This is a genomic window from Nocardia sp. CC213A (assembly GCF_030766805.1).
Classification (GTDB): Bacteria; Actinomycetota; Actinomycetes; order Mycobacteriales; family Mycobacteriaceae; genus Nocardia; species Nocardia otitidiscaviarum.
Genome location: NZ_JASFXA010000027.1, coordinates 1 through 96,821, shown reverse-complemented (window position 1 = coordinate 96,821; position 96,821 = coordinate 1). Strand labels below are relative to the sequence as shown.

Sequence of the window (96,821 nt, the reverse complement as noted above, 5' to 3'; positions counted from 1 at the left end):
CAGGTCGAACTAGTGTGATCATCAGGCGCTCCTCGTACAACCTCGTTTCCAAGGGGCTTCGCTGAACCTCTCGGCTCGGCGTCTCGGCCCCTGGTCGGTGTCCGTGTCGCTCTGACCTGGAATAAGTTACGTGTCTGCGAATGCAGTGTCAAATCGCCTGGTCAGAGGCCCAATTCTGCGTTCACGCGTTCGCCTTGTTGCATCCTGTCCCGTCGAACCGGTCGAACAAGTCGCGAATTAATGCGACCGGTCGCCTTAATTGCGGCATCCGGCTGACAGCGATCCACTCAGTAGCGCAGGATCGCCGCGAACTCCGGCGCCTTCTCCCCCACCGGTCCGGTTATCTCGGTGCCCTCCAGCAATCCCGCCAAGCGCTCCGACTCGACCAGATAGACGCTGCCGTCATCGGTGAGCGTGCGCACCGCGGCGGCCTCCGTCAGATCCGCGTCCGGATGGGCGGGGTCGGACATCATCAGCACCGCGTCGGAGGAGACGTCGTACCACCCCGGCACGGTCGCATCGGCCGCCAGCAGCAGGGTGTCGACTCGACCGCGATAGGCGCTGCGCACCACATCGCCGATGGCGGTCACCGCCCGCGGACTGCCCTGTCCGATCAGTTCGGCCGCCCGATGCAGCGCCTCGTCCCGGCCGCCCTCGAAAGTGGGTCGGACAACCTCGTACGCGCGCGCGTGCAGGTCGCCGTCGTCCAGGGCCTCCGGATTCGTCTCGATCGTGCCCGCGATCCGCCCGGACAGCTTCTGGTTCTTGCGGATATGACCCGCCAGCTCGGCGTCGCCGATGAGCACCAGCGGCAACCGGTCGTCGGCGATGTGCTGCGCGACGGCGGCGGCGACCGCTCCCGCGTACTGCTCCAGCCCCGCTTTGCGCCATTCGGGCGGGGCCTCGCCGTAGACCTGGGTCCGGGCCGCGATCGGGCGACCGGTCTGCGGTCGTGACGCCGGGCTGCCCTGGACCGGACCCTGGTAGTCGTTCTTCCCCGCCGTCTCCGCGACATCGGCGGGGAACTCCACATCGTGGTTCTGGTCCAGGGTGTGCCGAGTGGCCTCGAACAGCCGGGTCGTATGCGCGGTCACCGCGAGCACGCGGAAGCTGCCGTCCGCGGCGAACAGCGGCAGCAATGGTTTCACCGAGAACTCCGGACCGACGTGGGTTCGTGGTTCGAAGGACAGGGGCACCCGGTATATCCGCAACCCCCCGGCATCGAGGAACAGGGCCAGCCCGTCACTCTGGTGCTGCCAGAAGTCGTCATCGTCGCGCAGTGCGGCGGCCGGAGCCAGCAACGCGTCCGCATCGACGGCGCGCATACCCGCTTCCACGAGTTTCTCCCGCGCCTCATCGATCAGGTCGCGCAGCCTGATCGGGTCCTGCCTGGTCTCTCGGCCACCCCGATGCGTCGGCAGGTAGATCGAGACGCCACGGTCGGGTGTGGCCTCGATGAGCTGCGACAAGTCCGAACGCGTCAACATCGGCAACCCCTCTTTACGTCGATGGCGGAAGCAGGTGGGCGATGGCAGCGCATCACCCACCATCGAGCTACCCGGCCTCGCGAGGCGGAAACCGACCTGTTGCCGGACGGTGAGGGGCCGCGGCATACCGGATTCCGCCCGGGTCGCGTCGCCGCCCGAATCCGCCGCAGTGGCGTCATGCACCGGATTACGCCGTGGTTGCGTCATGTGGTGGCGCATCGTCTACTCGGCGGCGTCCACGTGGTGGCGTCGTCTACTCGGCGTCGTCTACTCGGCGGCGGCGTCACGGGTGTCGAGCGTGGCCCGCAGCGCTTCCCCGGTCGGCGTCGGTTCGATGCCGAACTCCTTGGTCGCGGCCGTGGAGTCCAGTACGAAGGGCCGATCGAACTGGTAGCGCAGCTCGCGCAGCTCGCGAGCATCGGCATTGACGAGACCGGCGGCCCACAGCAGCACCGACGGCATGCGGCGGACACGCGCGGGCGCGGTACCCGTGAGGGACGCGGCCAGCTCGGCGAGCGCACGCACCGACATCGGTTCCGCCGTGGGCACATGCCAGGCCCGCCCCCAGGCCGATTCGTCATCGGCCACCGCGACGGCCGTGCGGGCCACGTCCTCGACGGCCGTCCAGCTGTGCGGGGCGTCCGGGTCGCCGGGGAACAGTGCCGTCCGGCCCGCCACGACGGCGGGCAGGACGGTCTCGGTGAACGTCGACTTCGCCCCCGCGCCGAGGTAGTCGGAGCCACGCACCTCGGCGGCGCGAATGCGGCCTGCCCCATGCGCCGCCAGCGCGGCTTCCCACAGTTCGGCCCGCAGCCGTCCCTTCACCGAGTTCGGCCGCAGCGGGTGCGATTCGGTGACCGCGCCGTCGAATTCGCCGTAGCCGTACAGGTTTCCGACAGAGACGAGAACCGCGCCGGAGGATTCCGCGGCACCGATCGCGGCGTCGTTGAGTGGCGGGAAGCCGGTAGTCCAACGGGCGTACGGAAGTCCGGCGCACTGGAAGATCGCGGTCGCTCCCGCACACTGCTCCGCGAGCGCGGCGGGATCGGTGGCATCGACGCGCAGACGGTGGACGCGCGCATGCTCGGGCCCCGCCCCGCCGCGGGTCAGCAGGCGGACGTCGTCACCCCGCTCGGCCAGCAGCAGTGCGGTGGCCGATCCCACGGGCCCGGCTCCGATGACGACGTGCAGGGCCATGGCTACTCGCTCCTGTTCCACTGGCGAAACACTCACTTCACGACACTAGATCGAGTCAGCGTCCCGCGCACCCCGCACACCGTGTCGGCCGCTCTGGCTAGGGTCATGAATCGTGGGTTATGACACCAGCTTTCACGCTGTGGACATGCGTGTGATCGAGGATCGGATCGTCCCGTTTCTGGCGGGACTCGGTGCGGAGGGGGATATCGACGATTTGGTGACGCGTGCGGCCGAGCAGGCCCGCGTACGGTTCCGGGCCAAGGCGTGGGCGCTCGGTGCGCTGAAGGCAGGTGCCGAGTCCAGTGGCTTCGACAGCCGTCTGCACGTATGGGGGCGGCCCTTCCTCATCACCGAGGAGGACGCCGAGGCCGTCGCGGACTGGGTGCTGCGCTTCAGCGCGGCCACCCCGGACACCGTGGACGGGCTCGTGGTCGAGCAATTGCGCCGACTGGATCCGGCACTCGCAGAGCGGGTGCGGCCCGATATGTCGGGCACCCTGCCCGAAGGGGAGAACCTGCGGCGCATGGTGTCCTGGAAGGTCGAACTGCTGCGGCACGCCGCGCTGGCGCTGCGGGCCGGACGGACGCGGGTCGAGGATCCACACTCCGACGACGTGCACGACGCCGCCGGACTGCTCACCGGCAATGCGCAGTTCGTCCTGCTGGAATTCGTGGCCGCCCTACTACCCGGGTGGATGGATCGCGGCCACACCTGGCCGACCCGGCTGGGGCCGGAGACCGGCGCCGGTCTGCCCGCCGGATTCGGCGGCAACGGCGCGCTGCTGGGCCGACTGCCCGAACTCCTCCCCGACCTCGACTGGACGGACGACGAGTCGATCATGGGCAACTACTCGGTCGGCGGCATGGTCCCGCCCGACCGCGTGCCCGCGGCGCGCGCCTGGCTGACCGAACACCGGGATCGACTGGTCGGCGACGACGGCTACCTCGAGACCTCGCAGCGCAAGTGCCGGGAGGCCTTCGCGCTGGCCGACCGCATCGGCGGCGGCTTCGTCGAGGCCACGGAGATCTACAGCGGGTTCGAAGGAAAGATCAACTAGGAAAGGTCCACCGGCCAGCACAGCCCGAAGGCCGACCACCCGGTGGGTGATCGGCCTTCGGTCGTTCTAAACCTGTTGCCGGAAGGCAGGACTCAGAAGTCCATGCCGCCCATGCCACCGGTCGGGTCGCCGGCGGGAGCGGCGGCCTTCTCCGGCTTGTCGGCGACGACGGCCTCGGTGGTGAGGAACAGGGCCGCGATGGAGGCCGCGTTCTGCAGCGCCGAGCGGGTGACCTTGACCGGGTCGGCGACGCCGGCGGCCAGCAGGTCGACGTACTCGCCCGAGTCGGCGTTCAGGCCGTGGCCCGCCGGGAGGTTCGAGACCTTCTCGGCGACGACGCCGGGCTCCAGGCCCGCGTTGAAGGCGATCTGCTTCAGCGGGGCGGACAGCGCGACGCGGACGATGTTCGCGCCGGTGGCCTCGTCACCCGACAGGGACAGACCGTCCAGGGCCGGAGCCGACTGCAGCAGGGCCACGCCACCACCGGCGACGATGCCCTCCTCGACGGCGGCCTTCGCGTTGCGGACGGCGTCCTCGATGCGGTGCTTGCGCTCCTTGAGCTCGACCTCGGTGGCCGCGCCCGCCTTGATCACCGCGACACCGCCGGCCAGCTTGGCCAGGCGCTCCTGCAGCTTCTCACGGTCGTAGTCGGAGTCCGAGTTCTCGATCTCGGTGCGGATCTGCGCGACGCGGCCCTTGATGGCCTCCTCGTCACCCGCGCCCTCGACGATGGTGGTCTCGTCCTTGGTGATGACGACCTTGCGGGCCTGGCCCAGCAGCTCCAGACCGGCGGTCTCCAGGGAGAGGCCGACCTCTTCGCTGATGACCTCGCCACCGGTCAGGATGGCGATATCGGCCAGCATGGCCTTGCGGCGGTCACCGAAGCCCGGGGCCTTCACGGCGACGGACTTGAAGGTGCCGCGGATCTTGTTGACGACCAGGGTCGACAGGGCCTCGCCCTCGACGTCCTCGGCGATGATCAGCAGCGGCTTGCCGGCCTGGATGACCTTCTCCAGCAGCGGCAGCAGGTCCTTGACGGTCGAGATCTTCGAGCCGACCAGCAGGATGTACGGATCCTCGAGGACCGCTTCCTGACGTTCCGGGTCGGTGACGAAGTAGCCCGAGATGTAGCCCTTGTCGAAGCGCATACCCTCGGTCAGCTCCAGCTGGAGGCCGAAGGTGTTGCTCTCCTCGACGGTGATGACGCCTTCCTTGCCGACCTTGTCCATGGCCTCGGCGATGAGCTCACCGATGGACGAGTCGCCCGCCGAGATACCGGCGGTGGCGGCGATCTGCTCCTTGGTCTCGACCTCCTTGGCGACGTCGAGCAGCTTGGCGGTGACGGCCTCGACGGCCTTCTCGATGCCGCGCTTCAGGCCCAGCGGGTTCGCGCCGGCCGCGACATTGCGCAGGCCCTCGCGCACCAGCGCCTGGGCGAGGACGGTCGCGGTGGTGGTGCCGTCACCCGCGACGTCGTCGGTCTTCTTGGCGACTTCCTTGACGAGCTCGGCGCCGATCTTCTCGTACGGATCCTCGAGCTCGATCTCCTTCGCGATCGAGACACCGTCGTTGGTGATGGTGGGGGCGCCCCACTTCTTCTCGAGCACGACGTTGCGGCCCTTGGGGCCCAGCGTCACCTTGACAGCGTCCGCGAGGGCGTTCAGACCCCGCTCGAGACCCCGGCGAGCCTCTTCGTCGTACGCAATTGTCTTGGCCATTGCGTTGAGATCCTCCAGATCAGGGGATTGACACGATCTGGCCAGGCTCGGTGCCCGCGACGGACGACCAGGGGATGTGTGAGTCCCGGCCTCACCGTTCTGACCTGGCACTCACAGGTCGCGAGTGCCAAAGCCCTTTTTAGCACTCACCGGTGGCGAGTGCAAGGTCAGCCGAGATCGATGCTCGGGTAGAGCGGGAAGCCCGCGAGCAGGTCCGCGGCGCGCCGCGAGATCTCCTCGGCGACCTTCGGTTCCAGCACGTGCTGCGCCTTGGACGGCGCGCCCTTGGCGGTGGTGCCGGGTTCGGCGGCGGTGAGGACCCGGTCGATCAGGGCGGCGATCTCGTCCATCTCGGCCGCGCCCAGGCCGCGGGTGGTCAGGGCGGGGGTGCCGATGCGGATGCCCGAGGTGTACCAGGCGCCGTTCGGGTCGGACGGGATGGCGTTGCGGTTGGTGACGATGCCCGAATCGAGCAGGGCGGCCTCGGCCTGACGGCCGGTGAGACCGTAGGAGGACGCGACGTCGATGAGATTGAGGTGATTGTCGGTGCCGCCGGTGACCAGGGTCGCGCCGCGGCGCATGAGGCCCTCGGCCAGCGCGCGGGCATTGTCGACGATGCTCCGGGCGTAGTCGCGGAACTCGGGGCGGCGGGCCTCGGCCAGCGCGACCGCCTTGGCCGCCATCACGTGCGGGAGCGGACCGCCCAGCACCATCGGGCAGCCGCGGTCGACCTGATCGCGCAGCGAGTCGTCGCACAGCACCATGCCGCCGCGCGGACCGCGCAACGACTTGTGGGTGGTGGTCGTGACGATCTGAGCGTGCGGCACCGGATCGAAGTCGCCGGTCAGCACCTTGCCCGCGACCAGACCGGCGAAATGCGCCATATCGACCATGAGCGTGGCGTCGACCTCGTCGGCGATCTCGCGCATGACGCGGAAGTTCACCAGCCGCGGATACGCGGAGTAACCCGCCACGATGATCAGCGGCCGGAACTCGCGGGCGGTGGCGCGCAGCGCCTCGTAGTCGAGCAGGCCGGTGGCCGGATCGGTGCCGTAGGAGCGCTGCTCGAACATCTTGCCCGAGATGTTCGGGCGGAAACCGTGGGTGAGATGCCCGCCCGCGTCCAGGGACATGCCGAGCATGCGCTGATCGCCGAAGGCGGCGCGCAGTTCGGCCCAGTCGGACTCGGACAGGTCGTTGATCTGCCGCACACCCACCCGCTCCAGAGTGGGGGCCTCCACCCGCTGCGCCAGAATCGCCCAGAAGGCGACCAGATTGGCGTCGATACCGGAATGCGGCTGCACGTAGGCGTGCCGCGCGCCGAAGAGTTCCTTCGCGTGCTCGGCGGCCAGCGACTCGACGGTGTCCACATTGCGGCAGCCCGCGTAGAAGCGGCGGCCGACGGTGCCCTCGGCGTATTTGTCGCTGAACCAGTTGCCCATGGCCAGCAGGGTGGCCGGGGAGGCGTAGTTCTCCGACGCGATGAGCTTGAGCATCTCGCGCTGATCGTGCAGTTCCCGACCGATGGCCTCGGCGACGCGCGGCTCGACGGCGCGCACGACATCGAGGGCGGCGCGGTACGCGGTGGACTCCCGCGACAGAGATTCCGAGGAAAGGGGCTGCTGGGTCATACGGGCCTCCGGGGGTCGGGTGGGAACGGTCACCGTGGCCCAGGCGCACGGCACTTCGTTCACAGGCCGCTCCCCGATGGTCGTTCCCATCCCAGCGCGCCAGTCACGGCCCGTCGGCAAGCCTACCCGGCCCGCCGACGAACCTGGTCGGCACCTATTTCTTCGCCGCCATGACCGATTCGAGCAGGGCGGTGATGTCCGCTTCGATCGACTCCTTGTCCAGGCCGAGGCCGGACAGCGGACCCGACCCGTCCTCCAGCTCCAGCATCGCCAGCAGGATGTGTTCGGTGCCGATGTAGTTGTGGCCCATGCGCAGCGCCTGCCGGAAGGTGAGCTCGAGCGACTTCTTGGCCTGCGCGTCGAAGGGCACCAGCGCGGGCACCGCCGCGCTCGACGGTTCCGGCACCGCCCCCTCGGCCACCCGGCGCACGGCGTCCGCCGACACGCCCTTGGCGATGATCGCTTGCACCGCGAGCCCTTCCGGCTCGCTGAGCAGGCCCAGCAGCAGATGCGCGGTGGTGATCTCGGCATTGCCGCGGGTGCGGGCCTCCTCCTGTGCGGCGACCACCACGGCGCGGGCGCGGGGGGTGAACTTGGCGAAGCCCGCATTGGGGTCCATGGTCGCGGCGTCGGCCGGGTCGCCGGGGGCCTTGGGGACGAAGCGTTTCTGGGCGGCCTGTTTGGTGACGCCCATGCTGGCGCCGATATCGGTCCAGGACGCGCCGGAGCGGCGGGCCTGGTCCACGAAGTGTCCGATCAGATGGTCGGCGAGTTCGTCGAGATGCCCGCCGACGACGACCGCGTCGGAGAGCTGTTCCAGCACATTGTCGGGGCGGGCCTTCTTGATGCCGTCGATCAGGTCGTCGAGGCGGAGGGAGTGCGTCATGCGTCAACGATAGGTTGACACACCGAGCGAGGTCAACCGTTGGTTGACGATTTCATCGCGGGCGAACACACCCGCCGCGCCACTACCCCCGTGCTCCGAGCTTCGCCACCACCCGCTCAGGATCGTCCACCTCCACGATCGCCCGCGCGTACTTCCCGCTCGAGAAGTCGATGACCACGGCCCGCTCCGGATTCCGCACATCCCAGAAGATGCGCTCGCCCCGGTGCAGGAAGGTGCCCGCAGTGATCACCCGCGGCACATAGGTGCCCGGCAGCCGAATCCCCCTGGGCCTGCGCGCCATATCGGGATCGATCGCCACACCGCGCACCGCGCGCTTGGGCACCACCAGCCGCCGCCTGAGCGCCCACACCTTGTGCCACCCCCGCGGCTCGATCACCAGGTCGTCACCCTCGATGCGCACATCAGCCATGGCCACCTCCTTCGCCGCGACCTTACCGATCGTGAGCCACTGCCGCCCCCGGGAGACGGTGTCGCTGCCGTGCACCTCCGCCGTGAATCGCAGGCGGACAGCTGCCATCGGCGACGCCTTCGTGGTGTGGTCCGGAACCGCACGGCTGCTCACCGAGCGCGTGCCCGCCGCCGACTACAGGCCTGCGCTGGTGGTGGCGGATGCCGTGGCGGGCCGTCCTCGCGGTCGTCGCCGTCGCCCCCTGGACGCCGCGCTTCGTGCCCATCCGCCGCAAGCCCTGCACACCTGCTGCGTGGAGAGCAGTAGCCACGGCCCCGGGGCCAAGCCGATTCGCTGCTCTGTCGACGGGCGGCGCGGACGCGCGCCGTCAGGGGCGGGCGGCGGAAGCCGCGAAGCGGACGATGAACTCTTTCACGCGGGCGGCGGGGCGGCCGGTGAGGACGCGGCGGGTGGGGGTGTCGTCGGATTCGAGGAATTGGATGAGACCGTCGCGGCGGCCGAGGCTCAGGCATTGGAGCTGGTAGCGGAAGGTCAAGGGGGCGGGGGTGTTTCCGGCGATCGTGGCCGCGATCGAGGTGGCGGCGTGTTTGCCGGTGGGGAGGGCGGTGGCGCAGGCCATGCGGAGGTCGCGGTCGGCGGGGCCCGCGATGACGGCGGCGTCGCCCGCGGCGTAGACGGCCGGGTGGGAGCGGGAGCGCAGGGTGGCGTCGGTCAGGACGCGGCCGCGGGGGTCGACGGCCAGACCGGAGGCGGCGGCCAGGTCGGGGACCGCGAAACCGGTTGTCCACAGCACGGTTTCGGCATCGAGGTGCTCGCCGTCGGCCAATTCCAGGCCGGTGCCGGTGACCCCGACGACCTTGACGCCGGAACGGACCCGGACACCGAGCCGGTTCAGGGTCGCCGCCACATGGGTCCGGGCACGGTCGGAGAGCCAGGCGGCGGGCTCCTCGGCCGACACCAGGGTGAGATCGAGATCCGGATTCGCCTCGGCCAGTTCGGCGGCCACCTCGATACCGGTGGAACCGCCGCCCACCACGGTGACCCGGCCGGTGAGCGCCGGTATGCGGGCGGTGTCCTCGGGTGTCGCCACGGTGTGGGCGTACTCGGCGACACCGGGCACGGTGCGGGTATCGGCGATGCTGCCGAGGGCGTAGATCAGGGAGTCGTAGACGATCTCCGCGCCGGAATCCGTGCGCACCGTCCGAGCGGCGGTGTCGATGGCCGTGGCACGGGCCCGCAGGAATTCGATGCCCTTGCGTTCCAGCCGTTCCCGCAGCTCCCAGCGCGGCACCGCCTGGCCCGCCAGCAGTTGATGCAGGCGAACACGTTCGACGAATTCGGTGCGGGGGTCGATCACGGTGACCCGGGCGCCGCGGATTCGTGCCGCCCGCTTCGCCGCTGCCAGGCCCGCGTAACCCGCGCCGAGGATGACGATTCGATGTGCTCCGGTCATGAGCGTGACTCCTTTTCGACGTGCCGACACCCTCCAGACCGGATAGCGGCGCGATCCCTGACAGATCGCGACTGTGTGCCGCGTCACGGGCAGCGGGTCAGGATGCCACCGTGCCCGCGAAGTGCGCCAGCTTGTCGGGGTTCAGCACCAGGCGCAGGGCGTGGATCCGGTCGTCGGCCACGTCGATGCCGATAACCACCAGCACCGCCCCCGCGACCCGGACCACCACGGCCGGAGCACCGTTGACCTCGTCGACACCGATCTCCATACCCTCGATGCCCTGGGCCATCAGGCCGAGGAGATAGCGGGCCACCCGCTGTGCGCCCACGATCGGCCGGCGGGCGGCGGTGACCTTGCCGCCGCCGTCGGCAACCGACACGATATCGGCGGCGAACAGGCTCTCCAGGGCGGCCACATCACCGGAACGGGCCGCCGCGAGGAAACGAGACAACAACTCTCGCGCCTGCTCGGGGGCGGCGGCGAACCGCGGCCGCTGCTCCCGCACCCGCTGCGCGGCGCGCCGGTAGAGCTGCTGCGAGTTGGCTTCGGTGAGCTCCAGCATCGCGGCGATCTCGCGGTGCGGGTAGCCGAACGCCTCGCGCAGCACGAAGACCGCGCGTTCGGCGGGCGTCAGCCGCTCCAGCATGGTGAGGAAGGCCAGCGACACCAGCTCGCGCTGCTCCGCCGACTCCAGCGGACCCAGCTCCCCTGCCCCGGTGCGCACCGGCTCGGGAATCCACGGACCCACATAGGTCTCGCGACGGGCCCGCGCCGAATCCAGCCAGGTGCGGCACAGATTCACCACCACGGTGGTGAGCCAGGCTTCGGCGGCGCGGATGGCGACACGATCGGCGGCTTCCCAGCGCAGATACGTCTCCTGCACCGCGTCCTCGGCCTCGCTCGCCGACCCCAGCATGCGATACGCCAGCGCGAACAGCCGCCCGCGCTGCCGCTCGAACTCCGCCAGCCCATCGGCGTCCACTCGACCACCCACCCTCACGTCACCGGTCGCATCCGGACATTACGGGGCACACCGCAGGCGGACAACGCCGATGCCGCACGGCGATCGGGCGCTACGCGTGGGCGCTATTCGGCGGCGACGCGGATGGCTACGGCGACGGGGGTGTCGGTGTAGGAGCTGGCGAGGCAGGCGAGTTTGGCGGTGCCGAGGGCCACGTTGGGGCTGCCCTCCAGCTGGGAGCCGGGATGGGCGGCGAGGACCTGGTCGATGACCTGTTTCTGAGTGTCGTCGGTGAGGTCGCGGAACTGGCCGCAGGTGGTGTCGGCGCCGTCGGCGGTGCTCTGTTTGGCGCTGGCCGGGGCGGTGGGCGCGGTCGCGGGCGGTTCCACGTAGGTGAAGGAGGTGGTGGTGGGTGCGGTCGTCTCGACCGCGGTCGTGGTGGACGTCGCCGCCTGGCCGAGTCCGCTCACATCACTCGATTCATCCGACCCGCAGCCGGATAGTCCCAGCGCCAGCGCGCCGAACACGCAGGCGACAACCGACATTCGCTTCATACCGTGCTTTCCGAGCTCTCCGAGTGCAGTTCACCGACGCCGGACCTGCCCGGCGCTCGCAGCAGCGTACCGGGTGGACGCTCCGCCCGGGAGGCGACCGGCGAACAGGTCGGTCGCTACAGGTCACCGGCCATCGGGCGGCGAACAGGAGCGTGCCGCCGACCGCCGCCACTCCCGGGGTGTCATACCGTAGGCCGCGCGGAACCGGCGCGCGAAATGCGATGCGTCCCGGAAACCCCACGCACTCGCGACAAGGCCGATCGACCGATGCTCGCACTCGGGACGCGCGAGGTCCGCGCGCACCCGTTCCAACCGCTCCGCGATGATCCACTGCTCCAGGCTGAGATCCGCTCCGGCACACAGTTTGTACAGGTAACGCACCGAGATACTGTGTGCCCGGGCAATGGATTCCGCGCCCAGCAGCGGATCGGCGAGATGGGCTCGCACGTATTCGCGAATGCGGCCGAGCAGGAGCGCCGCCGGTACCGCACCCCCGTCACCGGCGGTGACACCGGCGGCCGAGGTCAGCAGTGCGCGGGCCAACTCCACTGTCGCGCTGGCGGTTTCCCGGGCAGCCACATCGGCGGCGAGTGCTTCGGCGGAGGCCGCCAGCATCATGGTGTGCCCGCAGACCAGCGGGTAGAGCGGACTGGCGGGAGCCCGGTGCATGGCGGTGCGGATCACCTCGAACGGCAGCGCCAGCGCATCCAGCGGCAGCAGCAAGGCCGTCAGTCCGCGTTCCCGCCAGGCGAGTTCGTAGGGGGCGTTCAGGTTGACCAGGCACAGTCCACCCTCGGGGATCACGTCTGTCGTCGCCCCGCAGCGACGTTCGACGGCGGCCTGCCCCACCACGAATCCCAGCGCCGGGCTGGGCTCACGGCGGACGTGCCGCTCGGTGCGCACCAGCCGCAGCGCCGAGCTGCGCGCCCGATACAGCCCGATCCCACCCAGCTCCCATGCCTCCAGATACGCCGACATCGGTCCGTCGACCTGCTCGGGCAGGACGTGCTGTGGACCCGCGATGGCCCGCACCGTCTCCCTCGCTCTCTCCACCCGCTGATCCGGCTCCACGCCGTCGGTGTCGAGCAGCACTACCACGGTGAACCTCCGCGAACGAGCGTGGCGGTCGTACCGCCACCGGCCGATCGTGCACTGTGGGCCCACTAGTGGGCACGCACGGTCGATTATCGTTCGCGCCATCGATCTACGTTTGTGAAACCGGCTCTTTGCTGCTGGTGAGGAAAGGACTCCCGCTCGCCGCTCGGATACGAATTCCGCGGGCACCCCCCGGGGACCGCCTGTCACACCCGCCGGACGCCGTCGTCGGGCAACCGTGACTCGCGGTCCCGCCCGCCGAGACCGCGAGCGGGAGACTCCTCAGCGCACGTGACCGCTCAGCTCAACCGGCTCCGCCAGTCCGCGGGCACTCGATCGCGGGGACCGGGCACCGGCTGCTCCGCCGGATGATGGGTCGGCGCGGCCAGCTCCGGCCCCTCGCCGTACATCTCCCCGGTGGCGTAGTTCCAGTACCAGTCCTCGCCAGGTTCGTAGCTCTGCACGAACGGGTGGCCGGTGGACCGGTAGTGCGCGGTGGCGTGCCGCGACGGCGAGCTGTCGCAGCAACCGACGTGGCCGCACTGGGCACAGCGGCGCAGATGCACCCACCAACCCTGTGCCGCATCGCATTCCACGCAGCCGGGGCCGCTGGGGGCCACCGCGGGATCGATGCCCTGAATTTGTTCCGACATCACTCACCTCCGGTTTCGGGTTGCGCCGCGGCGACCTCCGCGCCCGCGGGCGGCGTCAGCGGCAGTCGGACGATGAAACGGGTGTCGCCGGGTTCGGATACGACGCGGATATCGCCGCCGTGCTTGTTCACCACGATGCGGAAGGAGATGTCCAACCCCAGGCCGGTGCCCTCGCCGACCGGTTTGGTGGTGAAGAACGGCTCGAAGATCCGGTGCCTGATCTCATCGGGCACGCCCGGCCCGGTATCACCGATTTCCACTACGGCGCAATCGTTCTCGCGATAGGTGCGCACCGTGAGCGTGCCCCGCCCCCGCATGGCGGCGATGGCGTTGTCGATCAGGTTGGTCCATACCTGATTCAGTTCGGCGGCGTAGCAGGGCACCGACGGCAGGGTGTGGTCGTACTCCTTGACCACCTCGATATCGTCGCCGATCTTGCGCCCCAGCATGACCAGCGTGCTGTCGAGCAGTTCGTGGATGTCCACCACCTGGAACGGGGCGCGGTCCATCTGCGAATACTGTTTGGCGGCGTTCACCAGCGACGAGATGCGCGTGGTGGAATCGGCGATCTCGTTCATGAGCAGTTCGGTCTCGACCGTGTAGTTGAGCCAGCGGATCGCGCCCTCGAACACGCCGTCGGAGCATTCGGTCAGGGTGCCGTGCACCTTCTCCAGCCAGTCGATGTCGAATCCGGCCTGGACGAAGGTGGGGGCGATCTCCCAGCCGTTGCCGATGCCGCGGTTTTCCAGCCAGTCCCCGAGTTCGTCCTCGCGGTCGGCGGCCTCCAGCGGCGTCAGCATGGGAGCCTTGCCGACCTGCGCGGCCGCCTCCTCCTGCAACTGCACCAGGGATTCGAGCGTCTTGGAGTCGAATGTGCCGTGCGCCATCATCTTCAACTTGTGCCGCATCCCCGCCACCCGCTCCCGCAGCGAGGAGGTGGCGCGGACGGCCGCCGCGGCGGGATTGTTCAGCTCGTGAGTCAGCCCCGCCGACAGCGAGCCGAGGGCCAGCAGCCGCTCCCGCTGCCCCACCCGCTCGTTGGCGTTGCGGTTGCCGAAGAACACGCCCTCCAGCAGGTGCAGCGCCATGGGGAACCAGGTCTGGATCATGCGCGCGAAGGTGCCCGCGTCCAGCACGAAGAAGGTCGACGGCCGGGTGACGTAGAAGGAGCCGGTGTAGTTCTGGTCGACCTTGTCGCCCATGTACGCCGTCCACGCGCCCGCGTAGGAGCCGTGGTGGTCGGTGCGCACCAGCTCGATCTCCTCGCCGCCCGACATCTTGGTCAGCACGACCTCGCCCTCCATGAGGACGTAGAAGCAGGTGGCCGGGTCACCCTCGCGGAACACCAGTCCCGGTTCGAAGCGCTCCACCCGGCCGTCGCGGCACAACCACGCCAGCTGTTCGTCGTCGAGCTTCTCGAAGAGGAACAGTTCCTTCAATTCCGCGGGGTCGCAGATCAATCGGTCACCCATCGCGGCCTCCTACTGCTTCGCCAGGTAGCGGTGGACCAGCATGACGGCCATCGCGCCCTCGCCCACCGCCGAGGCCACCCGCTTCGCCGATTCCGACCGCACGTCACCGGCCACGAACACCCCGGGCACACTGGTCTCCAAATGCCCTGGGGGACGGGGTAGCTCCCATCCCGCGGGCCGTTCCCCGTCCACCATCAGGTCGGGTCCGGCCACCACGTAGCCGGCGGCGTCGCGGGTGACGGTGCCGTCGAGCCAGTCGGTTTCCGGTGCGGCGCCGATGAACAGGAACAGCCGTTCGGCGTCGACCTTCTCTTCCGCCCCGGTCGTGTTGTCGCGCAGCACGATCCGTTCCAGGTGATCGTCGCCGTCGGCGGACACCACCTCGGTGCGGGTGTGCACCTTGATATTCGGGATCTGCTCGATCTGCTGGATCAGGTAGTGCGACATGGATGCCTCCAGCGACGCCGCCCGCACCAGGATGTGCACCGTGCGGGCGTTGCGCGACAGGAACACCGCCGCCTGGCCCGCCGAGTTCGCGCCGCCCACGATGTAGACGTCCCGTTCGGCGCAGTCGGCCGCCTCGGTCATGGCCGACCCGTAGTAGACGCCGCGGCCGGTGAAGTCGTCCACACCGGGGGCCGGATGGTGCCGGTAGTTCACGCCCGTGGCGATGAGCACCGCGTGCCCGGCGATATGCCCGCCGTCGGCGAACTTCACCACGCGCGCCGAACCGCAGGCCTCCAGGGAGTGCACCTCGCGGGCGGTCACCAGTTCGGCGCCGAACTTGACGGCCTGCCGTCGCGCCCGATCGGCCAGCTGCGCGCCCGACAGACCGTCCGGGAAGCCCAGGTAGTTCTCGATGCGGGAGCTCTGCCCGGCCTGGCCGCCGGTGGCGGTGCGCTCCACCAGCACCGTGCGCAGGCCCTCGGACGCGCCGTACACGGCCGCGCCGAGACCGGCCGGGCCGCCGCCCACCACGATGAGGTCGTAGAACTCGCCGGACGGGTCGGTGTTCAAGCCCACGCTGGCCGCCAACTGCGCATCGCTCGGTTCCAGCAGCGCCTCACCGGCCGGATTGATGACGACCGGGCACTGGTCCTCGGTGGCCCCGGCCGCCGCCAGCAGGCGCGACCCCTCCGGTTCGTCGGCCAGATACCAGCGATAGGGCAGCTGATTGCGCGCCAGGAACTCGCGCACCTGGGAACAGCGTGCCGACCAGCGGTGGCCGACCACCTTGGTCTCGGTGACCGGGCGGTGGATATCGCCGCGCCACGCCTCCAGCAGCGCGTCGATCACTGGGTAGAGCTTCTCCTCCGGGGGATCCCAGGGCTTGAGCAGGTAGTGATCGAGATCGACCACATTGATGGCCTCGATGGCGGCATTGGTGTCGGCGTAGGCGGTGAGCAGCACGCGCCGGGCGTGCGGATGCAGGTCCATGGCCTGCTCGAGGAATTCGATGCCGTCCATACCGGGCATGCGGTAGTCGGCGATGAGCACGGCGACCGGCTGGCCGCGCAACTTCATCTCCCGCAGCGCGTCGAGCGCGGCCGCACCCGACTCCGCCCGCAGGATTCGATACTCCGCACCGTAGCGGCGACGCAGATCGCGAACCACCGCGCGAGAGACGCCGGGATCGTCGTCCACGCTGAGAATGGCCGGTTTCACGGCAGCAGGTGAGGTCACCTAACGAGTATGGATGGCGAGGTCAAATGCGGCCGAGTTGTTCGCCACCGGCTCAAATCCGGTGCTGGTGAACCAGATCGAGCTCGGACTGGGTGAGCAGTCGTTCCAAGCGCTCCTCGTTCGGCGGCTTGGACCTGGGCGTAGACGTGGATCGCGCTTGTTCGTCGTCGGAGTTGGGAAGCAGGGGGACCCCCTTGTGTGCCTGCTTGCGATGTATGAGCGAGCGCAGATTCACGGCCGATCACCTCACGTTTCGTTCGGGAAGCTGGAGGCAGTGTCTTGCTTCGTCTATAGGACATTGTGCGCCGCTTATTACGGCACTCGCCGCCACCGCACCGGAATGTGATCTAGTTGATTTTCAGTGTTCGGCCACCTGTTCGATTGCGTTCGCCACAGCACCGGGTTCTAGGATTGCTGATACCCCTCGTCACATCTCCCGGAGGCAGCGTTGCCGAAGAATCTCGAAGCCACCATCGACATCGCCGCGGCGCCGGACCAGGTCTGGGCCGTCGTCTCGGATCTGAAGCGGATGCCGGAGTTCAGCCCGCAGTGCGTGCGCATGCAGCCGATCGGCGCGGTCAAGACCGGCACCTGGACCATCAATATCAATCGGGACGGCAACAAGTTCTGGCCCACCACCTCGCGGGTGGTCCGCTACGAGCCCAATCGCGCCATCGCCTTCAAGGTCAACGAGAACCGCACCATCTGGAGCTTCACCCTGGAGCCGACCGACACCGGCACCCGGCTCGTCCAGCGGCGCGACTGCCCCCACGGCACCACCTGGTTCTCCCGCACCTCCATCAATGCCGCCATGGGCGGTGAGCAGCCCTTCGAGGAGGCGCTGGTGCGCGGGATGAACGAGACCCTGGGCAAGATCAAGAACAGCATCGAGCGCTGAGTTCCGCAGTGCCGCCGAGCGCCGGGACTCGCGTTTCTCCCGGCGCGGCGGCGGCATGGTGCGTAGGTTCGCTGCTATGCGACGAATGACTGTCATCTGCGCCGCGGCCACCGGCGTCGCGCTGCTGCTCACCGGCTGCGGCAGCTCGGGATCAGACAACGACCGCGACGTATCCGTCGTGGGCACCGGGCAGGTCCGAGGCGCGCCCGACGTATTGAACGCCGATCTCGGCGCGCAGGTGAAGGCGGGCGACGTCTCCGCCGCCGTGGACGGCGTGAACGCCAAGGCGAAGGCCATGACCGACGCCATGGTGGAGGCCGGGGTGGCACGCGAGGACATCCAGACCAGCGAGCTGTCGGTGCAGCCGGAGTACGGCTCCGAGGGTCGCGTCATCACCGGGTACCGCGCCACCAATTCCGTGCACGTCGTGGTGCGCGACCTGGACAAGGCATCGGCGGTGCTCGACGCGGCGGTCAAGGCCGGGGGCAACGACACCCGCATCAGCAATGTGTCGTTCGATCTCTCCGACAACACCCAGTTGCTCGAGGACGCCCGGGCCCGCGCGTTCGCCGACGCCAAATCCCGCGCGCAGCAGTACGCGGACCTGGCCGGGCTGAAACTCGGTGACGTCGAGACGATCACCGAGAACAGCAGTGGCAACTACCCGCCGGGACCGATGCGGGCGGATGCGGCGACGCCGGAATTCAGCCTGGAGCCGGGACAGCAGACGGTGACGTTCACCGTGAACGTCACCTGGAATCTGAAGTAGGCCCGAGTCCGCTCCACCGCGGAGTCGACCGCGAGGGCACCCTGCCACCCGGGATTCGGGGCGGAGACTACTTCCAGTTGGGCAGCGTCACGACCTGGGCGGCATAGGACAGGCCCGCGCCGAAGGCGATGAGCAGGGCGGTGCCGCCGGGCTTGGCGTCGCCGTCGCGCAACAGCTGCTCCATTGCCAGCGGGATCGAGGCGGCCGAGGTATTGCCGGTCTCCTCGATGTCATTGGCCAGCGCGCAGCTCTCCGGCAGCTTCAGCACCCGCGCCATGATCTCGATGATCCGGCCGTTGGCCTGGTGCGGGATCATGGCGTCCAGGTCGCTCATCTCGATACCGGCGACCTCCACGGCATCGCGGCACACCTTCTCCAGCGAGTGCGCGGCCCAGCGGAATACCGCCGTGCCCTCCATGGCGAGGTACGGGCGCACCGCGTCGGTGCCCTGCTCGTCGATCTCGCGGAAGAATTCGATCCAGTCCTTGTCCTGACGGATGGCATGGTGCTGAGTGCCGTCCGAACCCCAGATCGTGGGCGCGATACCGGGTTCCTCGGACGGACCGACCACCACCGCGCCCGCGCCGTCGGCGAACAGGAAGGCGGTGCCCCGGTCCTTGGGGTTGATGGTGTCGGTGAGTTTCTCGACGCCGACCACCAGGACGTGCCGCGCGGTGCCGCCCTTGACCAGATCCGACGCCATGGCGAGCGCGTGGCAGAAGCCGGCGCATCCGGCGGAGACATCGAAGGCGGCGGCACCGGTGATGCCGAGTTCGGTGGCGACCTGCGGGGCGGCGGCCGGGGTGAGCAGCAGCCAGGTGGAGGTGGCGACGATGACACAGTCGATCTCGGCGGGCTCGATCTCGGCGGCCTCGATGGCATCGCGTCCGGCCGCCACGCTCATGCTCTTGACGGTCTCGTCGTCCCCGGCGAAGCGGCGGGTCTTGATGCCCGAGCGGGTTCGAATCCATTCGTCACTGGAATCGATCGGTCCCGCGACCTCGTCGTTGGTGACGACCCGGGTCGGGCGGTAGACGCCGAGCCCAAGGATCGCGGTGTGCTCTGCCCCTCGAATCGAAGCCAGTCGAGCCGCCATATTTTTCCCCTTTGCACTGCGCGTCGAGCTGTCCTTCATCCGGTCCCCCACGGTCATGGCCTACACGACGCCGTAGACATGAGGCTTCCTCATATTAATCGGAACATAGTCCTCCGCGAGTGCGTATTCTCACAAACAAGGGGTATTGCCAAGTGCGTCTCGTCGGATCCGGCGGGGCTCACACCGTTCCTCGGACAAGGGAGGACAGCATGCTCGGCCTTGGCATCATCGGTTGGATCATCATCGGCGGCCTCGCCGGATGGATCGCCAGCAAGATCATGAAGACCGATGCTCAACAGGGCATTCTGCTCAATATCGTCGTAGGCGTGATCGGCGGCCTGCTCGGCGGCTTCATACTCAAGCTCTTCGGAGTGGACGTCGAGGGCGGTGGGCTGATCTTCAGCTTCCTCACCTGCCTCGGCGGCGCGGTCCTCCTACTCTGGCTGGTGAACATGGTGACCAGCCGCCGCGCCGGAGTCTGAGGTCCGGATCACAGGGCACCGGGCGGCCTCGGGGCCGCACCGGTGTCCATGTGTGCCCGATTCCCGCACGTGCACCCGGGACCGGTGCGCACGGCCGCGGTCCGGTATGCGTTTTCCGGCCCGTGCTCGCCCGAGGACGCGAGTGGTGTGCCAGCTTCCCGTAAGGTGTGAGCGCGGTCCCTGACCGCCCCCATCCGCGCATGAAAGAGGAGCTTGTGGCCCGCCGTCCCACCCCGCCCGGCACCCCCGAGAGCACCGGCCTCGCCCACGTGGCCGACCTGGTGCGCAATGCGATCCCGCCGCTGCACCCCGCCGGGCTGCCGTTCGTGGCGGCCCCGCTGGCGGTGGCCGCGCTCGGATACCGCAAGAAGTGGGTGCGTCGCACGGGGCTCGCGGCCGCCGCGGCCTGCGCCGCCTTCTTCCGCCATCCGCACCGGGTGCCGCCGAACCGGGCCGGGGTGGTCGTCGCCCCCGCCGACGGTGAGGTCGCACTGGTCGACACCGCGGTCCCGCCCGCCGAACTGGGGCTGGGCGATGCGCCGCTGCCCCGGGTGAGCATCTTCCTGTCGGTGCTCGACGTGCATGTGCAGCGGGTGCCGGTGAGCGGCGTGGTCACCGAGATCGCCTACCAGAAGGGCGAATTCCGCTCCGCCGACCTGCCCGAGGCCAGCGACGCCAACGAGCGCAACTCCATGGTGCTCGAGACCGAGAACGGTCAGCGGATCGTGGTCGTGCAGATCGCCGGACTGCTGGCGCGGCGCATCGTGTGCGAGGCCCGGGTCGGCGACAAGCTGAATATCGGCGACACCTACGGACTGATCCGCTTCGGCTCCCGCGTGGACACCTACTTCCCCGCCGGGACGCGCCCGCTGGTCACCCCGGGCCAACGCACCATCGGTGCGGAAACGGTGCTGGCCGAACTGGATTCGTGATGGAGCAGCTCGCGCCCGCGCCCGAGAAGGACCGCCGCCGCCGCACCATCCGGCTGCTGCCGTCGATGGTCACCATTCTGGGCCTGTGTTCGGGCCTGTCGGCGGTGAAGTTCGGCATCGAGGGCAAGCTCGGCATCGCGCTGGCCCTGGTCGGCGCGGCCGCCATCTTCGACATGCTGGACGGCCGCATCGCGCGCATGCTGGACGCCACCACCAAGATGGGCGCGGAACTGGATTCACTGTCCGACGCCATCGCCTTCGGCGTCGCGCCCGCGCTGGTGCTGTACGTGACCTTCCTGCACGCCGACAGCGTGGGCTGGATTCTGGCGCTCATGTTCGCGGTGTGCATGGTGCTGCGGCTGGCCCGGTTCAACACGCTGATGGACGACGACAACCGCCCGGACTGGCAGCGGGAGTACTTCACGGGCGTGCCCGCACCCGCCGGTGCGCTGATCGTGCTGCTGCCCATCGCGCTGGCGGAGCAGTTCGGCGACGGCTGGTGGGTGAGCTTCCCGGCGGTGGCGGTGTGGACGGTCATCACCGGCCTGCTGTGCGTGAGCACGCTGCCGACGCTGGCGATCAAATCGGTGTCGGTCGCTCCGCGCACCGCGCCGATCCTGCTGGTGCTGGTGGCCCTGGCCGCCGCCCTGCTGGTCACCTACCCGCTCATCCTGATGATGGGCCTGGTCGCCATCTACCTCGCGCACATCCCGTTCGCGGTGCGTTCGGCCCGCTGGGTGGCCGCCCGCCCGGAGACCTGGCACCACAAGCCCGCCGAACGCCGCGCCCAGCGCAAGGCCCAGCGCCGCACCCGCCCCATCGGCCGCGTCTCCTCGGCCCGCCTGCGCCTGCGCCGCCCGGGCACCCGCCAGCGCTATCCGGAGGACGTCAAGCACTGAGAGCGAATTTCCGAACGATCCGGAGCCGCGCGGCATGTGACACCGCGCGGCTCCGGTCGTTTCGGGCCGGTCGACGCGGACCCACGCGACGCGTCCCCGCCGAGAAGACGCGGATCGACCGCACGACGGAGGCAGGGCCGAAGTCGTCCGGGGGCGGCCGTAACCAGCGTGGATGCCGGTACGGTTCGCCGTCCGATCCAGCCGGGGGGACGCCGGTAGCCGGCCGACCATGGATACGGCGGGCGAGGATCACCTCGACCGCGCCGCCGGGTGCGCGACGACATCCGGATCGGCGGATCTCGGGATCGCACCGACCGATCCGACTCGGGGTAGCAGGGGGGTGGGTGGACGGGTCGGGTCCCGGAAGGCCGTGCGGGAATTACGGAAGGGGTGCGGGAATTTCGGTGGCGGTCGCGGGGCTTGGTGCGGCGGGCACAATGGGGGCGTGCCTGAACTCGCCTTGACCGCTCGCCTCAATACGTCTGCCGCGGATGCGCGCCGGGGTTTGGTGCGATTGCATGCCGAGGCGCTGGCGGCGCTGGGGTTGCGGGAGTGGGACGGGATCGCGTTGATGGGGGCGCGGCGGACGGCCGCGGTGGTGGCGGTGGCGCCGGCGGGTACGCCCGCGGGGGTGGCCCTGCTCGATGACGTGACGCTGTCGAACGCGGGGGTGCGGGAGAGCGCGACGGTGGTGATCTCACCGGTGACCGTGTACGGGGCCAAGCAGATCTCGGTCATGGGGTCGGCGTTGGCGGCGGGCACCATTCCCGAGGCGACGCTGCGGCAGGCGCTGCTGGGGAAGGTGGTGACGGTCGGGGACACGGTTTCGCTGCTGCCCCGCGACCTGGGGCCGGGAACCAGCACTTCGGCTGCGACACAGGCGCTCTCGCGCACGTTCGGGGTGGCCTGGACCTCCGAGCTGCTGACGGTTACGGCCACCGACCCCTCGCCGGGGCCGGTGAGCGTGCAGCCCAACAGCGCGGTGGTGTGGGGTTCGGGCGTGGCGGCCACCGACCGGCCCACGTCCATCGGCGACAACGGCGCGGACTACGGGCGGGTGCCGCAGACCGGTCCGGCTCCGGTGATTCCGGTAGCCGATCTGGCCGGGGTGCAGACGCAGGCGGCCAAGCTCACCGAATGGCTCAACCTCGCCCTGGACGAGCCGGAGCTGCTCAAAACCCTCGGCGCCCCGGCACATCTCGGTGTGCTCGTCTCGGGTCCGGCCGGGGTGGGCAAGGCGGCGCTGGCGCGGGCGGTGTGCGCGCAGCGGCGAGTGGTGGAGTTGGACGGCCCGTCGGTCGGGGCGACCGAGAGCGGCACTCGGCTGCGCGAGGTGGGGATGGCCGTCGCCGAACTCTGTTCGGGCGCGGGCGGTGTGCTGCTCATCACCGATATCGACGCGCTGCTGCCCGCCGATGCGGAACCGGTCGCCACCCTGATACTCGACCAGTTGCGGGCGGCGGTGGCCACGCCCGCGGTGGCGCTGCTGGCGACCACGGCCCATCCGGGTGATGTGGACGCGCGGCTGCGCGCACCCGATCTGTGCGATCGCGAGCTGGCGTTGCCGCTGCCGACCGCCGCGGTGCGCACCGCCCTGCTCGAACAGCTGCTGCGCAAGGTGCCGACCGACGGCCTGAAACTCGACGAGATCGCCGCGCGCACACCCGGTTTCGTGGTGGCCGATCTGGCCGCGCTGGTCCGGGAGGCGGCGCTGCGGGCGGCGTCGCGGGCCAGCCGCGAACAGTCCGATCCGGTGCTGGTGCAGGACGATCTGGCCGGTGCGCTGGAGGTGATCCGGCCGCTGTCGCGCTCCGGGTCGGAGGAGCTGGCCATCGGCAGCCTGAGCCTCGACGATGTGGGCGATATGAAGGAGACCAAACAGGCGCTCACCGAGGCGGTGCTGTGGCCGCTGCGGCATCCGGATTCCTTCGCCCGCCTCGGCATCGACCCGCCGCGCGGGGTGCTGCTGTACGGGCCGCCCGGCTGCGGCAAAACCTTCCTCGTCCGCGCGTTGGCCGGGACCGGCCAGCTGAGTGTGCAGGCGGTGAAGGGCGCCGAACTCATGGACAAGTGGGTCGGCTCCTCCGAGCGCGCCGTCCGGGAGCTGTTCCAGCGCGCCCGCGACTCCGCCCCGGCGCTCATCTTCTTGGACGAGATCGATTCCCTCGCGCCCCGCCGCGGCCAGAGCAGCGATTCGGGCGTGACCGACCGGGTGGTGGCGGCGCTGCTCACCGAGATGGATGGCGTGGAACCGCTGCGCGACGTGGTGGTGGTCGGCGCGACCAACCGCCCCGACCTCATCGACCCGGCGCTGACCCGGCCCGGCCGCCTGGAGAAGCTGGTTTTCGTACCGCCGCCGGACGCCGCCGCCCGCGCCGAAATCCTGCGCACGGCGGCCACATCCGTACCGCTGGCACCCGATGTCGAGCTGCGCGCCCTGGCCGCCGAACTGGACGGCTACTCCGCCGCCGACTGCGCGGCCCTGCTCCGGGAGGCGGCGCTGGCCGCCATGCGCCGCGATGTGCTGGCCGCCGATGTGACCTCGGCCGACATCATGGCCGCCCGGGCGGCCGTGCGGCCGTCGCTGGATCCGCTCCAGGTGGAATCACTACGCCGCTTCGCGGCCCAGCGCGCCTCCGCGAGCTGAGATCTCGCGGTTGTCGAGGGGCTCGGCTCCGGAGCACACGGGTGCTGAGCGCACGAGTCCTGGCGAACACCAAGCCCGACCAGCGCAAAGCCCCACCAGTCGGCGTGCCGCACGCTGGCGGACCTGATCGGGCGGCGTGTCGCGCTCCGCTCGCACGAATTCGCTCGGGTGCGGGTCGACGACGCCGACGTGGTGGCTGCCAAGGGCTGGTGCGGCGGCATCGGCGGAGCTGTGGGCACCCGGTCGCGACCGCCCCGGCGACTCGCGCCCGGGGCGGGGATGGCGAACCGGCGACGTGTGGCGGTGCGGAATTCGCCGCGCGTGCATCACCCCGGAAAACTTCGGGCGAACCCGCGTGGATAGCGCGGTTGAACGCTATACAACCACCGAGCCACATTGATGGAATTCACCCAGCCAACAATTTCGTCAGGGCGAGTCGGAGTGGCGCGTAGCCCGCACAAAGGTAATTTCAGCCTGGTGAAGGCGTATCAGATAGCGGCCGAAACTATCACTGCGCTGGTGGCGGCAATGGTTGCCGGACTGTCGCTGGCTATGCCTATCGACTTCGCCTGGACCTCACAGACCTCGGCACTGGAACTGGATCTGCTCGTCTACAGCTTGCCCCGGGCTATCGCGGCGGGCGCGCTGGCGGCCCTGATCACCGCGGTGCTCATCACCACCCTGAGCAGCATCGTCACCGCGTGGGCCACCGCGCTGGCGGGGCTGGTGGTGCTGCTGGCCAATCACACCGTCGGGCAGAGCAACTCCGGGACGGCCTCGCTGTCCACCATGAATTTCATCGATTCCCTGGCGGGCGGGGTGGCGTTGGGGGCACTCGGTGCGGCGGTGCTGCATCATCGGCTGCCGGCTTACGGGTGGACGCTCGGCGCACTCGCCAGCATTCTGCTCGGCTCGGTGAATCCGCTCCCGAATGTGGCCGGTTCATTGAACGAATCCGTACCGTCGGCGAATTGGCAGTCGATGGATATGCCGCCCACCTGGATGATCGCGGTGGCGGTGGCACTGGTGACCGTGAGCACCCTGGCCAATCGCAAACGCCGACCGGCGGAACGGCCGTCGATCGAATTGCCGATGACCCCGATCCTGGCGGGCGTGGTGCTGGTGCTGGTGTTCCTGTTCAGCGCCGAATGGCTGGCCCGCCACGGCGGCAGCGTCGCCGATATCGGCGTCGCGGTGGTGGCGGTGGTGGGCGGCGCGATCATCGCCACCATGCTGCTGCCGGGCCGCGACGGCGCCCTGGTGCTGGTGGCGGTGGCGATCAGCGCGGTGGGCAGCGCCACCATCGCGGCCTCGGTGCCCGCCTGGTCGATTCCGCTACTGGTGATCGTGACGGCGCTGGGCCTGTACGCGGGTTCGCGCCGCGCCGCGCCCATGGCCTGCCTGGTGATCCTGTTGGCGCTGGCGGTGTTCACGGCGATCACCGCTGATACCGAGAGCTCGCTGCTGATCATGACCGGCACCATCGTGCTGGCGTGGACCAGCGGATTCGGCCTGGCCTCGGCCGCGCCGCGCTACGTGCCCAACCGGGTGCTGGGCACGGTCATGCTCTATGTGCCCTCGGCGGTGCTCGGTCTGCGTGACTACGTCTCACGCGGGCATTACGCGCTGCGGGAGAGTCCGGACGATCCGGTGCTGTGCACCGTGACCACCCAGGACACCTCCGCCCCGGCGTGGACGGCCTTCATCATCACGGTGGGCTGTCTGCTCGGTTGGCTGCTGCTGCGCGGCAGCCGTCCGGTCTACGAGCGCGCGGTCGCGGATTCCGATGCGGGTGAGGATGATTCGGACGGCCCGGAGGAACCGCCGAACCAGGTGCGGTAGTAGGTGGTGACGTAGGCCGCGAACAGGCCGAGCAGCACCGCGCCCGCCGCCACCGGGTACTCGGCCATGGCGACCGCCAGGTACCGGTAGCTCAGCAGCAGTCCGATCAGCAGTACCGCGCCGCCGCCGACGAGCCGGATACGGAATCGGCCCCAGCCCCGCTCGGGCGCCCGCAGCGCGGATTCGACGGTCAGGCACAGCACCGCACCGGCGACTAGATCGACCCCGTAGTGGTAGCCGAAGCCGAGCGTCGCGGTGAGCGTGGCGACCAGCCAGAAGGTGCCGCCCCAGCGCAACCAGCGCGGCGCGGGCGCGCCGTCGGCGTCCCGGCGCGAATGCAGGAAGACCGCCAGTGCCCAGGCCGTGTGCATGGAGGGCATGCAGTTGCGGGGCGTCACCTCGTCGAACGGCAGCGTCGCGGGGGTCGGGTCGATGGGCGGCACCAGCTGCGGCCAGTAGTTGCCCAGCTGTAGTCCGTGGCCGTCGGGTCCGTAGGCGAACATCGGCCCGACCACCGGGAAGAACACGTAGACGACCGGACCCACCAGGCCCAGCACCAGGAAGGTGCGCACCAGGTAGTGCCGGGGCCACACCCGCTCGGTGACCACGCCGCGCAGCTGCCAGGCCGCGACCGCCATGGCGGCCACCGGCAGTTCGATGTACACCCAGTGCAGCACCGCGTAGCCGACCGGTCCGAGCGCCTCCACCACCCGGCCCAGCACCCAGGACGGGTCGCCGAGGGCGTGGTCGGCCAGCACCAGGTAGGGGTCGAGCACATCCGGCCCGGCCAGCACGGTGATGTGCAGCCAGACGTCGCCGACCTTGGTGGCCAGGACCAACAGTGCGCCCAGCGCGGTCGCGCGCAGGGCGGTCGTGTACGGCGTGCTGTCGGTGCCGTCCGCCCGCGCCCGTCGCCAGCCCAGGGCCGCGGCGACGCCCATGGCGGTGAGCACGATGGTGGGACCGTTGCCGAGGGCGAACGGCCCGTCGCCCAGCAGGCGCGCGGCGGCGAAGACGGTGTCGATCGCGATGGCCGATCCGAGCGCGATGCCGCGCCATTTCCAGTTCAGCCCCACCAGCGCCAGGGCCAGTCCCGCCCACGGCACGGAGATGGATTTGGGTGTCCCGGCGTAGTCGCGCCACAGACTCGCGAGCGGGCCTTCGAACCCACCGTGGCCGGCCGCGACCTGCAAGACGATCAGCAGGGCGGGGACGGCGGCGATAGCCGCGCCGAATGCGATGCGGCGGACGGAGGTCCGGCCCCGACCCCCGCGCCCCGGATACGTCGAGTCGGGGCGCGGGTCGTCGAGTAGCACGACGACCATAGTAAACATCGTATGAACGCGGCCCGCGAGGCAGTTGAACGCCGGGCGAGCAACCGGTCGCTCAGCCGGTCGAGCTACCGGGTGTCATGCGGCACGTCTACTGATCGAGTTCCTTGACCAGCGAGTCCACCACCGCGACCAGGTCACCCTGCGCGGCCGCGGCCACCCGACGCTGCCGCTGATAGGAGGCGCCCCGCTTCGGAATCTCCGCGACCATGGCGAGCTCGTTCTCGCAGCCGAGGCTCTTGGCGGTCGGTTCGAGCCGGTTCAGCAGCTCGTCCAGATCGTCGGTGACGAGGCGCTCATTACTGTCGGCATCGGTGATGATGATGGCGTCGAGCCCGTAGCGGGCGGCGCGCCATTTGTTCTCCTGCACATGCCACGGCGGAATGGTGGGCAGGGTTTCCCCGGATTCGACGCGACGGTCCAGGTCGACGATGAGGCAGTGGATGAGCGACACCAGCGCCGCCAGTTCGGTGCGGGTCGGGGTGCCGTCGCAGACCCGCACCTCGATGGTCCCCCATTTCGGGGCGGGCCGGATATCCCAGTGCATCCCGCCGAGCTGTTCGAACACGCCGGTCTTCATCTGGTCGTGTACGAACCCCTCGAACTGCCGCCAGTTCTCGAATTGGAAGGGCAGTCCGGCGGTGGGCAGCTGCTGGAACATGAGCGCCCGGTTGCTGGCGTAGCCGGTGTCGACCCCGGCCCACATGGGCGAGGACGCGGAGAGCGCCAGCAGGTGCGGATACGACAGCAGCAGCGTGTTGAGGATCGGGAAGACCTTGTCCGGGTGCGAGACGCCCACGTGCACGTGCACACCCCAGATGAGCATCTGGCGGCCCCACCACTGGGTGCGCTCGATGAGCTCGTCGTAGTGGGGGGTGCGGGTGAGCTGCTGGCTGGACCACTGCGCGAAGGGATGGGTGCCCGCGCAGAACAGGTCGACCCCGAGCGGGTCGGCGGCCCGGCGCACGGCGGTCATGGTGTCGGACAGTTCGTCCAGCACCTCGCCGACGGTGTCGTGCTTGCCGCTGACGATCTCGACCGTATTGCGCAGCAGTTCCTTGGTGATCTGCGGGGTGCCGTCCCAGGCGCGCATATCCCCGCAGGCGTCGAAGACCGCCGCGGCTTTGCTGGAGAGGTCGCGCGTGTGCTTGTCGACGAGCGCGACCTCCCACTCCACGCCGAGCGTGGGCCGGGGCGATGAGTTGAAGGGAACCTTCGCGATATCTGCCCCGCCCATGGCTCTCCTGTAGTTATCCGATGACGCCGCAGGCGACCCGGCCGCCCGCGTCGCCGGTCGCCAGCGTCTCGGCGTCCGGTCCGCTGCCGCCCGGGTGGTTGTAGCGGCTGGGGATGTTGCCGAAGTTGTCGGCTCCGGCGTGGATCATCAGGGCCTTGCCCTTGATGTCGTCCAGCGTGACCTTGTCGGTGGTGGTGACGAGTGTGGCGCTGCCGTCCTCGAGCACCTCGAGCGAGGTCAGGTCACCGCTCATGGGACGGGCGTTCTGGTCGCCGACCTGGAGGTGGCCGCCGGCCGAGAGGAAGGCGCCGGCGGGGCCGCCGGTGGGCGCGGTGGAGTTGGGTTCGCACTTGCCGAACTGGTGGATGTGCATGCCGTGGAAGCCGGGCTCGAGGCCGTGCGCTTCGACGGTGAGTTCGAGGTGGTTGCCCGTCTTACCGAAGGTGGCGGTGCCGACGGTGTTGCCGTTGACATCCTTCAGCTGCGCGCTGACCGATTCGGTGGGCGGGGTGGCGGTTCCGTGCCCGGTGTCGGTGCCGCCCGCCGGGGCGGGGGAGCTGGTGAACACCGGCGGCGTGGTCCCCTGGACGTCGCTCGACTCCTGGCTGTTGGTGCAGGCCACCAGGCCGAAGGCCGCGACGGCCAGCACCGGGGTCACAGTCCGCCAAGACGGGCGACGAGTTGTGGACGGGGCCATCGGGGAACTCCTTATCGTGTACCGAGTTTACGGGTACAGCACTGCGGACAGGTTTCGTACCGGACAAGATGATGCCAGAGACATGGTGTTGTCCCGTGCAGGGGCCGGGCGGTCGTTCAGTTGCGGGTCACGATGACGATGACTCCCGCCGGGGAGTCCGCGATACCGGGGAAACGCGGTTCGGCGGTCGCGCCGAGCTCGGCCGCGATGGCCATGGCGGCCGCCCGCTCGCTCGCCGAACTGCCGTAGTACACCGTGGTTTTCGGGATCACACCGCTGGCGTAGTTGCCGGTTTCGGCAATGCTCCAGCCGCTTTCGCGGAGCTGGCTCGCGGTGCTCGCGGCCAGGCCCTGGATATCGCTGTTGTTGTACACCCGCACCGGGACCGACCTGTCGACGGCGGCAGTGGTCGTCGTCGTGGTCGTGGTCGTCGGCGCGGGGGTGGTGGTCGTCGGCGCGTCCGCGGTCGTGGTGGTGGCGGCGGGCGGCGGCGTATTCGCCTGTGTCGCCACAACACTCGCGGTCGTCGTGGTCTCCGGGCCGGACGCGGTGTCCGTGCCCTCCGAATCCGAACTCGACAACGACATCGCGCCGAGGCCCGCGAATACGATGGCCAGCGCGATCAGCACCATGGCCAGCGCCCGCAGCGGCGGGCCGCCGGACGGCGAATTCGGGTTACTCACGGCCCCGAGCCTAATCCCACGCGCCGCTGGGACGCCGTATCACACCGCGATTGAGTGCCGAAACACCCGAAAATCCCTGGGTCGCGGATATCGCGCGCATACCGGTCGCGTCAGATCTGGAAGCCGAGACGGCGCGCCGCCCGCTGCTTCTGCCGACTGGCCCGCAGTCGCCGCAGGCGCTTGACCAGCATGGGGTCGGCCGCCAGGGCTTCGGGCTTGTCCACCACGGCGTTCAACACCTGGTAGTACCGGGTGGGCGAGAGACCGAACAGCTCGCGAATGGCCTCTTCCTTGACACCGGCGTATTTCCACCACTGCCGCTCGAACCCGAGAATCTCGAGCTCCCGGCGGGAAAGGCCATGGGCCCCATCCTCGTCGGGCTGCGCGGCGTTCACCGCGATCTCATCGCTCGCGGAAGGGCTGTCCTCGCTTGCGGAGATGTTCCGTGCCGCTGCGCCGTCCATGATGCTCCCTCGCCGAGTTGTCACCAGACGAAAATGGTGCTTGTCTCCTCGCCGATCATTCAACCACGCGACGCAGACTTGTCGGTGCGTACCGCTCGGCGTGTTCGCGACACGGAGGCCCGGCGTGTTGGGGTTGAACAGTCAACGCTTCAGAAGCGCCGCGCGCAGGTCAGCGCGCTGGTGCCGGAACGCACCCAGTAGGCTCTCGACCATGGCTATCCTCCCGATCGTGATCGTCGGTGACCCGGTTCTGCACAACCCGACGAACCCGGTGACCGAGTCCCCGGAGGAATTGGCGACGCTGATCGCGGACATGTACGAGACCATGGACGCCGCCAATGGCGTGGGTTTGGCCGCCAATCAGGTAGGGGTGGCCAAACGGCTGTTCGTCTACGACTGCCCGGACGAGTTCCCGGACGGCACCGTCAAGCGCCGCCGCGGCTGCGTGATCAACCCGGTGCTGGAGACCTCCGCACTGCCGGAGACCATGCCGGACCCGGACGACGACGAGGAGGGCTGCCTGTCCGTGCCGGGCGAGCAATTCCCCACCGGCCGCGCCGAGTGGGCGCGCGTCACCGGCACCGACGAGCACGGCGAACCAGTGGACATCGAGGGCAAGGGCTTCTTCGCCCGCATGCTCCAGCACGAAACCGGACATCTGGACGGCTTCCTGTACGTGGACGTGCTGATCGGCCGCAATGCCCGCGCGGCCAAAAAGGCCATCAAGCGCAACGGTTGGGGCACACCGGGTTTGACCTGGGTTCCGGGTACGGTGCCGGACCCGTTCGGGCATGACGACTGATCCCGGCACACCCGCGGTCGGTCGCCGGGTGGTGGTGCGCTACCGCCTGCCCGAGGGCTATCCGCAGCCGCTGACCGATGTGATCGGTGAACTCCTCGCGGTCGACCCGGTGACCGTGCGCACCGCCGACGGCGAGGTGACGCAGATCGCTCCCGACCGCGTGGTGGCATGGAAGGCGTTGGGCGCGCGGCCGATTCGCACCAAGGAGATCCGCGCGCTGGAGGGGGCCGCCGCCGACGGCTGGCCCGGTTTGCAGCGCACCTGGATCGACGGCTGGCTGGTACGGGCCGGTGCGGACTACACCAATCGCGCGAATTCGGCCGTGCCGCTGGGAAGTTCGGGACAGCCCGCGGTGGCGTCGGCGGAGACGCTGCACCGCATCGGCGAGTGGTACGCCGCCCGCGGGCTGCCGCTGCGGCTGTCGCTGCCGGATCGCCTCGTCCCGGTGCCGCCGGAGTGGCGCATCTGGAACGAGACCGCGGTCCTGGCCGTCGACATCGCGAATATGGTGTTGCCACAGGGGCCTTCGATGGTGCGGATCGATCCCATGCCCGGCGACGCCTGGCTGGAGGCCCACCGCGGCGACGCCGAGACCGCACCAGACGTGGAGGTGCTCACCGCGATCCGGGAAGGCGAACTCGGTTTCGCCGCACTGGGTTTGCCGACGCCGCTGGCGATCGGCCGCGGCGCGATCACCACCGCCCCCGACGGCCGCCGCTGGATCGGTTTGAGCTGCGTGGGAGTGGCCGCCGAGCATCGGCGGCACGGACTGGGCACACTGGTGTGCGCGGAACTGATCCGCTGGGGGCAGGCTCGCGGTGCGACGCACGCCTACGCGCAGGTGGCGGTCGAGAACGCGGCGGCCCTTGCCATGTACGGGCAGCTGGGTTTCGTCGACCACCACCGGTACCGGTACGCGGCACCCTGATCCGTCACCGGCGGGCGACGCCCGACCGTGCCGATATTCGATCGAAAGGTTTTTCGTGCGGCTCGCGACCTGGAACGTGAATTCGATTCGCTCCCGTGTGGATCGGGTGCTGTCGTGGCTGGATCGCGCCGATGTGGACGTGCTGGCCATGCAGGAGACCAAATGCAAGGACGAGCAGTTCCCGTTCGAGCGGTTCGAGGCGGCCGGGTACGAGGTCGCGCATGTCGGGCACAGCCAGTGGAACGGCGTGGCCATCGCCTCCCGGGTGGGACTCGACGATGTCGAGATCGGTTTCCCGCGCCAGCCCGGATTCGACAAGAACGCCGACGAGGCGCTGCTGAGCACGCCCGTGGTGGAGGCGCGGGCGCTCGGTGCGACCTGCGGCGGGGTGCGGGTGTGGAGCCTGTACGTGCCCAACGGCCGCACGCTGACCGATCCGCACTACACGTACAAGCTGGAATGGCTGGCGGCGCTGCGGGATGCGGGCACCGACTGGCTCACCGCCGATCCGGGAGCGCAGATCGCGCTGGTGGGTGACTGGAATATCGCGCCCACCGACGACGATGTGTGGTCGCCGGAGTTCTTCGAGGGCAAAACCCATGTGTCGCCGCCGGAGCGGGACGCTTTCCGCGCCTTCGACAGCGCCGGGTTCACCGATGTGATGCGGCCGTTCCACCCGGGGCCGGGCGTCTACACCTACTGGGACTACACCCAGCTGCGCTTCCCGCGCAAGGAGGGCATGCGCATCGACTTCATCCTCGGCTCCCCCGCGCTGGCGGCCCGGGTGACCGACGCGAACGTGGACCGCGAGGAGCGCAAGGGTAAGGGCGCGAGTGATCACGCGCCCGTCGTCGCCGATCTGGGAGACTGATCCGTCCTTCGTCGGCGCGGATCACACCGATACGCCCCCTGTCCCGCCGGAAGTCATTCGACGGGGCGGGTTTTGATGGCGTCGCGGGAGATGAAGACGTTGTAGGTGCCCGGGGTGGCGATGACGGCGTTGCCGTAGGCCGAGCGGACGAACGGGTCGGTGTACCAGCTCTGTGACTTCATATCGTCGAAGAAGTCGCCGTCGCCGCCATTGAGGAAGATGTGGTTCTGCTTGGTGGCGATGCCGTCGAGTCGCTGGCCGTAGAGCCGGGTGACCTTGTAGCCGGAGTTGAAGCCGAGTGCGTTGACCCACGGCTCGAGTTCGACGATATTGGCCTGCAACACCCAGAGGTCGCCCTCCACCTGATAGTTCAGTCGCTGGTCCTCATGCCCTTCGTCGCCGAACAGGGTGAGTTCCACATTCATCATGTGCTCCTCCCCCGCCACCGGCGTGGCGACGATATGCGCCGCCTTCACCTCCCCGGTGAGTCCGAGGAAGGTCTGCAAAAGCGTTGTCACCCAGAGGATGACCACCGCGATCAGGACGAGCGAGATGGCGGCCGAGCCGCGCCCCGCGAGTACCCGCCACCCGACCTTGCGGGCCTTGAGGACAGCGGTCACCAACAGCGCCAGTGCCGCGACGCCGAGCACGATGAGCAGGATCTGAATCCAGCCGAAGGTCACCGGGAAAACCATGCGGTAGTTGTACCCGGTACGCCGGCGCCGACACGGCAGGTCGCGCGCAATTCGGGCGTGTCCGCCCGGCGCGCCGCGGATAACGCCGCCCGCGGGCTGGCCGCGCTTCCCCGGCGAGGGTGGAGCCGGTTCACTCGCCGGGGCCGAAGGTCTCCCAACGGCAAGGCCCGGCGACACATTGAGCATCGCCGGGCCGCTGCCGTCTCATGAATGCGGCGGTCTACCGCTGACCACGGTGAGCGGGGTGATCCGCCGGGCGAGGACGACGCGTGGGCCGGGTTCGGCGGGGCCTGAGTTGCCTCACTCGAACCGCGAAGCCAACTCGTCGGTACCGCCGCCGCCCCGGCGAGCGAGGGCGGTTCCGTGGGACGCTCACCTTCCGGCCGACTTCTCCGGGATGCGGGGCTCGGCCCCGCCTCCACTCAGAATGCCGCTTCGTCCAGGTGCATGATGTCGTTGTCGATGTTCTCGATGACGGTGCGGACGCCGCTCAGCAGCGGGAGCTTGTTCTTGGCGAACCAGGAGGCGACGCCGATCTTGCCGGTGTAGAACGCCTTGTCCTTGTCGGCGACTCCGGCGTCCAGGGTGGCCTGGGCGATCTTCGCCTGCTCCAGCAGCCGCCAGGCGATGACGAGATCGCCGGTGGCGTAGAGGAATCGGACCGAGCCGAGGCCGACCTTGTAGATCTCCTCGGGGTTCTGCTGGGCGGCCATCAGGTAGCCGGTGAGGGCGGCGGCCATGGCCTGCACGTCGGCCAGGGCCGCGCCGAGCAGCTTGCGCTCGGCGTCCAGGCCGGTGCCCTGATCGACGAACTTCTGGATGAGCCCGGCGACGTGTGCCAGCGCCACACCCTTGTCACGAACGATCTTGCGGAAGAAGAAGTCCTGCGCCTGGATGGCGGTGGTGCCCTCGTACAGCGAGTCGATCTTCGAGTCGCGGATGTACTGCTCGATCGGGTAGTCCTGCAGGAAGCCGGAGCCGCCGAGGGTTTGCAGCGATTCGGTGAGCATCTCGTAGGCGCGGTCGGAGCCGCAGCCCTTCACGATGGGCAGCAGCAGGTCGTTGACGCGCTCGGCGAGTTCGGCGTCGGCGCCGAAGTTCGCCTGCGCCACATCGGCGTTCTGGTAGGCGGCGCAGTACATGTACAGCGCGCGCAGGCCCTCCGCGTACGCCTTCTGCGCGGCCAGCGAGCGACGCACGTCCGGGTGGTGGGTGATGGTGACGCGGGGCGCGGTCTTGTCGGCCATCTGGGTGAGGTCCGCGCCCTGGACGCGCTGCTTGGCGTATTCGAGGGCGTTGAGGTAGCCGGTGGACAGCGTGCCGGTGGCCTTGGTGCCCACCATCATGCGCGCGTTCTCGATGACCCGGAACATCTGCGCGATGCCGTTGTGGACCCCGCCGACCAGGTAGCCGACGGCGGGCTTCTCGCCGCCGAAGGTGATCTCGCAGGTGGGCGAGGACTTGATGCCCATCTTGTGCTCGACGCCGGTCACGTACGCGCCGTTGCGCTCGCCGAGCGCCATGGTCTCGGTGTCGAACAGGAATTTCGGCACGATGAACAGGGATAGGCCCTTGGTGCCCGGTCCCGCACCCTCGGGGCGGGCCAGCACCAGGTGGAAAATGTTGTCGGCGGTGTCGCCCACATCGCCGCCGGAGATGAAGCGCTTGACGCCGGAGATGTGCCAGCTGCCGTCGGGCTGTTCGGTGGCCTTGGTGCGGCCCATGCCGACATCGGAGCCGGCGTCGGGCTCGGTGAGCACCATGGTGCCGCCCCAGCGGTTCTCCCAGGCGTGCGCGGCCCAGCGCTTCTGCTCGTCGGTTCCCTCGGTGAAGATCACCTGGTGCATGAGCGGGCCCATATTGAAGAAGCTCGCGGAGTTGTTGGCGGCGACCAGCATTTCCTGGATGCCCCAGATGAGGGCGTTGGGCGCGGAGACGCCGCCCATCTCCTCGGGCATGCCGAGCCCGGAGTAGCCCGCCTCGTTAACCGCGGCCACGGTCTTCTTCAGCGATTCGGGGACGGTGATGTCGTAGGTCTCCGGCCGGAACTCCACCGGGTTGCGATCGGCGTCGACGAAGGAGGCCGCGATCGGACCCGTCGCCAGCCGCTCCGCCTCCGACAGCATGGCCTGCGCCGTCTCGCTGTCCAGATCGCCGTAGGCGCCGCCGTCCAGCAGCGCCCCGATGCCTAGCACTTCGAACAAGTTGAACTCGATATCACGCAGGTTCGCCTTGTAGTGCGTCACGGGCCCGGCCTCCTAAGCCATCGATGATCGAATAACTGGAGGTTGCCGTACGTTTGTCCCATTACGCAACCGTAGGTTCTTGTGCAACCAGGCGCATAGGGGTCGGACCAGGGCGCGCCCGAAGATAGCCGACTCTATGGAACGTGTTCCATGAGCTAAGGACATGAGCTCCAGCCAGCACACGAACCTGACCAAGCACCTGCTTGAACCGCTCCGAGTGGATCACCGAGAGTTGACGAAGCCGGAGTCCACACCCCTCCCACAGTCTGATTGCGGGAAATTTGCCATCCGCTGCGCTGAGGCACGTTGAGAGATCGCGCACAAGCACGCCGACGCGCCATTCCTGCGCCGACGGGCCGAGGCGAGCTCATGTTCCTCATCGGCGAGAAGCGCACTGGTGGCGACCCACGCACCAAGATAGCGGCAGAACACGCACGTACCATCCGGCAAGACACGCACACATGGCCCGGCAAGACACGCATGGCGGATGCGGCAAGACACGCACAGCATGCGCCATAATGGGGGCGTGACCTCCTCTTTTTCCACGTCACCAATCGGCCGCATCCTCCCCCGGCACGCTCACTCGGCGGTGCATGAAGCGCTCGCGGACACACGTGTCGTTCTGGTCAACGGAGCACGCCAATGCGGCAAGAGCACGTTGGTTGCCCGAATTGCTCGGGAGATTGGCGCGACCTGGCGAAGCCTCGACAATCTCGAGACGCGGCAGGCAGCCGGGTACGACCCCACCCAATTCGTCCTCGACACGTCCCCTCTGGTGATCGACGAGGTGCAACGTGTACCGGAGCTGTTGTTGGCCATCAAAGAGACGGTCGACGCCGACGGTCGACCGGGCCGGTTCCTGCTGACCGGGTCCGCTCGTGTCATGGCACTGCGCAGCGTGCCGGACGCCCTTCCCGGACGCATGGAGACGATCGAACTCTGGCCGCTGTCCCAGGGTGAGATCGACGGCGCACCGGATAGGTTCGTCGACTGCGCTTTCGAGCGGGGGCCACAACTGCGGCACGAAGGAATCGAGAGTCGCGATGACTACGTCGAACGGGTCGCGCGTGGTGGATTCCCGGAAGCGGTTGCGCGAGAGGGCAAGCGCCGTTCCCGATTCTTCTCCTCGTATATCGCCGATCTGATCAACCGAGACGTGATGCAGCTGTCGGAGATCGAACGCACCACGGAGATGTTCGCCCTGATCAACCTTGTCGCGGCCCGGTCCGGCCAGTTGCTGGTGCCCGGGACGCTCGGCAGCGAACTGAGCATGTCCAGGGACACCGTTGCCCGCTACCTACGCCTGCTGGAGGAGGTCTTTCTGATCAAGCGAATCCCCGCGTGGTCACGAAACCTGACCACACGGGCCGTGGCGACCGCCAAGGTGATCATGGTCGATTCCGGTATCGCAGCGCATCTGTGTGGCGCCGACCCCCGCACGTTGCGGGCGGTCAACGGCCCGTTCGGACCGCTGCTGGAAGGTTTCGTGGCAGCCGAAATCGCCCGACAGCTCACCTGGTCCGAGCACGACGCCCGGATGTTCCATTACCGCACCCGCGACAATGTCGAAGTCGACATCGTTCTCGAGAACAACCGCCGAGAAGTGATCGCCATCGAGGTGAAGGCAGCCACCACGGTAAAGAGCGAGGACTTCCGAGGTCTGCGGCATCTCGCCGATCGCCTGGGTGACGACCTCCTCGCCGGATACGTGCTCTACACCGGCACCGAAACCCTGCCGTTCGGGCCGAAATTCCGCGCCCTACCGGTCAGCGCGCTGTGGGATGTACGACCATGATCGCACCCGAAAATCGATCAGGCCCCGGTCGAACGCACCGTCCGCGCTATCTGTCTGAACACTCAGGTGGGTGGCGGTGGCGAGGTGTAGTTCCGGTGCCGGGAGTCGGCGGCGAAGAACAGGTAGCCGGAGTACTCCTCGTCGGTCATCTTCCGCTGGAAGTCGGCCGAGTCGATGACGGGTTTGTCGGCGCGGCGGCCGAACACCGAAACCATCGCGGCCGCATTGCCATTGCCGATGTAGTACTTGCCGCCGGTGGGGGTGAACCCACCGCGCGCCTTCGGCTCCAGGATCATGTCGGTGGAGTAGATGTCCGCGCCGTGCGCCTGCTCGGAGAGGCCGAAGGCGAAGATCTCACCGGAGTCGAGCGCGGCGGCGGCGCGCGGGACGATCCAGTCAATTTCATTCGCGACTGTAGCATTATCCTACGTAGACATAGGAAACGATCAGGTGAAACCCTGTGACCAGCCGATCGTCGCGGCGCGGGCACTGCTATCGTCGGTGCCCATGGGTACCGAACCGGCTGTCCGGCCGCGCCAGCGCGCACAGCATCTCGGGCCCGAGCGCCGCCGCCCGCAAGTGTTGGACGCCGCCCTGGAGATCGCGGTGGAGAGCGGCATCGCCGCCGTGACCATCGCGGCCGTGGCCGATCGCATGCAGGTCACCCGGCCGGTCGTCTACGCCTGCTACGCCGATCGCGTGGAACTCATCGAGGCGCTCATGCGGCGCGAGGAGGACTATCTGCTGCGCGGCATTCTCGACGTGCTGCCGCGCCGTCGGGTGGAGGCCGACGAGGCGGTGTTCGTGGAGGGGTTCCGCGCCCTGCTGCACGTGGTCGCCAACCGCCCCGAGAGTTGGCGGCTCCTCTACGGCAACCCCGATCCGGCGGTGGCCGACTCCTTCGGCCGCGGCCGACAACTCGCGGTGAAACGCTGCACCCGCCGCCTCCGGCCCACCCTGCGCGCCTGGGACACCGCGGACGCCGACCGCAAACTTCCCGCGCTGGTGGAACTTTGGGTTTCCGCGGGCGAGGGCGCGGTCCGCACCCTGCTGTCGGGCGAGGGTGAATGGACCCCCGACACCCTGGGCGAATTCGTCGGCGCGGCGGTGTACCGAGCGCTCCGCCACGCCTGACCAGGCCGCGAGCGCGCATCCCACCGCACAGGCGGACACTCGACGCCTGGGATACTCGTCCTGTCCCGCTGCATTCCGGACCGCAGCAGCCGCCGACGCAGCGCAGCCCACCCGGTGTGCGGCGAAGCCAACCGTCCCGAACGGAATTCCGAAGAGTTCGCCCGCCCTACACGCCCGAGTTATCCGGACACTCCGTATTTGTAGTGCGACAGCGCTATTTTCGACGTGCGTCAACGGCACGTGACAAGGAGCTCCCCTATGGGCATCATCGTCATGATCATCATCGGTCTCATCGCGGGTGCCATCGCCCGCCTGCTCGTTCCGGGCAAGGAGGATATGGGCTGGATCGCCACCATCCTGCTGGGTATCGCGGGCGGGTATGTCGGCGGCACGCTCGGCAGCCTGGTGTTCGCACCGCACGAGTTCGACTTCCGGCCGCCCGTCGAGCACTCCTTCATCGGCGCGATCATCGGCGCGGTCATCATCCTGGTGGTCTACAAGTTCATCCGCGCCCGGGTCTGAGCACACCGCGAGCCGAACGGGGCCGCCAGCGACCGACCACGCTGGCGGCCCTTCCGCGTTCATACGGCAGGTGCGCGACGGCGGCGCGACGGCGCGAGGGGCGCCGCCTACACCTCACCACCAGCGACAACACCACGCCCGGCAGCTCGCTGGCCGATCCGGTCACCTGCACTTTCTGTCATGGTTGCTCGATTAACCTCGTCGCAGGCGCAATGAAAATCCACAGCAGATGCACAAATCGTGCGAATTGCTCACGACAATCTGCCACGCGGGCCGCGCGCCCGTGACTACGATGGACGCCGAGGGGAGTCGGACAGGCGGTCTGGCGGAAGGTCCGGTCATGGCGTTTTATCGGCAGGTGGGAACGGTGCCGCCCAAACGGCACACCCAGCACCGCGATGCCCACGGCAAGCTCTACTACGAGGAGCTGATGGGTGAGGAGGGCTTCTCCGGCGACTCGTCGCTGCTCTACCACCGCGGCCTGCCACCGGCCATCGTGGACTCGGAGGTCTGGCTGGTTCCCGATCAGCGGACCTTTCCGAATCATCCACTGCAACACCGGCATCTGCGGCTGCACGAACTGTTCCCGGGCGACAAGCCGGACGGCACCGATGTGGTGACCGGGCGGCGACTGCTGCTGGGCAATGCCGATGTGCGCATCTCGTACGTGGTGGCCGCGCGGCCGTCGCCGCTGTACCGCAATGCCGTCGGCGACGAGCTGGTGTACATCGAATCCGGTGCGGGCCGGGTGGAGACCGTCTTCGGCGTGCTGCCGGTGCGCCAGGGCCACCAGGTGCTGCTGCCGCGCGCCACCACGCACCGCTGGCTGCCGGAGGGCCCGGAACCCTTGCGGGCCTACGTGATCGAGGCGTCGGGCCATATCACCCCACCCAAGCGCTATCTGTCCAAGTACGGCCAGTTCCTGGAGCATTCGCCGTACTGCGAGCGGGATCTGCACGGCCCCGCCGAACCGCTGCTGGCGGAGGGTACGGACGTCGAGGTGCTGGTGAAGCATCGCCCGGCCGGTGAGATCGTCGGCACCCGCATGATGTACGCGACGCACCCGTTCGACGTGGTGGGCTGGGACGGCTGCCTGTACCCGTTCACCTTCGATATCGCCGACTTCGAGCCGATCACCGGTCGCGTGCATCAGCCGCCGCCCGCGCATCAGGCGTTCGAGGGCTCCAACTTCGTGGTGTGCAACTTCGTGCCGCGCAAGGTCGACTACCACCCGCTCTCGATTCCGGTGCCCTACTACCACTCCAATGTGGACTCCGACGAGATCATGTTCTACTGCGGCGGCAACTACGAGGCGCGCCGCGGCTCGGGCATCGCGCAGGGTTCGGTGTCGGTGCATCCGGGCGGCTACGCGCACGGCCCGCAACCGGGGGCCTACGAGCGCAGCATCGGCGCGGAGTTCTTCGACGAGTTGGCGGTCATGGTCGATACCTTCCGGCCGCTCGGACTCGGCGAGGGCGCGCTGGCCTGCGAGGATCCCGAGTACGCGTGGACCTGGTCCGGCCGCGGGCCGGGAGTTCGGTAAATGCGGGACGCCCCCGCCCGCACCGCGGTGCGGGTCCGTCCCGCCTGCCCGGAGGAGATACGGTGAACAGTCGAGTGCGCATCGAGGTGTCGGCGGATTCCGGATTCGGGCCGCGGCATCTGCCCTACGGGGTCTTCCAACCCAGCGGTGGCGAACCGCGCGTGGGGGTGCGATTGGGTGACTGCGTGGTGGATCTGGCGGTGGCCCTGGATGATCCGATGTTCGCCCGGCCCAGCCTCAATGCCTTCATGGCGCAGGGGCCGACCATCTGGCGGGAGGTGCGCGAGCGGCTGCAAGCGGCGGCCGACGGTGAATTCCCGGCCGCCGCCGTGCATTCCGTCTCGGCGGTGCGGCTGCTGCTGCCGGTGGAGGTCGGCGATTACGTCGACTTCTACGCCAGCATCGACCACGCGACCAACGCCGGTCGCATCTTCCGTCCGGATTCCGAACCGCTGCTGCCGAATTGGCGACATCTGCCGGTGGGCTACCACGGCCGCGCGGGCACCGTAGTGGTCTCCGGCACCGAGGTGATCCGGCCCTGCGGCCAACGCCGAGGCGCTTCGGGCGCACCGGATTTCGGTCCGACGCAGCGACTCGACATCGAGGCGGAACTGGGTTTCGTGGTCGGCGCGGACTCCGAGCGCGGCACGGCCGTCGAGACCGGCGCGTTCGCCGATCACGTCTTCGGGGTGGCGCTGGTCAACGACTGGTCCGCCCGCGACATCCAGGCGTGGGAGGCGCAGCCGCTGGGTCCCTTCCTCGGCAAATCCTTCGCGACATCGCTGGCGGCCTGGGTGACACCCCTGGATGCCCTGCGGGAGGCGCGGATTCCGCTGCCCGCACAGGACCCGCGACCGCTGCCCTACCTGCGGGACAGCGCGCCGTGGGGGCTCGACATCGAACTGCGGGTGGAGTGGAACGGGCAGCTGGTCGCCACTCCCCCGTACTCACGCATGTACTGGTCTCCGGCGCAGATGCTCGCCCATATGACGGTCAACGGGGCCTCCGTGCGCACCGGCGACCTGTTCGCCTCGGGCACCATCTCCGGGCCGCAGCGCCACGAGCGCGGCTCGCTGCTGGAATTGAGCTGGGGCGGCACCGAACCCGTGGATGTGGGCGGCGCGAAGCGGACGTATCTGGAGGACGGCGACGAGGTGGTGATCACGGCGTCGGCCCCGGCGGCGGACGGCGGCCGGCTCACGCTCGGCGAGGTCCGGGGCTCGATCCGGCCCGCACGCCCCTGACCTCCGGCGGCACCGCGATCGCCATCCGATAGCCGATCGGCATGCCCATGACCATGGTCACAGCCGATCGCTATGGCGGGATGTGGACGGCTACCGTTCCGAAGTTGGGAAACTCCGGAGGGCAGTGCGTCGATGCTTACCAATCTCGCCCGCTTCGCCATGGCGCGGCCGCGTACCGTGCTGGTGGCCGCGTTGTTGCTGATGATCATCTGCGGTGGCTTCGGCGCGACCGTGAAGTCGCATATGGTCGGCGGCGGCTACCTCACCTCCGAACTGGAGTCGGTGCGCGCCAACGACTTCATCGAGGACAACTTCCCCGGCGGCAATCCGAACCTCATTGTCATGATCACCGCCGAGGGCGGGGTGAACAGTCCGGAGGCGCGGAGCGAGGCGCAGCGCATCACCGATGAACTGCGCGCCGATTCGACCATCACCGGGGTGCGGTCGTACTGGACCACCGTGACCGAGCGCTCGGATCTGGCGACAGCGCTGCGCAGCAAGGACAGCAAGCGCGGTCTCATCATGGCCACCCTGCTCGGCACCGACACCCAGATCCAGAACCGCGCGGCCGAACTCACCGGCGATCTCAGCGGTGACCGCGGCGGCGTGCAGGTGCGGGTGGGCGGTATGGCGGGCACCTTCGCCGATATCAACCACCAGGTGGAGAAGGATCTGATCCTGGCCGAGGCCATCGCCATCCCTATTTCGGGGCTGCTGCTGGTGCTGGTGTTCGGTTCGCTGGTAGCCGCGGCGCTGCCGATCGGCGTGGGCCTGTTCGCGATCGCCGCCACCCTCGGCATCCTGCGGGCGCTCACCACGGTCATGGACGTGTCGATCTTCGCGTTGAATATGACCAGCGCGCTGGGCCTGGCGCTGGCCATCGACTACAGCCTGTTCCTCGTCAGTCGTTACCGCGAGGAACTCGCGGCGGGTCGCGACACCCGCGCCGCGGTGCTGCGCGCGGTGCAGACGGCGGGCCGCACGGTGGTGTTCTCGGGTCTGACCGTGGCACTGGCGCTGGCGGCGCTGGCGGTGTTCCCGCAGCCGTTCTTCAAATCCTTCGCCTTCGCCGGGGTGGCGGTGGTGGCCGCGGCGGTCGGCGCGTCGGTGCTGCTGCTCCCGGCCGCACTGGTGCTGCTCGGCGATCGGATCAACGCCCTGGATCTGCGGAAACCGCTGCGGCGCGCGCTCGGTCGGCCCGATCCCACGCCGCAGCGGCCCGAGGACAGCGGCTGGTACCGGCTGGTCATGTGGGTGATGCGGCGGTCCGTCCCGGTCGCCGTGGTGACCGGCGCGGTACTGCTGGCGCTCGGCTCACCGTTCCTGGGCGCGCATTTCGGCAGCCCGGACGATCGGGTGATCGGCGACTTCGCCTCCAGCCGCCAGGTCGGCGACGCGCTGCGCGAGGACTTCAACGCCGATATGGCATCGAGCGCCGTGCTGGTGCTGCCGGACTTCCAGGGCACCGGAGAGCAGATCGGCACCTATGCCGCCGCGCTGTCGAAGGTGCCGGACGTGCCCGCGGTGATGTCGAGCGCGGGCGTCTACGTCGACGGTACGAAGATGGCGGCCGGACTGCCCGAAATGGCCGGACCGGCGGGCACCTACCTGTCGGTGGGCACCCGGCTCGCGCCCTCCTCGGTGGCGGGCAAGGAGCAGTTGGCCACCCTGCGCGAGGTGCCCGCGCCCGGCGAGGTGCTGTTCGGCGGCGCGGCGGCGCTGGACGAGGACACCATGGATTCGGTGATCCAGCGCTTGCCGCTGGCCGTCGGGCTGATCGCGGTGATCACCCTGATCCTGCTGTTCCTGTTCACCGGCAGCGTGGTGCTGCCGGTGAAGGCACTGCTGCTGAACCTGCTCTCGGTCACCGCCACCTTCGGGGCGATGATCTGGATCTTCCAGGACGGGCATCTGTCCGGCCTGCTCGGCTTCACCCCGACCGGCACCATCGACCTGTTCATGCCGATCCTGATGTTCTGCCTGGCATTCGGCATGTCCATGGACTACGAGGTCTTCCTGCTCTCCCGCATTCGCGAGGAGTGGCTGGCCTCGGATCGCAGCGCCGCCGCGAACGCCCGCTCGGTGGCGCTGGGCGTGGCCCGCACCGGCCGCATCTTCACCGCCGCGGCGGGTCTGATGGCGGTGGTACTGCTGGCCGTGGCCACCTCCCAGGTGGCGGCCATGAAGCTCTTCGGCATCGGGCTGGCGCTGGCGATCGTGGCCGATGCCACCGTGATCCGCGGCCTGCTGGCCCCGGCGCTCATGCGGATGATGAGCACCGCCAACTGGTGGGCTCCGAAACCCCTTGCGGCGCTGCACAAGCGGATCGGACTGGAGGAGGAGGGCGCGGAGCCGGAGCGGCCCGCGCCGACGCTGGAGAAGTTGCGTTCCTGACCCGATCGGCCACCGCCGCGCTCCGGATGTCACTCGGGGCCGGTTCGGGGGCGGACAGATCCGGCTACCGCCCCGAGGCGGCGCTCGCCCGGCGACCCAACTCCATGACCGTCAGGAAGTGGACTAGGTCCTCGATGAGGCTGTCCACCGAGTCCGGCGCACCGCCGTCGTCGTGATGGTGCAGCCAGTCGGCGACCAATTCGAACATGCCGCCGATGGCCGCCAAACTCACGGCGAGACTGCGCCTTTCGTCCATCTCCGCTTCGGGCCACTGGGTGTCGAGGAAGGCCGCGGCCCAGCGGCGGTTGCCGCGCCGCTGTTTTTCCACGGCGGGTGAGATGCCGCCCGCCTCGCCGAAGGTCACCTTGGCCAGCCGCACGTCGTCGGCGATGGCGTGCACGAAGGCCGCGACGATGGCGCGCAGCCGCTCCTGCCACGGCAGGTCGGCGGTCTCCGCGGCCACCTGCGCCACCCGGGTCTGGAACTGCACGGTGATGTGCTCCAGCAGGGCGCGATAGCAGGCTTCCTTGCTGTCGAAGTGGTCGTAGAAGCCTTTGGTGCCGACGTAGGCGTGTTGACAGATCTGCTCGATCGAGGTGCCCGAATAGCTCTGCTGGGCAAAGAGTTCGGTCGCAGCCGCGAGGAGCTGACGACGCCGCTGCGCACTGCGCTCCTCGGCGTCGAGGCCACGGATTCGACGCCGCGCCGGTGCGGGGTCGGGTCGCGCGGCGGATTTGCTGCGGGTCATAGGCAAACCTTAGCGGCGTCCTTTCGAAAAAGAATTCTTGTTGATAACAGGATAGCGTGTTGTAATCGTCGTCACGTCGATGAGGAAGGGAACAGACGTGGCAGGGATCAATGGGGATCGCCGAAGGCGGGGGTGGCGGCGCTTCACCGCGGCCGCGCTCGCGACGGCGGCGGTCATGAGCACGGCGGTGGCCATGAGCACCGCGGCACTGCTGGGTACGGCGGGCACGGCCGCCGCGGCACCGCAGCCGGTGGATGTGGATCCGTTCTATCAAGCGCCCGAGGGCTTCGAATCCGCCGCGCCGGGCGACATTCTGCGGTCGCGCGAAGTGCAGTTGGCGGTGCTCACGGTGCTCCCGGTGCGAGTGCGTGCCTGGCAGTTGCTGTATCGCACCACCGACCTGTTCGAACAACCCACGGTGGCGGCGACCACGGTGGCGGTGCCCGTGGGGGCCGACACCGCTCGCAGCCGACCGCTGGTCTCACACCAGTTCTTCTACGACAGCGCCGCACCGCACTGCGCACCCTCGTTCCTGTTGCAGCAGGGCGGCGGCCTGGCGGGAGTCGAGGGCATCCACTCCAACGTGGAATACCTGGAGCTCGCGGCCTCCATCAGCCAGGGCTACGCCATCAACGTGCCCGACTACGAGGGCCTGAACGGTCATCTGGCCGTCGCCAAGGAACCCGGCTACATGGTGCTCGACAGCATCCGCGCGGCCGAACGCTTCGAACCCCTCGGCCTGGACGGCGCGAACACGCCGGTGGCGCTGTGGGGGTACTCCGGCGGCGGCATGGCCAGCGGCTGGGCCGCGGAAATGCATCCCACCTACGCGCCGGAGCTGAACATCAAGGGCGCGGCCATCGGCGCGCCGGTCTCGGACGTGGAATCACTGCTGCACGTGAACGGCTCCATGTTCTCCAGCCTCATCGGCATCGGCATCGCGTCGCTGATGAACGCCTACCCGGAGTTCGCCGCGGCGACCGAACGCGTGCTCACCCCCGAGGGCCGGGCGATGATGAACCGCACCAACGCCCAGTGCCTGCCGCGCAACGCGCTGACCATGATGTTCGTCGACTATCAGAAGATGCTGACCATTCCCATCGCGGAGTACCTGGCGCTGCCGGAGGTCCGCGAGGTGTTCGACGCGACCGTGCTCGGCAAGCACGCGCCGACCATGCCGATCATGCTCTACCAGGGCGTCTTCGACGAGGCCGTGCCGGTCTTCGACAATGACGCGCTGGTGCCCAAGTGGTGTGCGGGCGGCACCTCGGTGCTCTACAAGCGCGACCACCTCAGCGAGCACCTGACCCTGCCCACCCTGGGCATGGGCGACGCCTTCAACTGGGTGCGCGGCCGCCTGGCCCCCGGCGCGCCCGATCCGGTGGGTTGCCAGACCGAGAACCACCTGTCACTGTTCTTCGATCTCCAGGACATCCTGATGCAGACCGAGATCAATCTGAACGCCACCTTCGGCGCGCTGGGCTGGCCCATCGGACCTCAGGAACGCTGAGAAACCTTCTCGCTCAGCCCCTGTGACTCGTGCCCCGACCGCAACCGGAGCGGTCGGGGCACGAGTGCGGGTACGCGGGTATCCGCCGCCCGCGGCGGTCTCGTGACGCGACTCACGCGGGACCGGTATGGTCGGCAGCGTTATCTATTCGCATGCCAACGGGGGCTCGCACCAGCGGGCTGAGAGGACGGCTAGTGGGCCGTCGACCGTATGAACCTGACCGGGTAATGCCGGCGTAGGGAGGATTCACAATGTCACCTGATCGAGTCGCGTCCACGAACGGCCGGTCCGCGCCGGTGGACACGGTGACCACCGGTCCTATCGAAGGCAGCGTCAAGCACTACCAGCAGCTCGAGGCCGACGGCACGACGCTGCGCATTCCGGTGCGACGCATCAACCTCACCAATGGTGAGCATTTCGACGTGTACGACACGTCCGGCCCGTACACCGACTCCAGCGCGAGCATCGACGTGGAGGCGGGCCTGCCCAAGCTGCGCGACGCCTGGGCCAAGCCGGACGTGCCCGGCCCGCGCACCCAGCTGGCCTGGGCTCGCGCGGGCATCATCACCAAGGAGATGCACTACATCGCGGCCCGCGAGGGCGTCTCCCCCGAACTCGTGCGCGACGAGGTCGCCGCCGGGCGGGCGGTGATTCCGGCCAATCACAACCACCCCGAATCCGAGCCGATGATCATCGGCAAGAAGTTCGCGGTGAAGATCAATGCCAATATCGGCAACTCGGCCGTCTCCTCCTCCATCGCCGAGGAGGTGGAGAAGATGGTGTGGGCCACCCGCTGGGGCGCGGACACCATCATGGACCTGTCCACCGGCAAGAACATCCACGAGACCCGCGAGTGGATTCTGCGCAACTCCCCGGTCCCGGTCGGCACCGTGCCGATCTACCAGGCGCTGGAGAAGGTGAACGGCGATCCCACCAAGCTCACCTGGGAGATCTACCGCGACACCGTCATCGAACAGGCCGAGCAGGGCGTGGACTACATGACCGTGCACGCGGGCGTGCTGCTGCGCTACATCCCGCTCACCGCCAAGCGCGTCACCGGCATTGTCTCGCGCGGCGGTTCCATCATGGCGGCGTGGTGTCTGGCGCATCACCAGGAGTCGTTCCTGTACACGAATTTCGCTGAGCTGTGCGAGATTCTGGCGAAGTACGACATCACCTTCTCCCTCGGTGACGGCCTGCGGCCCGGTTCCATCGCCGACGCCAACGACGAGGCGCAGTTCGCCGAACTCCGGACCCTCGGCGAGCTGACGAAGATCGCGAAATCCCATGGCGTGCAGGTGATGATCGAGGGCCCGGGCCACGTGCCCATGCACAAGATCGTGGAAAACGTTCGCCTGGAAGAGGAATGGTGCGAGGAGGCCCCGTTCTACACGCTGGGCCCGCTCGCCACCGATATCGCCCCGGCCTACGACCACATCACCTCGGCCATCGGCGCGGCCATCATCGCCCAGGCCGGCACCGCCATGCTCTGCTATGTCACGCCGAAGGAGCATCTGGGCCTGCCCAACCGCGACGACGTGAAGGTCGGCGTGATCACCTACAAGATCGCCGCCCACTCCGCCGACCTCGCCAAGGGCCACCCGGGCGCGCAGGCCCGCGACGACGCGCTGTCCAAGGCCCGCTTCGAGTTCCGCTGGCGCGACCAGTTCGCGCTGTCGCTGGACCCCGACACCGCGCGGGAGTACCACGACGAGACGCTGCCCGCCGAACCCGCCAAGACCGCGCACTTCTGCTCCATGTGCGGCCCGAAGTTCTGCTCCATGCGCATCTCCGCGGATGTCCGCGAGTACGCCGAGAAGCAGGGCCTCACCGATGTGGCGGCCATCGAGGCGGGCATGGCCGAGAAGTCCGCCGAGTTCGCGGCCAGCGGCAAGCAGGTGTACCTGCCGGTCGTCTCGTAGCCGCGCACGCCCGGCCCGCAGCCGCTGCGGGCCGGGCGCTCAGGCCCGCGCGGAGATCTGCTGGACGCCCCAGCTGTTGCCGTCCGGGTCGTCGAAGTAGATGAAGCCGACATTGTCGAGCGGGTCGGCGGTGGGGGACGGATTCACGCCGACCACCTCGATATCGCTGACGGGGACGCCGCGCTCCACCAGTTCGGCGTGGGCGCGCTTCAGATCGGGCACCACCAGTTGCAGGCCCTTGAGGCAGCCCGGCTCCATATGGGGCACCACGCCCTCCCCGATGACGATGGAGCAGCCGGAGCCGGGCGGGGTCAGTTGCACGACCCGCATGCCCTCGGCGATATGCGTGTCGTGGTCGACGGTGAAGCCGAGTTGGCGGGCGTAGAAGTCCAGGGCGCGATCCACATCCGATACCGGGACGATCACGACCTCGAGGGTCCAGTTCATGGCTCGAGCCTTCCTGCGGGGCGGACAGCTGTCACCACTATGGACGCGACGGGCGGGCGAAAGTGGTCGTTCCCGCTCGATTCGGTGTGTCCGATGCGCGAATGTCAGCGCTTCGGCTGCCAGCGCTGTGCGAATTCGCCCGGCCGCGGCGCCGGGCCGGGGAGTTTTCCCGAGGCGGCGAGCCCGTCCACGAGCATGGCCAGGACGCGGCGGCGCAGTTGCGCGGTCCGGTCCGGGTCCGGCAGGGAGACGGCCGCGCACGCCTCGAGAACGAGTCCGAGATCGGCCACGGTCGCATCCGCGCGCAGGGTGCCGGACGCGTGCGCTCGGCGGATCAGCTCCTCGTTCAGCTCCGCGGATCGCTGCACATCCGGGAAGATCGACTCGTCCGGGGTGAAGGTGCCCGCCAGGTGGACGGTCAGCGAATGCACGTCGGCATCCACCACGCGTTGCAGGAATCCCACCAGGCCCTGCCAACCGTCGGAGTCGGCCAGCGCCGCCTCGGCTTCGGCGTTGTAGCGGCGCAGGCCGTCGTGGCAGAGCGTGCGCAGCAGCGCCTCCTTGTTGGCGTAGCGGCGGTACAGGGCACTGATACCGACGCCCGCGCGTTCCGCGACAGCGGCGATCGGAGCGGTGGCATCGGCGAGGAATACCTCGCGGGCGGCGCGGAGGATGAGTTCGTCGTTGCGGGCGGCCTGCGCCTTGCGGCCCGGCAGTGCGCGCTGAGCTGGGGTTTCGGCGGTTTCGGTCATGATTTCAGCATAACACTTGAACGGAATGATCCGTTCCGCTATAGTTTGAACAGAACGAAGCATTCCGTTCCAAACCGGGAGAGAATCATGAACGCCACCGCCATCCGCACCTTCCGCATCGAGGTTCCGCAGGCCGACCTCGACGATCTGCGCGACCGCCTGGCCCGCACCCGCTGGGCCGACCAGATCCCGGGCTCCGGTGACACCTACGGCGTGAGCGTCGATCGGGTGCGGCACCTGGTCGAGCACTGGCAGGGCGGATTCGACTGGCGCGAGGTCGAGGCGAAGCTCAACGAGTACCCGCAGTTCATCACCGAGATCGACGGTCAGGACATCCATTTCCTGCATGTGCGCTCCGAGCGAGAGCAGGCCTTCCCGCTCATCCTCACCCACGGCTGGCCGGGCACCTTCGTGGAGTTCCTCGGCGTGATCGAACCGCTCACCGCGGCGGGCTTCGATCTGGTCATCCCGTCCATCCCGGGGTTCGGCTTCTCCGGTCCGACCACCGAATCGGGCTGGGACAACACCCGTATCGCCACCGCCTGGGCGGAGCTCATGCGGCGACTCGGATACCAGCGCTACGGTGCGGTCGGCAATGACGCCGGATCCGCGATCTCCGCCGAACTGGGCCGGATCGATGCCGAGCACATGGTGGGATCACATGTGGCGCAGGTGTATTCATTCCCGTCCGGCGATCCGGCGGAGATGGCCGATCTCACCGACAGCGAGGCGCAGGCGCTGGAGACGCTGGACTGGTTCGCCAAGAACAAGATGAGCTTCAATATCCTGCACTCCCAGCAGCCGCAGACCCTGGCGCACGCCATCATGGACTCGCCTGCCGGGCTGGTGGGCTGGCTCGGCCAGCTGCTCGGCCCGGATCTGGACGACGACTTCGTGCTCACCCATATCGCCATCCACTGGTTGACCGGCACCGCCGGTTCGTCCACCCGCATCTACTTCGAGAACGCGCGGGCCGAGCAGCCGACCGAGCCGACCACCGTGCCCATGGCCCTGAGCGGGTCGAACGGCGACTTCCACGGCATCCGCCGGTTCGCCGACCGCGACCACAACATCGTGTCCTGGAAGACCCACGACGTATTCAGCCACTACCTGCACCACGCCGCCCCGAAGCTGATGGCGGGCGAGATCACGGAGTTCTACGCGCAGTTCCGCTGAGCGGAGATATTCACGGCCCGCACCCTCCGGGGTGCGGGCCGAATCCGTTACAGCGCAGCGCGCAGCGGGGGCGTCGTGGGGCACGGCACGCTCAGAGATCGTCGGGCAGCAGACGAAAGGCGCTATGACCGGTGAGGGGCGTGATCGCACGGAAGTCGCGACGGTCGAGCGTCAACACCTCCACCGTTTCGTACCGTTCGGCAAGCGAGACATTGGTGGCGTCGGTGAGATCCAAGCGCAGGGTCAAGTACCTGTCCTGCACCTTGCGCGCGACCCGCAGCAGATCTGCGGACACCGCGGGCACTTCGATGCGCCCGATGCGCTCTTGCGCCAGCAACCAGTCATTGACCGCGTACGCGGCGCGGCGGTTGAGATTGCGAGTGGTGACGTGTTCGACTTCGAGCAAGACGAGAGGCGAGACGACGGTCAGTGCCGCCTGCTGCAGCGCGGCGCGCGCGTCGGAGTGCTCAGGATCCGCCGAGTTGAATGCGGCGATCAGACCGGAGGTATCGCCGATCAGTATCATCCAGCGTCGGCTTCGGTATCGGTGATCGCTTCTCGCACAACGCTGTCGATCTCATCCGCCGTCACGGCATGCCCGTAGTCGAGAACCGGGATATCCCACACCTCGTCCCATCGCCGAGTACGTATCGCGGCCAGGTGAAAGGCCTCACGAAAGTACTCGGATTCCGGCCGCCCTTCGCGCGCTGCGGCCTTCTTCACCAACTCGAGATCGGCCTCATCGACCATGACCGTCGTCTTCTTCAAGCCCATATGGTTATGGTACCCGCACCATAACTTGGGGCGAGCTCTCGCCGCTCGCCCCGCCGGCGCTCAGGCGTGCGAGTGGAGTTCGCCCCAGGCCGGGAACGGATCGGCGTAGTTCACCCACGCTCGCTGTCCCGCGGCGAGTTCCGCATCGGTGAGCAGGGCCTCGTCCAGCAGGGTGCGCACCCGCTCGCGGTCCAGTTTCACGCCGATGAAGACGATCTCCGAGCCCGGCTGCTCCTCGAGCGAGGACCAGAAGGCGGCCGGTTCGAAGGTGAGGTTCGGGCCGGCCTGCGACCAGATGGCGACCAGCTCGGGGCGGCTGGCGATCCAGCAGAATCCCTTGCTGCGCAACAGTCCGCGCAGCTGGGTCAGCGCCGCGTCCAGGCGTTCGGGGTGGAAGGGGCGGTCGGCGGTGTAGGTGAGACTGCGGATGCCGTACTCCTCGGTCTCGGGGGTGTGCCCGCCCGCCAATTCCTCCTCCCAGCCCGCGGTTTCGGCGGCCAGGTCGGGGTTGTACAGGCCGGTGTCGAGCACCTCGGAGAGATCGACGGAACCCTTGACCGCGCGCAGGATCTTGGCCTTGGGGTTGAGGCGGCGGATGGTGGCCTCCACGCTGCCGACGGCATTGGCGCTCACCAGATCGGTTTTGGAGATGATCAGCACGTCGGCGAACTCCACCTGATCCACCAGCAGATCGGAGATGGTGCGGGCGTCACCCTCCCCCGCCTGCATCTCCCGCTGCTCGAGGGATTCACCGCGCACCACCTCGGACAGGAAGGTGGAGGCGTCGACGACGGTCACCATGGTGTCCAAGCGCGCGATGTCGCCGAGTGTGAAACCGTCCTCGAATTCCCATTCGAAGGTGGCGGCCACCGGCATGGGTTCGGAGATGCCGGTGGATTCGATGACCAACTGGTCGAAGCGGCCCTCGCGGGCGAGCTTGCCGACCGATTCGATGAGGTCTTCGCGCAGCGTGCAGCAGATGCAGCCGTTGGTGAGTTCGACCAGCTTCTCCTGGGTCCGGTCCAGGTGGCCCTGGCCCGCCACCAGGGCGGCGTCGATATTCACCTCGCTCATGTCGTTGACGATGACGGCCACGCGGCGGCCCTCGCGGTTGGCGAGGATGTGGTTGAGCAGGGTGGTCTTCCCGGCTCCGAGGAAGCCGGAGAGCACGGTCACGGGCAGGGGGCGGGTCTGGGCTGAGGTCACCTGTTAATGATAACCGTTTTCATTTACGGTGAGCGGGTCGCCCCACCGAACCCCGCCCGCGTCCCACGCGCTCCGACGCCGTCCGCCCGGCGCATCGTCGGCCCACGGGGGACGAGGCACGGTGGCCGGATGACCCACGCCTCCACGCGGCGGCTCCGCGTAGGGTCAGCGGCGTGGAACTGCTACCGCTCACGCCCAATGGCAAGACTCCGGTTCGTGTGCTGACCATTGCCGGAACCGACTCCGGCGGTGGGGCCGGAATTCAGGCCGACAGCCGCACCATGGCCCTGTGCGGAGTGCACGCCTGCGTGGCGGTGGCCGCCGTAACCGTGCAGAACACCGTGGGCGTCAGCGGTTTTCACGAGATTCCGCCGCAGATCGTGGCCGATCAGGTGCGCACCGTGGTGACCGATATCGGTATCGGCGCGGCCAAGACCGGCATGCTCGCCTCCACGGCCATCATCGAGGCGGTGGCCGGGGTGTGCCGCGAGGTCGGCATCGGCGGCGGCGGGGACATCCCCTTGGTCGTGGACCCGGTGGCGGCCTCCATGCACGGTGATCCGCTGCTGCACGCCGAGGCCCTCGACGCGGTGCGCTACACCCTGTTCCCGCTGGCCACCGTGGTCACCCCCAATCTCGACGAGGTGCGGCTCCTCACCGGCGTGGAGGTCGTCGACGACCGCAGCGCGCGCCGCGCCGCCGAGGCGCTGCACGCCCTCGGCCCCCGCTGGGCCATCGTCAAGGGCGGCCATCTGCGCAGCTCCGCCTATAGCACCGACCTGCTGTTCGACGGCGAGAAATTCCACGAGCTGACCGCCGAGCGCATCGCCACCGGCAACGACCACGGCGGCGGCGACACCCTGGCGGCCGCGCTGGCCTGCGCCCTCGCCCACGGCTACCCGGTGCCGGACGCCTTCGCCTTCGCCAAGGAATGGACGCGGCGGTGCCTGGAGGCGGCCTACGACCTCGGAGCGGGGCACGGGCCGGTGTCCCCGCTGTGGCGGCTGCACGAGCTCTGACACCGGCGTTCGGCGAGGAGTTCCGAGCAGGGCCGGGTAGTCCGGCTCCCAGCAACCTCCCAGGCCGGGCGCAGGGACGGCCCAGTGTCGGGCGCGAGCGTGGTCGGCATGACCGACACCATGACCGCCGTTCGGGCGGCGGAATCAGCCGGGGCTGTGACCACGCCCGTTGTCGACGTGGTCGTGCCCGTGTACAACGAGGAGCGTGATCTCGGGCCGTGCGTGGCGCGGCTGCACGCCTTCCTGCGGGAGAGTTTTCCGTTCACGACGCGAATCACCATCGCGGACAACGCCTCCACCGACGGCACACTGCTCGTCGCACGGCAGCTGGCCGCGAGCCTGGCCGGGGTTCGGGTGGTGCATCTGGACCGCAAGGGGCGCGGGCGGGCACTGCGCACCGTGTGGCAGGAGTCGGACGCGCGGGTGGTCGCCTATATGGACGTGGACCTGTCCACGGATCTGAACGCGCTGCTGCCGCTGGTCGCGCCGCTGGTGTCCGGGCACTCGGACGTCGCGATCGGCACCCGGCTGGCGGCCTCGTCGCGGGTGGTGCGCGGACCCAAACGGGAGTTCATCTCGCGCTGCTACAACCTGATCCTGCGCACCTCGCTGCACGCCCGATTCTCCGACGCGCAATGCGGATTCAAGGCCATGCGCACCGAGGTGGCGCGGGCGGTGCTGCCGCTGGTGCAGGACGGTGAATGGTTCTTCGACACCGAACTGCTGGTCATCGCCGAACGGGCCGGTCTGCGCATCCACGAGGTGCCGGTGGACTGGATCGACGATCCCGACAGCCGGGTGGACATCGTGGACACCGCGCGCAAGGACCTGCTGGGGATCTGGCGGGTCGGTCGCGCGCTCACCACCGGACGGCTGCCGATCAACGAACTGCGGGCCGCCGTGGGACGCGAACCGCTGGTGGAGGGGGTACCGCTGGGCATGGTCGGACAGCTGGTGCGGTTCGGCATCGTCGGCGTGGTCTCCACCCTGGCCTATCTGCTGCTGTATGTGGCGCTGCAACCGATCACCGGACCGCAGCCCGCCAATTTCCTGGCGCTGCTCGTCACCGCCGTCGGCAATACCGCCGCCAACCGCGCCTTCACCTTCGGGGTGCGCGGCGCGACCCGGGCCGTCTCCCATCACGTCCAGGGCTTGGCCATCTTCGGGTTCGGGCTGCTGGTGACCTCGGGATCGCTTTTCGCCCTGCACCATTGGGCCCCGGGCACATCGGTGCACGTGGAACTGCTGGTATTGGTGGCCGCCAATCTCATTGCCACCCTTGCTCGTTTCGTGGGACTGCGCTGGGTGTTCCGGAATACGCCCGAGCACACGCGGCCGGAAGGAGCGCGCGCATGACCGCGACACTCGCCCGGCCCCGACACCCGGCGCAAGCCCCCGAACCGCGCACACCCCGCGTCCCGCGCTGGGACTATCCGGCGCTGGCGGTGCTGCTGGTCGGCACCGCGCTCGCCTACCTCTGGAATCTCACCGCCAACGGCTGGGCCAACAGTTTCTACGCGGCCGCGGTGCAGGCGGGTTCGCGGTCGTGGAAGGCGTTCTTCTTCGGCTCCTCCGACGCCGCGAACTCCATCACCGTGGACAAGACGCCACTGTCGCTGTGGCCCATGGAGATCTCGGTGCGGATATTCGGGCTGCACAGCTGGAGCATGCTGCTGCCGCAGCTGTTGTTGGGCGTGGGTTCGGTAGCGCTGCTGTGGGCGGCGGTGCGGCGGTACTTCGGTCCGGGCGCGGGGCTGCTGGCCGGGATCGCGCTGGCCGTGACGCCGGTCGCGGCCCTGATGTTCCGGTTCAACAACCCGGACGCCATGCTGGTGTTCCTCATGATCGCGGCGGCCTGGGCCATGTTGCGAGCGGTGGAGTCCGGCCGCTGGCGATGGCTGCTGTTGTGCGGGCTGTTCATCGGATTGGGCTTCCTGGCAAAGCAATTGCAGGTGCTGCTGGTGGTGCCCGCATTGGCGCTGACCTACCTGATCGCGGGTCCGCCGCGGCTCGGGAAACGCATCGCGCAACTGTTCGCGGCCGGATTCGCCATGGTCGCCGGTGCGGGCTGGTGGGTGCTCATCGCCCAGCTGTGGCCCGCCGACGACCGGCCGTATTTCGGTGGCTCGCAGCACAATTCGATCATCGAACTGACACTGGGCTACAACGGTCTGGGCCGTTTGAACGGCGACGAGACCGGCAGCATCGGACCCGGCGGTGAACTACCGGCGGGCGGCAACGGCATGTGGGGCAGCACCGGCATCACCCGGCTGTTCGACCCGGCGCAGGGCGGCCAGATCGCCTGGTTCATCCCGGCGGCACTCGTGCTGTTGCTCGCCGGAATCGCGCTGCGCGGCAAGGTCTCCCGGACCGACCCACAGCGGGCCGCACTGCTGCTCTGGGGCAGCTGGCTGCTGGTGACCGGGCTGGTGTTCAGCTACATGCAGGGGATCTTCCATCAGTATTACACGGTGGCGCTGGCACCGGCCGTGGCGGCACTGGTGGGTGCGGGCGCGGTGCAGCTCTGGCGCAGGCGCGAAGTCGCCTGGGTGCGGGTGGCGCTGGCGCTGGCCGTCGGCCTCAGCACCGCCACCGCCTGGATGCTGTTGTCCCGCAGCGCCGATTTCGTGCCGTGGCTGCGCTGGACGATCCTGATCGGCGGCATCGCGGCCACCGTGCTGATGCTGGTTCCCGCCCGCCGGCTGTCCCTGGCCGCGGCGTCACTCGCCCTGACGGTCGGGCTCGCGGGCCCGGTCGCCTACACGGTGGACACCCTGGCCAGCGCGCATCAGGGTGCGATCCCGACCGCCGGTCCGGACGTCGGCGGCGGCTTCGGCCCGGGGCACGGCGGGCCGGGCGGTCGCCAGGCCATGGACGATGGCCGCACTGATGGTGCGGCCGGTGGCGGCACACCCGCAGCGCCGAACGGCAAGCAACTCCCGCCGCCGGGTGGCGGAGCTGCACCTCCCGGTCCGGACGGCACACTGTCCAGCGGCGCGACCGACGGTGCTGGCGCGCAGGGGAATCCGAGCGCTACCGGCGGGGGCCTGGCCGATGGTGCGCCGGGCGCCGGTCCGGCAGGCGGCGCGATGGGTGGCGGTCCGGCGGGTGGGGTCATGGGGGCGAGCGAGCCGAGCGAGCGGCTCACCGCTCTGCTGCTGGCCGACGGCGACGCCTACACCTGGGTCGCCGCGACCGTGAGCTCCAACAGTGCGGCGGGATACCAGTTGGCCACGGAGCTTCCCGTCATGCCCATCGGCGGCTTCAATGGCAGCGACCCGTCACCCACGCTGGAGCAGTTCCAGCGGTATGTGGCGCAGGGCCGCATCCACTACTTCCTCACCGGCAGCGGAAACGGCGGCGGCCCAGGCCGTTCCGCGGATTCGGAGAGCTCGAAGGTCACCGCCTGGATCGCGGCGAACTTCACCGCGGAGGAGGTCGACGGGGTGACGGTCTACGACCTGACCCAGCCGACATCGGCGTAATCGGCAACACACGACGCCCCCGTCCATCCGGGCGGGGGTGTCGTCGTGTCCACCGGGATTGATTTCGCCATATCCAACGCGCATCACCCCCTACGCTGAATTGAAGACCGCACCAGCGATTTCCGGAAATGTCACCATGACCTGTCCCCTACCCCAGCGTCCGCTCCCGCTCAGCGACGAACACCGCGAATCATTCTGGCGTCGATCGGGCTGGAGCCCCGCCCTCCCGGAGCGGGAGCGGGAAGCCATCGAACACCGCTGGGATGACGAATCCATCCAGATCGCCGAGGTTTTCGGCTGGTGATCAGGCTGTCCGGGCCGCAAGCCATTCCGCGAACGAGGGCCCGGCCAGGTAGGCGTGCGCGGAGGGCAGCAGGGTGCCGTCTTCGAACTGCTCACGATCCGGATTCTCCGGGTCGCTGACCTCCACGATCCGAACACCGCTGCCGCGCTTGGCCATGAGCGCGGCCGCCGCACCCGCCATGGTCTCCGCCCGCGGACCAGCGACCTCGAGGAAGGGGCCGGTGGCGACCGGCGCGGGTTTGATCGCCAGGTCGACCAGCGCCTCCGCGACCGTGCGCGCGGCGACCAGCTGGGTGCGCATCTTCGGCAAGTGCGCGACCTCGCCCCGAGTGCCCCACTGCACCATGACCTCGACCAGTTCGTGGAACTGCGCGGCGCGCAGGATCTGCACCGGCAGCGGGCCTTCGAGCAGCGCCCGCTCATGGGCGAGCTTGGCGGCGTTGTAACCGGCCCGCGAGTTGTCGATGCCGATGATCGACACCACGACCAGCTTCTCGACGCCTGCCTTGCGGCCCGCGGCGTGGAGATTGCGCGCGGCGGCGGTGAAGAACTCGGTGGCGATGTGCTGGTCGTCGGACGGCGTGCTGGAGGCGTCGATGACCACTCGCACGCCCGCGAGCGCCTCCTCCAGGCCCGCTCCGGTCTCGACATCCACGCCGTTGGCGCGGGAGAATGCCACCACCTCGTGGCCCTGTTCCTTCAGCACATCCACCACATGGCGGCCCAGTCGCCCGGTCGCACCGGCCACCGCGATCCGCATGGTCTCGTTCATTGCTGTGCTCCTTCGTCCGTCGGGTTCACCGAGTTGACGACGGGGCGTGCGCGAGTGTGACACGGCGGCATGCGAACTCCGAGGGCCGACCGCCGCGCGCTGGGTCAGGACGGCGGGTGCAGTGCGTTGTGCAGCGTACTGGCCCACTGCTGCACGATCTCCTTGCGGCGCAGCGAGTCGTCGGTGAGCACGTCGGCTAGGCCGAGGCCGCGGGCCAGGTCCAGGGTGGCCTGGACCAGGTGGTGGGTGACCGGGTCGGAGTCGTCGACGCCGAGCGCCTCCACGGCCATCCGGTGCGAGATGCGGCCGAAGCGGGCCTCCATGGGGACGATGCGCTCCCGCAGGGCCGGATCGGCGGCGGCGTGCGTCCACACCTGGAGGGCCGCCTTGAACAGCGGGCTGGTGTAGGACTCCACCAGGGAGACGACCACGGCGTGGGTGCGGCCCGCACCCTCGGCGACCTCGCCGAGGGCGAGGGCCTCGCTCTTCGACTGCGTCATCCGCGACTCGAACATGTACTCCAGGGCCGCGGTGATCAGATCCTCACGGGTGGGGAAATGATGCTGGGCCGCCCCGCGCGACACCCCGGCGCGTTCGGCCACCACGGCCACGGTGGCGGCCGCCCAGCCCAGCTCGGCCAGGCAGTCGATGGTCGCCTCCAGCAGCCGCTGCCGGGTGGCCCGGCTGCGGTCCTGCTTGGGTTCGTGAGGTGTCGCCATGGCCGCTATTCTGCCCAGCGCGGTGGCCGCCGCTGAAAGAAGGCCGTCATGCCCTCGATCACGTCGGGGGTTCCGAAGCAGCTGCCCGAGCGCTTGGCCAGGTCGTCGGCGCTGCGATCGAATTCGGCCAGGATGTGGGCGGTGGTGAGCCGCTTGCTCTCGGCCAGCCCCTGCGGGGACCCCTTGCGCAGCTCACCACACAGCCGCGCCACCTCCGCCGCCGCGTCGTCGGCGGCGATGGTGATCAGGCCGATGCGCTCGGCGGTGTCGGCGTCGAAGGTCTCACCGGTCTGGAAGTACCGCGCCGCCGCCCGCGATGTCATGCGCGGCAGCAGGGTGAGCGAGATGATGAACGGGGCCAGGCCCAGCCGCGCCTCGGTGAGGGCGAAGCTGCTGCCGCGACCGGCGACGACGATATCGCAGGCCGCGACGATGCCCATCCCGCCCGCGCGCACGTTGCCGTCGATCCGCGCCACCACGGGCTTGGGCAGTTCCAGGATGCGCCGCAACACCTGGACCGCCCAGCGGGTGCGGATGTCGGCGGCCGCCGCGGGATCGGCGTCGAGGGCCTCCTTCAGGTCCGCACCGGCGCAGAAGGTGGTGCCGGTGTGGGTCAGGACGACACCGCGCACGGCCTCGTCCGCACCCGCCCGCTCCAGCCCGTCCAGCAGTTCGGCCACCAGCCGCGAGGACAGGGCATTGCGGTTGTGCGGGGAATCCAGGGTGAGCACCGCGAAGCCGTCGCGCACCTCGTAGCGGACGACCGGCGTGGTTTCCGGGGTGGGTTCGGTATCGGTCATGTCAGTACGACCTCGGCAGGCCCAGCGAGTGCTGGGCGACGAAATTCAGGATCATCTCCCGGCTGACCGGGGCGACGCGGCCGATGCGCGCGGCGGCGAGCATGCCCGCCAGACCGACATCGGAGGTGAGGCCGGAACCGCCGTGGGTCTGGATGGCCTGATCGAGCGCCTTGATGCTGGCTTCGGCGGCAGCGTATTTCGCCATATTGGCGGCCTCGGCGGCCCCGAAGTCGTCGCCCGAGTCGTAGAGCACGGCGGCCTTCTGCATCATGACCTTGGCCAGCTCCAGTTCGATCTTCACCTGTGCCAGCGGATGCGAAATGCCCTGGTGCGCACCGATCGGCGTCTTCCACACCTGGCGCTCCTTGGCGTACTCCACCGCCCGGTCGATGGCGTAGCGGCCCATGCCGACCGCCATGGCCGCGCCCATGATGCGCTCCGGGTTCAGGCCCGCGAACAGCTGCGCGATGGCCGCGTCCTCCTGGCCGACCAGGGCGTCGGCGGGCAGTCGCACGTCGTCGAGGAACAGCGTGTACTGGCTGTCCGGCTCGATGATGTCCATCTCCTGCCGGTTCTTCACGAAGCCGGGGGTGTCGACGGGCACGATGAACAGCGCGGGCTTGAGGTTGCCGGTCTTGGCGTCCTCGGTGCGCGCCACGATGAGCACGGCCTCGGCCTGGTTCACACCGGAGATGAAGATCTTGCGGCCGTTGAGGATCCAGTCGCCGCCGTCGCGCCGGGCGGTGGTGGTGATCTTGTGCGAGTTGGAGCCCGCGTCCGGCTCGGTGATGCCGAAGACCATCTTGGCGGTGCCGTCGGCCAAGCGCGGCAACCAGCTCAGCTTCTGCTCCTCGGTGCCGTACTTGGTGATGATGGTGCCGCAGATGGCGGGCGAGACCACCATCAGCAGCAGGCCCGCACCCGCCGCGGACAGCTCCTCCTGCACCAGCGCGAGTTCGTAGATGCCCGCGCCGCCACCGCCGTACTCCTCCGGCAGGTTCACGCCGAGGAAGCCGAGTTCGCCTGCCTCGTCCCAGAGTTCGGTGAGCGGCTCGTTCCGCAACGCCTTGGCGCGTACGTAGTCGCGGTAGTTGTATTTGGCGGCCAGTTGGGCCACCGCCGCGCGCAGCGCCTTCTGTTCGTCGGTTTCGATGAAGCTCATTGCCTACTCCTGGTTTTCGTTGTGCACAACGGCGAGCACAGCGCCGACGTCGACCTGCTGACCGACCGCGACGTTCAGTTCGGTGAGGGTACCGGCGGTGGGGGCGGCGATGGCGTGTTCCATCTTCATGGCCTCCAGCCACAGGATGGGCTGGCCCTTCTCCACCCGTGCGCCGAGCTCCGCGCCGAGGCGGATGACCGCGCCCGGCATGGGTGCCAGCAGCGAGCCCTCCGCCACCTGGTCGGCCGGATCCTCGAAACGCGGCAGCCGCCGCACGGTCACCGGGCCGAGCGGGGAGTCGACGGCGACCAGATCGCCGTAGCGGGCCACCTCGAAGCGGCGCAGCACCGCGCCGCGCTCGCCGGGGATGCGCAACGCCACGGTGTTCGGGGTGAGGTCCACCAGTTCCAGGCCCGGCAGCCCGTCCACCTCGAGACCCGCGCGGGTCAGGCGGTAGCGCACCTCGTGCTTGCCGGTCACCCGGCTCTCGTAGGACTTGGACTGCGGCTGCGACGGCAGGTTCCGCCAGCCGCTGGGCAGCCCGCCGCCCACCCGCGCGGCGGCGCGATTGGCGGCGGCGTCGGCCAGGGCAGCCGCCGTGATCGACAGTGTCTCAGCGCTTTCCGAGGCCAGCGGGGCGGCGAGCGCGTCCAGGCCGTGGGTGGCGAAGAAGGCGGTATCGGTGTCCCCGGCCAGGAAGGCCGGATGCCGCAGCACCCGCACCAGCAGATCGCGGTTGGTCACCAGGCCGTGGATCTTGGCCCGCTGCAGGGCCGAGGCCAGCAGATGCGCCGCCTCGTCCCGGGTTTCGGCGTAGGAGATGACCTTGGCGAGCATGGGGTCGTAGTGCACGCCCACCACCGAACCGTCCACCACACCGCTGTCCAGGCGCACGCCCGGCTCGGTGAGCACGGTGAATTCGCCTGCGGTGCCGGGGATGTCGAGCGCATGGACGGTACCGCTCTGCGGCTGCCAGTCCTGCGCGGGATCCTCGGCGTAGAGGCGCACCTCGATGGAGTGGCCGCGCAGGGCGGGCGGCGTCGCGGGCAGCGGGCGTCCGGCCGCCACCTGCAACTGCAGGCGCACCAGATCCAGGCCGGTGGTCTGCTCGGTGACCGGATGTTCCACCTGGAGGCGGGTGTTCATCTCCAAGAAGAAGAACTCCCCCTTCTCGTCGGCCAGGAACTCGACGGTGCCCGCACCCTCGTAGCCGATGGCCTCGGATGCCAGCCGCGCCGCCTCGAACAGCCGCGCCCGCATGCCGTGCCCATCTCGCCCGCTCGCGGACCCTCCGTGGGCCCGCCCGTCTCCCACCGCCGCCCTCAACTGGCAGCCATCCGGCTGGCTCTCGCTCGATTCCGCTACCGCCTCCGGGTCTGACGCGAGCAGGCGGTCGATCTTCTCCACCAGCGGGGAGGGGGCCTCCTCCACCACCTTCTGATGCCGCCGCTGAATCGAGCACTCGCGCTCGCCCACCGCCCACACGGTGCCGTGGGTGTCGGCCATGACCTGCACCTCGATATGGCGGCCGGTCTCCAGGTAGCGCTCGCAGAACACGGTCGGATCGCCGAAGGCCGACGCGGCCTCGCGCTGGGCCGCCTCGATCTGATCGTTCAGGTCGGCGAGGTCGCGCACCACGCGCATACCGCGCCCGCCGCCACCGGCCGACGCCTTGATCAGCACCGGCAGCATGTCGGCGGTGACCTCGGCCGGGTCCAGCTGCTTCAGCACCGGCACCCCGGCGGCGTCCATCATCTTCTTGGACTCGACCTTGGAGCCCATCTGCTCGATGGCGGTGACCGGCGGGCCGATCCACACCAGCCCAGCCGCCTGCACCGCCTTGGCGAATTCGGCGTTCTCGGAGAGGAATCCGTAGCCGGGGTGGATGGCGTCGGCACCGGCCGAGAGCGCGGCCTCGATGATCAGCTCACCGCGCAGATAGGTCTCGCCGGGAGTATTGCCCGGAAGACGCACGGCGGCATCGGCTTCGGCCACATGCGGGGAGGCGGCGTCGGCGTCGGAGTACACGGCCGTGGTGGCGATACCCATGCGACGGCAGGTGGCGAATACCCGGCGCGCGATCTCACCGCGGTTGGCAACCAGAACATTCGAGATTTCCATGCCTCGCCTCACATCCGGAAGACGCCGAAGCCCTCGGCGCCCTCGATCGGGGCATTGTGAATGGCGGACAGGGCCATTCCCAAGACCGTGCGGGTATCGCGGGGATCGATGACGCCGTCGTCGTAGAGGCGGCCCGACATGAACATGGGCAGCGATTCGGCCTCGATCTGAGCCTCGATCATGGCCCGCATCCCGGCGTCGGCGGCCTCGTCGAACGGCATGCCCTTGGCCTCGGCGGCGGCCCGGCCCACGATGGAGATGACACCCGCCAGCTGCGCGCCGCCCATGACGGCGGATTTCGCGCTGGGCCAGGCGAAGACGAAACGCGGATCGTAGGCCCGGCCGCACATGCCGTAGTGGCCCGCGCCGTAGGACGCGCCCATGAGCACGGAGATGTGCGGCACCTTCGAGTTGGAGACTGCGTTGATCATCATCGCGCCGTGCTTGATGATGCCCTTCTGCTCGTACTCCTTGCCCACCATGTAGCCGGTGGTGTTGTGCAGGAACAGCAGCGGGGTGTTCGACTGGTTGGCGAGCTGGATGAACTGCGCCGCCTTCTGCGCCTCCTCGGAGAACAGCACGCCACGCGCATTGGCGAGGATGCCGACCGGGTAGCCGTGCAGTTCCGCCCAACCGGTGACCAGGCTGGAGCCGTAGAGCGGTTTGAACTCGTCGAAATCGGACCCGTCCACCACGCGGGCGATGACCTCGCGCGGGTCGAACGGGATCTTGAGGTCGGTGGGCACGATGCCCAGCAGTTCCTCGGCGTCGTAGCGCGGTTCGATGATCTCGGTGCGCGGGCGCGGGGCCGGGCCCCGCTTCTGCCAATTGAGCCGCTTGACGATCGAGCGTCCCAACCGGATGGCGTCCTGCTCGTCGGCGGCCAGGTAGTCGGCCAGACCGGAGACACGGGCGTGCATATCCGCGCCGCCGAGCGATTCGTCGTCGGACTCCTCACCGGTGGCCATCTTGACCAGCGGCGGCCCGCCCAGGAACACCTTGGAGCGCTCCTTGATCATGACGGTGTAGTCGGACATGCCGGGGATGTACGCGCCGCCGGCGGTCGAGTTGCCGAAAACCAATGCGATGGTGGGGATGCCCTGCGCGGACAGCCGGGTCAGGTCGCGGAACATGCGCCCGCCCGGCACGAACACCTCCTTCTGCGTGGGCAGATCCGCGCCACCGGACTCCACCAGGCCGATCACCGGCAGGCGGTTCTCCAGCGCGATGTCGTTCATGCGCAGGTTCTTGCGCAGCGTCCACGGGTTCGACGTGCCGCCGCGCACCGTGGGATCCGGTGCCACGATCATGCATTCGACCCCCTCGACGATGCCGATGCCCGCGATGACGCTGCCGCCGACGTGGAATTCACTGCCCCAGGCGGCCAGCGGGGCCAGCTCCAGGAACGGTGAGTCCTCGTCGATGAGCAGTTCGATGCGTTCGCGCGCGGTCAGCTTGCCGCGCTTGCGGTGCCGCGCCATCTTGTCGGGGCCGCCGCCCGCGATGTTCTTGGCGTACTCGGCCTCCACCTCGGCCAGCTTTTCGCTCATGGCCTCGGCGGCGGCCCGGTAGTCCGCCGAATTCGGGTCCACGGCGGTGCGCAGTGTAGTCAAGACTGGTACCCCAATCGCTTGGCCGCAAGGCTGGTCAGGATCTCGTTGGTGCCACCGCCGATGCCCAGGATGCGGACATCGCGGTAGTGGCGCTCCACCTCGGACTCGCGCATGTAGCCGAGTCCGCCGAAGAGCTGAACCGCCTGGTGAGCAACCCATTCGGCGGTCTCCACGGCGGTGTTCTTGGCGAAGCACACCTCGGCGATGAGGTCGGTCTCGCCCTGGGCCGCGCGTTCCACCACGTGGCGGGTGTACACACGGGCGACGTCGATGCGGCGCGCCATCTCCGACAGGGTGTTCTGCACGGCCTGGCGGCTGATCAGCGGGCGGCCGAAGGTCTCGCGGTCGCGGCACCACTGCAGGGTCAGGTCCAGGCAGCGCTGCGCGTGCCCGTACGCCTGCGCGGCCAGCCCGACCCGCTCGCTTACGAAAGCCTGTGCGATCTGGGCGAATCCGGAGTTCTCCGCGCCGACCAGGTTGGACACCGGCACCCGCACGTCCACATAGGACAGCTCGGCCGTATCGGAGGCCAGCCAGCCCATCTTCTCCAGCTTGCGGCTCACCGTGAAGCCGGGCGTGTCCTTCTCCACCACGAGCAGCGAGACACCGCCCGCGCCGGGACCGCCGGTGCGCACGGCCGTCACGACGTAGTCGGCGCGCACGCCGGAGGTGATGAACGTCTTGGCTCCATTGACAACGAATTCGTCGCCGTCGCGTACCGCGGAGGTGGTGAGATGGCCCACGTCCGACCCGCCGCCGGGTTCGGTGATGGCCAGGGAGCCGATCTTCTCGCCCGCCAGCGTGGGCCGCACCCAACGCTCGATATGCTCGGCATTGCCGGCGGCGATCATGTGCGGCACCGCGATACCGCAGGTGAACAGGGAGGCGAACAGACCACCGGAGCAGCCCGCGTAGTGCATTTCCTCGCACACGACGGCGGCGTCGATGCCGTCGCCGCCGGAGCCGCCCACCTCCTCGGGGAACTGGATGCCGAGCAGGCCCAGCGCGCCCGCCTTCTTGTGCAGCTCGCGCGGGATCTCGCCCCGGCGTTCCCAGTCGTCCAGGTGGGGCAGCACCTCGCGATCGGCGAAACCGCGCACGGTGGCGCGCAATTCGCGCCGCTCCGGAGTGGTCCAGGGGTTCACGTGCCCACCCGTCACCCGACCACCACCCCCCACTGGATCGCTACGCGATGCGGTGTTCACAGCAACTCCTCGGGGATCTCGATGTGCCGGGCGCGGAGCCATTCCCCGAGCCCCTTGGCCTGCGGATCGAAGCGGGCCTGATAGGCCACGCCCTGCCCGAGCAGGCCCTCGACGATGAAGTTCACGGCCCGCAGATTCGGCAGTACGTGCCGGGTGACGGGCAGTTTGGCAGTCTCGGGCAGCAGCAGGCGCAGTTCGTCGACGGTGAGCGTGTGCACCAGCCAGCGCCACTGCTCCTCGGTGCGCACCCAGACGCCGATATTGGCATTGCCGCCCTTGTCGCCGGAGCGTGCCAGCGCGATGGTGCCGAGCGGCACGCGACGGGTCGCACCCGACGGAAGCGGCTGCGGCAGTGCGGGTTCGGGCACCTCGGCCAGCTCGAGGGTCTGCGCGGCGGGCGCGATCGCCACCTGCGAGCCGTCGGGCAGCACCGCGGTGTGCGCGACCTCGTTCGCGTCCACGTAACCGGGGGTGAAAACGCCGTAGGGCGAACCGTTTCCGGGCGGCGCGGTGAGCGAGAAGCCCGGGTAGCTGGCCAGCGCCAGTTCCACGGCGACACTGGAGAAGCCGCGACCCACCCGGTTCGGATCCGGGTCGCGCACCACGCATTTCAGCAGGGCGCTGGCCTGTTCCTCGGTGTCGGCGTCGGGGCGGTCCAGGCGCGACAGCGTCCATTCCAGTTCGGCCGGGCGCACGGTCAACCAGGACTCCAGTTGCCGTTGCGCCAGTTGGGCCTTGGCCTCGATATCCAGGCCGGTGAGGATGAAGGTCATCTCGTTGCGGAAGCCGCCGATGGTATTGAGCGAGACCTTGAGCCGGGGCGGCGGGGCCTCGCCGCGCACCCCGGAGATGCGGACCCGGTCCGGACCCTCCTGGGTGAGCGCGATGGTGTCCAGGCGGGTGGTCACATCCGGTCCGGCGTAGCGCGCGCCCTGGATCTCGTACATGAGCTGGGCAGCCACCGTGTCCACCGTGACCGCGCCGCCGGTGCCCGGGTGTTTGGTGATCACGCTGCTGCCGTCGCGGCGCACCTCGGCCAGCGGGAAACCGGGGCGGTCCAGCTCCGCGATCTCGGTGAAGAGGGCGAAGTTGCCGCCGGTCGCCTGGGTCGAGCACTCGATGACGTGTCCGGCCACCACGGCTCCGGCGAGCGCGTCGAAATCCGCTCGCCCCCAGCCGAAATGCGCCGCCGCCGGACCCACCACCAGCGCCGCGTCGGTGACCCGGCCGGTCACCACCACATCGGCCCCGGCGGTCAGGCATTCGGCGATACCCCACGCGCCCAGGTAGGCATTGGCGGTCAGCGGTGTGCCCAGACCCAGTTCCGCGGCGCGCGGCAACAGGTCGTCGCCGGTCACATAGGCGACCTTGGCGTCCAGGCCCTGCTCCCGCGCCAGTGCGTCGATCGCCTGCGCCAGTCCGGCCGGGTTGAGCCCACCGGCATTCGTGACGATCTTGACGCCCTTGTCCAGCGCGAGCCCCAGGCAGTCCTTCAACTGTTTGACGAAGGTCTTGGCGTAGCCGAGGTTCGCGTCCTTCATCCGGTCGCGGCCGAGAATGAGCATGGTCAGCTCGGCCAGGTAGTCGCCGGTGAGGACGTCGAGCTCACCGCCCTCGAGCATCTCCCGCATGGCGCTGAGCCGATCGCCGTAGAAACCGGAACAGTTGCCGATGCGGATGAGCTCCGGATCGGCCGCGAGCTGACTCATCGCGGGCCCTCCTGTGCGCGTGTCGCCACAGCCTCGCCGCTGCGGTCCGTTACAGGGTCACATTCGATCCATAAAAAATCAAGCACGCCCGCTTGTTAATCGCCAGCGTTCATCTTCACATTTGCCAGCCGGATGCTGAGGGGGTCCGCGCGGGACCGGTCGGTCGGCAGGGCAGACTGGACGACGTGGCCTCGATTCTCCTGCTCGCCCTCGCCGGATTCCTGCTCGGCGGCGTATACAGCACCTGGAAGACCGCGCGGCCACTGGCCATCGCCCTGGGCGTATGCGCGGCACTGGCCGTGGCCGGGGCGATTCTCTGGATGTGACCGGATCGGCCGATCCCGCCTCGGCCGTGCGCCGCGGCGACAGCCGATATCGCGGGGTCCGGGCGGTTTCGCCGGGTACGTCCACAATGGGTTCGGTGCGCGACAGCAGGCGCACCCCGACCGGCCCGACAACGGCTCTCGCCGCGCACCGAATGTCCCGGAAGCACCGAATGTCCCGGAAGGCGGGAGCCTACTCGGGGTCGAGCCGGTAGATGCGTAGATCCTCCGGCACGCCGCTCAGCGGCGCGGCGAAGAAGCTGCGCCGGTAGGGCTTCGGCACGTAGCCCAGCTCCGCCAGGGTCTCGGGCTCCAGGGCCGCCAGGGTGGCGTGCGAGAGCATGGTGTTGCCGTTGCCGCCCGCCTCCATGACCCGTGCCGCGATGGTGACGTCCACACCCAGCCAGTCGCCGCCCAGTTCGCGCGGGGTGCCGGTGTGCAGGCCCACGCGCATCTGCGGCGTGTAGCCGTTCACCTCGACGCGGGCCAGGTTCCGCTTGGCCGCCACCGCCGCGCGGACCGCCCGGTCCGGAGAGGGGAAGACGGCCATGACGCCATCACCCATGCGCTTGACCACATGGCCGCCGCGCTCGCCGATCGGCGGCTCGATGGCCTTGGCGACGCGACGCAGCAGTTCCAGGGTCTGCTCGTCACCGGCCGAGAGCGACCAGCTGGAGAAGGCCACCAGGTCGGTGAACATGATGGTGATCTCCGCGGTGCCGCGCCCCTTGCCCATCCGCTCCAGGACGGCCTGCCAGACCTGGAGGGCGCCGAGGCCGAGTTCGCGTGCGGCGCTGGGGGAATCGCCGACCAGCTTGTCCGCGGCGCGCGCCACCGCGCGCACCCCGCCCGGTCCGGAGACCGACAGCGGATCACCGAAAGCCGGGTCACCGGGCAGATTCTCGCGCGCCTTGCGAATCACACCGATGAGATCTCCGCGCTGGTTGGCGGCGGAGACGAGTGCCGAGAGTTGGCCGGAGAGCCGCGCCATGGGCCGTCGGTCCGGTTCCACACCGTCGGTGGGCGTCAGGGGAATCACGACGTCGGGGTCGATGCGCGGCCCCCGGACACGCGACGGCTCCCCGAGGCCCTCCGAGGACCGGGGGCGACCCTTACCCTTGCCGTCCGCACGGTCCGCGCCGGACGCGGATTCACTGCCGCCGGAGGGTCGTTCGCTCACGTCCCGAGCGTAGCCCAGCATCGGCTCCGCGGTGGATGAGTCGCCGTCCGTCACCCATGGATGAATGGTTGCCACCTGTCACCTCCCTATCGGTGCGAGCGGCCACTTCGTCGGGCCCGCCCGATGGTGCGAGTGCCGTGGTTGCTGTTGCGATGCTACCCAGCGGTCAGGACAAGAGCCAGACCTTTCCGACCGGAAGCGACACTGTTCACAGACCGTTTTCATACCCGCCACCCCTCCCCCACAACCCCACCACGCAGAACAACCCCACCACGCAGCGCAGCCCCCCTGGTTCGCGGCGCGTCTCGGTTCTGGACTGACGGAGCGGGGGAGCGAAGCGGAGGAGCGGAGGAGGGAAGAACCGAGACCCCCAGCGCCGCGAACCCGCCCGCAGCGAAGCGGAGGGCAAATCAAACACAACACAACACAACACCGGCCCGACGCGGAGTTCGCGTCGGGCCGATGCATCCGTCGACCGGGCAGTGGCCGACGGTCCCGGGCAGGGTCTCGGTGGGGCGGGCTAGGCGTCGCGCTTGTTCAGCGTGACCAAAGCAGCCCCGAACACAATTGTGACAAATGCTGCGAAATACACCAGGCTCCCCCAGGGGCCCCAATGCCAGTTCGCGTTCGACTCGGTCAGCGAGAAGAACCGCTGTCCGTTGGCGAAGGGCAGCAGCGGGCCCACATTGCGGCCGAAGCTGCCGAACGCGCCCAGCAGCGGTTCCAGGATCAGCGGCCACAGCACGATGATCGAGATGGCCGCCGCGGACTGCCGCACCAGCACCCCTACACCGACCGCCAATACGATGCTGAGCAGGGCGTACAGCGGGACACCCAGCAGCGCCCGCCACTGCGCGCCGGTGGACAACTCCAGGGCCGGCGACGTCCCGTAGATGGCGCGGGAGATCAGCAGGGCGCCCACGCAGAGCACCGCGGTCAACAGTGCGCCGTACACGGCGAGCAGCGCGGCCTTCACGACGATCACGGTGCTGCGCTGTGGCGTGGCCAGGAATGTGGTGCGAATGATGCCGAATCGATACTCACTGGTCACCGAGAGGGTGGCCATGATCATGAGCACCATGACGCCGAAGCCGCTGACTCCGCCCACCGCGACGGCCACATCCATCGGCACCGCGTCGTCCGAGTTCTTCGCCGTGCGGGCGATGACCGCGATGAGCGCCGCCAGACCGAGCCCCAGCGCGACCACGACCGCCGAACACCACCAGGGCGACCGGGTCGAGGTGAGTTTGATCCGTTCCGCAGCAAGCACTCCCATCAGAGCGCACCTCCCATGACCTCGTCGATTCCGGCGCCTTCGCCGTGGTACTCCACCGCGTTGCCGGTCATCTGCATGAACGCCTCCTCCAGCGACGCCCGCTGCGGGGCCAGCTCGTAGAGCGTGATGTCGTTGGCCCCGGCCAGCTTTCCGACCGCGTCACTGGTCGCGTTGGCGACCACCAGCGCGGGGCTGGCCGGGTCGGCGCCGTCCTCGCGGACGGTCATGCCATGGGAGGTGAGCAGGCTGCGCAGCTGATCCAGTTGCGGACTGCGCACCCGCACCGACGATTCCGAGGCGCGCTCGATGAACTCCTTGGTGGTGGTGTCGGCGATGAGCCGGCCGCGGCCGATGACCACCAGGTGGTCGGCGGTCTGCGCCATCTCCGACAGCAGGTGGCTCGACACCAGCACGGTGCGGCCTTCCTGTCTGGCGAGCCGCTGCATGAACCGGCGGATCCAGAGGATGCCCTCCGGGTCCAGGCCGTTCACCGGCTCGTCGAACAGCAGCACCTTGGGATCACCGAGCAGCGCGCCCGCCAATCCGAGCCGCTGCGACATGCCGAGCGAGAAGCCGCCCGCGTTCTTGTCCGCCACCTCGGACAGGCCGACCAGCCGCAGCACCTCCTCCACCCGGGAGGCGGGAATGCCATTGGACGCGGCCATCCAGCGCAGATGCGAGCGAGCCGAGCGGTTCGGATGCACCCATTTGGCATCCAACAGCGCACCGACCTCGGTCAGCGGCCGCTTCAGCTCGCGATACTGCTTGCCGTCGATCAGGGCGGTACCGGATGTCGGCGTATCCAGCCCCAGGATCATCCGCATGGTCGTCGACTTCCCGGCCCCGTTCGGGCCGAGGAAGCCGGTCACCTGCCCCGGCCGGACCGAGAACGACAGGTCCGACACCGCGACGGTCTGGCCGTAGTGTTTCGTCAGGCCCCTCAGTTCGATCATGCGGCCCAGTCTTCCCGAATATTCGAGCCAGCACTATCGACCGGAGGTCGCGCGTCCCGTCATCCTGCCGGATGAGTGGGACCCTGAGCCCACCCGACCACCGCTGAACAGGGCACTCACCTCGATCACATCGCGAGTTCCGTCGCCTACGGAAAGCAATACGTACGACAACCCGTACGAGTGTTGTACGCTATGTTGTACATGATTGCTTCCGCAAGTGACAGGAGGGTGCGTATGGCCTCGCTACCTATCTCGAAAGTCCGTGAGAACCTGTTCGGACTCGTGAAGCAGGTCAACGACGACCACGACACCCTCACCGTGGTCACCAAAACCGGCGAGAATGCCATCCTCGTCGCGGAAGCCGACTGGAACTCGCTCATGGAGACCCTGTATGTCCTGCAGACCCATGGCGGCATCCAACTGTTGAAGTCCGCGGCCGACGCACGCGCGGGCCGAACCACCGCGCACCCCCTGATCGATCCCGATGACGAACTCCGCCCGGTCATCGGCGATGCGGTGCCCGAAACGCAGGCCTCCGGATCATCAACGGTTGACCGTTTGGTGAACGAGTTGCTCAAACGAGGCGCTTCACCGGATTTCGTCCGCGACCTGCTCGGTGGGTCGGAAGCGACAACACCGGACCAATCGGGAGCGTGACCCGTGCCCGACCGGAAGCTGACCTTCACCGCTCAAGGTTGGCGCAGCTACGAGGCGTGGCTGACGCGCGACCGTCAGGTTCTGAAAGCCGCCAACAAGCTGATCAACGCCGCCTTGGCCGACCCGTTCACAGGCATCGGCAAACCTGAGCCGTTGCGCCATCAGCTGGCCGGACACTGGTCTCGTCGAATCACGCAGGAGCATCGGCTCATCTACTACGTCACCGACACCGAGATCGCGATCGTCCAGGTCGGCGGCCACTACGACGAGTGACGCGAGTTCTGCCAGTCTCGAGACCGAATGGTGTCTCAGCGGGTCGGGGAGGAAGCCTGGGCCCAGAAACGTTTGGGGATGCGGCCTGCTTCGCGGGCCAGCCGGCCGGCTTCGACGGCGTGTTTCATGGCGGTGGCCATGCGGGCGGGGTGGTGGGCTCGGGTGACGGCGGTGGCGAGGAGGACCGCGGAGCAGCCGAGTTCCATGGCCAGGGCGGCGTCGCTGGCGGTGCCTATGCCGGCGTCGAGGATGACGGGGACGCCCGCGGCGGCCACGATCATTTCGATGTTGTGCGGGTTGGAGATGCCCAGGCCGGTGCCGATGGGGGAACCGAGGGGCATGACGGCGGCGCAGCCGGCGTCCTCGAGGCGGCGGGCCAGGACCGGGTCGTCGGTGGTGTAGGGCAGGACGGTGAAACCGGCGTCCACCAATTGCTCGGCGGCGGTGACCAGTTCGATGGCGTCCGGGAGCAGGGTGCGTTCGTCGGCGATGACTTCCAGCTTCACCCAGTCGGTTTCGAGGGCCTCGCGGGCGAGCTGGGCGGTGAGCACCGCCTCGGCGGCGGTGCGACAGCCCGCCGTATTGGGTAGGGGCGCGATCTCGAGGCGCTTCAGCAGGTCGAGTACGCCGGTGCCGCCCGCGGCGTCGACGCGGCGCATCGCCACCGTGGTGAGTTCGGTGCCGGAGGCGAGCAAAGCCTCCTCGAGCACGGTGAGGTTCTCGGCACCTCCGGTGCCCATGATCAGCCGCGAGCCGAAAGTGCGGCCCGCGATCTCCAGGGGCGCGACCGGGCTAGCCACCCTGCACCGCCGTCAGCACCTCGATCTCCCAGCCGCGACCGACCGGCTCGTCCCAGCGGGATTTGGGGAACAGCGCGCCGTCCACCGCGACGGCGACGCCCTGGCAGGGCAGATTCAGCGTCTCCAGCAGGGCGCGCAGCGAGATCGGTTCCGGGAAGGTGTGATCGGCACCGTTCACGGTGACGCCGATGGGGATCGCGGTCATTGCTTACCTCCAGCGAAGTGGGGCTCGGGCACCCGGAAACGGGTGGGTGAGGCGGCGCGCGCCTCGGGCAGCTCGGAATCGGCGAGCAGGGCCAGCACGGCGTCGACGGTGACCGGGACACCCAGAATGCCGTTGCGGCCGTGGCCCAGTGCGGCGATCACCCGCTCGTCCAGGTAGCCGAGCAAGGGCAGATTGTCGGGGGTACCGGGGCGGGAACCAGCTGTGGCCTCGGCGAATTCGTACTCACCGACCCCCGGGAAGATCGCCTCGGCGTCGGTGATCAGGTCGCGGACTCCCCCGACCGTGACCACGGTGTCGAATCCGGCCTCGTACTGTGTCGCGCCGAGTACGATGCCGTCCGGGCGCGGCACCAGGTAGATGGGGCGGCCGTGCACGCGGGCGCGCACCACGCGGGACGGCGGGGGCGGGGCGCTCGGGCGGCGGCGCAGGCGCAGGATCTCCCCCTTCACCGGCCGCACCGGCAGCTCCGGCCACAGCCGGGCGGACGCACCGGTCGCGAGCACGACCCGCTCCTGCGGCAGCTCCCGCAGCGCCGCGACCTCCTCGGCCCGCACCTCCACCCCCGCCCCGGCGCACGCTTCCCGCAGAGCCGTCACGAGCGCCCGGTTGTCCACCGCGGGTTCGGCGGGCGAGAGCAGACCCGCCCGCACCCGCCGATCCAAGCCGGGTTCCGCCGCCCGCACGCCCGCCCGGTCGAGCAGGCGCAGTGCGCGATCCGCACCCGGGTTCGCACTCTGTGCCGCCGCGTCGGAGTCCGCGCGCTGTTCAGCCGCCGCAGCCGAGCCGGAAGGACGCCGAACGCCCTCGGACCGATCACCTCCGCTTCCGGAGGCCGCTCGTGCAGCACTCGCCGCTGCTTCGACGGTGGTTCGCGATGTTCCCGTAGCATCCCGAGGCGCATCGGCCCCACCGCTGACGATCGGTCGCGCACCGCCCACCGCGCTGTCGCCGCCGGGCTGCGCTGCCGTACTCGCCGCGACGGCAGGCGTTGCTCCCGGGCCGCTCTCGGCGAGTCCCGCGAGTTTCGCGTTCACCCAGTCGGCGATCGTCCGCAGGTCGGCGGCGTCGGCGGTGTCGAGAGCCACGGTCAGCGTTTCGGCGGCGGTGAAGACCTCCGCGCCGGTGACGGATTGCAGGCGGGCCGCGAAGTCGGGCCAGCGGGTCAGAGAGGCGGCTCCGAATTCGAGGGCGGCGTCCTCGCCGGGCCAGCCCTCGGAGAGCGGGGCCAGCATGCCGCCCGCGACCCAGGAGGCACCCGAACCCACGGCGGGGTCGTACAGCGTGACCCGCCAGCCGGATTCGGCCGCCCGCCACGCCACCGACAGCCCGATCACGCCGCCACCGACGACGGCCAGGGTCCGCACCAGATCCACCTCACTCGGCCCCGCATCGGGGCCACCTACTCGGCGCGGTCCGGGTCCGGGATTCCGTCACGGTCACCCGCGACTCGCGCCGCCTCATTTCTCGACTACCCACGGTAGCGCGACACCCACCCACCACCGCACGAACCCCGTGCCCACCAGCCACCCAGCATCGGCGGCCGAAGGCCGGATGTGCGCCGCGGACCCGCCTCCCCCGCACCACCCGACCACACGCGCAGCCCAGTCGACTCCGGAGCAGGCAGCCCGACATGCACCACCGACCCCACCTCCCGGACCGCGTGAGACCACGTGCCGCGGACCGCAGCGGCACCGACGTTCTCGCCACAACCCCGCCGATGTGGCCGCCAGCATCGCTTCCCCTCGACCGGGCCGGGCCGACTCGCTATCTCGGCTGTCGTGGGCGCATGACGGCGAATCCAGCGGCCGCCGGGCACACGGCAGGCATGGCGCACAAGGAAGGCATGGCGCGATCCGGTACCAACGGCGTCGCTGCGGGCGCATTGTCGAATTGGCAGCCTCCGGGCGTGCGACTACCGTCGAATGGGTGCAACCCTCCCATCCGAACCGGCCCCTGCCTCCCCGGGAGCGCCTGGCGAGTGCGCGCCTGTACCTGTGCACCGATGCGCGCCGGGATACCGGGGATCTCGCGGCGTTCGCCGAGGCGGCGCTGGCCGGCGGCGTCGACATCATTCAGCTGCGGGACAAGGGGTCGGCCGGGGAGAAGCGGTTCGGCACGCTGGAGGCCAAGGCCGAGTTGGGGGCGTTGGCGGAGCTGAAGGCGGCCGCGCGGCGGCACGGGGCGCTGGTGGCGGTGAACGACCGCGCCGATGTGGCCTTCGCGGCGGGGGCGGATGTGCTGCATCTGGGGCAGAACGATCTGCCGCCCTGGTACGCCCGCCATATTCTCGGCCCGGACGTCGTAATCGGCCGTTCCACGCACAATCGCGCCCAGGCCGGGCTCGCCGCCATCGACGAGCACATCGACTACTTCTGCACCGGCCCGGTCTGGAACACCCCGACCAAGCCGGGCCGCACCGCCTCCGGTCTGGAGCTGATCCGCTCCACCGCCGAGGCCCATCCGACCCGGCCGTGGTTCGCCATCGGCGGCATCGACGACCAGCGGCTGCCGGAGGTGCTCGCGGCCGGGGCGACCCGTGTGGTGGTCGTGCGCGCCATCACGCACGCCGACGACCCGGAGGCGGCCGCGCGCGCTCTGAAACAGCGCCTGCTCGACAACGCCGCCCGCTGAGACCGGCGGGCGACGCCCGTGATTCAGCCGTAGAGCTCGACGAAGCGATCCAGCGAGCGTTCGATATCGCCGCGCAGCGCCTTGGCGACCACCGAGCCGATGGGCCCGAACAGCGGTGCGCCGCCGAGTTCGAAGTTGGCCGTCACCTTCGACCCGGAACCGGCCGGGGCCACGTCGAGTCGGATGCCGAATTTGGTGCCGCCGATGCCCGCGCCGGTGAGCACCAGTCGGCTCGGCGGTTCGGCGGTCTCGACGATCCAGGTGACGCGGTTGCGGAAGCCCTTGACGGTGGCCACGCCGACCAGCCGGGTGCCGGGGGTGAGGTCGTCGGGCACGGTACCGCGCCAGCCCTCGTGCAGGGTCAGCCACTTATCGAGTTCGGGCAGGTCGGAGGCGCGGGCCCAGGCCAGGTCGGGCGCGATGGGGACGTCTACGGAGACCTTCAGCTTTGCCACGTACTGGATGGTATCTGTTACATGACGTAGCTCTAATGAACGGGTGTTGTGAAATCGCCTACCCGACCGCCTCCAGCCGGATGGGGACGCCATTGAGGTGCGACATGCCCGCCAGCCGCTCCACATCCGAGACATCGGTGGACATGAGGTCGTTGACATTGGCTCCGCCCGCGGCATTGGCCCGCCGCCAGCCGCCCCGGTGCCCCCATCCGTGCGGAATCGCCACGGCACCCTCGGTCATATCCTCGCTGAGCCGGGCGACCACCTCGATGGAACCGTGCGCGGAACTGACCCGGCACCGCTCACCATCGGAGATCCCCGCCGCGGCAGCGTCTTTGGGATGGATCCGGGCGGCATGCTCACGATCCCCGCGCATGAGCGCGTCCACATTGTGCATCCACGAGTTGTGGGATTGCAGCTCTCGCATGCCGATGACCCGCAGCGGGTACTCGGGATCGGCGGCGGGCGGCACCAGATCGCGCAGCTCGGCAATGATCGGCTCGGGAGCCAGCCGCACCCGACCGCCCCTGTGCCGCACCACGTCTCCCAGCACCCCGGTGTCGATGTGGTCGGCCAGCACCACCCCGTGCGGATGTCGGCGCAGCATGCGCAGACTCACACCGCCCCGGCGCAGCCCGAACCAATCGCCGTAGGGCCCGGTGCGCAGGGCCAGGTCGACCAGCAGGGTCGGACTCGGCCGGGCCGCGCGGCCGCCCGGAACCCGATTGCGCAGCACGCTCAGCAGCCGCCCCGCCGGGGACGCGGGGCCCACGGCGAAGGGCTGCACGCCGATGCGCAGCGCGATGTTGTCGATGATCCGCCACTCCTCGCGCGCCTCACCGTAGGGCTCCACCACCCGCTCGGTGTACTGCGTGTACGGGATGGGCGACAGCGCGGTGAAGGGCAGTGGAACGTCGTCGCGCTCCAGGAAGGTGGTGGCCGGGAGAATGTAGTCCGCCAGGCGATTGGTGTCGTTGACATAGAGGTCGATGGCGACGAACAGATCGAGTTCGCCCAGGGCGGAAGCCAATTCGCGGCCGTTGGGCACCGACAGCACCGGATTGCCCGCCGAGGTGAACAGCGCCCGCAGCTGACCGGGTCCGGGCGTGGTGATCTCCTTGGCCATCACCGCCGCCGGGAAGGTGCCGAGCACATCGGGGAAGTCGCCGATGCGGGAACGGTGCTTGCCGTACCGGATGAACCCGAGCCGGGCGTTCAGCCGCGACACCGCGACCAATTCCTTGCCGAACACCGAGCCGCCCGGCGCGTCGAGATTCCCGGTCACCAGGGCGAGCGCGTCGATGAGGAAGGCCACCAGCGTGGCATGCCGCCCGAGGCAGGAGCCGGTGCGTCCGTAGACCGCCGCCGAGTCCGCGCGCGCTAGTTCCCGGGCCAGCGCGCGCACCCGATCCGGCTCCAATCCGGTTGTCGCGGACGTGCTCTCGGGCGTGAACTCGCGCACCGCCGCCCGCAGCTCCCGCACGCCCGCCGCCTGTCGGCGCAGCGCCTGCCGATCCTCCAGCCCCTCGTCGAAGATGACCTGGAGCAGCGCTGCCAGCAGCCAGGCGTCCGTGTCCGGACGCACCCCCACATGCTCGAACAGGCGCGCCGTCTCGGTGCGCCGCGGATCGACCACCACCACGCGCCCACCGCGCTTGGTGATGGCGAGCAGTTTCTGGCGGATTCGCGGCGCGCTCATCGCACTGCCGTGCGACACCACGGGATTGGCACCGATCATGAGCAGGAAGTCGGTGCGGTCCAGATCCGGCACCGGCGCGGTGGTCATGGAGCCGTACAGCAGCTCACTGGCCACGAACCGATTGTTGATGTCCTGCGATCCGGCCGAGTACACGTGCCGCAGCCCGGCCGCGAGCTGGAAACCCACCATCCACAGGGTGTGCGAGTACGAGAAGGCCGACGGATTGCCGAAATACCAGCCGAGCGCCTCGCGACCGTGCGCGCGGATCACCCCCCGCAGCCGCTCGCCGATCTCGTCGAGCGCCGTATCCCACGACACCCGCTCGAAATCACCGGACTCCGTGCGCCGCAACGGATACAGCACCCGATCCGGGTCGTTCTGGATCTCGCTGAACGCGATGCCCTTGGGGCAGGCGAATCCGCGCGAGAGCGGATGCTCCCGGTCGGGTCGCAGCTGGACCAGCCGCCCGTCGGAGACGGTGGCGATCAGCCCGCAGAGCGGTTCGCAGATCCGGCAGTAAGTGGCGATCTCACGGGTGCTGCTCACCCCTCAAGACAACACCTGCGCCAGCGTGAGCAACAACACATTTCCGGCCAGATTCGGGGCCGCCGGTATCGATTCGCTGATCCGCGCCGCGGGCTCGCCGTCCCCCTCGGTATGCAGCCAGACGAACCCGTGATCGGCCAGCTCCAGGGTGCGGGGCAGCGCCGCGGCAACCGCCGAGATATCGGTCAGCCCGTTGAAGGTCACCCGCTTCGGCGTGGCGCGCAGGGTCGGCCAGGCGGCGGCGAAACCGGGGTGCAGCGGTCGCGCCGGCACCTCGTCCTCGGGCACCCAGGCCAGCGCCGTGCTCTCGGCATTGCCGCGGGTGCGCAGGGTCTCGGCGGCATCGGCGACGACCGTGGTGTAGGTCCACCCGCTGGGCGCGGTGGCGGTGACCCGGCAACCGCGCACCCGAATGGACGCGGCCGGGATGCCCGCCTCCTCCTCGGCCTCGCGGACCGCCGCGTGCACGGTGGTCTCGTGGCTGTCGCGCGCGCCGCCCGGCAGCGCCCAGGTGCCGCCCTGATGACTCCAGGCCGCGCGGTGCTGAAGCAGCACCGCCGAGCCTCCGCCCGCCAGTGGGGCGCGCAGCAACAGTCCGGCAGCGCCGAATCGACCCCATTGGCGGGTGCCGTCGGGGCTGTCCGCCCAGCCGTCGCCGTCACCGCGCATCCGTCATGTCCTCCACCTGGTCCACGCCACGGGCGGCGACCCACGGAAAGGTGTTCGCCGCGCGCGGCACAAGACCACAATATGCTCAATCGACCGACAAGCAGTCGAGCGATCGTTTCCGGCCCGTGGGAGGTGAGCATGGCTCGCATCGAGCAGCAGCGGCTCGACGAGCTGTCGCCGCGCGCGGCAGCCGCCCTGGTGCGGGAGCGGCTCGACACCACCGAGCTGCGCGCCTTCGCGCGCTCCTCCCCCGCCAAGCTGATCGCCATCGGGTTATTGCTCCTGGGGTTGTGCGCGGCGGCCGGGGCGGTCACCGCGACCGGCGTGAACGATCGACAGCATGCCCTCGACGCCCTGCTCGAGCAGGCCGAACCGGATGCGAATTCGGCACAGCGGCTCTACACCGCGCTGTCGATGGCCGACGCCTCGGCCGGAACCGCCTTCATTTCCGGCGGTCTGGAACCGAAGCCGGTGCGCGAACAGTACAGCCGGGCCATCGGGGAGGCGGCCGCGGAACTGGTGACCCATTCCAACTACTCCAGCGCCGACGACACGCAACTGCGCACCGGCATCGCGAGCGGACTGCCGGTGTACACCGGACTCATCGAGACCGCGCGGGCCAACAATCGCGCCGGGCAGCCGGTGGGACCGGCCTATCTCAGCGAGGCGTCGCATCTCATGCAGGCGACGCTGCTGCCCATGGCCCAACGGTTGCAGGAGAACCGGGCGGCCGCCATCGGCGAGATCCAGCGCACCCATGTGCGCCCGCCGTGGCCCGCCATCGCGCTGCCGCTGCTGGCGGTGGCGGCGCTCATCGCGGCGCAGCTGTTCCTGGCCCGCCATTGGAACCGGGTCCTCAATCCCGGTCTGCTACTGGCCACCTGCACCATGGTGATCCTGCTGACCTGGACGGTGGTGGCGGGCGGCATCTCCGCGGTCGCGACCACCGATGCCCGGGACAGCGGCTCCGGCCCGACCGCGACGCTCACCGAGGGCCGCATCCTGGCCCAGCAGGCCCGCACCGCCGAAACCCTGAAACTGGTGCGCCGCGACGCCGGGGGCGACTACGACCGCACCTACGACGCGGCCATGAGCCGACTGCGCGAGCTACTCACCGGCTACCCGTCGCAGGCACCCGCCGCCACCGAGATCACCGGCGCGGTCGGCGCGCTGGACCGCTGGCGCGCGGCACATCAGCGGATGAACGAGGCGCTGGGGCGCGGCGACTTCATCGGCGCGGGGGCGGTGGCCACCGGGCCGGGAGCCGATGAGGCGGGCGCGCAGGTGGCGGCGCTGGACCGGGCGCTGGCCAATGGCATCGCCGCCACCCGCGACGCGCTGCGCCAGGACACCGCGCACGCCGCCCGGGTCCTCGACCTGCTGGCCCCGGGCGCGCTCGTACTGGCCACCGCGGCGGCCGTACTGGTGGCGGCGGGCCTGTGGCCTCGACTACGGGAGTACCGATGAGACGCCGACTACTCCTGCTCACCCTGGCGGCGCTGGTGGCCGCCGGATGCCACGGCGAGGACAGCGCCGCACCGCCGCCCACCCGGGTACCCAGCTTCACCGATCCGCCGCTGCCGTCGGGAGCCGTTGCCGCGCAGCCGCATACGTCCCCGCCGCCGGAACAGGTCACCTGCTCCGATCCGACCGCCAGCCTGCGCCCGGACGGGCGCGGCGGCCCCGCCGTGGACGCCATCCGCGCCCGCGGCCGCCTGCTGGTCGGGCTCGACCCGGGCAGCAATCTGTTCAGCTTCCGCGATCCCGCCACCGGCACCCTGTCCGGCTTCGACGTCGGCATCGCGCGCGAGATCGCCCGGGACCTGCTCGGCGATCCGGAGAAGATCGAATACCGCATCCTGGGTTCGGCCGACCGGGAACAGGCGCTGGCCGAGCACACCGTGGACGTGGTGGTGAAGACCATGACCATCACCTGCGAACGGCGACAGCGGGTGTCGTTCTCGACGTCGTATCTGCAGGCGCACCAACGGGTGCTGACCGTGCGCGATACCGGCATCGGCGGACTGGCCGACCTGGCGGGGCGGCGGGTCTGTGTGGTGGGCGGCACCACCTCGCTGGACCGGATCCGCCGCCAGCAGCCCGCGGCGTCCCTGCTCACCGTGCCGAGTTGGGCCGACTGCCTGGTGGTGCTGCAGCAGCGACAGGTGGACGCCATCAGCACCGACGACACCATCCTGGCCGGACTGGCGGTCCAGGATCCGCTCACCGTCGTGACCGGGGAGGACCTCAGCACCGAGCAGTACGGCATCGGCATTCCGAAGGATCAGGAAGATCTGGTGCGCTTCGTCAACGGCACCCTGGAACGCATTCGCGGCGACGGCACCTGGGACCGCCTCTACCAGCGTTGGCTGGCACCGCAACTCGGCACAGCCGCCATCCCCCCGCCGCCGAGATACCGGGACTGAGCCATGAGCGAACCGTCCGAACATCAGCGAGGCAGCGACGACGCACCGACACCCGGCGACGCCGAGGAGGGTGCGACGGAGGCCACCGCCCGCCCGGCGCGGACGGAACTCACCTTCCGTGCGGCACCCTCCGACGAACCCGGCGGCAATACCGAATTCGCAACCCGCCGAACATCATCCGGCGAATCCGGCGGCGACACCGCATACGCGCGGCGTGGGAAACGGGCGGACGCGGGCGGTGGCGGCACCGAACTCACGCCCCGGCCGACCACCGGCGAGCCCTCGGGGTCGCCGGGGACCGTGGCGGTCGGCCGGACACCGGACGGCTGGGCCGGGGCCGAGACCGCCGACGCCACCGACGGGCGCGGCCACACCGAGCCGCGGGTGCCGACGCGGCCCTCACAGCGCAGCGGCCGGATGACCCGGCCGCGGCCCACGGTGCGGCGGCTCGGGGCCGGGCTGGTGACCATTCCGACCGTGGAACCGGTGGACCCGGCCGAGGTGGTCATGCAGGATCCGGTGGTCGCCGAGGGCCGCCGCTTCTGCTGGCGCTGCGGCAAACCCGTGGGGCGAGCGACCCCGACCCGGCCGTCCACCACCGCGGGCACCTGCGAGACCTGCGGTGCGCCCTACGATTTCCGGCCCAGCCTGCATCCCGGCGACCGGGTGGCGGGCCAGTACGAGATCCAGGGCTGCCTGGCCCACGGCGGGCTGGGCTGGATCTACCTCGCCATCGACCGCAATGTCAGCGACCGCTGGGTGGTGCTCAAGGGCCTGCTGCACGCCGGGGACACCGAGGCGCAGGCGGTGGCGATGGCGGAGCGGCAGTTCCTGGCGGAGGTGGTGCACCCGAGCATCGTCAAGATCCACAATTTCGTCGAACACCCTGGGCCGGACGGCAATCCGGTCGGCTACATCGTCATGGAGTACGTCGGCGGGCGCTCGCTGCGCAATCTGCTCGACGCGCATCCCACCCCGGAGCGCATGCCGGTCACCGAGGCCATCGCCTATGTGCTGGAGGTGCTTCCGGCGCTGGACTACCTGCATTCGCTCGGATTGGCGTACAACGACCTCAAGCCCGACAACATCATGGTCACCGAGGACCGGGTGGAGCTCATCGACCTGGGTGCGGTCGCCGCCTTCGAGTCGTATGGAAACCTGTACGGCACCAGGGGTTTCCAGGCTCCTGAGATCCCCCGCACCGGTCCCACGGTGGCCTCGGACATCTATACGGTGGGCCGCACGCTCGCGGTGCTCACCCTGAACATGCCCATGCAGCAGGGCGCGTACTGCGACGGCATCCCGGACCCGGACGAGCAGCCGGTGCTGGCGCGCCACGAGTTCTTCCATCGACTGCTGCTGCGCGCCACCGATCCCGATCCCGCACGCCGCTTTCCCACCGCGCGCGTCTTCGCCAATCAGCTCACCGGTGTGCTGCGCGAGATCCTGGCCGTCGAGACCGGCACCGAGCATCCGCAGCTGTCCACCCTCTTCAGCCCGCCCCGAACCTGTTTCGGCACGGCGGAATACGTGGCGCAGACCGATGGCCTGGTGGACGGCCTGGAACGGGACACCCTGCTGCGCGCCCGAGACGTGGCGGCGGCACTGCAGGTGCCGCTGATCGATCCGGCCGACCCCTCCGCACCGCTGCTGGCCGGTGCGGCGCATCCGGAGCCCCGACACGCCCTCGACGAACTGCGCCACGCCCGCCAGCGCGCCGGAGCCGAACCCGGCGGGGCCCCGGCCAGTTTCGAACTGGAGGTGACCTTGGCCGAGGCGCGGGCGCATCTGGATCTCGGCGAACCGGCCGCCGCCCGCCTGCTGCTGGACCGGCTCGGCGACACCACCGCGCCGCCAGCCTCGGACTGGCGCATCGACTGGTATCTCGGGGTCGCCGAACTACTGGACCGCGACTACGAGCGCGCCTTCGGGCGCTTCGACGCGGTGCTCCAGGCGCTGCCCGGTGAGATCGCGCCCAAGCTGGCCCTGGCCGCCACCGCGGAACTGATTCTGCAGCACTGGGATTCCGACGATCCCGAACAGTGGCGCGCGTACGCGGAGAAGTACTACGCCACCGTCTGGCGCACCGACCGGGGCGTGGTGGCCGCCGCCTTCGGCCTGGCCCGCCAGCTCGCCGCCGCCGACGCCATCGCCGCCGCCGTCCGCGCCCTGGACCAGGTGCCCCCGGCCTCCCGCTACTACGCCGACGCCCGCATGACCGCCATCCTGATGCTGCTCACCTCCGCCCCCGTCGACGAGTTGGACGAGGCCACGCTGCACCTCGCGGCCGCCCGCGTCCAGGCGCTGCCACCGGGCGAGAGCCGCACCGGCCAACTGCGGGTGCTGGTGCTCGGCACCGCCCTGGGCTGGCTGCAGGCGGGCCGCACGCCGAAGTCGCCGGACGCCGAGATCTTCCGCGCCCCCTTCACCGAACGCGAGCTGCGCCGCGGCATCGAAGCGGATCTGCGCGCCCTGGCCCGCACCGCGCCCGGACGCAACCACCGTTACGCGCTGGTGGACCTGGCGAACGCGATCCGCGCGAAGTCCTGGATCTGAACCACGGCGGGCGATCGACCCAGCGCGCTACCCGAGCACGGTCCGAGCACAGCGGCGGCGGAAGTCAACAGAGCCCGTGTCGCGGCGGCTCCGATCGGGGGCAGCCGATCGAATGTGGAGCGGAACCGACGAGGGATGGTTCCGACCCGACCGTTGTGCGTGACGCGACACGGGCTCTGGTGAGCCCGGGACCGGAGGTTCCGGGCTCGGTAACCACTATGCCGGTCGAATTATGAGGGTTTCGTTAAGAAGCGGTTCAGAACAGGCACAGCGGATTCAGCCGACGAGTGCGGCGCTGGCGCGGGCAATGGCCAATTCCTCATTGGTCGGCACCACCAACACCGCCACGGGTGCGCCGTCGGGAGAGATGCGGCGGGCGGAGCGGTCGCGCACCGCATTGCGCTCCGGGTCGACCTCGATGCCGAAACCGGCCAGCCCCGCGAGCGCGTCGGCCCGCACCCGGGCGTCGTTCTCGCCCACCCCGGCGGTGAAGGTGATGGCGTCCACCCGGCCCAGTGCCACCAGGTACGCGCCGATGTAGCGGCGCAGCCGGTGGATGTACACGTCGTAGGCCAGTGTCGCGGCCGCATCGCCCGCGTCGATGAGGCGGCCGAGTTCACGGAAGTCGTTCACCCCGGACAGGCCCTTGAGTCCCGAATCGCGATTGAGCAGGTCGTCGACCTGCCCCACATCCATACCGGCGGCCCTGATCAGATGGAAGATGATGCCCGGATCCAGGTCCCCGGAGCGGGTGCCCATGACCAGGCCCTCCAGCGGCGTCAGCCCCATGGTGGTGTCCACCGCGCGCCCGCCGCGCACCGCCGACGCCGACGCGCCGTTGCCCAGGTGCAGCACGATCTGGTTGACGTCGGCGTAGTCGCGCCCGAGGAACTCCGCCACTCGGTGCGAGACGTAGTCGTGCGAGGTGCCGTGGAAGCCGTACTTGCGGATACCGTGCGCGGCAGCGGTCTTGGCGTCGATGGCGTAGGTCTTGGCGGCGGCGGGCAGCTGGTGGAAGAAGGCGGTGTCGAAAACCGCCACCTGCGGCACGTCCGGCAGCAGCGCCCGCGCGCTCTCGATGCCGGTGACATTGGCCGGATTGTGCAGCGGCGCCAGGGTGGACAGGTCGGCGATGGCCCGCACCACCTCGTCGGTGACGAGGGTGGGTTCGTAGAACACCTCGCCGCCGTGCACCACCCGGTGCCCGACCGCGCCCAGGTCCTCGGCGGCGAGGTCGTGGCCGCTCTCGGTGAACAGCTCGAACACCAGCCGCAGCCCCGCCGCGTGATCGGCGATGGGACCGTCGTGCTCGAATGTCCGTCCGTCGCAGCTGTGTTCGATGGTGGGTGCGCCATCGCCCACCGGCTCCCCGATGCGCTGCACCACGCCGGAGGCCACCACGGTGGCCGTATCCGGTTCCAGCAGCTGGTATTTGATCGAGGAGGACCCGGAGTTGATCACCAGCACCTTCACGACTACGCCTCCCGCTGGGCCTGGATGGCGGTGATGGCCACCGTATTCACGATGTCGGCGACCAGCGCACCGCGCGACAGGTCGTTGACCGGCTTGCGCAACCCCTGCAGCACCGGACCGATGGCTACCGCGCCCGCGCTGCGCTGCACCGCCTTGTAGGTGTTGTTGCCCGTATTGAGGTCCGGGAAGATGAAGACCGTGGCCCGCCCGGCCACGACGGAGTTCGGCAGTTTGGTGCTGGCCACCGTCGGTTCGATGGCGGCGTCGTATTGGATCGGCCCCTCCACCAACAGTTTCGGTGCACGCTCCTGCACCAGTTTGGTGGCGGCACGGACCTTGTCCACATCCGCGCCCGACCCCGATTCGCCGGTCGAATACGACAGCATGGCGATCCGCGGGTCGATGCCGAACTGGGTGGCGGTGCGGGCCGAGGAGACGGCGATATCGGCCAGCTGTTCGGAGGTCGGATCCGGTACCACGGCGCAGTCGCCGTACACCAGTACCCGATCCGCCAGGCACATGAGGAATACGCTCGACACGGTGGAGACGCCCGGCTCGGTCTTGATGATCTCGAAGGACGGGCGGATGGTGTGCGCGGTGGTGTGCGCCGCACCCGACACCATGCCGTCGGCCACCCCCATCTGCACCATCATGGTGCCGAAATACGAGATGTCGGTCATGAATTCGCGCGCCCGCTCCACCGTCATGCCCTTGTGGGCGCGCAGCCGCGCGTACTCCTCGGCGAATTCCTCACGCAGCGGGCAGGTGCGCGGATCGAGCACCTCGGCGGCGTCGATATCCACGCCTAGTTCGGCGGCGCGCCCGCGCACGGCGGTCTCGTCGCCCAGAATGGTGAGATCGGCGATCTTGCGCTGGAGTACGCGACCGGCGGCGCGCAGGATGCGGTCGTCGTCGCCCTCGGGCAGCACGATGCGCTTGCGGTCGGCGCGCGCCCGCTCGATGAGCTGGTACTCGAACATCTGCGGCGTGATCACGCCCGGCGTGCGAACCTCGATCTGCCGCAACAGTTCCGCCGCGTCGACCCGCTCCTCCATGAGCGCCAGCGCGGTATCCACCTTGCGGATGCTCGACAGCGACACCCGGCCGCGGGTCAGCGACACCGCCTTGGCCGTCTCGAAGGTGCCCAGCTGCGTGCTGATGATGGGCAGCTTCGGTTTCATACCGGCGATCAGGCGCGCGATGGTGGGATCGGGCAGCATGCCGCCGTTCATGATGATGCCCGCCAGCGACGGAAAGCCCGCCGCCTCATGGGCGTTCACCAAGGCCAGCAGCACGTCGGCGCGGTCGCCGGGCGTGATGACGGCGATGCCGTCCTCGAGCCGTTCCAGAATGTGCTCGGTGGTCATGGAGCCGACGATCACGCGCAGCGCCTCACGCTGCATGAGTTCCGGGTCGCCGCTGTAGATCTCACCGTCGATGGCGGCGCACAGCTCCTCCACGGTCGGCGCGGTGAGCAGCGGCACCTCCGGCAGCGCCCAGGACGGCACATCGCACACCTTCAGCGCGGCGGCGTCGGCTTCGAGCTGCTCGGGGTCGCAGCGGTTGGCGATGACCGCCACCAGCCGCGCGTGCTCGGCCTTCAACTCCCCGTCGCACAGTTCCACCACCTGGCCGAGTTCGGCGGAGGTGCGGCCCGCGCCGCGCACCACCAGCAGCACCGGAGCGCCGAGGTTCACCGCGATGCGGGCATTGAAGCGCAGCTCACTGGGGCTGGCCACGTCGGTGTAATCGCTGCCCAGAATGAGCACGGCATCGCAGTGCCTGGCCATCTCGTGGAAACGCATGACGATCTCGCTGATGGCGGCGTCCGGGTCGGCGTGCACCTGCTCGTAGGTGACGCCGATGGAGGACTCGTAGTCGTCATCGGCGGTGGAGTGCTCGAGCAGCAGTTCGAGGATGTAGTCGCGCTCGGTGGCCGACCGGGTGATGGGCCGGAACACGCCGACCCGCGGGGTGGTGGCGGCCAGCATCTGCAGTACGCCGAGCGCGATGGTCGACTTTCCGGTATCGCCCTCGGGGGCTGCGATGTACACGGTGGACGGGGCGGAAGCGGCCATGATCACGAGCTTAGCGGCCAGCGTTTCACGCCGCCGTTTGCCGGACCATAGCCTTAGGCTCGCGGACATGATCGGCGCATCCGGTCTCGATTGGGGACACGAGACTTTCCACAGCCTCTTCTGGATCGCCAAGGCATTCGCCATCACCGCACTCGTATTCCTGATCGGCGCGGCCGTCATCGTGCGATGCACCGACTGGGGGCGCATGTTCTGGCGCATCACCGGCGGCTACTTCACCGGACGGGAGAGCTGGCCCGCCTGGGCGCTGTTCGCCGTGGTCCTGCTGCTCGCCGTGTACAGCGTGCGCATGACGGTGCTGTTCACCTACTTCTACAACGACTCGTTCACCGCGTTGCAGCTCGGCGTGCAGGCCCTGGTGGACGGCGCGGGCAGCCCGGAGAGCGAGCGGGCGGCGGCGCTGTTCTGGCAGAGCCTGGGCGTATTCGGGGTGCTGTCGCTGATCCTCGTCGTGATGGGCGTGGTGTCGTACTGGTTGCAGCAGGCCTTCCACATCCACTGGTGGACCTGGCTGAACACCCGCTTTCTGGACGACTGGCTGGATGGCAAGGCGTACTACCGCGGCCGGTTCATCGACAAGACCGTCGACAATGCCGATCAGCGCATCCAGCAGGATGTGTACGACTTCGTGGAGGGGTCGTACGCGCTGTGCTTCGGCGGCAATGTCGGGCCGTACAGCATCAGCGGCAACGGTGTGATCGGGGCCGGGCTGTCGCTGGTGTCGTTCACGCCCATCCTGTGGCGCATCTCGGGCCCGCTGGACGTCTTCGGCGTCACCGTGCCCAGGGCGCTGGTCTTCGCGGCGTTCGCGTGGGTGGCCTTCGCCACGGCGGTGGCGTTCTGGATCGCCCATCCGCTGATCACACTGAACTTCTGGTTCCAACGCCGCACGGCCGACTACCGTTTCGCGCTGGTGCGGCTGCGGGAGAACGCCGAGAACGTCGCCTTCTACCACGGCGAACGCGAGGAGCGGGGCGGTCTGGACCGCCGGTTCGCGGCGGTGATCGCCAATATGTGGGCGCGGGTGTACCGGCTGCTGCGCTTCTTCGGCTGGAATCTCACCACCAAGCAGGTCGGCGGGGTGTTCACGGTGCTGCTGGTGGGGCCGCGGGTATTGGCCGGCACCGCCACCCTGGGCGATCTGCAACAGGCCACCAGCGCCTTCGGTCAGGTGCAGGACGCGCTGTCGATGCCGCAGTCCTCGTATGCCGCGTTCACCTACTACCGGGCCACGCTGATCCGGCTGGACGGGCTGCGCGAGGCGGACCGGAAGGCGCGGGGGCTGCCGGTGATCGCCACCCGGGAGGCGACGGCGGGGCTGGAGCTCACCGACGTGCAGGTGCGCACACCCGATGGGACGCCGCTGATCACCGATCTGAACCTGCGGCTCGAGCCCGGTGACGCGCTTGTGGTGAAAGGCGGCTCCGGGGTGGGCAAGACGACGCTGCTGCGCAGCATCGGCCAACTCTGGCCATACACCGAAGGGCGGGTGAGCCGTCCGCTGGGCGATGCCGCGCTGTTCCTGTCGCAGCGGCCCTATCTGCCGCTGGGCGATCTGCGCACCGCCATCACCTATCCGGCGGCACCCGGGATCGTGGACGACGAGACGCTGCGGGCGACGCTGATCACCGTGAATCTCGGGCACCTCACCGACCGCCTGGACGAGGAGACCGATTGGGCGTCCACCCTCTCGCCCGGTGAACAGCAGCGGGTGGCGTTCGCGCGCATCCTGTTGCTGCGGCCCGAGGTGGTGTTCCTGGACGAGGCCACCTCGGCGGTGGACGAGGGGCTGGAGTACACGCTCTACCACCTGGTGCGCACCGAGACGCCGGACACCGTGCTGGTCAGCGTGGCGCATCGCAGCACGGTGGACCGGCACCACACCCACCGGCTGGAGTTGGCCGGTGGCGGGGCGTGGAAGCTGTCGCCGATCGGGGCCGTGCGGGTGTGAAGGCGACGTGTGGGCCACGCTGGCGTGGTTCGGCGCGACGGCCGATGCCATCGCCCGCGGGCGCGCACACAGCGGCGAGCCCTGGTCGACGATCGGCGGGAACCGGGGTCGCTCGCGCGGGAGAGCCCGCTCAGCTCAGGGCACGCAGGCGCGGGGCCAGGTCGCGTTCGAACAGCTCCAAGAAGCGCTTCTGGTCGTGGCCGGGAGCGTGGAAGACCAGGTGGTTCAGGCCCGCGTCGGTGTACTGCTGGATCTGCTCGACCGCCTGGTCCGGATCGCTGGCCACGATCCAGCGCTTGGCGATCTGCTCGATGGGCAGCGCGTCGGCGGCGGCCTCCATCTCGATCGGATCGGTGATGGAGTGCTTCTGTTCGGGGGTCAGCGAGAGCGGGGCCCAGAAGCGCGTATTCTCCAGCGCCAGTTCGGGATCGGTGTCGTAGGAGATCTTGATCTCGATCATGCGGTCGAGGTCTTCGGCGGTGCGGCCCACCTTGGCCGCGCCCTCGGACACCGCGGGCATGAGCTTCTCGGTGTAGAGCTCCATGCCCTTGCCGGAGGTGCAGATGAAACCGTCACCCGCGCGGCCCGCGTACCGGGCGACGAGGGGGCCGCCCGCGGCGATGTAGATCGGGATGCCGCCCTTGGGCACGTCGTAGATGGACGCGCCGACGGTGGTGTAGTACTGGCCCTCGAAGTCCACGCGGTCGCCGGTCCACAGCGCGCGCATGAGATCGACGGCCTCCCGCAGCCGCGCGAAACGCTCCTTGAACTCCGGCCATTCGCCGGAGTAGCCGGTGGCGATCTCATTGAGCGCCTCACCGGTGCCCACACCCAGCATGACGCGCTCCGGGTACAGACAGCCCATGGTCGCGAACGCCTGCGCGATGACCGCCGGGTTGTAGCGGAAGGTCGGGGTCAGCACCGAGGTACCGAGCTGGATGCGCCGGGTGCGCTCGCCGACCGCGGCCATCCACGCCAGTGAGAACGGCGCGTGGCCGCCGTTGTGCCGCCACGGCTGGAAGTGGTCACTCACCGTGGCGCTGTCCATGCCGTGTTCCTCGGCCAGCACCGCGATCTCCACCAGTTCCCGCGGGCCGAACTGCTCCGCCGACGCCTTGTATCCGAGCTTTAGGTTCTTCACCTGCGCCACTCCTGTCGCCTGTATTGCGCTGTGTGTGCGGGTCCCCTCAGCCCGCAGGCCGCTCGGGCGCGCTGGATGTGGCGGCGCGCGAACGGCTTACTTCGCACCCTAGGTCAGAAACGGGCGGCAAGGTGGTGGGGTCGCATCCGTCGAGACGAACCGTCGCGCCCGAACGGGTATTCCGAGCCGCTCCCCGGCGACTGTCCATCGCGGGCTCCCGACACGGAACTCCGGCTACCGCGGCAGCGGTGGCCCCGGGTCCAGGCCCATGGCCTCGCGGGCCTTGCGGATGAAGTACAGCCCGCCGCGCACGGTCTCCTTGGCGATGCGCACCTGCCCCAGCGTGGTGGCCTTCACCACCTGCGCTCTGGCGATATTCAGCCGGTCCACGGCCTCGGACATGGCGCGCAGGGCCTCGTCGTTGTCGGGATCGAGGCGGGCCAGTTCTCCGGACATGCGGTCCAGGTGCCGGTTCACCTCCGCTTTCGCATCGGCCACCCGCTCCACGTTCCCGGACCACTCCCGCGAGATCCACCAGATGGCGAGGCCCACGATGGCCAACACCAGAACCAGGAACAGCAACCGACCCATACCTCCAGCTTACGGCGGCCCCGACCGCCCGGTAACCGCCGCGCTGATCGCCGATTCGCTCTCGATAGCGGACAATTGGCTCGTGACCACCAATGCTGAGCCGATCCTGTCCTACCTCACCGATATGGACGGTGTGCTCGTGCACGAGAACCATCTCGTGCCGGGGGCCGATAAATTCCTGGCGGAACTGAGCACCAATGACATCCCCTACCTGGTGCTCACCAATAATTCCATCTACACCGCGCGCGATCTGCAGGCGCGGCTGCGGCACTCCGGGCTCGACATCCCGGTGGAGTCGATCTGGACCTCGGCGCTGGCGACCGCGACCTTCCTCAACGAGCAGCGGCCCAATGGCACCGCCTATGTGGTGGGCGAATCCGGGCTCACCACGGCCCTGCACGAGATCGGATACGTGCTCACCGACAGCGATCCGGACTATGTGGTGCTCGGTGAGACCCGCACCTATTCGTTCGAGGCCATCACCACCGCCATCCGGCTGATCCTGGCGGGGGCGCGGTTCATCGCCACCAATCCGGACGCCACCGGCCCCTCGCGCGAGGGCGTGCTGCCCGCCACCGGTTCGGTCGCGGCCCTGATCACCCGCGCCACCGGCAAGGAGCCCTACTACGTGGGCAAGCCCAACCCGCTCATGATGCGCTCGGCGCTGCGGCGCATCGGCGCGCATTCGCAGTCCACGGTCATGATCGGCGACCGCATGGACACCGACGTGATCTCCGGACTCGAGGCCGGGCTGCGCACGATCCTGGTGACCACCGGCATCTCCGGCCGGGCCACCGCGGAGGACTTCCCCTTCCGCCCGACCCTGATCCTCGACTCCGTCGCGGAGCTGGTGGGCCGCACCCGCGACCCGTTCTCAGCGGCCTGACGCGCGGCCCCGGCGGCGCGCACCCCGCACGCATCCGCGTGCACGGTGCCGGAGGAATCCACCGGGCCTGGTGGTGGCACGCCGTCGCGGGGGTGGCCGCCACCGTCGTACCGCATCGCCGCGGGACGGCCGCTGCCGCTTCGGGTGCGATTCACTCGCGCTCGAGTGCGTCGAGTGCGGTCGCGAGGGTGGTGAGCGCGTCGACCACGCGGGTGAACTCCTCGATGCCGAGGTGTTCGGTGAGGCGGGCGGAGATGTCCGCGTGCTGGGGGTCGATGCGCTGGACGGCCGCGTAGCCCGCGTCGGTGGGGGCGACGAGTTTGGCGCGGCGGTGGGCCGGGTTCGGGCGGTATTCGGCCAGGCCCTTGTCGACCAGCAGGTCCGCGATCCGCTGCACGCTCTGCCGGGTGATGCCCATCGCGCGTGCGATCCCGGCCACGGGCAGCGGCTCCCGCAGCACCGCGCCCAGCACCTGCCACCAGGCCGCGGTGAGACCCGCCGGGCGGGCCAATTCCTCGGCGATGGCGAGGAATTGGCCGTTGAGCTGGAACGAGGTGATCGCCGCCGTACTGAACAGTTCCTGTTCGCGCCGAGCCTCGCCGTCCGCCCGCCCGGTGGAGCGGCGCCGCGTCACGACGCCGCCGCCTCGGCCGACCGCCGCTGCTCGTACTCGGCGAGGGCGAAGAATCCGGCCGGATCGTTGTCGCCGTAGAGCCGGTACCACGCGTCGAGGATGTGCGGCTCGTAGATGTCGAGCCGGGCGAGGATCGCCCGCGCGAACTCGACCGGCCTGGTGCCGGTGGCCGTGATCAGATCCCCGTCGGTGACGGCGGGCTCGTACACGAAGCGATCGGCACCCGAATAGCCGCTGTAGGCAAGGTATTCCGCCGCATTGCTGGTGTGCGCCCGCTCGTCGAGCAGCCCGGCCGCCGCCAAACCGAAAGTGGCCCCGCAGATTCCCGCCACCGGCACACCCGCCGCCACGAACTCACGGGCCTTGTCCGCGAAGGGTGTCAGCGCACCCGTTTCCCAGGTGTCCGCGCCCGGCAGGATGAGCATGGCGCTGTCGGCCGGGGACAGCTCGGCCAGCGTCACATCCGGCACCACCCGCATACCACCCGCCGAGGTGACCGCGTCGCGGCCGATCCCCACCGTGCGCACCTGCCAGGTGCCGGGCTCCCGGTGCCACATGGCGCGGTTGATATGCGCGGTGGCGTGGCCGACCTCCCAATCCGCGAAGGTGTCGTAAACGGCCATGTGCACTGTTTTCATCATGACAGTATCCTGTCATGATTGACAGGATACTGTCAATCTGTTGGACACGAAAAACCCCGGCCCATCGAGAGCCGGGGTGTCGCGCGTGCCGAGCGGTCAGCTCAGCGCGTGATCCAGATCGCCGAGCAGATCCTCCACATCCTCGAGGCCCACCGAGATGCGGACCACGCCGTCGGTGATGCCCACGGCCGCACGGCCTTCCGGCCCCATGGCCCGGTGCGTGGTGGTGGCCGGATGGGTGATCAGAGTCTTGGCATCGCCGAGGTTGTTCGAGATGTCGATGATGCGCAGCCGGTTGAGCACTTCGAACGCGCGCTTCTTGGCCTCGTCGGCACCCGCCTTCAGCTCGAAGGTGACCACGGTGCCGCCGCCTGACATCTGACTCTTGGCCAGCTCGTACTGCGGATGCGAGGCCAGGAAGGGATACTTCACCCAGGCCACCGAATCCTTGCCCTCGAGGAACTCCGCGATGCGCTGCGCCGAGGAATTGGCCTGGCGCACCCGCAGCGGCATGGTCTCCAGACCTTTGAGCAGCGTCCAAGCGTTGAACGGGCTCAGTGCCGGACCGGTGTGGCGCATCAGATTCTTCACGGGGCCGTCGATGTAGTCCTTGGACCCGAGAATGGCCCCGCCCAGGACACGACCCTGGCCGTCGATGTGCTTGGTGCCGGAATAGACCAGCACATCAGCGCCGAGCTCGAATCCGCGTTGCAGCAGCGGAGTGGCGAAGACGTTGTCCAGCACCACCTTCGCACCCGCGGCGTGCGACAGCTCGACCACCCGACGCACATCCACCAGCGACTGCATGGGATTGGACGGCGTTTCGAAGAACACGGCCTGGGTGGGCACCGACAGCGCCCGCTCCCACTGGTCGATGTCCTCACCGTCGACGAAGACGGTCTCCACGCCCCAGCGCGGCAGAATCTCGTTGGCCACCACGAAACAGGAGCCGAACAGGCTGCGCGCGGCCACCAGCCGGTCACCCGCGCCGAGCAGCGCGCCCAGCGCCGTGAACACCGCCGACATCCCGGACGCCGTGGCGAAACACGCTTCGCCGCCGTCGATCAGGCGCAGCCGCTCCTCGAACATGGCGACGGTCGGATTGCCGTAGCGCGAGTACACGTAGTGCTCGATATCGCCGGTGAACGACGCCTCGGCCGCCTCGGCGCTCTCGTAGACGAATCCGGAGCTGAGGTACAGCGCTTCGGAGGTCTCCTCGAAACCGCTGCGGCGCAAGCCGCCTCGGACGCCGATGGTCGCAGGGCCGACGCCCTCGGGCAGGGGCTTGTCGAAAGCGCCTCCGGTGATCACAGCTGCCTCCCATCGACAGAGTTCGACCGACGCGCCACAGACGCGACGGCGGTGGCGGTCACGACCGACGGAACCCGCAGCGCGCCCGAGGTGGGAACCGGTCGCGTCATGATTGCCGCCACGGAAGTCCCTCGGCGCGCCAGCCGGAGCCGCCGCGGTGTCCCTGCGCGTCCAACGCGCCCTCGAAACCCTCGACCACGTTGAACGCGGGCGTGAACCCGACGGCGGTGGCCGCGGTGGCCGCGCCGATGGAGCGCTGCCCGGACCGGCAGATGAAGATCACCGGCGCGTCGCCCTGGGGATCCCGCTCGGCCAGCGCCTGCTTGAGCTGGTCGGTGAACCGGGTATTGGGCGAGCCGGTGGCGTCCACCCATTCGATGAGGACGGTGGGCCGGCCGATGCCGCCGGTATCGGGTACGCCGACGAATCGCCATTCGGCCTCGGTGCGCACATCCACCAGCACCGCGTCCGGATTGTCGCGCAACAGCTCCCACGCCTGCCGTGGCGTGATGTCACCCGCATAGCTCACTGCTTGAACCTCCTGTGAATCCGCACTTGCCGCACCGAGGTGCGTGGCCAGGTCGTCACCCGGAGCACCCCACCGCGGAGGAGGGTTGCCGACCAGCCAGCCGGGGCTTGGCGCTGGTACTCATGACCTGGATCTGAGATTGCCCGGACCACCGCCCGACTGTCAAACGCATGTGTCCGAGTAGTGGGACGGTCAGCGGTCGCAGACCACCCAACGGTCGTCGGCACGGGTGAAGTTCCAGGTCGAGGTGTTATCGGTCCCGTCGACGCGCACGGTGACGGTGGCGGTGGCGTGGTCGCCGTCCACCCGGGCGTCGGTGAGGCGCACGAATTCCAGAGCCGGTGCGGCGTCGTCGGATTCGATCCGCACCGGGGAGCGGTCGCCGTCGAAGCCCGCGCAGACGATGCGATCACCCAGCGGGTCGTCCGCGGCCAGCGCGCCGACGAGATTGCGGGCGGCCACGGCCAGCCGATCGGAATCTGTGACATTCTTCTCAGCCGGGGATACCAGCCCCGCGATCACGATTCCCAGTACGACCAGCGCGATGATGCCCGCGGCGGCCAGGAACGGCAGCATCGACCTGGTCCCGGTCTGGTCGATCGGGATCGGCTGCTCATCCGCACCGGCTGTGTGTTCCGATCGCTCAGCCGAGTTTTCCGGCCGCTCGCTTCGCTCACTCATGAGCTAGATCATGCCTGGTCGCCGGGGGTGTACGCGGCCCGACACCGGGTACCCGATGCTGTGGGCATCCGCCCAGTTCACCGCACCCCGGCGGGCCGTGGTCTACCCCACCGATAGAATCGTCTGAATTCTCCGCCCGCGCGGGGGAATAGCAGGACGGCGCAGCAACGCTGCAGCGTCGGAGGCCTCGGGATGACCCGAGCTCGGGCGTCAACTTAGCCTAAGCTAAGAACGACGGCTAAGACTGACCGCAAGATTGTATTTCGACTCGTAAGGGTGCGCGTAAGAGATGACCGAACAGAGTGCAGCGACCCGCCCGCTCCGCATCGCGATCGTTGGTGCCGGC

86 protein-coding genes, 1 pseudogene and 3 riboswitches are annotated in these 96,821 nt (G+C 69.2%); of the genes and pseudogenes, 33 read left to right on the top strand and 54 right to left on the bottom strand.

Annotation, left to right across the window (positions count from 1 at the left end; translation table 11 throughout):
* Nucleotides 1-287 precede the first annotated feature (287 nt).
* Both QJS31_RS33850 and QJS31_RS33845 read right to left on the bottom strand, forming a co-directional pair.
* The gene (locus QJS31_RS33850) at nt 288-1,487 is read right to left on the bottom strand and encodes a hypothetical protein (RefSeq protein WP_306358645.1); all 1,200 of its coding nucleotides are present in this window, start codon (nt 1,485-1,487) and stop codon (nt 288-290) included.
* A 267-nt stretch (nt 1,488-1,754) separates the two neighbouring features.
* Nucleotides 1,755-2,720 (bottom strand): NAD-dependent epimerase/dehydratase family protein, encoded by a 966-nt coding sequence (locus QJS31_RS33845; RefSeq protein WP_282779637.1) that lies wholly within the window; start codon nt 2,718-2,720, stop codon nt 1,755-1,757.
* Between the two features lie 109 nt (nt 2,721-2,829).
* On the opposite strand from QJS31_RS33845, the gene QJS31_RS33840 reads away from it, so the two are divergent.
* Nucleotides 2,830-3,741: a hypothetical protein gene (locus QJS31_RS33840; RefSeq protein ID WP_282779635.1), complete on the top strand. Its 912-nt coding sequence runs from the start codon at nt 2,830-2,832 to the stop codon at nt 3,739-3,741.
* Between the two features lie 92 nt (nt 3,742-3,833).
* Here QJS31_RS33840 and groL read toward each other — a convergent pair whose 3' ends face one another.
* From groL to QJS31_RS33785, 11 genes are all read right to left on the bottom strand, one after another.
* A complete protein-coding gene (gene groL, locus QJS31_RS33835) occupies nt 3,834-5,459 on the bottom strand; it encodes a chaperonin GroEL (protein WP_029932939.1) in 1,626 nt (541 codons plus the stop codon).
* Nucleotides 5,460-5,626: 167 nt separating this feature from the next.
* Nucleotides 5,627-7,090: a glycine hydroxymethyltransferase gene (locus tag QJS31_RS33830; RefSeq protein WP_282779643.1), complete on the bottom strand. Its 1,464-nt coding sequence runs from the start codon at nt 7,088-7,090 to the stop codon at nt 5,627-5,629.
* 30 nt (nt 7,091-7,120) lie between these two features.
* A riboswitch (ZMP/ZTP riboswitch) is annotated at nt 7,121-7,207 on the bottom strand.
* 37 nt (nt 7,208-7,244) lie between these two features.
* On the bottom strand, nt 7,245-7,976 hold the full coding sequence (locus QJS31_RS33825) for a Clp protease N-terminal domain-containing protein (protein ID WP_282779633.1): 732 nt from the start codon (nt 7,974-7,976) through the stop codon (nt 7,245-7,247).
* Between the two features lie 82 nt (nt 7,977-8,058).
* Nucleotides 8,059-8,514, bottom strand: coding sequence for a hypothetical protein (locus tag QJS31_RS33820; RefSeq protein WP_306358644.1), 456 nt, complete (start codon nt 8,512-8,514; stop codon nt 8,059-8,061).
* Nucleotides 8,515-8,773: 259 nt separating this feature from the next.
* Complete coding sequence (locus tag QJS31_RS33815) at nt 8,774-9,859, bottom strand: NAD(P)/FAD-dependent oxidoreductase (RefSeq protein ID WP_282779630.1); 1,086 nt, start codon at nt 9,857-9,859, stop codon at nt 8,774-8,776.
* A gap of 97 nt (nt 9,860-9,956) precedes the next feature.
* A complete protein-coding gene (locus QJS31_RS33810; protein ID WP_306358643.1) occupies nt 9,957-10,841 on the bottom strand; it encodes an RNA polymerase sigma-70 factor in 885 nt (294 codons plus the stop codon).
* A 104-nt stretch (nt 10,842-10,945) separates the two neighbouring features.
* A complete protein-coding gene (locus QJS31_RS33805) occupies nt 10,946-11,374 on the bottom strand; it encodes a hypothetical protein (protein WP_306358642.1) in 429 nt (142 codons plus the stop codon).
* Nucleotides 11,375-11,497: 123 nt separating this feature from the next.
* A complete protein-coding gene (locus QJS31_RS33800) occupies nt 11,498-12,472 on the bottom strand; it encodes a helix-turn-helix domain-containing protein (RefSeq protein WP_306358641.1) in 975 nt (324 codons plus the stop codon).
* Between the two features lie 296 nt (nt 12,473-12,768).
* On the bottom strand, nt 12,769-13,122 hold the full coding sequence (locus tag QJS31_RS33795; protein ID WP_282779625.1) for a UBP-type zinc finger domain-containing protein: 354 nt from the start codon (nt 13,120-13,122) through the stop codon (nt 12,769-12,771).
* Nucleotides 13,122-14,594 carry an ATP-binding protein gene (locus QJS31_RS33790; protein WP_306358640.1) on the bottom strand — a complete coding sequence of 491 codons (1,473 nt, stop codon included), beginning with the start codon at nt 14,592-14,594 and terminating at the stop codon, nt 13,122-13,124. The genes QJS31_RS33795 and QJS31_RS33790 overlap by 1 nt, the downstream gene beginning before the upstream one ends.
* A gap of 9 nt (nt 14,595-14,603) precedes the next feature.
* Nucleotides 14,604-16,277 (bottom strand): FAD-dependent oxidoreductase, encoded by a 1,674-nt coding sequence (locus tag QJS31_RS33785; protein ID WP_143983649.1) that lies wholly within the window; start codon nt 16,275-16,277, stop codon nt 14,604-14,606.
* A 448-nt stretch (nt 16,278-16,725) separates the two neighbouring features.
* Here QJS31_RS33785 and QJS31_RS33780 point away from each other — a divergent pair, with 448 nt between their 5' ends.
* A complete protein-coding gene (locus QJS31_RS33780) occupies nt 16,726-17,175 on the top strand; it encodes an SRPBCC family protein (RefSeq protein WP_282779621.1) in 450 nt (149 codons plus the stop codon).
* Nucleotides 17,176-17,251: 76 nt separating this feature from the next.
* On the top strand, nt 17,252-17,944 hold the full coding sequence (locus QJS31_RS33775; protein WP_282779619.1) for an SIMPL domain-containing protein: 693 nt from the start codon (nt 17,252-17,254) through the stop codon (nt 17,942-17,944).
* A gap of 67 nt (nt 17,945-18,011) precedes the next feature.
* On the opposite strand, the gene QJS31_RS33770 is transcribed toward QJS31_RS33775, so the two are convergent.
* Nucleotides 18,012-19,040, bottom strand: coding sequence for a beta-ketoacyl-ACP synthase III (locus QJS31_RS33770; protein WP_282779617.1), 1,029 nt, complete (start codon nt 19,038-19,040; stop codon nt 18,012-18,014).
* A gap of 209 nt (nt 19,041-19,249) precedes the next feature.
* On the opposite strand from QJS31_RS33770, the gene QJS31_RS33765 reads away from it, so the two are divergent.
* The 5 genes from QJS31_RS33765 (at nt 19,250) to QJS31_RS33745 (ending at nt 25,842) form a co-directional block, all read left to right on the top strand.
* Complete coding sequence (locus tag QJS31_RS33765) at nt 19,250-19,522, top strand: GlsB/YeaQ/YmgE family stress response membrane protein (RefSeq protein WP_282779616.1); 273 nt, start codon at nt 19,250-19,252, stop codon at nt 19,520-19,522.
* Between the two features lie 215 nt (nt 19,523-19,737).
* Nucleotides 19,738-20,454: a phosphatidylserine decarboxylase gene (locus QJS31_RS33760; protein WP_282779641.1), complete on the top strand. Its 717-nt coding sequence runs from the start codon at nt 19,738-19,740 to the stop codon at nt 20,452-20,454.
* A complete protein-coding gene (gene pssA / locus QJS31_RS33755; protein ID WP_043602497.1) occupies nt 20,454-21,353 on the top strand; it encodes a CDP-diacylglycerol--serine O-phosphatidyltransferase in 900 nt (299 codons plus the stop codon). The genes QJS31_RS33760 and pssA overlap by 1 nt, the downstream gene beginning before the upstream one ends.
* A gap of 445 nt (nt 21,354-21,798) precedes the next feature.
* Nucleotides 21,799-24,000, top strand: coding sequence for an AAA family ATPase (locus QJS31_RS33750; protein WP_306358639.1), 2,202 nt, complete (start codon nt 21,799-21,801; stop codon nt 23,998-24,000).
* A 519-nt stretch (nt 24,001-24,519) separates the two neighbouring features.
* Entirely contained in the window at nt 24,520-25,842 is a 1,323-nt protein-coding gene (locus QJS31_RS33745) for a hypothetical protein (protein WP_306358638.1), read from the top strand.
* On the opposite strand, the gene QJS31_RS33740 is transcribed toward QJS31_RS33745, so the two are convergent.
* From QJS31_RS33740 to QJS31_RS33720, 5 genes are all read right to left on the bottom strand, one after another.
* A complete protein-coding gene (locus QJS31_RS33740) occupies nt 25,761-27,167 on the bottom strand; it encodes a DUF5933 domain-containing protein (RefSeq protein WP_306358637.1) in 1,407 nt (468 codons plus the stop codon). The genes QJS31_RS33745 and QJS31_RS33740 overlap by 82 nt on opposite strands.
* A gap of 97 nt (nt 27,168-27,264) precedes the next feature.
* The gene (locus QJS31_RS33735) at nt 27,265-28,410 is read right to left on the bottom strand and encodes a glutamate--cysteine ligase (protein WP_306358636.1); all 1,146 of its coding nucleotides are present in this window, start codon (nt 28,408-28,410) and stop codon (nt 27,265-27,267) included.
* A gap of 13 nt (nt 28,411-28,423) precedes the next feature.
* Complete coding sequence (locus QJS31_RS33730) at nt 28,424-29,107, bottom strand: superoxide dismutase family protein (RefSeq protein WP_306358635.1); 684 nt, start codon at nt 29,105-29,107, stop codon at nt 28,424-28,426.
* 116 nt (nt 29,108-29,223) lie between these two features.
* Complete coding sequence (locus QJS31_RS33725) at nt 29,224-29,790, bottom strand: LytR C-terminal domain-containing protein (protein ID WP_372341751.1); 567 nt, start codon at nt 29,788-29,790, stop codon at nt 29,224-29,226.
* A gap of 110 nt (nt 29,791-29,900) precedes the next feature.
* Nucleotides 29,901-30,254 carry a DUF3263 domain-containing protein gene (locus QJS31_RS33720; RefSeq protein WP_029932962.1) on the bottom strand — a complete coding sequence of 118 codons (354 nt, stop codon included), beginning with the start codon at nt 30,252-30,254 and terminating at the stop codon, nt 29,901-29,903.
* A gap of 211 nt (nt 30,255-30,465) precedes the next feature.
* Here QJS31_RS33720 and QJS31_RS33715 point away from each other — a divergent pair, with 211 nt between their 5' ends.
* From QJS31_RS33715 to QJS31_RS33705, 3 genes are read left to right on the top strand one after another with little or no spacing between them, the layout of a single operon-like run.
* Entirely contained in the window at nt 30,466-31,056 is a 591-nt protein-coding gene (locus QJS31_RS33715) for a peptide deformylase (protein ID WP_039817805.1), read from the top strand.
* Nucleotides 31,046-31,984, top strand: a complete 939-nt coding sequence (locus QJS31_RS33710; RefSeq protein WP_306358634.1) for a GNAT family N-acetyltransferase — start codon at nt 31,046-31,048, stop codon at nt 31,982-31,984. The genes QJS31_RS33715 and QJS31_RS33710 overlap by 11 nt, the downstream gene beginning before the upstream one ends.
* A 55-nt stretch (nt 31,985-32,039) precedes the next feature.
* Entirely contained in the window at nt 32,040-32,855 is an 816-nt protein-coding gene (locus QJS31_RS33705) for an exodeoxyribonuclease III (RefSeq protein ID WP_306358633.1), read from the top strand.
* Nucleotides 32,856-32,908: 53 nt separating this feature from the next.
* Here QJS31_RS33705 and QJS31_RS33700 read toward each other — a convergent pair whose 3' ends face one another.
* Nucleotides 32,909-33,550: a hypothetical protein gene (locus tag QJS31_RS33700; RefSeq protein ID WP_306358632.1), complete on the bottom strand. Its 642-nt coding sequence runs from the start codon at nt 33,548-33,550 to the stop codon at nt 32,909-32,911.
* A 422-nt stretch (nt 33,551-33,972) separates the two neighbouring features.
* The gene (locus tag QJS31_RS33695) at nt 33,973-35,796 is read right to left on the bottom strand and encodes an acyl-CoA dehydrogenase (RefSeq protein WP_306358631.1); all 1,824 of its coding nucleotides are present in this window, start codon (nt 35,794-35,796) and stop codon (nt 33,973-33,975) included.
* A gap of 487 nt (nt 35,797-36,283) precedes the next feature.
* Here QJS31_RS33695 and QJS31_RS33690 point away from each other — a divergent pair, with 487 nt between their 5' ends.
* A complete protein-coding gene (locus tag QJS31_RS33690) occupies nt 36,284-37,591 on the top strand; it encodes an ATP-binding protein (protein WP_306358630.1) in 1,308 nt (435 codons plus the stop codon).
* Nucleotides 37,592-37,677: 86 nt separating this feature from the next.
* Here QJS31_RS33690 and QJS31_RS33685 read toward each other — a convergent pair.
* Nucleotides 37,678-37,974, bottom strand: a pseudogene (locus tag QJS31_RS33685) (acyl-CoA dehydrogenase); the annotation flags it as partial.
* Nucleotides 37,975-38,098: 124 nt separating this feature from the next.
* Here QJS31_RS33685 and QJS31_RS33680 point away from each other — a divergent pair.
* The 5 genes from QJS31_RS33680 (at nt 38,099) to QJS31_RS33660 (ending at nt 44,428) form a co-directional block, all read left to right on the top strand.
* Nucleotides 38,099-38,725, top strand: a complete 627-nt coding sequence (locus QJS31_RS33680; RefSeq protein WP_306358629.1) for a TetR/AcrR family transcriptional regulator — start codon at nt 38,099-38,101, stop codon at nt 38,723-38,725.
* Nucleotides 38,726-38,983: 258 nt separating this feature from the next.
* Nucleotides 38,984-39,247: a GlsB/YeaQ/YmgE family stress response membrane protein gene (locus QJS31_RS33675; protein WP_029932971.1), complete on the top strand. Its 264-nt coding sequence runs from the start codon at nt 38,984-38,986 to the stop codon at nt 39,245-39,247.
* A 340-nt stretch (nt 39,248-39,587) separates the two neighbouring features.
* Entirely contained in the window at nt 39,588-40,790 is a 1,203-nt protein-coding gene (locus tag QJS31_RS33670) for a homogentisate 1,2-dioxygenase (protein ID WP_282785276.1), read from the top strand.
* A 62-nt stretch (nt 40,791-40,852) separates the two neighbouring features.
* Nucleotides 40,853-42,034 carry a fumarylacetoacetase gene (gene fahA / locus QJS31_RS33665; protein ID WP_306358628.1) on the top strand — a complete coding sequence of 394 codons (1,182 nt, stop codon included), beginning with the start codon at nt 40,853-40,855 and terminating at the stop codon, nt 42,032-42,034.
* A 132-nt stretch (nt 42,035-42,166) separates the two neighbouring features.
* Nucleotides 42,167-44,428: an MMPL family transporter gene (locus QJS31_RS33660; RefSeq protein WP_282785278.1), complete on the top strand. Its 2,262-nt coding sequence runs from the start codon at nt 42,167-42,169 to the stop codon at nt 44,426-44,428.
* A 64-nt stretch (nt 44,429-44,492) separates the two neighbouring features.
* Here the strand turns inward: QJS31_RS33660 and QJS31_RS33655 are convergent, their stop codons facing one another.
* Entirely contained in the window at nt 44,493-45,176 is a 684-nt protein-coding gene (locus tag QJS31_RS33655; protein ID WP_282785279.1) for a TetR/AcrR family transcriptional regulator, read from the bottom strand.
* Between the two features lie 97 nt (nt 45,177-45,273).
* Here QJS31_RS33655 and QJS31_RS33650 point away from each other — a divergent pair, with 97 nt between their 5' ends.
* Together QJS31_RS33650 and thiC are read left to right on the top strand one after the other, a co-directional pair.
* On the top strand, nt 45,274-46,686 hold the full coding sequence (locus QJS31_RS33650) for a lipase family protein (RefSeq protein WP_306358627.1): 1,413 nt from the start codon (nt 45,274-45,276) through the stop codon (nt 46,684-46,686).
* A 148-nt stretch (nt 46,687-46,834) separates the two neighbouring features.
* Nucleotides 46,835-46,945: riboswitch (TPP riboswitch) on the top strand.
* Complete coding sequence (gene thiC, locus QJS31_RS33645) at nt 46,938-48,608, top strand: phosphomethylpyrimidine synthase ThiC (protein WP_282779286.1); 1,671 nt, start codon at nt 46,938-46,940, stop codon at nt 48,606-48,608. (Overlaps the previous riboswitch by 8 nt.)
* 39 nt (nt 48,609-48,647) lie before the next feature.
* Here the strand turns inward: thiC and QJS31_RS33640 are convergent, their stop codons facing one another.
* Both QJS31_RS33640 and QJS31_RS33635 read right to left on the bottom strand, forming a co-directional pair.
* Nucleotides 48,648-49,055 carry a VOC family protein gene (locus tag QJS31_RS33640; protein ID WP_039817845.1) on the bottom strand — a complete coding sequence of 136 codons (408 nt, stop codon included), beginning with the start codon at nt 49,053-49,055 and terminating at the stop codon, nt 48,648-48,650.
* Nucleotides 49,056-49,159: 104 nt separating this feature from the next.
* Entirely contained in the window at nt 49,160-49,807 is a 648-nt protein-coding gene (locus QJS31_RS33635) for a TetR/AcrR family transcriptional regulator (RefSeq protein WP_282779289.1), read from the bottom strand.
* 87 nt (nt 49,808-49,894) lie between these two features.
* On the opposite strand from QJS31_RS33635, the gene QJS31_RS33630 reads away from it, so the two are divergent.
* Nucleotides 49,895-50,983 carry an epoxide hydrolase family protein gene (locus QJS31_RS33630; RefSeq protein ID WP_306358626.1) on the top strand — a complete coding sequence of 363 codons (1,089 nt, stop codon included), beginning with the start codon at nt 49,895-49,897 and terminating at the stop codon, nt 50,981-50,983.
* 91 nt (nt 50,984-51,074) lie between these two features.
* Here QJS31_RS33630 and QJS31_RS33625 read toward each other — a convergent pair whose 3' ends face one another.
* From QJS31_RS33625 to QJS31_RS33615, 3 genes are read right to left on the bottom strand one after another with little or no spacing between them, the layout of a single operon-like run.
* Complete coding sequence (locus QJS31_RS33625) at nt 51,075-51,509, bottom strand: PIN domain-containing protein (protein WP_306358625.1); 435 nt, start codon at nt 51,507-51,509, stop codon at nt 51,075-51,077.
* Complete coding sequence (locus QJS31_RS33620; RefSeq protein ID WP_039817850.1) at nt 51,506-51,757, bottom strand: ribbon-helix-helix protein, CopG family; 252 nt, start codon at nt 51,755-51,757, stop codon at nt 51,506-51,508. The genes QJS31_RS33625 and QJS31_RS33620 overlap by 4 nt, the downstream gene beginning before the upstream one ends.
* A 60-nt stretch (nt 51,758-51,817) precedes the next feature.
* Nucleotides 51,818-52,963 carry a GTP-binding protein gene (locus QJS31_RS33615; protein WP_282779302.1) on the bottom strand — a complete coding sequence of 382 codons (1,146 nt, stop codon included), beginning with the start codon at nt 52,961-52,963 and terminating at the stop codon, nt 51,818-51,820.
* A gap of 173 nt (nt 52,964-53,136) precedes the next feature.
* Between QJS31_RS33615 and thiD the strand changes: the two genes are divergently transcribed.
* From thiD to QJS31_RS33595, 4 genes are all read left to right on the top strand, one after another.
* Nucleotides 53,137-53,982, top strand: a complete 846-nt coding sequence (gene thiD / locus QJS31_RS33610) for a bifunctional hydroxymethylpyrimidine kinase/phosphomethylpyrimidine kinase (protein WP_282779304.1) — start codon at nt 53,137-53,139, stop codon at nt 53,980-53,982.
* 120 nt (nt 53,983-54,102) lie between these two features.
* A complete protein-coding gene (locus QJS31_RS33605; RefSeq protein ID WP_282779318.1) occupies nt 54,103-55,338 on the top strand; it encodes a bifunctional glycosyltransferase family 2/GtrA family protein in 1,236 nt (411 codons plus the stop codon).
* Entirely contained in the window at nt 55,335-57,467 is a 2,133-nt protein-coding gene (locus QJS31_RS33600; RefSeq protein WP_306358624.1) for a glycosyltransferase family 39 protein, read from the top strand. Before QJS31_RS33605 ends, QJS31_RS33600 begins: the two co-directional genes overlap by 4 nt.
* Before the next feature lie 136 nt (nt 57,468-57,603).
* Nucleotides 57,604-57,771, top strand: a complete 168-nt coding sequence (locus tag QJS31_RS33595) for a hypothetical protein (protein WP_282779306.1) — start codon at nt 57,604-57,606, stop codon at nt 57,769-57,771.
* Here QJS31_RS33595 and QJS31_RS33590 read toward each other — a convergent pair whose 3' ends face one another.
* The 8 genes from QJS31_RS33590 to QJS31_RS33555 form a co-directional block, all read right to left on the bottom strand.
* Entirely contained in the window at nt 57,772-58,542 is a 771-nt protein-coding gene (locus tag QJS31_RS33590; protein ID WP_282779307.1) for an SDR family oxidoreductase, read from the bottom strand.
* Nucleotides 58,543-58,646: 104 nt separating this feature from the next.
* The gene (locus QJS31_RS33585; RefSeq protein WP_282779308.1) at nt 58,647-59,261 is read right to left on the bottom strand and encodes a TetR/AcrR family transcriptional regulator; all 615 of its coding nucleotides are present in this window, start codon (nt 59,259-59,261) and stop codon (nt 58,647-58,649) included.
* Between the two features lie 5 nt (nt 59,262-59,266).
* Entirely contained in the window at nt 59,267-60,061 is a 795-nt protein-coding gene (locus tag QJS31_RS33580) for an enoyl-CoA hydratase family protein (RefSeq protein ID WP_282779310.1), read from the bottom strand.
* Between the two features lies 1 nt (nt 60,062).
* Nucleotides 60,063-61,223 carry an acyl-CoA dehydrogenase family protein gene (locus QJS31_RS33575; RefSeq protein ID WP_282779312.1) on the bottom strand — a complete coding sequence of 387 codons (1,161 nt, stop codon included), beginning with the start codon at nt 61,221-61,223 and terminating at the stop codon, nt 60,063-60,065.
* 3 nt (nt 61,224-61,226) lie between these two features.
* Nucleotides 61,227-63,344 carry a biotin carboxylase N-terminal domain-containing protein gene (locus tag QJS31_RS33570; protein ID WP_282779314.1) on the bottom strand — a complete coding sequence of 706 codons (2,118 nt, stop codon included), beginning with the start codon at nt 63,342-63,344 and terminating at the stop codon, nt 61,227-61,229.
* Between the two features lie 8 nt (nt 63,345-63,352).
* Nucleotides 63,353-64,957 carry an acyl-CoA carboxylase subunit beta gene (locus tag QJS31_RS33565; RefSeq protein WP_282779315.1) on the bottom strand — a complete coding sequence of 535 codons (1,605 nt, stop codon included), beginning with the start codon at nt 64,955-64,957 and terminating at the stop codon, nt 63,353-63,355.
* Nucleotides 64,954-66,102 (bottom strand): acyl-CoA dehydrogenase family protein, encoded by a 1,149-nt coding sequence (locus tag QJS31_RS33560; RefSeq protein ID WP_306358623.1) that lies wholly within the window; start codon nt 66,100-66,102, stop codon nt 64,954-64,956. Before QJS31_RS33560 ends, QJS31_RS33565 begins: the two co-directional genes overlap by 4 nt.
* A gap of 56 nt (nt 66,103-66,158) precedes the next feature.
* On the bottom strand, nt 66,159-67,871 hold the full coding sequence (locus QJS31_RS33555) for an acyclic terpene utilization AtuA family protein (RefSeq protein WP_306358622.1): 1,713 nt from the start codon (nt 67,869-67,871) through the stop codon (nt 66,159-66,161).
* A 185-nt stretch (nt 67,872-68,056) separates the two neighbouring features.
* On the opposite strand from QJS31_RS33555, the gene QJS31_RS33550 reads away from it, so the two are divergent.
* On the top strand, nt 68,057-68,197 hold the full coding sequence (locus tag QJS31_RS33550) for a hypothetical protein (protein ID WP_306358621.1): 141 nt from the start codon (nt 68,057-68,059) through the stop codon (nt 68,195-68,197).
* A gap of 190 nt (nt 68,198-68,387) precedes the next feature.
* On the opposite strand, the gene QJS31_RS33545 is transcribed toward QJS31_RS33550, so the two are convergent.
* The 3 genes from QJS31_RS33545 to QJS31_RS33535 all read right to left on the bottom strand — a co-directional run bounded on the left by QJS31_RS33545 (nt 68,388) and on the right by QJS31_RS33535 (nt 71,603).
* On the bottom strand, nt 68,388-69,185 hold the full coding sequence (locus QJS31_RS33545) for an adenylate/guanylate cyclase domain-containing protein (protein ID WP_282779322.1): 798 nt from the start codon (nt 69,183-69,185) through the stop codon (nt 68,388-68,390).
* A 709-nt stretch (nt 69,186-69,894) separates the two neighbouring features.
* Nucleotides 69,895-70,650 (bottom strand): ABC transporter permease, encoded by a 756-nt coding sequence (locus QJS31_RS33540; protein ID WP_282785988.1) that lies wholly within the window; start codon nt 70,648-70,650, stop codon nt 69,895-69,897.
* Complete coding sequence (locus QJS31_RS33535) at nt 70,650-71,603, bottom strand: ABC transporter ATP-binding protein (RefSeq protein ID WP_282785989.1); 954 nt, start codon at nt 71,601-71,603, stop codon at nt 70,650-70,652. The genes QJS31_RS33540 and QJS31_RS33535 overlap by 1 nt, the downstream gene beginning before the upstream one ends.
* Before the next feature lie 192 nt (nt 71,604-71,795).
* Between QJS31_RS33535 and QJS31_RS33530 the strand changes: the two genes are divergently transcribed.
* Together QJS31_RS33530 and QJS31_RS33525 are read left to right on the top strand one after the other, a co-directional pair.
* A complete protein-coding gene (locus QJS31_RS33530) occupies nt 71,796-72,260 on the top strand; it encodes a type II toxin-antitoxin system Phd/YefM family antitoxin (protein ID WP_306358620.1) in 465 nt (154 codons plus the stop codon).
* Nucleotides 72,261-72,263: 3 nt separating this feature from the next.
* Entirely contained in the window at nt 72,264-72,533 is a 270-nt protein-coding gene (locus QJS31_RS33525) for a Txe/YoeB family addiction module toxin (RefSeq protein WP_282785990.1), read from the top strand.
* A 35-nt stretch (nt 72,534-72,568) separates the two neighbouring features.
* Here QJS31_RS33525 and QJS31_RS33520 read toward each other — a convergent pair whose 3' ends face one another.
* Genes QJS31_RS33520 through QJS31_RS33510 form a run of 3 tightly spaced genes read right to left on the bottom strand, consistent with a single transcriptional unit; the run spans nt 72,569 to nt 74,926 of the window.
* Nucleotides 72,569-73,333 carry a thiazole synthase gene (locus tag QJS31_RS33520; protein ID WP_282785991.1) on the bottom strand — a complete coding sequence of 255 codons (765 nt, stop codon included), beginning with the start codon at nt 73,331-73,333 and terminating at the stop codon, nt 72,569-72,571.
* Nucleotides 73,326-73,538, bottom strand: coding sequence for a sulfur carrier protein ThiS (thiS, locus tag QJS31_RS33515; RefSeq protein ID WP_282785992.1), 213 nt, complete (start codon nt 73,536-73,538; stop codon nt 73,326-73,328). Before thiS ends, QJS31_RS33520 begins: the two co-directional genes overlap by 8 nt.
* A complete protein-coding gene (locus tag QJS31_RS33510) occupies nt 73,535-74,926 on the bottom strand; it encodes an FAD-dependent oxidoreductase (RefSeq protein ID WP_372341752.1) in 1,392 nt (463 codons plus the stop codon). The genes thiS and QJS31_RS33510 overlap by 4 nt, the downstream gene beginning before the upstream one ends.
* Nucleotides 74,927-75,485: 559 nt before the next feature.
* On the opposite strand from QJS31_RS33510, the gene thiE reads away from it, so the two are divergent.
* Nucleotides 75,486-76,190: a thiamine phosphate synthase gene (thiE, locus tag QJS31_RS33505; protein ID WP_282785114.1), complete on the top strand. Its 705-nt coding sequence runs from the start codon at nt 75,486-75,488 to the stop codon at nt 76,188-76,190.
* Nucleotides 76,191-76,213: 23 nt separating this feature from the next.
* Here thiE and QJS31_RS33500 read toward each other — a convergent pair whose 3' ends face one another.
* From QJS31_RS33500 to QJS31_RS33490, 3 genes are read right to left on the bottom strand one after another with little or no spacing between them, the layout of a single operon-like run.
* A complete protein-coding gene (locus QJS31_RS33500; protein ID WP_282785113.1) occupies nt 76,214-76,645 on the bottom strand; it encodes an SRPBCC family protein in 432 nt (143 codons plus the stop codon).
* Nucleotides 76,646-76,703: 58 nt separating this feature from the next.
* The gene (locus QJS31_RS33495; protein ID WP_306358619.1) at nt 76,704-78,890 is read right to left on the bottom strand and encodes a molybdopterin-dependent oxidoreductase; all 2,187 of its coding nucleotides are present in this window, start codon (nt 78,888-78,890) and stop codon (nt 76,704-76,706) included.
* Nucleotides 78,891-78,893: 3 nt separating this feature from the next.
* Nucleotides 78,894-79,559: an NUDIX domain-containing protein gene (locus QJS31_RS33490; RefSeq protein WP_306358618.1), complete on the bottom strand. Its 666-nt coding sequence runs from the start codon at nt 79,557-79,559 to the stop codon at nt 78,894-78,896.
* A gap of 138 nt (nt 79,560-79,697) precedes the next feature.
* Here QJS31_RS33490 and QJS31_RS33485 point away from each other — a divergent pair, with 138 nt between their 5' ends.
* From QJS31_RS33485 to QJS31_RS33475, 3 genes are read left to right on the top strand one after another with little or no spacing between them, the layout of a single operon-like run.
* Nucleotides 79,698-81,026 carry a hypothetical protein gene (locus QJS31_RS33485; protein ID WP_306358617.1) on the top strand — a complete coding sequence of 443 codons (1,329 nt, stop codon included), beginning with the start codon at nt 79,698-79,700 and terminating at the stop codon, nt 81,024-81,026.
* Nucleotides 81,023-81,985: a glutamate ABC transporter substrate-binding protein gene (locus tag QJS31_RS33480; protein ID WP_282785109.1), complete on the top strand. Its 963-nt coding sequence runs from the start codon at nt 81,023-81,025 to the stop codon at nt 81,983-81,985. The genes QJS31_RS33485 and QJS31_RS33480 overlap by 4 nt, the downstream gene beginning before the upstream one ends.
* 3 nt (nt 81,986-81,988) lie before the next feature.
* Nucleotides 81,989-84,541: a tetratricopeptide repeat protein gene (locus tag QJS31_RS33475; RefSeq protein ID WP_306358616.1), complete on the top strand. Its 2,553-nt coding sequence runs from the start codon at nt 81,989-81,991 to the stop codon at nt 84,539-84,541.
* Between the two features lie 276 nt (nt 84,542-84,817).
* On the opposite strand, the gene QJS31_RS33470 is transcribed toward QJS31_RS33475, so the two are convergent.
* Both QJS31_RS33470 and pta read right to left on the bottom strand, forming a co-directional pair.
* Nucleotides 84,818-86,014, bottom strand: a complete 1,197-nt coding sequence (locus QJS31_RS33470; RefSeq protein ID WP_282779704.1) for an acetate kinase — start codon at nt 86,012-86,014, stop codon at nt 84,818-84,820.
* 2 nt (nt 86,015-86,016) lie between these two features.
* Complete coding sequence (gene pta, locus QJS31_RS33465; RefSeq protein ID WP_282779702.1) at nt 86,017-88,092, bottom strand: phosphate acetyltransferase; 2,076 nt, start codon at nt 88,090-88,092, stop codon at nt 86,017-86,019.
* 67 nt (nt 88,093-88,159) lie between these two features.
* Here pta and QJS31_RS33460 point away from each other — a divergent pair, with 67 nt between their 5' ends.
* Complete coding sequence (locus QJS31_RS33460; protein WP_282779700.1) at nt 88,160-90,061, top strand: ABC transporter ATP-binding protein/permease; 1,902 nt, start codon at nt 88,160-88,162, stop codon at nt 90,059-90,061.
* Nucleotides 90,062-90,191: 130 nt separating this feature from the next.
* Here QJS31_RS33460 and fgd read toward each other — a convergent pair whose 3' ends face one another.
* A complete protein-coding gene (gene fgd / locus QJS31_RS33455) occupies nt 90,192-91,202 on the bottom strand; it encodes a glucose-6-phosphate dehydrogenase (coenzyme-F420) (RefSeq protein WP_282779698.1) in 1,011 nt (336 codons plus the stop codon).
* A gap of 234 nt (nt 91,203-91,436) precedes the next feature.
* The gene (locus tag QJS31_RS33450) at nt 91,437-91,793 is read right to left on the bottom strand and encodes a hypothetical protein (protein WP_052373856.1); all 357 of its coding nucleotides are present in this window, start codon (nt 91,791-91,793) and stop codon (nt 91,437-91,439) included.
* A gap of 124 nt (nt 91,794-91,917) precedes the next feature.
* On the opposite strand from QJS31_RS33450, the gene QJS31_RS33445 reads away from it, so the two are divergent.
* A complete protein-coding gene (locus QJS31_RS33445; protein ID WP_051037835.1) occupies nt 91,918-92,679 on the top strand; it encodes an HAD-IIA family hydrolase in 762 nt (253 codons plus the stop codon).
* Between the two features lie 151 nt (nt 92,680-92,830).
* Here QJS31_RS33445 and QJS31_RS33440 read toward each other — a convergent pair whose 3' ends face one another.
* The 5 genes from QJS31_RS33440 to QJS31_RS33420 all read right to left on the bottom strand — a co-directional run bounded on the left by QJS31_RS33440 (nt 92,831) and on the right by QJS31_RS33420 (nt 96,475).
* The gene (locus QJS31_RS33440; RefSeq protein WP_282779696.1) at nt 92,831-93,313 is read right to left on the bottom strand and encodes a MarR family winged helix-turn-helix transcriptional regulator; all 483 of its coding nucleotides are present in this window, start codon (nt 93,311-93,313) and stop codon (nt 92,831-92,833) included.
* Nucleotides 93,310-93,954, bottom strand: coding sequence for a type 1 glutamine amidotransferase family protein (locus QJS31_RS33435; RefSeq protein ID WP_282779694.1), 645 nt, complete (start codon nt 93,952-93,954; stop codon nt 93,310-93,312). Before QJS31_RS33435 ends, QJS31_RS33440 begins: the two co-directional genes overlap by 4 nt.
* Before the next feature lie 96 nt (nt 93,955-94,050).
* Nucleotides 94,051-95,265, bottom strand: a complete 1,215-nt coding sequence (locus QJS31_RS33430; protein ID WP_029933013.1) for an O-succinylhomoserine sulfhydrylase — start codon at nt 95,263-95,265, stop codon at nt 94,051-94,053.
* A gap of 106 nt (nt 95,266-95,371) precedes the next feature.
* A complete protein-coding gene (locus QJS31_RS33425) occupies nt 95,372-95,794 on the bottom strand; it encodes a rhodanese-like domain-containing protein (protein ID WP_306358615.1) in 423 nt (140 codons plus the stop codon).
* Between the two features lie 17 nt (nt 95,795-95,811).
* Nucleotides 95,812-95,922, bottom strand: a riboswitch (SAM riboswitch).
* Between the two features lie 64 nt (nt 95,923-95,986).
* Nucleotides 95,987-96,475 carry a hypothetical protein gene (locus QJS31_RS33420; RefSeq protein ID WP_306358614.1) on the bottom strand — a complete coding sequence of 163 codons (489 nt, stop codon included), beginning with the start codon at nt 96,473-96,475 and terminating at the stop codon, nt 95,987-95,989.
* Between the last annotated feature and the right edge of the window lie 346 nt (nt 96,476-96,821).

Coding starts and splice junctions, on each gene's coding strand:
- QJS31_RS33585 (WP_282779308.1), bottom strand. CDS start 59,261: ATGGCGACACCTCACGAACCCAAGCAGGACCGCAGCCGGGCCACCCGG.
- QJS31_RS33840 (WP_282779635.1), top strand. CDS start 2,830: ATGCGTGTGATCGAGGATCGGATCGTCCCGTTTCTGGCGGGACTCGGT.
- QJS31_RS33480 (WP_282785109.1), top strand. CDS start 81,023: ATGAGACGCCGACTACTCCTGCTCACCCTGGCGGCGCTGGTGGCCGCC.
- QJS31_RS33485 (WP_306358617.1), top strand. CDS start 79,698: ATGGCTCGCATCGAGCAGCAGCGGCTCGACGAGCTGTCGCCGCGCGCG.
- QJS31_RS33740 (WP_306358637.1), bottom strand. CDS start 27,167: ATGGTCGTCGTGCTACTCGACGACCCGCGCCCCGACTCGACGTATCCG.
- QJS31_RS33590 (WP_282779307.1), bottom strand. CDS start 58,542: ATGAACGAGACCATGCGGATCGCGGTGGCCGGTGCGACCGGGCGACTG.
- QJS31_RS33545 (WP_282779322.1), bottom strand. CDS start 69,185: ATGGCGCGGCTCTCCGGCCAACTCTCGGCACTCGTCTCCGCCGCCAAC.
- QJS31_RS33670 (WP_282785276.1), top strand. CDS start 39,588: ATGGCGTTTTATCGGCAGGTGGGAACGGTGCCGCCCAAACGGCACACC.
- QJS31_RS33805 (WP_306358642.1), bottom strand. CDS start 11,374: ATGAAGCGAATGTCGGTTGTCGCCTGCGTGTTCGGCGCGCTGGCGCTG.
- QJS31_RS33445 (WP_051037835.1), top strand. CDS start 91,918: ATGGACGGTGTGCTCGTGCACGAGAACCATCTCGTGCCGGGGGCCGAT.
- QJS31_RS33795 (WP_282779625.1), bottom strand. CDS start 13,122: ATGTCGGAACAAATTCAGGGCATCGATCCCGCGGTGGCCCCCAGCGGC.
- QJS31_RS33765 (WP_282779616.1), top strand. CDS start 19,250: ATGCTCGGCCTTGGCATCATCGGTTGGATCATCATCGGCGGCCTCGCC.
- QJS31_RS33490 (WP_306358618.1), bottom strand. CDS start 79,559: ATGCGCGGTGACGGCGACGGCTGGGCGGACAGCCCCGACGGCACCCGC.
- QJS31_RS33850 (WP_306358645.1), bottom strand. CDS start 1,487: ATGTTGACGCGTTCGGACTTGTCGCAGCTCATCGAGGCCACACCCGAC.
- pta (WP_282779702.1), bottom strand. CDS start 88,092: ATGGCCGCTTCCGCCCCGTCCACCGTGTACATCGCAGCCCCCGAGGGC.
- QJS31_RS33825 (WP_282779633.1), bottom strand. CDS start 7,976: ATGACGCACTCCCTCCGCCTCGACGACCTGATCGACGGCATCAAGAAG.
- QJS31_RS33715 (WP_039817805.1), top strand. CDS start 30,466: ATGGCTATCCTCCCGATCGTGATCGTCGGTGACCCGGTTCTGCACAAC.
- QJS31_RS33820 (WP_306358644.1), bottom strand. CDS start 8,514: ATGGCAGCTGTCCGCCTGCGATTCACGGCGGAGGTGCACGGCAGCGAC.
- groL (WP_029932939.1), bottom strand. CDS start 5,459: ATGGCCAAGACAATTGCGTACGACGAAGAGGCTCGCCGGGGTCTCGAG.
- QJS31_RS33580 (WP_282779310.1), bottom strand. CDS start 60,061: ATGACCGATACCGAACCCACCCCGGAAACCACGCCGGTCGTCCGCTAC.
- QJS31_RS33770 (WP_282779617.1), bottom strand. CDS start 19,040: ATGGCGGCTCGACTGGCTTCGATTCGAGGGGCAGAGCACACCGCGATC.
- QJS31_RS33775 (WP_282779619.1), top strand. CDS start 17,252: ATGCGACGAATGACTGTCATCTGCGCCGCGGCCACCGGCGTCGCGCTG.
- QJS31_RS33540 (WP_282785988.1), bottom strand. CDS start 70,650: ATGGGAGTGCTTGCTGCGGAACGGATCAAACTCACCTCGACCCGGTCG.
- QJS31_RS33700 (WP_306358632.1), bottom strand. CDS start 33,550: ATGGTTTTCCCGGTGACCTTCGGCTGGATTCAGATCCTGCTCATCGTG.
- QJS31_RS33535 (WP_282785989.1), bottom strand. CDS start 71,603: ATGATCGAACTGAGGGGCCTGACGAAACACTACGGCCAGACCGTCGCG.
- QJS31_RS33570 (WP_282779314.1), bottom strand. CDS start 63,344: ATGGAAATCTCGAATGTTCTGGTTGCCAACCGCGGTGAGATCGCGCGC.
- QJS31_RS33625 (WP_306358625.1), bottom strand. CDS start 51,509: ATGATACTGATCGGCGATACCTCCGGTCTGATCGCCGCATTCAACTCG.
- pssA (WP_043602497.1), top strand. CDS start 20,454: ATGGAGCAGCTCGCGCCCGCGCCCGAGAAGGACCGCCGCCGCCGCACC.
- thiC (WP_282779286.1), top strand. CDS start 46,938: ATGTCACCTGATCGAGTCGCGTCCACGAACGGCCGGTCCGCGCCGGTG.
- QJS31_RS33680 (WP_306358629.1), top strand. CDS start 38,099: ATGGGTACCGAACCGGCTGTCCGGCCGCGCCAGCGCGCACAGCATCTC.
- QJS31_RS33575 (WP_282779312.1), bottom strand. CDS start 61,223: ATGAGCTTCATCGAAACCGACGAACAGAAGGCGCTGCGCGCGGCGGTG.
- thiS (WP_282785992.1), bottom strand. CDS start 73,538: ATGACCGCGATCCCCATCGGCGTCACCGTGAACGGTGCCGATCACACC.
- QJS31_RS33435 (WP_282779694.1), bottom strand. CDS start 93,954: ATGATGAAAACAGTGCACATGGCCGTTTACGACACCTTCGCGGATTGG.
- QJS31_RS33690 (WP_306358630.1), top strand. CDS start 36,284: ATGCGGCAAGACACGCACAGCATGCGCCATAATGGGGGCGTGACCTCC.
- QJS31_RS33420 (WP_306358614.1), bottom strand. CDS start 96,475: ATGAGTGAGCGAAGCGAGCGGCCGGAAAACTCGGCTGAGCGATCGGAA.
- QJS31_RS33595 (WP_282779306.1), top strand. CDS start 57,604: ATGACCTGTCCCCTACCCCAGCGTCCGCTCCCGCTCAGCGACGAACAC.
- QJS31_RS33635 (WP_282779289.1), bottom strand. CDS start 49,807: ATGACCGAAACCGCCGAAACCCCAGCTCAGCGCGCACTGCCGGGCCGC.
- QJS31_RS33655 (WP_282785279.1), bottom strand. CDS start 45,176: ATGACCCGCAGCAAATCCGCCGCGCGACCCGACCCCGCACCGGCGCGG.
- QJS31_RS33730 (WP_306358635.1), bottom strand. CDS start 29,107: ATGGCCCCGTCCACAACTCGTCGCCCGTCTTGGCGGACTGTGACCCCG.
- QJS31_RS33450 (WP_052373856.1), bottom strand. CDS start 91,793: ATGGGTCGGTTGCTGTTCCTGGTTCTGGTGTTGGCCATCGTGGGCCTC.
- QJS31_RS33675 (WP_029932971.1), top strand. CDS start 38,984: ATGGGCATCATCGTCATGATCATCATCGGTCTCATCGCGGGTGCCATC.
- QJS31_RS33475 (WP_306358616.1), top strand. CDS start 81,989: ATGAGCGAACCGTCCGAACATCAGCGAGGCAGCGACGACGCACCGACA.
- QJS31_RS33640 (WP_039817845.1), bottom strand. CDS start 49,055: ATGAACTGGACCCTCGAGGTCGTGATCGTCCCGGTATCGGATGTGGAT.
- QJS31_RS33720 (WP_029932962.1), bottom strand. CDS start 30,254: ATGGACGGCGCAGCGGCACGGAACATCTCCGCAAGCGAGGACAGCCCT.
- QJS31_RS33630 (WP_306358626.1), top strand. CDS start 49,895: ATGAACGCCACCGCCATCCGCACCTTCCGCATCGAGGTTCCGCAGGCC.
- QJS31_RS33530 (WP_306358620.1), top strand. CDS start 71,796: ATGTTGTACATGATTGCTTCCGCAAGTGACAGGAGGGTGCGTATGGCC.
- QJS31_RS33600 (WP_306358624.1), top strand. CDS start 55,335: ATGACCGCGACACTCGCCCGGCCCCGACACCCGGCGCAAGCCCCCGAA.
- QJS31_RS33460 (WP_282779700.1), top strand. CDS start 88,160: ATGATCGGCGCATCCGGTCTCGATTGGGGACACGAGACTTTCCACAGC.
- QJS31_RS33815 (WP_282779630.1), bottom strand. CDS start 9,859: ATGACCGGAGCACATCGAATCGTCATCCTCGGCGCGGGTTACGCGGGC.
- QJS31_RS33710 (WP_306358634.1), top strand. CDS start 31,046: ATGACGACTGATCCCGGCACACCCGCGGTCGGTCGCCGGGTGGTGGTG.
- QJS31_RS33830 (WP_282779643.1), bottom strand. CDS start 7,090: ATGACCCAGCAGCCCCTTTCCTCGGAATCTCTGTCGCGGGAGTCCACC.
- QJS31_RS33735 (WP_306358636.1), bottom strand. CDS start 28,410: ATGGGCGGGGCAGATATCGCGAAGGTTCCCTTCAACTCATCGCCCCGG.
- QJS31_RS33620 (WP_039817850.1), bottom strand. CDS start 51,757: ATGGGCTTGAAGAAGACGACGGTCATGGTCGATGAGGCCGATCTCGAG.
- QJS31_RS33605 (WP_282779318.1), top strand. CDS start 54,103: ATGACCGCCGTTCGGGCGGCGGAATCAGCCGGGGCTGTGACCACGCCC.
- QJS31_RS33660 (WP_282785278.1), top strand. CDS start 42,167: ATGCTTACCAATCTCGCCCGCTTCGCCATGGCGCGGCCGCGTACCGTG.
- QJS31_RS33555 (WP_306358622.1), bottom strand. CDS start 67,871: ATGAGTCAGCTCGCGGCCGATCCGGAGCTCATCCGCATCGGCAACTGT.
- QJS31_RS33790 (WP_306358640.1), bottom strand. CDS start 14,594: ATGGGTGACCGATTGATCTGCGACCCCGCGGAATTGAAGGAACTGTTC.